This is a genomic window from Chryseobacterium sp. P1-3, assembly GCF_000738495.1.
Lineage (GTDB): Bacteria > Bacteroidota > Bacteroidia > Flavobacteriales > Weeksellaceae > Chryseobacterium > Chryseobacterium gallinarum.
Genome location: NZ_JPEQ01000010.1, coordinates 173,015 through 288,357 on the forward strand (window position 1 = coordinate 173,015; position 115,343 = coordinate 288,357).

Below are 115,343 nucleotides of genomic sequence, written 5' to 3' on the forward strand. Positions count from 1 at the left end.
TAAAGAAATCCCCCGTAAGGTGAAAGCTTTTGCCATATGATAGGCTACATTTCCGGAACCGATAATTACAATTTGCATATAACAAATATAAGATTTTAAGCTGAGTCCGGAAAGCAAGAGGAGATCAGAATCCGAAGTATATTACAGGCACACTTATTGCCTGTTGTTAAAAGCTTATTGCCTAAGAGTCTTCTATTTATTTTGGATTTTTAGGTAAAAATTGAATAAATAATTTAACTTTCAGTTATTTTTGTAATCCAAAACAAGGAAAGCATCTTATGAAGAGTAAGGACGAGGAAATTATTTCGTTGATGCAAAATCCACGGACCCAGGATAAAGGAGTCCGTGCCTTGATGGATGCTTATCAAAGCAGATTGTACTGGCATATACGAAGAATAATTGTAGACGGAGATCTTGCTCAAGATACTTTGCAGGAAACTTTTATAAAAGCTTATCAGAATTTTCATCAGTTCAAAAATGATAGCCAGCTGTATACCTGGTTATACAGGATTGCTACCAACGAAGCACTGCAGCAGGTAAACAAGATGAAGAAAATGAAAAAAACTGATGAAGATGCAGAGTATCATATGCAGAATCTTGTTGCCGACAATACGGAAAGAGATGCCGAAGAAATACAAATATTATTGCAAAACGCTATACAGAGCCTGCCTGAAAAGCAGAAGCTGGTTTTTATGATGAGGTATTATGATGATTTACCCTATGAAGAAATATCAAAAATTGTAGATATGTCTGTAGGGACCCTAAAGACCAATTATCATTATGCCAAACAAAAAATAGAAGATTATATAAAAGAAAATTACGAGAAATAATTTTTGAAAAAACAAAGATGAAAGAGTTCGATATTGAAAAATTAGAGCGTAAAAACATTTACACAGTTCCTGATGACCTGTTTGAGAATATTCAGGAAAAGGTTATGAATGATATAAAGACAAGTCAGAAAGCGCCTGTCTTTAAATTAAACTGGATGTATGCCGCAGCTGCATCACTGGCTTTGATTTTTGGAGCAACTTATGTTTTCAATTCTGATAATGATTCTGTTGAAAAAAGATTGAACTCAGCGAAAGCGTATGCTATTAATGATAGCAGTAAAGGAGAACCTAAGACAGAAGGCGAACTTGCCTACGAAACGTTGAAGTCTGATTTAACTTCTGTTGAAAATAATAATCAAACAGTTGGAAATCAGGAAAATAATAAAGGGTATGTCGTTAAAAATACCCATAATAACCCAACAGATTCCCCTCAACCGGTGAAAACTGTTACAAAAAAAGAAGAAACGCGGATGAATGATTATCTGGATTCGTTTTCTAATTCTGAAATTGCAGAATTAGCAAGTAATTCGACTCAGGATGTTTATTTGGATTTATATAATTAATAAGAAAGATGAAAAAGATATTATTTACGTTTTTTATTATTTATGGTTTTGGCTTAAATGCCCAAAGGACGGATTATGATTGGAAGAAGATGGATCCGAAGCAAAGAAAAGAGGTGATCAATAATCTTTCTCCGGAAGAAAGAAAAGAATTGCTGAAGAAGTTCAGAAACAATATGATAATGGATAATCTGAATATAGACCCGGGTGATAAAGCAGAATTCACACAGCTTTATAACGAATACCTGGAAAGTCAGAAGCAGATAAAAAAGCCAGTTTGATCCAAGCTTTAATCCTGAAACCTTATCAGATGATGAAGCCAAAGCTAAGCTGCAGCAAAGCTTTGAAATAGGCCAGAAACTGTTAGATAACAGGAAAAAATATGCAGATAAAATGCAGCAGGTGATTCCCTGTCAAAAAGTCTTGAAGTTGTTTCAATCTGAGGGTATGATGAGAGATAAAATGAATGAAAGAAAACCTCACAACCACAATAACACTTCGGGATCTAAACAAAACCCATAATAGTTTATTTTTTTAATGTTGGACGGCTCTCACAAACCTTTTTGTGAGAGCCGTTTAATTGTATTTCAAATTCTTACTTTTGCAGTAAAGGTCAAATTATGAAAAAAATACTTTTCTTTTTATTGTTTTCTATAGTATTACATGCTCAGAAAACAGAAACTATAGATCTTTCAAAATCTATTAAAGACAGCAAAAATTCCATCAAAAGTTTTACTGTGATAGATCAGAGAGCCAATCAGGAAATAGGAATGGTCATGTACCATAAAGATAATGTAAAGGTGATTTTTGAAAATGATGCCGGTAAGGACTTAAAAGATTGGTTTTATAAATACAATCCGGTAAGAGGAAACAATGATTTGGTCCTTGTGTTGGAAAACTTAAATATTTCAGAAGACAGGAAAGAAAAATATTCTATCGGAAAACTTGAATTAAGAGCAAGTACTTTTATAAAAAGAGATGATGGATATCATTTTGTGTATAGAAAAGATACAATAGCTGCTGTTTCATCAAGAACCACACCTTATCTGGCACAAAATCTGGCAAGAAAAATAACCTTAATTTTTACTGATCTGTTTAAAAAATCCTATGAGGCAAAGCCATGGGAATTTACTGTTCCAGAAAATGACCTTTCTCATTATACTACTTTACTAAAAGATAAACTTGATATTTTAAAAGCAGACGAATTAAAAGAAGGAGCTTATAAAGACTATTACAGCTTTTTTACTCATACTCCCGAACCTGGATTTACTTTACAAACCAATAATAAAGGAATTGTTACAAAAGCAGTAAAGGGAGAGGAGAAAAAAGGAATAAGAAATTTCTATGCTTTTGTACATAATGGCATAGCCTATAAAACTATTCCTGCAGGTTATACAGAAATTTTTAAAAATGAAGATGATGTTTTTATTGAAGTCACAAAAGCAGAATTGTTTCCGGAGACAGCAACAAATGGTGCAATGATTGGTGCTGCTGCAGGTGGTTTAATAGGAGGTATTATCGGTGCGGTGATTGACGTCAGTATATCCGGTAAGAAAAGCAGTACAATAGGATCTAAAGTTTACCTTGACCCCTTTACAGGAAATTACATTTTTCCGGAAAATTTTGGTAAAAACCAATAGTGAAAAAAGGCTAATTTTGTCCACATAATGTATTGTTATTTGGGTTTTAATAAAACAAAAACTAAGAATGAAAAAATCTCTTGTATTTTCTTATCTTTGCAAATTACAAGATTCTTAAATGAAAAACATACGAAATTTTTGCATAATTGCTCATATCGACCACGGTAAAAGTACTTTGGCAGACCGCCTTTTGGAGTATACCAATACTGTTACTCAACGAGAATTGCAATCTCAGACATTGGATGATATGGATCTGGAGAAAGAACGTGGAATTACAATCAAATCCCACGCTATCCAGATGGATTATGAGTATAAAGGAGAAAAATATACTTTAAACCTGATCGATACACCGGGACACGTAGACTTCTCTTACGAAGTTTCCCGTTCCATTGCTGCCTGTGAAGGAGCACTTCTTATTGTAGATGCCGCACAAAGCATTCAGGCCCAAACTATCAGCAACCTTTATCTGGCATTGGAGAATGATCTTACCATTATCCCGATCCTGAATAAAATTGATCTGCCTTCTGCGAATCCTGAAGAAGTAACCGATGAAATTATGAATCTGATTGGTTGTGAATATGAAGATGTATTAAGAGTTTCAGGAAAAACAGGAGAGGGAGTCCATCACTTGCTGGAACAGATTGTAGAAAGAATTCCTGCACCGGTCGGAGATCCGGATGCTCCTCTTCAGGCTCTGATTTTTGATTCTGTTTATAACCCGTTCAGAGGGATTGAGGCTTATTTTAAAGTTGTAAACGGAAGCATCAAAAAAGGGCAGAAGGTAAAATTCATGGCTACCGACAAGACCTATGAAGCAGATGAGGTAGGAACTCTAAAGCTAAAGCAGGTTCCTAAAAAAGAAATTTTAACAGGAGATGTTGGCTATATTATTTCCGGAATTAAGGATGCAAGAGAAGTAAAGGTAGGAGATACCATCACTTCTTTTGAAAAACCAGCAACTGCACCGATTGAAGGATTTGAAGAGGTAAAACCAATGGTATTTGCCGGGATTTACCCTATTGATTCTGAGGATTTTGAAGAATTGAGGTTCTCATTGGAGAAACTGAGACTGAATGATGCCTCTTTGGTTTTTGAACCGGAGAGTTCGGCGGCACTTGGTTTCGGATTCCGTTGCGGATTCCTGGGGATGCTTCACATGGAAATCGTACAGGAACGCCTGGATAGAGAGTTCAATATGAACGTTATCACCACAGTACCGAACGTATCGTATTTTGGATATTCTAAAAAAGAACCTGAAGTTCCGATTCTGATCAATAACCCGTCTGAAATGATGGATCCATCAATTATGGATAGAGTAGAAGAACCTTTTATCAAAGCTTCTATCATTACAAAATCTGATTTCGTTGGAGCTGTAATGACACTTTGTATTGAAAAAAGAGGAGAAATCGTTAATCAAAGCTACCTGACTTCAGAAAGAGTAGAATTGATTTTCAATATGCCATTGGCAGAAGTTGTTTTCGATTTCTATGACAGATTAAAATCAATCTCAAAAGGGTATGCATCATTTGATTATCATCCGATAGGATTCAGAGCTTCAAAGCTTGTAAAAATGGATATCCTGATCAACGGTGATATGGTTGATGCCCTTTCCTCTCTGATTCACGACAGTAATGCTTATCATATCGGTAAAAAGATGTGTGAAAAGCTTCGTGAGCTGATTCCGAGACAGCAGTTTGATATTGCTGTTCAGGCCGCTTTGGGAACAAAAGTGATTGCAAGGGAAACCATTAAGGCTTTAAGAAAGGATGTTACCGCAAAATGTTATGGTGGAGATATCTCCAGAAAGCGTAAGCTACTGGAAAAGCAAAAAGAAGGTAAGAAGAAAATGAAGCAGATCGGAAGGGTGGAAGTACCACAGTCTGCATTTATGGCAGTATTAAAGCTTAATGATTAAAAATATGAACCGTTTCAATCGAAACGGTTTTTATTTGTTGTTAAAATCATTTTGTATTTATTCATTTAATAGTAACTTTGTGTATTCGTAACGCAAATAAGTTTATGGAATCTCCAAAAAAATTACAGGATATTAAAGTAGCAGTAGATGCCGTTATTTTCGGGTATTTCGATAAAAAGGATCTACAGATTCTTTTAATCAAAAGAAAAATAGAACCTTTCAAAGGAGGCTGGGCCCTTCCGGGAGGTCTTGTGTTGGACGATGAGAATCTGGATGATGCCGTAAAAAGGGAATTACATGAAGAGGCAGGCATAAAGCCCGATTTTTTAGAACAACTCTATACATTTGGAGATGTTGGTCGTGACCCAAGAAACAGGGTGGTTTCTGTGGCTTATTTGGGACTTGTAAATCCTTCCTATCACGAATTGTTTGCAGATTCTGATGCAGATGATGCACAGTGGTTCAGTATCAATAAACTTCCTAAGGTCGCCTTTGATCATAAAAGCATCATTGAAGTCGCTTTAAAAAGGCTGCGTACAAAAATACAATACCAGCCGGTAGGCTTTAATCTCCTTAATGAAGAATTTCCTTTTTCGGACCTTGAAAATCTTTACAAAACCATTGTAGGACAAGAGATAGACCGGAGAAACTTCCGCAAAAAAATAATGAGCTATGGGCTTCTTAATGAAACCAACAACGTTAAAAAAGAAGGAAGCGGAAGACCGGGTAAGTTGTTTACTTTCAATCAGCAGAAGTATAAAGAATTAGAAGAACAAGGGTTTTATTTTGAGATAAAATAATTTGTTTCACAAAAACGGCCGGATTTGATAATTCGGGATCACAGTTATTATGACTATAAAATATATCAATAGAGCGGGCTTTAGCCCGCTTTTTCTGTTTTAGCCAAAACCTAAATTAGCAGGGTTTTATATTTTTTTTCTATTTGATTATCAGTTAATTGTGTTTTTTAGTGTAAAATAGACGCAAATAAATTTGGAAGAAAGAAAAGTATTCTTTTAAATTTGTGTAAAAATAACACAATAGTAAAATGTTCTCTCTATAATAGTAAAGAAAGATTTCAGAAGAAAACAAGATAACCAACACAAATATTAATAATAAAAAAAGAATATGGTATGCTGAGGATCTTATTACACAAGACATAACTATGTCTTTTTGAATTAGCGTAATAATAACACAAAAATTTTAAATATGGAAGATGAATTAACACCAAGATTTATCAAGTCATTACAAAGGAATAATGATCAGATCAGAGAAGACAGGGCCCGTACTATCGGGGAGGACGTACAATTGATCTATAGGCGCAGGGTTGAAGATATCGAACTTAGCATAAAAAGGCTTGAACGAGAACAGGAAGGGCTTATTGACATCAGTCCTTTGGACAGAAACAGCTTGACATTTGCGGACTTTAATTCCGAAACATTTGTTCAAAAAGACATTGAATTATCATTAACAATCAGAAATCTGAATATTCAGCTTGAGGTAGCACAAAAGAGATTTGAATATTTATTTGCAAAAACAAGATAAGCCATGGGAAGTACAAGATATGATTTAGATGCTCGTTATGACAGAGCAAGTAAAGCTGGTTACGGAACAAAATCTGCAGGTGAAATTTTCACTCAGAACGCAAAGAGAAAAGCACATTCATCAATGATCCCAAGCGGGATTTCTTTCAGAGAGTCCAGAGATTCGGAAGTGCATCCCAATTCAGTTCCCGTTATTCTGGGCCTGGATGTTACAGGAAGTATGGGGCATATTCCGCATGAGTTGATTAAAGAAGGATTGCCAAAACTGATGGGAGGTATTATACAGGGAGGAGTGCCTGATGCTGCACTTTTGTTTTTGGGAATTGGCGATCATGAGTGTGATAACTATCCACTACAAGTCGGGCAATTTGAATCCGGAGATGAAGAGCTGGATATGTGGCTTACCCGTACTTATATTGAATCCGGAGGCGGCGGGAATGCCGGGGAAAGTTATCTTTTAGCCTGGTATTTTGCTGCTTTTCATACCAGAACCGATGCCTTTGAAAAAAGAAATCAAAAAGGATTGTTGTTCACAGTAGGTGATGAACCTTGTTTGAAAGTATTGCCGGCATCTGCCATTAGAGAGATAATGGGAGCAGGTCAGCAAACTTACACTCATTATGAATTATTGGAGGAAGCTCAAAAGAAATATGAAGTATACCATATCAGTGTTTTGCATTCTGATCAGGCTATAAGAGCGGATAGGGGCTGGAAGGAATTATTAGGACAAAACTGTATATCCATCACAGATCACAGGGAAATTCCGGATGTTATTAAAGGAATCATCTGTGAAAAGTTTAAAAATAAAAACGTTTAAAACAATAGATCACGAAGGATTGGATCATATACAAATGCTTTAAATTATGAAAACGGCACAAATAATTATAGGATTAGGATTTGGTGATGAAGGCAAGGGAATTACTACTGATTTTCTTGCCCGTCAGAATCCGGGAGCAGTTGTGATAAGGTTTTCCGGGGGCCAACAGGCGGCACATACGGTGATGATTGATGATAAAAAACATATTCATTCCAGTTTTGCAAGTGGAGCTCTTCGCGGATTGCCGTCCTATTTTACTGAACATTGTACAATTTATCCCATTTTCTTATTGAATGAAAGAGAAGAATTAAAAACAAAAAGCGGAAATATAGAGCTGCACATACATCCATTGGCAAAAGTGACCACACCGTTTGATATATGGCAAAACAGGACCAATGCAAAAAACCTGGAACATGGTACCTGTGGAAAGGGAATAGGCGCTACCATGAAAAGACACGAAAGCCCCTATAAACTATTTGCCATAGATTTAATAGCTCCCAGAACAATGCTGGTTGAAAAGTTGAAAGGAATTGCTTATTACTATGGCTTTATGGATGACCATCAGATCGAAGAAGAATTGCGGACTTTTTTACAAGCTATAGATTTAATAGATTGGAAAATAGATGATTATTCCTATTTAAAATCATTTGATCATCTTATATTTGAAGGAAGCCAGGGGATCTTACTGGATATGGATCATGGTATTTTTCCCAATGTGACCTATGCTCATACGACCTCAAAAAAACGCATATGAAATCTGCAAACAATTGAATATTGAAGCCATAGAAATGTTTTATATCACAAGAAGTTATGCAACACGCCACGGAAATGGATGGATGAGCAACGAAAACGCAATGGTATTAAAAAATAATGAAGAAGAAACCTGTACTTTTAATGAATACCAGAAGGAGCTCAGAGTAGGTGAACTAGATTATAAACTGTTGAATTATGCTTTAAAACTAGATGCCGCCTATAGCTGTTCAACAAAGAAAAATCTTGTGGTGACTTGCCTGGACCAGATTGATGATGAATTTAAGGTGGATAAACTGGAAGTGAAATTTGATAATATTTATGGTTCATATTCCCCATATTCAAAAGATTTTAAAAAGCTTTTTTAATTCCTGTTGAATTGGAGATATAATTTTATATTTAAAGTAATGGAATCAATGATATGAGATTAAAAGTAGATAACAATGAAAACTGAATTATTAAAAGGAGACATTACAAAAATTAAAGTTGATGCTGTTGTTAACGCTGCTAATTCTTCCTTACTTGGAGGTGGCGGTGTAGATGGTGCAATCCACCGTGCAGGAGGCCCGGAAATTTTAGAAGAATGCAAGGCTATAAGAAACAGGCAGGGAAAATGTGGCACCGGAAAGGCGGTAGTAACCAGGGCAGGAAACCTGCCCGCAAAATATGTGATTCATACGGTAGGTCCCGTTTGGGATAATGACGAAGAAAAATGTTCAAAACTGTTGGCAGACTGTTATAGAAATTCTTTACAATTAGCAGAAAGCCTTAAGATAAAATCAATTGCTTTTCCTAATATCAGCACAGGAGTCTATAGGTTTCCAAAAGAACTGGCAGCGAAAATTGCCATAGATGAAGTCAGAAAATTTGAACCAGATAGTATTGAGAAAGTTGTTTTTGTCTGTTTCGATGATGAAAATAACATGATTTATAAAAAACTATTAGAATAAACCAATGAAAAAACTAACCATATTAAGCGGTGCCGGAATCAGTGCCGAAAGCGGAATAAAAACTTTCAGAGACGGAGACGGTCTTTGGGAAAATCATAATGTAACGGATGTGGCAAGCCCGGAAGGATGGAGAAAGGATCGGGCTTTGGTCTTGGAGTTTTATAACCAGAGAAGACGCCAGCTTCATGAAGTACAGCCTAATGATGCTCATAAGTTATTGGCAGAACTGGAAAAGTATTTTGATGTACAGATCATTACCCAAAATATTGATGACCTTCATGAAAGAGCAGGTTCTACCAATATTCTTCACATTCATGGAGAATTATTCAAGTCTTGTTCGTGCAACGATAAAAGTTTGATTTATGAACAGAAAGGTGATATTAACATTGGAGACAAGGCGGAAGACGGAGCCCAATTAAGACCTTTTATTGTTTGGTTCGGAGAAGATGTTCCATTATATCAGACAGCAAGGGAAATCGTAAAAGAATCAGATATTTTATTGGTTATTGGCACTTCCCTCCAGGTATATCCGGCAGCAGGACTCATCCATGATATCAAAGATGACTGTCTTCTGATTGTTATCAATCCCAATGAAACAGGATTTGGCTACGGACAACGGGCTGTGGTGATAAAAGAAACGGCAACCCAGGGAATGAAACTGTTATTTGATAAGCTGGTAAATCTTGCATGATGGAAAATAAAGTAAAAGCCGGTATTTTGGGTGTTTGCATTGGAGATGCCCTCGGTGTTCCGGTAGAATTCAAAACAAGAGAAGATCTGAAAAGAAATCCGGTAACTAAAATGCTGGAATACATGTCCTGGAATCAACCCAAAGGAACCTGGAGTGATGACAGTTCTCTTACGCTTTGCCTTGCGGAAGAACTTACCAAAGGTTACGACCTGGAAAAGATCGGACAGAGCTTTGTAAAATGGTATAAATACGGGCACTGGACCGCTCATGGAAAACTTTTTGATATCGGAGGTACTACAAGACATGCCATTGCAAGGTTGGTAAAAGGAGAAAGTGCCAGGCTCTCAGGAGATATTTTTGAAGAAGACAATGGAAACGGATCGTTAATGAGAATCCTTCCCCTTGCTTTTTATCTCAGAAAAGAAGAAGACATTCAGAAGGTCTATAAGACCGTACAAGAAGTTTCAGCAATTACCCATGGACATTTTCGTTCTGTATTTGCATGCTTTATATATGTGGTTTTTGCGATTCAATTAATAAATGGAAAAAGCAAAAAAGATGCCTATACGCTTACGCAGCAATTGGTGTTGGAATATTCAGATTTTCAAGGATTTAACCCGAAAGAGATTGAACTGTTTTATCGGGTGTTAAAAAATGATATTTCCAGGTATTCAGAAGACGAGATCAGGAGTGGCGGATACGTTCTTCATAGTTTAGAAGCCTCATTATGGTGTTTTTTAAACTCAGGAGATTTTCCGGAAGCTGTTTTGAAAGCTGTTAATTTAGGGGAAGACACAGATACTACGGGAGTCATCACAGGAGGTCTTGCCGGAATTTATTATGGTTTTGAAAATATTCCTCAGGAGTGGATTGATGAATTGGCGAGAAAGGGCGATATTGAGCAATTGTGTGGTAAGTTGCAACAAAAATTAATGAATTAAATACAAACCATGAATGAAATAGAAAAGAAAAAAATAAGTAAATTTTTAAGCCTGATTCTGAGGCATCAACCGGAAAATATAGATTTAAAGTTAGATGAGAACGGTTGGGCTAATGTTGAAGAATTGAGAGAAAAATCAGCAAAAAAGAATATGTGTTTCACATTAGATGAATTAGATGAGGTAGTGGAAACCAATAATAAAAAACGATTTGCTTTTAATGAAGATAAAACCATGATCAGGGCAAGTCAGGGACATTCTATTGATATAGACCTGGCTCTGGAAGCACAACAGCCACCGGATTTCCTATACCATGGAACAGCGGAAACCAATATTTCTTCCATTTTGAACAACGGAATCGAAAAAAGAACTCGTCAGCATGTGCATTTAAGTGCTGATAAAGAGACCGCTACAAGAGTAGGAATGAGACATGGAAAACCTGTAATTCTTACAATCAGAAGCGGAAAGATGTATGAGGACGGGTTATCTTTCTATCTTTCGGCAAACGGAGTCTGGCTGACAGACTTTGTAGATGCAAAATATATTTCAAAGTAATATGGGCAGAACATTAGTCATAGGAGACATTCATGGAGGCCTTAAGGCCTTGCAACAAGTTTTGGAAAGGGCAGACGTTAGAGAAAATGACCAGCTTATCTTTCTTGGAGATTATGTAGATGGATGGAGTGAGTCTTCACAGGTGATTCGGTTTTTAATTGAGCTTTCAGAAAAGCAAGATTGTATATTTATTAAAGGCAATCATGATGCCTGGACGGAAGATTGGCTCAATTCCGGAAATGAGCCGAATGTATGGCTTTTTAACGGTGGAAAAAGTACTGTTGAAAGCTATGCCGGCTATTCTCCAGAAGACAGAAACATCCATCTTGAGTTCTTTCGACGGATGAAAAACTACTATATCGATGAACAAAACTATCTGTTCATTCATGCAGGCTATTCTTCTATGCATGGGCCGGAAAAAGAAGTATATTCCAGCAATTACCGTTGGGACAGAACCCTTTGGGAAACCGCAGTTGCAATGGATAAAAAGCTTGAGAAAAATTCAGAACTCTATCCCAAGAGACTGCTTTTATATAAAGAAATATTTATCGGGCATACTCCAACCCTGCATATTGGGAGTAAAACGCCTGTAAATAAAGCTAATATCTGGAATTTGGATACCGGAGCAGCCTTTACCGGAGCCTTATCCATTATGGATATTGATACTAAAGAATTCTGGCAAAGTGATGTACTGCCATCCTTATATCCTAATGAAAATGGACGCAACGGATGAGGTAATCATTATTTGACAGGAAGATAAGATGAGGTATGTTTTCATCTTTAACCCTCATAGGTTTAAAATCTATGAGATTTTAAGTTTTTATAGAATAATAAACAACAGAATTTGGAATTTTTAGCATTTTGTTTTTTTTGACCCAATCATATTGTCTAATTTTAAATCCCGAAAATATATTCCGATAATGAAACTGAAATATCTGTTACTCACGCTTAGCTGTTCCTTAATCTTTGCCCAAAAATCATTTCAGACTCCTTTTGAAAAAGGAAATGGCAATCAGACCGTTACTTATGATGAAATGAATGCTTATTACAATGATCTGGCAAAAAGTTTTAACAGTATTCAGTATCTGAAAAAAGGAGAAGATGATAATGGAAAACCTATCTATGTAGTAATTTACAATCCCTTTCCTGAAAAAAATATTGATAAACTGAGAAAAAGTAAAGCCATACTTTTCGTCAATAACGGAATCCATCCCGGAGAACCCGACGGAATAGATGCCACGATGATGCTGATGAGAGACCTTGCCACTAAAAAAATTAAGACTCCCCAAAACTTTATTATTGCTGCTATTTCAGCCTATAATATCAGCGGAATGCTGAACAGGGGATCTTATTCCAGGGCCAATCAGAATGGGCCGGAACAGTATGGCTTCAGGGGAAATGCGAGAAACTATGATCTGAACAGGGATTTCATCAAAGCAGACTCTAAAAACGCAAGAAGTTTCCAGGAGATTTATCAATGGCTGAAACCGGATGTTTTTATCGATAACCATGTCAGTAACGGAGCCGATTATCAATATACCTTTACCTATATTTCTACATTTAAAGAACGTCTGGGAAATGTTCTCGGCAATTATTTTTATAATGAATATCAGGCTAAAAACCTTGATGATATGAAAAAACTAGGCTATGAAAGCACTCCTTATGTAAACATTCACGGGGATGTTCCGGAAGTAGGCTTTGCTGCTTTTGAAGACTCTCCTAGATATTCTACAGGGTATGCTTCGTTATTCAATTCTTTAGGAACGGTACCTGAAACCCACATGCTGAAGCCTTATGACAAAAGAGTAGATGCTACCTACAAATACATGTTGGTAAATCTTGAAAATCTGGATAAAGATTACAGCAAAATAAAACAACTGCGCCTTGATAATTTAAAGCAATATCAGGCAGGGAAACAATATGGAATCCGTTGGAAAATTGACTCTACGAAATTTTCTACGATGGATTTCAAAGGATATGAAGGAAAATATAAACCCAGTGAGATTTCCGGGAAGCCAAGATTATATTATGATAGAAATAAGCCGTTTACAAAAAATATAAAACTGTTTACTACAGCCGTTCCTACTGGATATATCACAATTCCTAAATACTATGTAATCCCACAGGCACAATACCGGGTTTTGGATGAATTTAAAAGAAACGGAATTCAAATGAAACCCTTACAGAAGGATAGTACAATTGCTGTAGAATCATATAGGATTAAAGATTTTAAAACCGTTAAAAACCCGTATGAAGGCCACTATCTGCATTATGAAACGACGGTAGATACCACCAGTAGGAACCTCGGGTTTGCTGCCGGAGATTATTTAGTTCCTACAGATCAGCCTGGGGTAAAATATATCATAGAAACACTTGAGCCGGAAGCGTTAGACTCATTTTTCAACTGGAATTTTTTTGATGGAATCCTGGCTCAGAAGGAATATTATTCTGCTTATATTTTTGAAGATACCGCCGCTGAATTGCTGAAGAAGGATAAAAAACTGAAAGCGGCATTTGAAGCTGCAAAAGCTTCAGATAAAAAAATTGTTGGAAGATGGGACTGCTCAATTGGACTGGATCTACAAAAATTCGCCTTATTTTGAAGAAAAAACGTTCAGACAGTATCCTATATATAGAGTTTTATAATTAATTTGTTAAATAAAATATAATCGAAAAATAGTTGATTAATAATCTTTTTGTGTTTTGTAATTAATATTATTTTGTTTTTAATTTTTTGTAATAAAATTAACTAAATTGGTATTAAAATACGTGATATGAAAAAGATTTATCAATTATTGATGGGATTCTGCCTTCTGCCTTCAGGTATCGTAGCGCAATATACCCAAAGTTTTGATTCAGCAACAATGCCATCAGATTGGACGATTATTAATGGTGGTGATCCCGGAACCTGGAAAACATGGAGCACTTATGATAGCAACTTTAATAGCCCGCATTCCGGGTCTCATTTTTTAGGTTTGAAATATGGAAGCACTGCACATGATGATTATGCTGTAAGCCCTGCAATAACCATAACGGCAGGAGTATCAGATAAATTAACTTTCTGGGCCCGAAACAGAGGCTCCGGACTCGCTGAAAAATTTGATGTCAGAATATCAACAACGACTCCGACAGCAGCAGCGCTTACCGATACACTGGCGGCTTTGGTAACACCACCCGAAACGTGGACCCAATATACATATGATTTAACTCCTTATGCTGGACAAACAATTCATATCGCATTCTATTCATCCACGAACGATATCTGGTTCGTCGGAATAGATGATTTTGAGGTATCCGGAAATAATCTAAGTGTTGCTGACGTAACTAAACATAAAGCCTCCGTTTATCCTAATCCGGTGAAAGATATTTTAACGATCAAAAGTGAAGGCAAAATCTCAGAAATAAGCCTGTTTGATCTCACCGGAAAATTACAGAAAAAAGAAAAGATGAACTCAGCTAATGCCACAATCAATGTAAGCGATCTGTCTACAGGTAATTATCTACTTAAAATCAAGGAAGAAGGGAAAGAAAAAATTTATAAAATAATAAAAGAATAATCCCCAATAAAAAAGACGTTTCAACCGAAACGTCTTTTATTTTATCTTGGTAAACCTCTTTTTAAGGCTAGTTCTGCTCTTTTAATGGCGACTTTCTCCTTCCAGTCCATATATTTCTTTTTGAAATTAGACTTCATTATGTCGTCAAACTTACGCTGTACCGTCAGGTTCCATAACGAATGTGCCTTTACGGCCCATGATTTGTCCCATGCCCTTAGTGAGATGGAAAAAGAACCGTCCAGGTATTTCATCCAATGCCACCATCCGGTAGGCATAAATAGCGTATCACCATGTTCAAGGAAACATTCTATTCCTTCTACACCATCCAAAGCAGGGAATTTGGTAAAATCAGGATTTTCGATGTCATAATCTTCCAGTGCATATGTTGCATAAGGAATCTGATATAACCTTTCCTTCCATTTATAGTCAAAAAGAAGGATATGTTTTCTTCCGTTGAAGTGAGTATGGAAAATGTGAGCCATATCAATATCAAAATGAAGGAATGTTACAGAGCCTTTACCCCCAAAAAACATATTGGGATATTTATCCAGGAAACCTCCCATTAATTCTTTAGGAGAAATATAGTCTTCCAAAAGTTTCGGGGCATACTTTATAGGATCGAAAAGGAAAATTCTGAGATCCGTAGGCTCCCGTTGGATAAGGTCTATATAATCCCCGAATTTCATTTTCGCAGCAGAAGCGTTGATGGGAGCAGAAGGATCAGCCTTTGAGCTATCATATAGCGGGACCTCCACATCTCCTACAACCTCCTTCATATATTCCATCGTCCATTTTTGGTAAGCAGGCCATTTTTTTGCCATATTCCTGATGACAACGGGCCTTCTTGGCTTTAGATATTTTTCGTAGAAATCTTCTTTTGAAATGTCATCTACAACATCTATAGGCTTTAAAATTATTCCCATTTGATATATTTTATGTTACAAAATTATTAAATTAAAAATATATGAACACGTGTTTAAATTTTTTTTTTATCTATGATTCAAATCATTGTTTACTATTCAGATTAAATAAAATACCCCTGTTCATACAAGCTGCATGTTTTTGCATTAAAGAAAATATAGATATACTATAACCTTAAAATGTGGAAGTGGGATGAACCTTATTTTATTTAAATCATAAAAGATGGAAAAAATTTCAGATAGACCGTGAATTACTTTTTATTTACTATCTTCTTTCCCTTACATTATAAGTAACAAACTGCCCGGTTCTGTTACCATTGGGAATGGGAAAATAGAAATATGGAAAATATAACTATTTTTGTAGTGATATGGGTTTAACTTTTCAAATTTAAACTGATCTTAAGAAAAATGTAACGAAAAAGTACAATTAATAACTAATTAGGCAAATAACAAACATGAGAAAGATTACCTCTTTATTCCTGATGCTTTTTTTTATAACATCAGCTTTTGCACAAAAAACAGTATCTGGTAAGGTTACAGACGATGATGGGGTGGCTATACCAAGTGCAAGTGTTATTATTGAAGAGCCTGGTAAAGATGCTATCCTCGCCTACGGAATCACCAATGCCAAAGGAGAATATAAAGTAACCTTTACTTCTGCAGAGGCCAATGTTGATCTTAAAGTAAAAGCGTTCAACCAGAAACCCCTTATAAAGCAGATCAGTAATAGTGACCAGGTTCTTAATTTCAAAATGCAGTCTGAGGCTACCGAAATAAAGGAGGTACAGCTGAAAACTAAAATGATCACTGCGAGAGGAGATACCATTTCTTATGACCTTAAAGCCTTCAACAGTAAAAATGACAGGACATTGGCGGATGTGATGAAAAAAATTCCCGGAATTGAAGTCAATAAAGATGGTACAATTCTCTACCAGGGAAATGCAATCAATAAATTCTATGTCAATGGGAAAGACCTCATGGAGGGAGGTTATGGTACCATCAACAATTCGCTTCCCAAAGATGCGGTACAAAAAGTGGAAGTACTGGAAAACCATCAGCCGGTAAAAATTCTTCAGGACAAAGTTCCATCGGATCAGGCAGCCATTAATATCAAACTTAAGAATTCTGTGACGATGACCGGCAGAGGAGAGGTAGGAACAGGTTTTGGTGAACCATGGCTTTGGAACGTAAAGCTTACCCCTATGTTTTTCGGGCAGAAAAGCCAATGGGTAGTCAATTATAAAACCAATAATATGGGCGAGCAGGTAGAGAGCGAAGGGAATATTCTGGCATTCGGAAGCAGCTGGGAAGGAAAAAGGAGCAATGTCTCGCAGAATAACTGGCTGAATGTGGAAAACGCAAGTGTACCCGCTCTTCCCGTAAAAAGATATTTGATGAATAGTGTGCATTATCTTTCGGCCAATTATCTTACCAATATTGACAAAAAGAAAGAATGGGAGCTTAAGGCTAACGCCAATTATACCAATAATGCTGTAGAAAGAGAGTCTGAAAGTATAACAAATGACTTCCAGCAAAATGCTCAATATGCCAATAAATTCATCAATAACTTTTATACCGATAAGCTGAAAGGAGAGCTTATTTTTACTAAAAATGCTAAAAAAGGTTTCTTTAAAAATACCACAACATTTTCTCAATATTGGAATGGTGACAGGACCAATGCTTACAGAAAGGATCAGCTTTCGGAAAGAACCGGAATGGAAGCATTGCAATCTCCCACATCTTCTTTCCAGAACTCCTTAAGTACCATTATCCCATGGAAAGAGAAGATGATTAACCTGAAGTCTTATATCAACTATCAGGATGACAGGCAGGATCTTCAGATTTCTCCGGCCAATTATATGCAGATTCCTTTCAGGGACTCCACGGACGGTCCATTGAAAACAATAGATTTTGTTCCCGGAAGCACAGCATTACAACGCTTTAGAATCAGGACATTAGATACTTCACATTCTGCGAATGTAAGCTTTACAAAAAAAAGGCTGGACATTCACTCCTCAGGTAGGATTGGATTACTCCACCAATAAATTGGATACCAATTTTGATGGGGTCACCATATCCGGAAATCCGGATTTTAATAGCTCTGCCTATGAAAACAGTTTGAAATTTACTGAAATCATTCCTTCAGCCTCTGTAGGGGTGAATTATAAATCGGAAGCCTGGAGCTTATTTGCCAATTTCCCGGTAAATTTTAATAACATTAAGGCAGACGATGCATTGAGAAATGTGTCCAAAACACTGAACAAAACAACCTTTACCCCTAATATTTTTGTTCAGTATTCATTTGCCTCTTTTTTTAAAGCAAGTGTAAACGGAAATATCAGCAATAATTTCGGAGATATACAGACTGCCTATGGAGGATATATCATGACAAATCCGGGAAGCTTTAATGTGATGAATCCTTCAAACCCGATACCTCAATCTACTACCAACAGTTTAGGAGGAAGATTAGAATATAGAAACCCGCTTAATAATCTTTTCTTCAATGTAGGAGCAAGATTGGGAGATACCAAAAACAACCTGATTGCATCCACATCTGTTAACCAATACGGATTCAGGGTAACGGAATACCTGGAAAGAGAAAATAAAAAAACCAGTAATAGCTATTATGCAGAGATAGGAAAATACTTCCCAAAATTTAAAACCAATGCCTCATTAACCTACAATAAAACAATTTCAAAAACCCAGGCCATACGAAATACTGATTTTGTTGATACTAAAAGTGACGGAAATACATTCGGGATCAAATTTAATAACACCTACTTCTCATGGATGAGTATAGACTTTAATGCCTCCAAAACATGGAATAAGCAATCAAATATTTTCCTGACAGGGAATCTGGGGAAAGCAGAAGAATATACCCATAATTTGAACGTTTACTTCTATCCACTGGAAAACCATACGATAGGATTTTATTGGGATCAAATCAATTCAAAATCGGGAGACACAAAATATAACAACGGATTCTTTGATCTTTCCTATCAGTTTTCGTGGTCCAAAAAGAAAGTGGATTTTGAACTGAAATGGATGAATATTGCCAACAAAAAAGTATTTGAAAGAATCGATATTGATAACGCTACCATTACTCAGACAGCCATGAAGCTTCGCCCAAGCCAGGTAATGTTGACGGTAAAATTCAACTTTAAATAAAAATAAAAACCAATCTATCCGGATTGGTTTTTTTGTTGGAATATTTTGTATTTAAAAACTTTGCTGATCAGCAGACGGGCCATAGCTTCCCGGAAGCGGAATATCATTTAACCTGTAATAAACACCCAATTGTGCTCTATGGTGTGTAATTTGATTCAAGGCATGGCGGATGGCTCCGTATTTGCTCCAACTGGCTAATTCATGCCCGTCATTTTTAATAGTCCAGCTGGGATTAAGCTGTTCTTCATGAGCATTTTCCAGAGCCTTTTTTCCTGCCTGATAACTTTCTTCTAATTTATTTAAAAGATCTTCTTTGGTGGAAAGCCGGGTCGGCTGATACTCTCCTTTCGCAAAATCCAGTTCAGAAGTATTCAGGATGGTATTGGGCCATTCAAAGACTTCTACCAGGTGTGTAGCCAGTGGCATCATTTTCATGCTTTTTTCATGGGGAGCATAATCATTTTTTCCTTCCGGAAACAATTCAATAAATTTTTTTTGTGGTTTGAAATTCTCCTTCCAGTTCGGATTTTAATTGAGATAAAGTGTCCATAATATTTTGTTTTTTGGAAACTTAAAGGTACGCGTTTTTAGAAAGAAAATGTTGTAAGGGAATCACAATTTTTTGTCAGCGTCTGCCAATGAAATACAAAAGACCAATCTTAAAAAAATAATTTCAAAAAAACTGTAACAAAATAAAACTTATGATTACTAATTATATTAAACTTGCTACAATGAAAAAGTTATTCTCGGTATTTCTTTTTGCTCTTTTTGCTTTTGTTGGAGCTCAGGAGTCTAAAGAAACAGCCAATCGTTTCTTTTATGAACTAACTTTTAAGCCGAAGAAGGATTCTGCAAAGCTGGAAAAAGTAATGATGTCTCTTGATATAGTGAAAGACAGATCTATTTATAGGGATTTTACAGCTATTGGACAGGATTCTATTCTGAAAGTTCAATTTGAGGCAATGAAAAAGGCAGGAGTTTTAAAGGATTTATCCAAATCGTTTAAAATGCCAAAGTTTTCTGAAAAAATTGTGAAGACCTATCCGGATATGAAAATCCAATACATCGAAAGAATTGCGAACGGATTTTCTCCTATGAATATCGGATATAATGAAACATTGAAGTTAGACTGGAAAATTTCTGACGAAAAAGCAAAAATTGGAGCCTACAATGCCCAGAAAGCAACAACGGAATTTGCCGGAAAGAAATGGACGGCTTGGTTTAGCTCAGAACTTCCTTTTCAGGATGGACCGTATAAATTTTCAGGACTTCCAGGCTTGATCGTGAAGATTGAAGACGAAGGCAAAAATTATTCCTGGGTTCTTCAGGGAAATAAAAAAATTCCAAACTGGGAAGAACTGACATATATGGAAAAGCTTTCCAATGTTGGTTTAAAAGTAACAGAAATGCCAAGAGAAAAGTTTGAAAAAACGTTCAATGATTTCAAAAAAGATCCATTTGCTACAGCAAGACCTCTGATGACTCAGGAAATCATGTCTAAAACAATTCCTGGAATGGATGGAACAATTGGAGACATGATGAAGAAGCAGGAAAAGATGTATAAAGATTTCTTCAATGCTAATGATAATCCCATCGAGCCTCCTTATGAAAAACTGAAAGTGGGGAAAGTAGAAAAAGTCGGAAAAGAAAACTAAACAAGACTTCATATCAACTAAATTATATTTCAAATCACCCCAGATACAGCAATGTATTTGGGGTGATTTCTTTTATACCAAAACGTTATTTAGATTAAATTTAAATAACGTATATTTGCAGGACTAAAAATCAGGCTTTGAAAGAGAACGGTTTACATAAATTAAGTGGGTTCCCTAAAAATAAAATAGGGAAGATATTGGGATATGATAATGACCATCTGAAAATGCCCAATAAAATCATTGAAATGGGCCTCCTTCCGGAAACGGTTTTCAGGATTTTATACCAGGCTCCGTTCAATGGACCAATGTATGTAGAATTTGGAGCAGAGAAAAGCCGGATTGCTCTTCGCGAGGAAGAAGGAGAATACATCATTGTTGAAGAATTGAATTAATGCAGGAAAATAAGAAAAAACAGATCCTTTTAGTCGGGAATCCCAATGTGGGAAAGTCGACGGTTTTCAATACCCTTTGTAATAAAAAGCAGAAAACCGGGAACTACGCCGGCGTTACCGTGGCAAGCCATTCGGGAAACTATGTCTATAAGAATGAGGAAGTGGAAGTTATTGATCTTCCCGGATCTTACAGTGTTTATCCGAGTTCTGAAGATGAGGCTATTTTTTCAAAATACCTTATTGATGAGCAGAAAAACTATGCAGGAGTTGTGTATATTCTGGAAGCCCTGAGCCTAAAAAGAGGCCTTCTCCTGTTTCAGCAGATTCAGGATCTGGGTGTTCCTATGATTTTGATTGTCAATCAGATTGATCAGGCAGAAAGAAGAGGAGTAACCATTGATATCCAAAAATTTTCTGCAGCTTTAGGCATTAAAATTATTCAAACGAATGCTAAAGAGCAGATCGGAATTGATGAAATCAGGGAGGCTGTTTATAACAATGAGTTTGTCAATACAGGAAAAGTTTCATTTGAAACTCCCAATGAACATAAAGCCTTTATTCAGAAATTAGCTTCTCATAAAGGATTTGATAATGAATACAAAGCCTGGATGAGCCTGTCATTGGGAACAGATTTGGGAAGAATAGAATCTGTCGGGGAACTGATGGAAGAAAATGGACCCAAGAGTTTGGTTCCTAAAAGACTACAGGTACAGGAAACTGTCAGGAGATATCAGAACGTTGATAAAATTTTAGAAGATGTAATTTCAAAAAAACCTCAGTTTAAAGAGCTGCTGACGGAAAAGCTGGATAAGGTTTTGGTTCACAGGTTTTGGGGATATGTGGTTTTTATGGCCATTTTACTTCTCATTTTCCAAAGCGTATTTTTCCTGGCTGAATATCCGATGAGCTGGATTGAAAGTTTTTTTTCATGGTTGTCTGCATTTACCAGTGAGCATCTTCCGGAAGGACCTGTTAACTCTCTTATTTCCAACGGAATTGTTCCGGGAATCGGGGGGATTGTAGTTTTTGCACCTCAGATCGGGATTTTATTATACTTCCTTTATCTGCTGGAGGATTCAGGGTACATGGCAAGAGTGGTTTTCCTGATGGACAGACTGTTGCGGCCATTCGGGTTGAATGGTAAAAGTATTGTTCCGCTTGTTTCAGGAACAGCTTGTGCTATTCCCGCGGTAATTTCTACCAGGAATATTGAGAACGTTAAAGAAAGGTTGCTGACAATCCTGGTAACCCCATTCATGACCTGTTCCGCGAGACTCCCGGTATACAGTATCATTATCGGCCTGATTATTTCAGAAGGAACATTTTTAGGCATAAAATATAAAGCACTGGTTTTGATGGGAATGTATCTGCTGGGATTTTTAGTGGCTTTATTTTCTGCTGCCATTCTTAAAAGATTTATTAAAGATAAAGGTAAAACCTATCTGGTAATGGATCTTCCTGCTTATAAAAAACCGCTTTTCGGATATGATCTTAGGATGGTTTTAGGAAAAGTGTGGGATTTTATTACCGGAGCCGGGAAAATTATATTCATTGTGAGTATCATCATCTGGTTTTTAAGCTATTTTGGACCTAAACAACAACCTGACCAGCTGGTAGCAACCAATGTAGAGCTGGATCATTCTTATCTGGCAAAGATGGGGAAAGGAATAGAACCGTTGATTGAGCCATTGGGGTACGACTGGAAAATGGGAGTAGGGATCCTTACCAGCTTTGTAGCAAGAGAGGTTTTCGTAGGAACGATGTCTACCTTATACAGTTTGGAAGATGATGCTCCCGAGGTAAAAGTAATTGATAAAATGAGACGGGACGTAAAACCGGACGGCGAGAAAGTATTCAGCTTTGCGACGGGAATTTCAGTTCTTTTATTTTATGCATTTGCAATGCAGTGTGTCTCTACACTTGCAGTGGTCTACAGAGAAACCAAAAGCTGGAAATGGACTGGCTTTCAGGTGATAATGATGACCGGTTTGGCCTACTTTGTATCAATGATAGTATATCAGATTTTAAAATAATGGACTCTTCACTAATTTTTCAATACATAATTATATTTCTGGTGGTTGCATTTGCCTGCTACTCACTTTTTAAGGTACTCAGAAAGAATTTTGCCCCCAAGAAGTTCAGTTCAAAAAGAACCAACTGTGATAAAGATTGTGGCTGTTCTTAACGTAAATTTCATGAGGTAATTGAAAAAAATGTAGTAAATTCATTTTTTTAATTTAAATTATCCAATTTGAACCTTCAAAAAGCAGGATTCGTTTTGTTGTTTTTATTTGCTATCCTGAGCAAAGCACAAACTGATACCGATACTGCCAATATTAAATCCTATGCGGATCAGGTTATGATTCGCGCCAACCTTGATACCAATCTTGAAAGCTTTATTTTTTCTGAAGGAGAAAATAAAGATGAAAATCAGCAGATATTTTCCATTAATAACAAAATAAAAATATCATTGTCTGTTGATTACAGGATCATCAGTGCAACACTTTCATTTGCGCCCCGTTTTTTCCCTGATAATAAAGATAATGCACTGAAGGGAAACAGTTCTTATACGGACTTCAGTTTCAGGCTTTTTCCAAAAAGATTTATTCAGACCCTCTATTACAAAAACGTAAAAGGATTTTATCTTGAAAATATGCAGGATTTTGTTCCCGGATGGCAGGAAGGGAAAGATCCCCATATCCAGTTTCCGGATTTAAGGGTGCAAAGCTTCGGAGGATCTACCTCTTATGTTCTTAACAAAAATTTCTCAGCAAGAAGTATTTATACTCAGGGAGAATGGCAAAAATACAGTGGAGGCAGCTGGGTACCGTTTCTGGATTATGATCTTACTGTTTTTTCCAACACCATGGATGGACAGAAAAGTAAGGAACTCCAATATAAGATCGGAGCCAATATAGGCTACTTCTATAATTGGGTAATAGGCAAAAAAGTAAATATTGCCCCTTACCTGGCGTTCGGATTGGGAGGGAAATTTTCCAGCTTCAGAGATTATGCAGAAGGAGGATCAAAAGAAAATGCACAGTATTTCACCGTGAGAATGGAGGGCGGACTTCATGCGGGCTATAATACAGATCGCTTTTTATTTGGAGGAAAGCTGAATTTTAGTGCCTATGCTTACGATCAGAAGCAAAATCAGACCGTAGAAAACAATACTGTTTACGGCCTGCTCTATATCGGGTATCGGTTTGCTCCTCCAAAAGTGGTGGAAAAGACATACGATAAAATTCAAAAAAAGATTCCTGTTTTATAAATGAAAGGTCTTTTAATTATATTTGCGTAGAAAATTTAGAAAAAAAACTTTAAAAATAAAACATAATGTCGTTAATAAAATCTATTTCAGGGATCAGAGGGACTATAGGAGGAAAAGTAAATGATAATCTGACCCCTCTTGATGTGGTAAAATTTGCTTCGGCATTCGGGACCTGGCTTCAGAATAATAAAAATAAAAAAGACCTTACCCTTGTCATCGGAAGAGATGCAAGAATATCAGGACAAATGGTTTCTTCCTTAGTAACTGCAACATTACAGGGGCTGGGAATCAATGTGATTGACCTGGGACTTTCTACTACACCTACGGTAGAAATAATGGTGCCCGAACTGAATGCTGACGGAGGAATTATCCTTACGGCATCCCATAATCCAAAACAGTGGAACGCCCTTAAATTATTAAATGATAAAGGAGAGTTTATCAGCGGTGAAAACGGGGCTGAAGTTCTGGCTCTGGCAGAAAGCGAAGATTTCAACTATGCAGAGGTGGATGATCTGGGGAAATATGAAACAAGAAGTGATGCTTTTGATATCCATATCCAGCAGATTCTGGCGCTTCCAATGGTAGATGCAGAAGCTATCAAAGCAAAAAAATTCAAAGTAGTACTGGATGCGGTAAACTCCACAGGAGGGATTGCTATTCCTATGCTATTGGACCAATTAGGGTGTGAAACCATAAAGCTTTATTGTGAACCAACAGGGCATTTTCCACACAACCCGGAACCTTTAAAAGAACATTTGGGAGACATTTGCGAGTTGGTGAAAAAAGAAAATGCAGACCTGGGAATTGTTGTGGATCCGGATGTAGACAGGCTTGCCCTGATTGACGAGAATGGGGAGATGTTCGGAGAAGAATATACCCTGGTTGCTGTTGCAGATTACCTGCTGAAACATAAAAATGGAGCAGCCATTTCCAACCTTTCCTCAAGCCGTGCTTTAAGGGATATTGCCCGTGCCCACAATTCTGAATACTTCGCCAGCGCTGTAGGAGAGGTCAATGTAGTTACATTAATGAAGGAGAAAAATGCCGTGATTGGAGGAGAAGGTAACGGCGGAATTATTTATCCTGACCTGCATTACGGAAGAGACTCTTTAGTAGGAATCGCATTGTTTCTAACGCACCTGGCAAAAGAAAACAAAACCGTTTCCGGGCTGAGGGCAGGGTATCCAAGCTATTTCATGGGAAAAAAGAAAATTGAGCTGACGCCTGAAATTGATGTAGATGCTATTTTAAGTAAGATGGAAAAGGAATACCAGAATGAGGAGATTTCTACAGTGGACGGATTGAAAATAGATTTTGAAAATAATTGGGTACACCTTAGAAAATCCAATACAGAGCCCATTATCAGAATTTACACAGAAGCAAAATCACAGGAAGAAGCAGATCAATTGGGAGACGCTATCATTGCTAAAATTAAAAGCCTTATTTAAATAATAAAGAACGGACATTGTTCCGTTCTTTTTTGTAATATATGTTCAGGAGATCGTACAGTAAGAAACCAGATACAAAAATTTAATCACAATTTCAGTTTTTTTATCCACAATCCTTTTATCTGTTTTCTTTTTTTTACTATTTTTTATAATAGAAATTATGAACAGGAAAATTCAAAAAAAAAAGTTGCAACTTTGCACAAATGTTTGAATATCAGTTCAGATGTATTAATTAATTTAAAAGTTTGCCGAGGTCTGCAAGCAAATTCAGGCATCTGGCCGACTAAAGAGGACACTATTGGAAGAGTATTTTGGAAATGAACTTGTAAAGAAGTTCGAGGAAATGATGGAAAATAATGATGAATTCTACTTCGATACGGAAGAATTAGAAGACATTATTGTTTATTATTTGGAGCTTGGTGATTTTAATTACGCTGATATGGCGGTTAATTATGGACTGAAGCTTCACCCTAATTCTTTAGATATCAAGACTAAAAAACTTGAAATTCTTTTGGAGTGGGAAGAATATAATACGGCAAAAGAGCTTATCGATGAGCTGAAAGGATCCTCCATGGAAAATACAGACTTTATGGTTTGCTACGCCAAGTATTATTCGAACTTAGGAAACCCTAGAAAATCCATTGAAATTTGTAAAAAAGCACTTCAGTTAGGAGAAGAAGAAAACTTCCTCCACAACTTTATTGCAGATGAATATGTGAATCTCGGAGATCCTTTTAACGCTCTCAGACACTATAGAAAAGCACTGAAAGAAGATCCTACAGATGAATACGCATTGGAAAACTGTATGGTCTGCTTTAGTGACCTTAACAAGAGCGAGGAGGCTATTGCCTTTTTGAATGAATATTTAGATGAATTTTCTTATTCCGAAGTAGCCTGGTTCGAATACGGACAGTTCTACTTCAACAGAAAAAACTTTGAAGAAGCAATAAAGGGATATGACTATTTACTGGCTATAAACTCAAACTCTGTGGGGGTGTATGCCAATAAAGCAGCTTGTTACGAAGCTTTAGGGCAATATCAGAAAGCAATTGAAACGTATGAGGAAATGCTTGAATTGGAATACACCAAGGCATTTACTTTTTATAAAATCGGGTTGTGTAATAAAGCTTTAAAACAACCTATTTTAGCACTCAATGCATTCCAGAAATCATTAAGAGAAGACCCACAGTTTTATCTTGCCATGATGGAACAATCCTACCTGTACGAAGAAATGGGAGGAATGACGGAAGCGCTGCATTTTGCAAAAGAAGCTACCCAGCTGAACGAAAATAACCTAGACTATCAAAAGAGACTGGCGTTTCTGTTCATTGATTCAGGAAAATTTGAAGAAAGCCTTTCCTGTCTTAAAAAAACTTGTGGATGCAGAACCGTCAAGGTTTTATAACTGGTACGCCTATTCAGAAGTATTAATGCTTTTAGGGGAATACGAAGAAGCGGTTACTGTTCTCAATAAAGCCGTAAAAAAGCATTACAGGGCAGAACTGTTTTACCAGCTGAGTAACTGTTTTTTCAATCTGAAAGAGCAGGATAAAGGCCTCGAATCTCTTCAGAAAGCCCTGGATCTGGATTCGTCCCTGGCGAAAGATATGCAGAAAAAATATCCTTTCATCAAGGATGAAGTGAAAAAGGTAAAAGCCAGAGTAAAGAAAAACTAACTTTTATATCTCAATAAAGAATCCTGCAGCAATGCAGGATTTATTTTTTTGCAGCAGAAGAATTTGTTCTTAAAAAGATCAGCCCGGCTATGATCACTCCGGCACCAGCAAACTGCATATAAGTTAACTTTTCACCATCTATAATTCCCCAGATAATCGCTACAATAGGCATAACCAGAGTAACAGTGGAAGCAAAAAGCGGAGTAGAGACTTTCAGCAGACGGTAATTCATCATCATCGCCAGACCGGTTCCGAAAATGGAAAGCAGGCTGACAAACATTAACCCCAGCATATTGTCTTTGGAAAAGGTGAACTCAGAAAAAAATCCGGTACAGGTCAAGGCAATAATAGAAGGAAAAAGCAATACAAATGAAAACACAAAAGCAGATAAAATCGTGGAAGAAACTTCCATCAGTTTAGATTTTACCGTTGTCGTACTCAATGCATAACATAAGGTGGCCAATAACAGCAGGAGTATCGGAATCAACTTAAAAGTTGCGTTGGTTCCTCCTCCAAAGGCAAGGATACAGACTCCTGTAAAGCTTATTAATGTTCCTATAATTTGCTTTCTGGTTGTTTCAAATTTCCAGACCAACGCTCCTACAATAATCACAAAAATAGGCATCATAGAATTGATTATCCCCGCAATACTGCTGCTAACCTCCGTTTCTGCAATAGGAAATAAAAACATGGGAATAAAGTTTCCCGTAAAAGCAGCTAGAATAAGCCACTTTAAGTGCTTTTTAGGGAAAAGTTTGTAGTTGGAAATTGCAATGGGCATTAAAATAATTCCTGCAATAAGAACCCTTAGTCCTCCTACCTGAAAAGGATTGAAATGTTCCAGCGATTTTTTAATCAAAATAAAAGATGATCCCCAGATAATACTCAGGATGATCAGAAGAACCCATTTTTCTTTATCTGCGTTCATTATTTTCGTGTAAGATTTTTAAAAATTCCTGCTTAGGAATCATTCTGGCGCCTAAACTTTCCAGGTGATCAGTATGCGACTGGCAGTCAATGAGTTCCAGGTTGTTTTTATTGCTTTCCACAAAATGGATAAATCCTGCTTTGGAAGCATTGCTTACTTTAGCAAACATGCTTTCCCCACAGAAAAGATTTCCAATCTGTAAACCATAAAAACCTCCCACAAGTTCTCCGTCCTGCCATACTTCAATACTTTTTGCCAGTCCATACTCATGCAGCTGAATAAAAGAGTTCATGAGTTCGTCAGAAAGCCATGTGCCGTTTTGCCCCTTACGTTCAGATTGCTGGCAGTTTTTGATCACTTCCCTGAAATTTTTGTTCTGAGAAAAAGAGAAAACATTCCTGTTGAGAATTTTTCTCATCGATTTTGAAATTTTTATTTCATCCGGATATAAGACAAATCTTGGATCAGGGCTCCACCATAGAATTTCTTCCCCGGGATTATACCATGGGAATATCCCCAATTGATAAGCAAACCAAATACGTTCCACAGAAAGGTCGCCCCCAAAAGCAATTAGCCCTTCATGACCGTCATACAGCTCAGGATCGGGAAAAGAAATCTCGTTTTTATCTAATCGGACCATTTTTAGAAAAAAAATCCCACTTAGCAAGCAGGATTTATATTTGATCTTTATTCTTTAATTAAAAAGGCAAATCATCATCGTCATCTCCGGCAAACGGATTCTCATTAGACACTGGAGATGCAGATTGCTGAGGGGCAGCCTGAGTAGGTTCTGATGCATTGTCAAAAACTTTTTCTACTCTCCATCCTGTAATAGAGTTGAAATATTTAGTTTCTCCTTGTGGGGAAACCCATTCTCTTCCTCTGATGTTGATTCCTACCTTTACGTTTTCTCCTTCTTTCAGGTTATCTAATAAACTGATTTTATCAGATAAGAATTCTATGTTTATCGGCTGTGGATACTGTTCCTGGGTCAAAATAACCATTTCTCTTTTTTGAAACCCGCTCGCAAATGTTTGAGCATCAAAAAGTTTCTTTACCGTTCCTTGTAATTCCATATCATAAATATTAACGATGTAAAAGTAAGAAAATGAATTGTAATAAACGATGCCGTGAAAAAAAAAACTGGAAATTTTAATTTTTTTCCTTGAAAAGTTTGGAGGTAACGGAATTTGTCCTATATTTGCACTCACAAAAACGAAGCAAGCTCTTTAAAACTTACAAAATAAAAAACCAGCGGATGTGGTGTAATTGGTAGCCACGCCAGACTTAGGATCTGGTGCCGTGAGGCGTGGGGGTTCGAGTCCCTTCATCCGCACTATGCGAAAATAGCTCAGCTGGTAGAGCACAACCTTGCCAAGGTTGGGGTCGCGGGTTCGAATCCCGTTTTTCGCTCCACACCATGCCCTGGTGGTGGAACTGGTAGACACGCAGGACTTAAAATCCTGTGCCTCTTTTGGCGTGCGGGTTCAAGTCCCGCCTGGGGTACAAAGCCCTCTGTATTGTCGTACGGAGGGTTTTTTGTTTTATAGAGACTGTTCTTTAAATAGAATTTCTTATCTTTGTAAGAAATTAATCTGAATCTGTGAAAGCAGATTATAACCAGCGGATGTGGTGTAATTGGTAGCCACGCCAGACTTAGGATCTGGTGCCGTGAGGCGTGGGGGTTCGAGTCCCTTCATCCGCACTATGCGAAATACTCAAAGGTTTAAACTTAGGTTTGAATCTTTTTTTTTTCGCCCACAGCCATGCCCTGGTGGTGGAACTGGTAGACACGCAGGACTTAAAATCCTGTACCTCTTTTGGTGTGCGGGTTCAAGTCCCGCCTGGGGTACAAGTCCCTCCGTAATTTGTTTATGGAGGGATTTTTATTTAGCTTCGGGAGGAGACAGGATCAGTATAAAGTGGGGAAATTTTGCGCTTTATAATTGGATGTACTAAATCTATCACATCTTCTAGGTCGCAATTATGCTCAGCTCCAACTTTTAAGACTTGTTCATTTTTGTCTTTCTTTCAAGGTTTTCTAATCTTTCAAAAATTGTTGTGAAAATATTCTTTTCTGCCATGGAAACATAGCCTGCAATTTTATAAGTTTCACAATTTTTAGTGTTAGTTGTTTGATTTTCAGTTATATGTTTTAGATTTCCGTCTACATAGATCAGAAGGTTATGAATCGGTTCCTTTGCAGGATCAGTCTTATTCAAAAATAAAATATCACCATATTGATAGTGTGGAAGCAGTTGCTTTTCCGGAGTGAATTCATATACCATATCTACACTTGCTAATATTTTTTGCAAAATGGTGGCGTTCGGAGAATCTTCTTCTTTTACAATCTTTGTTTTCTTTGTGTTTTGTATTGCTATTTCCGGGAATAACATGAGTTGATCAATATCGGAAACACTTGCTAATTGGTTTACCTGCAGTGTTTCTGTCAGTAATTTGTCAAGATCAAGGTTGAAATGACTGGCTACCTTCAATATAGTTTCGATTTTGGGCTCGGCTCTTCCTTCTTCATAAGAGCTTATGACTCCCCTGTTTAAATCGAATAAATCAGCAAAAGCCTTCTGACTCAATCCTTTAACCTGTCTTATTTTCTTAATATTAGTCCCAAAAAAGCTCATCTTGTCTAATCCTTTTTGCAAATATAGAGAATCTTAAATAAACAAATGCTAAAAAGATTTGCAATTTGAAAATTTTATTTTATATTTGTGTGAAAGAATTATAGAATAACTAAACCAGCCATCATGAAAAATCAAATATTCAGAACAGTCAAAGAGTGGTTGTTAGATTATGAGTTTAACATCACGTTGGAAGATGAAGCTCAGAGAATCTTAATCATTGAAAAAGAATCCAACGGAATAAAAAACATGATTCTCATTATATCAGATTCCATTCTGATTATGGAACAGTTTCTTTTTGAAATAAAAAATCCCTCCGAAAAAACATTTTTAAGGCTGCTGCAGAAAAACAGGGATATCGTTCATGGGGCATTTGTCCTGGACAGTACAGGGAAACGCGTGATTTTCAGAGATACCCTGCCAACCGATAATATGGCACAGAATGAAGTAATGGCTTCTATCAATTCATTAGGGATTCTGGTAGGAGAATTTACCAATGAGATGCTTGAAATGAGTAAGTAATTTACAAAAGATATTGACAATGAACATTTTTAAAAGACTATTAACAATAGGAAAAGCAGAGATTCATTCTGTGATCGACAGCTTTGAGGACCCTATTAATTTGACAGAACAGGGAATCCGTGAAATGAAAGAAGAATTGGCAAAAAGCGTAGAGGCGCTGGCCCGGCTTAAGGCGCTGGATATCCGTAAAAAGAATGAGGCAGAAGCAGAAAACCAGACCGCCAATGATTATTACAATAAAGCTGTAGTTATTGTACAGAAAGCAGAAAAGGGAGAAGTGGAAACTACTGAAGCGGACCGGCTGGCTAAAGAAGCTTTGAAAAAGCAGACCATAGCACAGGAAAATGCACAACATCTGCAAAAAGAACATGAAAAACTCTTTGCAGAATGTGAAAAAATGCAGGGAAATATCAATCACCTGAAATCAAGCATTGCCAAATGGGAAAATGAGTTGAAAACACTGAAAGCAAGAGTGCAGGTGAGTGAAGCAACCAAAGATATCAATCAGAAAATGACCCAGATGGACACCGGAAGTACAGTAAGTATGCTGGAAAAACTGAAGGAAAGGGTAGTGCAGCAGGAAGCATTGGCGGAAGCCTATTCCGATATTTCGGCATCCGGAAAAACCATTGATGAAGAAATAGATGCTATCGTAAAAAACAATGATACAGAAGCTGAAAAAGCTTTGAACAGATTAAAAGAAACACTTAAAAAAGGCTAATTTATGACCTTTCAGGAATTTTTAAATGGCGCATTTTCTCCGGTGAATACCGTACTGAGTGTACTGCTGGTACTGTCGGTAATCTATTGGATTTTTACCATATTGACAGGGCTGGATATTGATGTGGGGATTCATTCCGATCTGGATCCCGGTGCGGATGCCCCAGATGGCCATTTCCACGCTCCGGATCACGACCCGTCTGCCTGGATGCATTTCCTGAAGTTTCTGAACTTGGATATCGTTCCGGTTACCTATTTTATGACACTTTCACTTCTGATTACCTGGCTGGGATCCTTTTATCTCAATTATTTTGTGCCAATGCCGGTATGGATGGGAATCCTGGCAATATTTCCATTGCTGGTTGCAGGAATATTGCTTACCAGACTTATTCTGAAACCTCTGAACCCGTTTTTCAGGGAAATTAACCATAAAGGAGAAAGGGCCCATGATTTTCTGGGAAGGGAGGGTCGTTTGAAATCCGGTATCCAGGACAATAAAATAGGAATGATGGAAGTCTTTATCGGAAGCGATCCTATGACCCTGATGGTAAAAAGTAAAGATGGGATAAAGTTGGAGCACGGTACCAGAGTTATGATTGTAGATGAGGAACCTGAAAAAAGAATTTACTATGTACAAAAGTCTATGTGGTCCTAAAACCGAATACCATGCTTTATATTTTCCTCATTATACTCAATTATATTTTGGATTTTCTTTACCAGTATTTTTAATATAAAAACACATTTACATACAATAAACTTATAAACTATGAACTTACCTTTAATTGCCGGGATTATTGTTGCCGTAGTGGCGTCAGTCGGGCTTATCTTCTGGATTTTATCCATGTATAAAAAAACCGTGCAGGGAATTGTTATTTTAAGAACCGGCTACGGAGGAACCAAGGTGTTCTTTAATGCAGGTATTGTAATCCCCATCATTCACCGTATGGAATCTATGGATATCTCTGTAAAGAAACTGGAGATATCAAGAGAAGGAAGAGCAGGTTTGATCTGCAAAGATAATATGAGGGCAGATATCCAGGTGGCTTTTTTTATCCGTGTCAACAAATCTCTGGACGATATCATTAATGTGGCCCAAACCATTGGATGCCAGAGAGCTTCTGATGCCCAAACCCTGAGAGAACTCTTTGAAGCCAAATTTTCTGAAGCTCTTAAAACCGTAGGAAAGAAGTTTGATTTCACCGAGCTGTACGAAGCCAGAAGCGAATTCCGTCAGGAAATCCTTGATATCATCGGAACCGACCTTAACGGGTATGTACTGGATGACTGTGCAATAGACTATCTGGAACAGACTTCTATTGATAAACTGGATAAAGATAACATCCTTGATTCTGAAGGGATTAAAAAAAATAACCGAGCTTACCGCTACCCAGAATATTAAAGCTAATCAGGTACGCCGTGATGAAGAGAAAACCATTACCAAGCAGAATGTAGAAGCACGTGAAGCGATTCTTGAGCTTGAGAAACAATTGGCGGAAAAAGAAGAATCTCAGAAAAGGGAGGTGGCCAATATCAAAGCCAGAGAAAATGCTGAAATATTAAAAGTAGAAGAAGAGGAACGCCTGAGGTATGAGACCGTAAGGATTGCTACAGAAGAAAAATTGCAGATCGCTGAAGAAAATAAACTTCGCCAGGTGGTTATTGCAGCCAAAAATAAAGAACGTGCAGATCTGGTAGAAACAGAAAGGGTGTTAAAAGACAAAGCTCTCGAAGCTACTGAAAGAGAAAGAATTGTTTCTCTGGCCCAGATTGAAAAAGATAAGGCAATAGAACTTGAGAAAAAAAGCATTCAGGATGCAATCCGTGAGCGTCTTACCATGGAGAAGACGGTAGTAGAAGAGCAGCAGGGGATTAAAGACCTTGAGGCATTTAAAACAGCTGAAAGAAACAAGCAGGTTGAAATTACCCTGGCCACACAGGAAGCGGAGAAAAAACTTATTGAAGAGACCAGGGCGGCAGAAGCCAGAAAGCTGGCGGCGGAAAAAGATGCCCAGAAATATGTTATCGAAGCACAGGCGAAAAGAGATGCCGCAGAAAAAGAGGCAGAAGCCAGAAAAATCATTGCTGACGCTAAAGCAAAAGAAGAGGCAACAGTGGGATTATCTGAAGCCCAGGTGATGCATGCGAAGGCAGATGCTGCAGAAAGACAAGGTATTGTGGAGGCTGTAGTTATTGAGAAAAAGGCAGATGCTGTGAAGAAAGAAGGAATTGCACAGGCAGAAGTGATCAAAGAAAAGGCATTGGCAGAAGCTGCAGGAATCACTGAAAAAGCTGAAGCCATGAAGAAACTGAATGAAGCCGGAAAAGACCACGAAGAATTCCGTCTGAAACTGAATAAAGAAAAAGAAGTGGAGTTAGCTGAAATTGCCATCCAGAAAGATATTGCAGGTGCACAGTCATTGGTATTGGCCGAAGCCTTCAAATCAGCAAAAATTGATATTGTAGGTGGAGATAATACTTTTTTTTGACAATGTGATCCGGCAGGTTTCTGCAGGAAAGGGACTGGATAAGTTCATAAGCCACAGCGAAAACGCACAGATTGTAAAAGAAAGCCTATTGGGAGACGGTGAAAACATTATCGGAAAAGTAATGGGAATGGTGGATAAATACAAAATTTCTTCAGAAGACATCAAAAATATGAGTATTGCGTCCCTGATATTTAAATTGAACAATGTTGCCAATCCGCAGGAAAAAGGAATTCTGGAAAGAGCACTTGATATGGCAAAACACTTGGGAGTGGAACATAAACCGGTGAACAATAACCATGTTTAATACAAAAGTGTTTTAGATGCTATAATAAATGCTAAGACTCAAGCCTTATAGGTTTCAAAACCCTATAAGGTTTAGATTAAAAATTTTCAAAAGTGCCACAAGTTATATAAGACTTGCTGTCCTAAAGCAGGAATGGCAACCTAAATAAAAACTATGTCAGAACAACTTAATTCCGGGACTTACGAAATTATTCAGAACCGTCTGAATGAGCAGAAAAATAACCTTATTCAGAGGTTGCAGCAGCTTAATGAGAACCGTAAAAATATTTTTGGTGGAATTGACTTTTCCCTTATTGCCAATGAAAGGATCTCGACGGATCATAACTGCATTGCAAAAGATATTTATTCTTTGGGAGACCTTTTAATATTCGGATCCAATGCCCATCTGGGATTGCAGACTGAAATCAATATTTCAGATGTCTTTTCCATCTATAGAATCAACAAAAACAGATTTGAACCTCAGGATTATGCCCTGATCAATGATGAAATTTTTATTGATGAATTTAAAAACCTCTATAAATATTACAGAAATACTTTTTTTGCCAGGTTTACTTTTACGGAAAACTATCTCTATATGGTTTTCCAGCTTTCAGAAAGCACTACAGATATCAAAGCTTTCAAGTGGCTGATCAAAGAAAACCGGCTTATCTATGTAGACTCCAGGAGCGCTTCAGAAACTTCATATCCACAGCAGCATGGCTTTGTGTGGACAAAGGCGACAAGGGATATGCAGCGATCCGGAAAGCATCCCCACATCTCTCTGGCAGATAAGGTATTTGTGGAAAGTATTGGTGGAGACATTACCATTAAAGTAGAAGACAATACGGATACAGGAAAAGGGATTTATTCCGAAGATGTAATTCATAAAGACCAGAACCTTGACGATGCCGAGATCCATTTCTGCGATCTGGGTAATCTTGTTTTGTTTAAAATAAAACCCTACCAGGAAACAGAGCGCCATTTCATCTATAATCATAAAGAAAAAACAGTTTCCAGGGCCGATGCCCTGAAATATTCAGGAATATTATTGCCTGAAAATCAGGGTGTATTATTTTCAAATGGATATGCTTTGCAAACCGGTGGCCTGAAAATAATTTCTCAGGAACAAAACAAGCTGTATTATCTGAAAACGGTTACGGAACCCAATGGAGAGAACTTTTTGTATGTGTTTTACGATGATAAAACCAATAATTATCAGCTGATTTCTTATAACATTATCACGCAGACCATAGAAACACCGATCCGTTGCAGCGGCTTTACCTTTTTGAGTGACGGAAAGCTGATTTATCTGAGAGAAAGTCTTGAAACCACCAAGCACCACCTGGCTCAGATCTGGCAAACACCTTTTTCCAAAGAGCTTATTCCGAATATGGAAAAGGCGGACAGCTTGCTGTATAAAATCGGCAATAAGGATATTGTAAGGGTAATGGCAGAAAGCCAGGAGCTGATCACGCTTTTAAATAAAAAAGATTCCTACAGTGGATTATATGATGATATTGTAAAACTTTCCACCTTTATCCTGGATACTTACTATTTCCTGGGTGAAGCTGAGGTTCAGAAACTGGATCAGCCGTTGAAAGAAATCCGCGCTATCGCTCATTCTGCCATTAACGAATATGAAAAAGTGGTAGAACAGAGAAAAAACACAGAAGAAGCTTTAGGAAAGATCAGGCATTCTTGTGAGAAGATCTTAGAAGATACCAAAAGGCTTCAGTATTCTGAACTGACGGAGTATATCGATGCGCTTTCACAGATTCGGGCTTTAAGAGGAGAAGTTGCAGGAGGAAAGGCCCTTAAATATGCAGATACTGATTTACTGGAATCTCTGGAGAACTCCCTTGCAGACCGGTACACTGCACTTTCCAATGCCTGTGTGGAATTTTTGCTGCAGGAAGATGCGTTATTGCCGTACGAAGATAGGGCACAGCAGATATCAGAGGACATCATCGGATTACAAAAAACAGTTGATGCAAAAGTCATTGAAGAAAATATCAATACCCTTTCCGGTCAGTTGGAGCTGCTCGTCGATATTGTTAACAACCTTAAAATTGAAGACACTTCCCAATCTACCCTGATCATTGAAAATATATCCCTGATTTTTGCAAGGTTGAATCAGGAAAGGCTGGAACTAAGTAAAAGAAAAAGAGAAATTTCAGGAAAAGAACTCGCTTCCGATTTCCAGGCCCAGATTACTCTGTTTGACCAGTCGGTCATTAACTTTTTAGAACTTTCCCAAACCCCTGAGAAATGTGATGAATACCTGACTAAACTTTCCATTCAATTGGAAGAAATGGAAACAAAATTTATCGATTTTGAAGACTTTATCCAAAAAATAGGAAACAAAAGAGAGGAAGTTTACGGGCATTTTCAGAATAAAAGAGTACAGCTGACGGAATCCAGAAATAAAAGAACCCAGAATCTTTTTGACGCCGCTCAGAGAATTTTGAAATCGGTACAGACCAAAGCAGAATCTTTTGATTCGGAAAATGAGATCAACGGGTATTTTGCTTCTGATCTTATGGTAGAAAAAGTAAAGGGGCTTGCAAGACAACTGGCAGAATTAGAAGACTCTGCCAAATCTGAAGAGATTCAGACGCTCCTGAAAACTTTGCAGCAGGAAGCGGTAAGAAAACTGAAGGATAAAAAAGAAATCTATGCAGACGGTGAAAGTGTTATTACATTGGGTGATTACAGGTTTGCCGTTAATCAGCAGAAGCTGGACCTTACCCTGGTGCTGAGAAATGCACAATATTATTATCACCTTACAGGAACAGGTTTTTATGAGCCTTTGAGTTTCAGTGCTACAGATGAGTTCAAAGAAGTGTGGAACCAGGAGTTTGTTTCAGAAAATTCTAAGGTAAAGCGTTTTGAATATCTTGCCTGGAATGTATTTTCTGCTCATAAAAACATTATGACAGAACAGGAAAACGAATCTGCAGTGCAACAATTTGTATCAGAGCATTTCGGGGAAGGCCTGGTCAAAGGAATCCACGATCATGACGCCAGGATTATTGTTGCAAAGCTTCAGCAGTTGCACAATGAGCTGGGACTGATGAGGTTTACTGCACAGGAACGGGCTCTTGCACAACTTTTCTGGTTCTTTTTAAATGATGAAAAAAAAGAATATTATACCAGACAGTTTGAAGCCGCGGCTATTATTTCTGATGCGTTTATCGCCAAACAGGGTTTTGAATTCTTAAACAAGGAGCTGGCGGAAGAAATGAGAACTTTTGTGTCGGTTAACGCTATTTTCGAAGAGACAGATTGTATCAATGCTGCCGTGTATCTGAAGCAGGAGAATAAAGAAGGATTTCTGGTTTCAGAAAAAGCCGGAATTTTATATGAATCATTCTTAAAAGAGCTTAAAGCAAAGGGTAAAGATCTGGAATTTATGTCTCAGATTCAGGCGATGTATCAATATCCTTCCGCATGCTACTATATTGCTGAAAGTGCATTACGGGCTTTTCACCCGGAAATGGATAGTGGTGCTTTACAGGAAGCGGCAGCATTTATCATTACCGGCAGATTTGATCTGAAAAATATCAAACATATTTCCCATGAAATGACCATCAGAGGGTTAAAGTCCCTTGAAAAAGATACCGGATATTTTCTTGATTATTTTGAATTTGTTGCCCGTTTAAGCCACTTCAATACTGTAACGGTTACAAAATACAGGCAACTTCAGGAACTTAAATACACCTGGGTTGAAGAGAAGAAAAAAGTGCTGAAGCTTGAAACTTTCCAGCCAAAGGTTCTGAGTTCATTTGTAAGGAATAAACTGATCAATGACGTTTACTTTCCATTAATCGGGGCCAACCTCGCCAAACAGCTCGGAACTGTGGGTACCGATAAACGGACAGACCGCATGGGAATGCTTCTTTTAGTATCTCCTCCGGGATATGGAAAAACTACTTTGATGGAATATATGGCAGAACGCATGGGATTGGTTTTCATGAAGATCAATGGTCCGTCTCTGGGGAATAATATCGTTTCAACAGATCCCGCTGAAGCTAAAAACGCAGGAGCGAAGCAGGAACTTGAAAAACTTAACCTTGCGCTGGAAATGGGGGATAATGTGATGCTTTACCTGGATGATATCCAGCATTGTAATCCTGAGTTTTTACAGAAATTTATTTCACTTGCAGACGGGCAAAGGAAAATAGAAGGAATCTACAATGGAGAAAGCAAAACATATGACTTACGTTCCAAAAGATTCTGCTTAGTAATGGCAGGAAATCCCTATACGGAAAGCGGAGAGAAGTTTAAAATTCCGGATATGCTCGCCAACCGTTCAGACACCTACAATCTGGGAGAAATCTCAGGATCAAAAACAGATCTTTTTGACCTGAGCCTTATTGAAAATGCACTGATGTCTAACGAATATCTTACCCGGCTGACACAACCGGGAATGGAAAATCTGTATGAATTATATGACAGTGTGATAACAGATAATCCTGCTGATAACCTTAAAGGAAATTTCAGCTCCCAGGAGATTTCAGATTTCAGAGCGGTACTGAAAAATACCATCATGGTAAGGAATATGGTTCTGAAAGTGAATAAAGAATATATCTCATCTGCTGCAATGTCTGATGATTACAGAAATGAACCACCATTCAAGCTTCAGGGATCTTATCGTAATATGAATAAGCTGATTGCCCGGATTCAACCGATTCTAAAAGCAGATGAGGTAACCAGAATCGTGCTGGATCATTATCAGAATGAATCCCAGACGCTCACTACAGGGGCAGAAGCTAATATGCTTAAGCTGAAAGAGCTCATCAATACCCTTTCGGAAGAAGAAACACAACGTTGGAATGAGATTAAAAAAACTTTTATTAAAAATAAAACATTAAAAGGACTGGGAGAGAATGATAGGATGGCACAGATTGTTGCTCTTCTTGCCCAGTTCGGGGAGGGCTTGGAAGGAATTAAAGAAGCTCTGAAAAAAGCGGAATCATAATCAGGTCTTTTACAATAAAATTCACAGGCAGTTTCATAATAGGAGCTGCCTGTTATATTTTTCTTGCTGAAATACACAAAGATGAAGAGTAAATTCAATATCTGGCAAGGAATAATCTGTACCCATAATAATACTAACTTCTGTATCTGTGTCTTAATGAAAAGACTCCATAATTTTGTTTAGCTAAAGAAGGAAAATATGGAAACAATTGCCCAACATCAGGAACAGCTTAACTATGCTGAAGTTTATATTTCAGATATGTTGGAGCTTAAAAATATATTTCTGCAGGTACAGAATATTTCCAGAGTAAATCAGGATTTTGGAGTTCCTTTTCTTTTGGCTAAAAAGAAAGATGAGGTTGTATCTCTGGCCAGTCTTGTCCTTAATGAAAATGGGGGGATTTATTTTAAGATATACAATAAAAAAGAATTGACAGAAAGAGAGAAGTGGAATTTTGCACTTCATGCTGAACGTTATTTTAAAGCAAATAATACTCCCAATTTCCGGGACCCGGAGCAATTAAAGAACAGTATCAGCAGCTTGGTAAGCTGGCTGGATTTTTAGTGCACCGGATAAATTGTACATTTACTTAAAACTGCCGATCTATGCCTAAAGATGTTCTGTATCTTAAAATTGCTAATTCTGTTACTGAACAGATCAAAAGTGAAACACTACAGTTCGGTGACAAACTGCCCTCATTAAGGAGCGCCCAAAAGCTATATAACGTGAGCCTGAATACCATAAAACAGGCCTATACAGAGCTTGAGAGCCGCTCGCTGGTGGAATCACGTCCTAAATACGGATACTATGTAAGCCAGACCTCCCAGCGGAAACTGGCATTACCTTCTGTAGCCAAAATGAAAATTTCAGAGGGAAATAACAGTCCTGAAGATCTTATTGACAAAGTATTCGGAACTATTTCGGGAACAGATGTGACCCAATTTGCTCTGGGAATACCGGGAAAAAGTCTTCTCCCTGTGGCCAAGATGAAGAAGTGCATGATTAATGTAATGAAAAAGAAACATGACAGTGGAACCAATTATGAGCCTGTACAGGGAAGTGAACGTCTGCGTCGTGAAATTGCCAAATGGGCCATGGTGATGGAGGGAAAAATTACAGAGGATGATCTGGTGATTACTTCAGGGGCCATGAACGGAGTTTATAACTGTTTGATGGCAGTAACAAAACCCGGAGATTCAGTAGCTGTGGAAAGCCCGGTGTATTTTGGAATACTTCAGGCCATTCAGCTATTAGGATTAAAAGCAGTGGAAATCCCCACCCATCCTATTTCAGGAGTAGACCTGGATGCTTTGAAAAAAGTGCTGCCAAAACTTTCAGCGTGCTGTTTTGTAGTGAATTATAATAATCCGTTAGGTTTCCAGATGCCGGACGAAAACAAAAAAGAACTGGTAAGGCTTATCACAGAATATAATGTTCCCCTGATTGAAGATGATGTCTATGGAAACATTTATTTCGGGGCAGGAAGACCGAAACCCTGCAAATATTATGATGAAGCGGGAATCGTAATGTGGATTGGATCGGTTTCCAAAACCCTTGCACCGGGATACAGGATAGGCTGGGTAGCCCCGGGGAAATTTAAAGAAAAGATTATTCGTCAGAAACTGGTACAGACGGTTTCCGGCCCATCTTTATTTTCAGATGTGATTGCTGATTTTCTGGAACACGGAGGTTATGATCATCACCTGAGAATGTTCCGGAAAAAATTGTATGCCAATTATCTGCAGATTCAAAAATCAGTAAACCACTACTTCCCGGATACTACCAAAATCTCCGAACCTAGAGGAGGCTTTATGCTATGGCTGGAGCTGGATAAAAAAAATTTGCACGGAAGACCTGTATGATGAAGCCTTTAGCCAGAAAATAAACTTTGCTCCAGGAAGAATGTTTTCACAATATAACCAGTATCAGAACTGTATGCGACTGAACTATGCACTGGAATGGACAGACCGCGTTGAAAGTGACCTGGAGAAATTAGGTAAAATGATAAAAAACAGAATGTAAACCTTATAGCAATGAATGACATCAATAATGAAGTAAAGGTTATTCCTTACGAACCTCAGTATAAAGAAGCCTTCAAAGCCTTAAACGAAGAATGGATCAAAACATTTTTTGCCATGGAGCCCGGTGATTATAAACTGCTGGATCATCCTGAAGAAGAAATTCTAAATAAAGGAGGGCATATTGCTTTTGTTATGCTTAACGGGTGTGTGGTAGGCACATGTGCGTTAGTGAAAACAGAAGATCAGCCTCTTACCTTTGAACTGTCAAAAATGGCCGTAAGCCCTAAAGCTCAGGGAAAAAAGCTGGGATATTTACTTGGATCCGCATTAATAGAAAAAGCTAAAGAACTAAAGGCCGAAAAGGTCTTTCTGGTAACCAATTCTATTCTTGTTCCTGCTATCAGATTATATGAGAAACTAGGATTTAAGCATATTCCTGTTGTCAATGCTGGCTATGACCGTGTGGATGTTCAGATGGAATTGGATTTAAGAACACTCCATTGAAAACTATTGTGAATCAGGGTTGCTAAACGCAAAAGGTAAATTTATTTAAATAAGCTTTAACTGCAAGCCTGCGATTTGCCTTTGGATCCTCAGTATGTCATTCTTCTTCGGTTCTCTTCCCGGGAATTTTCCTATTTTTGTGAAACTCCTTATTTCATTCCATGAAAAAAAATTATTCTTATTGAAGACGAAACAAGTGTTGTATCTTTTATTAAAAAGGGGCTTCAGGAAAGTGGATACGAAGTTTCTGTAGCCTTTGACGGGCGTATGGGAGTTCAGCTGGTACAGGCTAATGATTTCGATCTGGTGATTCTGGATATTATGCTGCCGGAAATGAATGGGCTGGATGTGTGCAAAGAAATCAGGAAGACCAATCAGAGTGTCCCTATTTTATTTTTAACCGCTTTGGGCTCTTCAGAAAATATAGTTCTCGGACTGGAAAGCGGAGGAGATGATTATCTGGTGAAGCCATTTAAATTTATTGAATTGGTAGCCCGTGTAAAATCATTATTGAGGAGAAGTAATGGCGGCAGTGCACAGGAGACTATAGGACAGGAGGCTGATAATGAACATATCTTTCAGTTCTCTGATCTCACAGTGAATGATTATACTAAAAAAGTTACACGTGCCGGTGAGGAAATTACCCTTACATCTACAGAGTATAAATTACTTTTATATTTTCTTAATAATCCTGAAAAAGTAATTTCCAGGGCAGAAATCCTGGATGCGGTTTGGGGAGTCAACTATGAGTTGGGAACGAATGTAGTAGATGTATATGTGAATTATTTAAGGAAAAAACTGGATAACCAGGAGGACAATAAATTAATTCATACAGTAATAGGAATGGGATATGTTCTGAAAAAAGGATAACGATGTTTAATAAAGTGATCACAAATCAAACCAAAACGATGGTGCTTTTAATGTTGGTTTTTACTGCCATTATACTGTTGTTCAGTGGATTGGTTTACTTTTCGATCGTTAATTTTTCTCATCAGAGATTTTATGAGTTGCTGAAAATCCGGACAGCAACTATTGTTCAGATCGAAAAAAGCAAGGATCATCTCGATCTTCCTGAAAATTATATCCTCAATAACAGGAACGATGAAGAACTTCCCATGGAAAAAGATTATGTTTTTGCCGTTCCTGCAGATTCTAATTTTAAAAAAATATCCCAATCTGTTCATATTCCCGATTATTTTTTCGAAAGTATCATCAGAAATGGTGAGGCCAATTATAACGATAAAGAGTTTTACTATATAGGTCAGTCATTTAAATATGATAATAAAGATTACATTGCTATCGCTTCAGCAAAGAACCATTATGTAATTTACTATCTGGGTTTTCTTAAAAGAACACTGGTTACCTGTATCATACTTTCTCTGTTTTTTAGTATGATATTCTCCTTTTACCTTTCTAAAACATTATTCAAACCTATCCTAAAAATTACCGGAAAAGTAAAAGAGATCAGTTCCGAAAACCTCCATCTTCGGTTGGAGCCACAGCCGGATAATAAAGAACTGAACGAACTGATAGAAACGTTTAACGGAATGCTGAACCGTATCGAGACCTCCTTTGAAACACAAAACCATTTGATTGGAAATGTCTCACACGAATTAAGAACACCACTGACTTCCATTATGGGAGAAGCAGATGTGGCCCTCTCCATCAGCAGGACGGCTGAGGAATATAAGGAAACCCTGGAAATCATCCTTGATGAGGCAGAAAAACTCGACAAAAAAATCAAAGCTTTGCTGATGATTGCCCAAACCGGATTCGATGGAAAAGTTCAGAAAATGGATAAGGTGAGAATCGATCAGCTTCTTTGGGATGTTATTGAAACACTGAGAAGGATCGATTCGAGAAACAATATTTACCTGGATATCAGCATGCTTCCCGATAATCCTAAAAAGCTCAAGGTGTTGGGTAACGAGCAGTTACTGCACCTTGCTGTAGCTAATATTATCAGCAATGGCTGCAAATATTCGAATTTCCAACAGGTAAAAGTTTCTCTCGGGGCTACAGATACAGATGTCTATATTATTGTAAAAGATACCGGAATCGGGATTCCTGAAGAAGAAATGAATAAAATCTATGACCCGTTCTTCAGGGCTTCCAATACCAATAATTATGAAGGATACGGAATCGGGCTGCCTTTGGCAAGGAATATCGTAAGAATGCATCATGGAGAGCTGATTGTAAGTTCGTACGAGAATAAAGGAACTACGGTTCAGATGCGTTTCCCGAATTTTTATAAGAAGCAGGAGAATGCCTGAAGAAATACTGATAACGTAAAAAATAATATTACGGAATCGCTAGGGTTTCTTCTTACATTATCTCATTTGTTTATCAGCTTGCATTTACTTTACCTTCCGCGATTTTCCTCTTTCGCGATTTAGCTTTTACCGGCATTAACTTCCTTTAACAATTTCTAATCTCATTTTAATCTCTTTAATGACATTTTAATTCCGTTCCAAAGAGCTTCTAATATGGCCATTCTAATTTTGTAATCATCAAAAAAGATAAACACAAAATAAATAATAAGGACATGGCTAAAACAATTTTAATTGCTACGGATTATTCTCTAGAGTCATTAAACATACTGAAAAAGGTACTGAAGGAAAAAGAGGCTTCAGAAGATAGGAATACCTATACTATTCTTTTGGTTTCAGGGTATGATTCGGGAGATTCAATCAGGGATCTTTTATTTAATACGAAAACCTCAGTCTTTAACAAGATCAGACCGGCTGAGTTCTGTGATGCATACGGAATCATTAAAAATAAATATCCTCATTTAGTCGATAAGATTATTTGTGACGTTTTTACAGGAAGCTTTCAAAGAACATTCAACCAGTATGTGAAGGCTGAGCATATTGAAGAAGCTTATTATTCTTCATCCATTAAAAGTAAGGGCAAGGGAAAATTTGACCTGATTCCTTATATCAGAAAATGTAAAGATCTGAAATCTCAGGATATAGCAGTTGAGACTATTGAAGCACTTCCGGAAAGAGGAAGGTTGGCTGAAATCTTTGCAGAAGCCTAAAAAATCAGATACAATTTAAAAAATAGAAAAATGTTAAGGAATTATAGTAACAGCAGGACATTGGGAGACAACATCAGATTGGGGACGCTGACTGCCTTCACGGCAGGTACTATAAATATAGCATCCCTGTTGATATTTCTTTCTTTTACATCGAATGTGACGGGACACTACGCTATTTTAGCGGCTGAAATCAGTAAAGCAAACTGGACGCAGGTAGCGGTAGTAGGAGCATGGATCTTTTTTGTTCTTCTTCGGAAGCTTTCTATCTAATTTTATTGTTATCAACTTCAATAAAAAAAGTAAATATTTTGCCCACGCCATGCCGATTGTGCTGGAAATCATATGCCTTCTTTTCGTAGGGGTATATGGGCAGCTGTATTATCAGAAAACTTTGGAAGAAACAGAATATCTGGTGGCGCTGATGCTTTTTGCTACGGGATTACAAAACGGATTAACGGCAAGTATTTCCAATTTTTCAGTGAAAACAACCCATCTTACAGGAACTACAACCGATCTGGGAATCCTGGTTTCCATGTTTACCCAGAAAAAATACAGAAAGAACGGAGAGCTGATCGGCAGGGCCAAACTATTATCAAGTATTATGCTGGCCTATGTTTTAGGAGCTGTGTTTTCAGGGCTGACCTATTATTACCTGGAATTCAGGGTGTTTTATGTAATCAGTATATGTCTTTTGGTGGTCATCGGATATGATGCCTATAAAATTCATGTGAGACATTTTAATACCAGATACAGATACAACAGGATTTATAAAAAGCCCAACCTCATGGCCTATTTGTATGAAAAGATCCATGGAACTCCCAAAAGGGATGAAAAGAGAAAACTTGTTTTTGAAGACTGATTATAACGAAAGAATAATCATCATTATATTAATTTTTTGTATAAACTAGCTGTGAATCAATCCTCTATTTGTGTATGAACAATAGAGGATTGTTCTCTTTAAAAAGCCTCTGGAATGAACGGTTTAATAACAAAGTGCCGGAAAGCAGCAATGTTGAAATGTTGATAATTAAATATTAATTCCCGTTTTTAATGTTTTAATTCCCGTTTTCATTGACTATTTTTGTAAGTTGATTTACGTTTTTTATGTCAGATATTATTCAGCTTTTACCGGATCATGTAGCCAACCAGATTGCAGCAGGAGAAGTGGTGCAGAGGCCTGCATCCATTGTGAAAGAACTTTTGGAAAATGCTATAGATGCAGAAGCTACTAAAATTGAACTGATTATCAGAGATGCCGGAAAAAATCTTATTCAGGTAGTGGATGACGGAAAAGGAATGTCCGAAACAGATGCCAGGATGGCATTTGAAAGACATGCTACCTCCAAAATCAGAGGGACGGAAGATATTTTCAAAATCGCTACAAAAGGATTTCGTGGTGAAGCTTTAGCCTCTATTGCAGCTGTTTCTCAGGTTGAGCTGAGAACAAAGCAGAAAGATGCCTCTATCGGAACCAATATTTACATTGAAGGAGGTGTTTTCCAGTTTCAGGATCCGGTACAGACTACGGAAGGATCCAATTTTCTGGTGAAAAACCTTTTTTATAATGTTCCGGCCAGAAGAAAATTTTTAAAAAATAATAATATCGAGTTCAGACATGTAATCGATGAATTTCAACGTGTGGCGTTGGCTCATGAAGGATTGGAATTTTCCTTGTTTCATGATGATGAGGCGGTTTTCAGGTTAAGAAAGGGAAGCCAGATGCAGCGTATTGTAGATGTCTTTGGAAGAAAACTGCAGCCACAGCTGATTCCTATTAAAGAAGATATTATCTGGTGTAAGCTTCATGGGTTTGTAGCTAAGCCTGAAGGAGCAAAAAAATCAAGAGGAGAGCAGTTCTTTTTCGTAAACGGAAGGTATTTCAGAAGCCCGTATTTTAATAAGGCTGTCCAGGAAGCTTTTGAAGGGTTGCTTCAGCCAGGATATGTGCCTACATTTTTCCTATATCTCGAACTGGATCCGGAAAAAATAGATGTCAATATCCATCCACAGAAAACAGAAGTGAAATTTGAAGATGAACATCTCATTTTTGCTTTACTCCGTTCTACAATTAAAAGATCATTGGGAATTTATAATGTTTCCCCGAGTCTTGATTTTGACAGGGATCCGGATCTGGACGAAATGATGAATAAACCCTTGCCAAGCAAGAGTAATAGTGGAAGCGGGGTAATCAAAATGCCTGAAATAATTGTTGACAAAGATTATAACCCTTTTTTAGAAGAAAGGAATGTGGTGCTTCCGGAAGAAATTCAAAACCTTACCGAGATGTACCATCAGAATATCTCAGCAGAACCTTCAAAAATTAATTTGTTTGAAGACGAAGATTTTGACGAAGATCTGATGAGACTGCCGAACGGATATTGGCTGTTCAATAAAGGGGACGTGACCCTGATGCTGGATTTGGGAAGAATGCACAGGCTGGTTATTTCTGAAAGCGAAAGTAATAAATCGACAAGAAAAATAAACACCAATAGCCACGCCCTTCTCTTTTCTCTGGAGTATCATATGAACGAGATCGAAAAAAATAAATACAAATCGATCAAAAAATATCTGCCGGAATTAGGGTTTGACATGAAAATTGCACATGAAAGCGTATTGAGGATCGATGCGCTTCCCGAAGGACTGAAAGAAACGCAGGCTATGAAGTTCCTGGAGAACCTTTTTGAAATCCTGGAATATAAAACGGAAGAAGAATTTATGCAGTTTTATCAGAACCAATGGAATAAAATGCAGTCTAAATCAAGATTTGATTTTATTTATAAAAAAGACGCGGAACAACTGATTAAGGATTTTACAGCCTTAGGCTTTCCGGAATTTTTACCGGACGGGAAGAGATGCTTTTATGAAGTTCCGTTTAATGATTTTAAAAACAAATTTTAAAAATATGTTTAACAATATACCGCCCATCACAAGAAATATCATCATTATCAATGTGATTGTATTCATTGCTACCTATTTTCTCGGAAATCAGGCGATAGCTTATCTTGCTGGGTTTTATCCATTTTCACCGTATTTTCATTCATGGCAGATTATTACCCATATGTTCATGCATGGAGGCTTAATGCATATTCTTTTTAATATGCTGACTTTGTTTAGTTTTGGTCCTATTCTGGAACAAACATTAGGAGATAAAAAATACTTATTATTATATTTTGCAAGCGGATTAGGAGCATTCTTCCTTTTCAACTTATGGAATTTCGTTGAAGTTCAGCAGATTTCTAATGAATTACAGCAATTAGGATTCAATGTCAATGCTTATTTATCCGGAGCTAGTGTAGAGTTTAGTGGAAATACAGACGCGATTCTAAAACAAAGAGAACTGCTGGGGAGTTTAGATGGAATTGTGAAAACACCTATGGTAGGTGCTTCAGGAGCTATTTTTGGAGTTGTAGCGGCATTTGCTACTTTATATCCTGATGCCAAAATTGGAATTATGTTTATTCCGGTTCCCATGAAAGTAAAATATCTGCTGCCTATTATTGTTGTAATCTCTGTATACCTTGGTGTTTCCGGAAATGGAGGAGGGATTGCTCACCTGGCGCATGTTGGGGGAGCGTTGGTAGGCTGGTTATTGGCAAGAAACTGGAAAAAACATTTATACAGATTCAACTAACGCATTTTGTGAAAATTTTTCGGCTCATACTATTAATTGTACACCTGGGAATTTTATTTCTTTTGCTGGGCACCTTAATGAATGCCTATATTCCCCCTAAAATATTTCCGTGGTTCAATCTGCTTTCCCTGGGATTTCCTGTTCTTATCATTTCTTATTGTATCCTGACAATCTTTTGGGTTGCCAGCTGGAAGAAAAGAGCTTTTGTATTCATGTTTGCAGGGTTGGCATTTATAAATCCCGTAAAAAGGTGGGTTAATTTTTCTGATGATAAAAAAGGAACACCTGCCATAAAGGTTGTTTCTTTCAATATTAAAGGAGGTGTTATGGGGCAAAAAGATATTGAACAGTATCTGAAGGCCCAGGATGCAGATGTTATTCTCCTGCAGGAGGATGGCGGAAGGGAATTTCCTGTATTGAAAGATTATAAAAGAACGGCACCTAACGGCTATTTATCCATTCTGACAAAATATAAAATCCTGAATGATAAAATAATATATGCTTCAGATGAAGGTGAGGGGGTACCGGGAGGACTGCAGGCTGATATAGAAATAAGAGGGAAGGTCTATAAATTCCTTAATGTATATCTTTATCCTTTTAAATTTGAAAAGGATATGGTAAGGCTAAACGGAAACACAGATGACAATGAACAGAAACTGAAAGATGTTGTAAAGAGACTTATTCCTACTTTTAAAAAGCACCAGGGACAGGTAGATGCTATTCATACCATAACCGTAAACTCTCCCTATCCCGTTATTTTAACAGGAGACTTCAATTCTGTACCGAATTCTTATGAATATTACCACTTATCAGAGGGACTTGAAGATGCCTTTGTAACTGCCGGAAAAGGAAGTGCTACAAGCTTTCACGATTATAAATTTCCTATCCGGATAGATTATGTTTTTTCTTCGAAGCCGATACGGGCTGTTTCTTATGTAGTTGACCGTTCCGTCAGTATTTCAGACCATTATCCCGTTATTTCAGAACTTTCTTTAACGGAGAAATAATCATAAAAATAGTTAAAATTCAACTGCTTGGTAGGGTTTTTGCTTAAAAAATGTGTACCAAGACCGTTTTTTCATGAAGTCGAACCAGATATTACTATTTATACATATCGTTGTCGCTGTTTTGTTATTATGCACATTAGGGAATGCATGGATTCCACCTAACTTTTTGGGAGACCTTAATCTTCTTTCCCTGGGCTTCCCATATCTGATGTCTCTATATATACTTCTTACGTTGGTATGGATTTTTTAAAAAAGAGAAAATAGCTTTTGCCTTTATTTTGGGTATGGTTATTTTTTATAATCCGATAAGAAGATGGATTAATTTTTCCCCTAAAACAGAAAATGTAAAAACGATACGGGATATTAAGGTGCTGACTTTTAATGTTAAGTATGGTGATTATGGATGGGATAAGATAAAAAATTATATTAAAGAGCAGGATCCTGATATTATCCTGGTTCAGGAAAAGGATACTAACCGTGCTATAAAGCGTGATCTGGTAAAATATCCCTCAGTAATTCTAAAAACGAAGCATAAAATTATAAGACAGGAGGAAATTATTGAAGATAAGGCGAGGGGGAATTCTTTCTATGCAGATGTTGACATTAACGGGAAAATGATCAGGATTATCAATGTCTATCTGGAGCCTTTCCGTCTTCATAAGACCATGTTTACCAAGCTTGATGGATTGGGGATCGGAAATGTGTCTACTTTACTGTCTCATATGGTTCCTACCTTTCAGGCCCATGAAGATCAGGTAAAGAAAATCCGGAAGGTAATTGATCTTTCTCCTTATCCTGTAATTCTGGCTGGCGACTTTAATTCTGTTCCCAATTCTTATGAATACTATAATCTGGGAAAAGACCTTCAGGATGCATTTTTAGTAGCAGGAAAAGGAAGTGCGAGCAGCTTTCATGATTACAAAATACCTTTGAGGATTGATTATATTTTCAGTTCAAAATCAATTATTCCTTTAAGCTATAAGGTAGACCAGTCTGTAAAATTATCAGATCACTATCCTGTAATTGCAGAATTTCTGCTAAATTAGTTCCATGAAAAATTTATTATCCGCAGCTTTTATCTTTGGTATTCTTTTTACGGCATGTTCTAAAAAAGAATCTCCGGGTTTCGGAGCTGAGCAAGATATTAAAGTTCATTATGATACGACAGCTATTGATTCGTTTTCAAATGGAGCTGTCTCTGTGGATGTTGCCCGTAAGATCAGAATGTCTTCCCCGCAATATCTGGACTCTGTGAAACAGGTTCAAAAACGCTTGGAAGAGGAGAAGAAACTTCAGGAAGAAAATAAAAAGAAAGTGGAGGAGGAGAAGAAAAAGGCGGACGCTGTCAAAAAACAAACCGTTTCAGAAAACGCCGGCCGCTACCCCTAAAACAGAATAAGCCAAAACATTTTAAAAATAATACAATATGAAAAAACACATTTTAGCAGCTCTGGCAATCTCAGTATTCGCTGTAGCATGCACAAAGTCAACGACAAAGACGGAGCAGGTAGAAAATCCTGACGGATCGGTTACCACTACCACAACGGTTACGGAAACATCTCCTGATGTAGATTCAGCAAAAATTAATCAGGCTAAGGAAGATGTCAATAAAAAATTAGACCAGGCGGGAGATAAAATTGATAATGCAGCCCAGAAAGCAAAGGATAAAATTGATGCTACTGCAGATAAAACAAAACAGGATCTTAGCAAAGTAGGGAATGATATTAAAAGCGGCGCCCAGGAAGCAGGAAAAGATGCTAAAGAAGCTGCCAGGAAAGGAGCCGAAAAAGTAGAGGATGCTGCCAAAAAGTTAAAAGAAGATTTAAGCAAATAAAAAATAAAACCGCAGCCCCAAGGCTGTGGTTTTTATTTATTGAGTTCCAGTAAAGGATCTATATATTCTCTGTCATTGCTTAGCCTTGGTACCTTATTCTGCCCTCCCAGCTTACCTTTAGACTCAAGCCAGTGGTAGAACAAATTATGTTTGGCGATGTGTACTATAGGTCTTTTAAGGGTCATATTGTTATATCTTTTGGCTTCATAATCTGAATTGATGGTCTTTAAATGCTGATCAAAAACATCAATGAAATTCTCCAGATCATCCGGAAGCCTGCTGAATTCAAAAATCCATTCATGAGCACCGCCCTCGTTTTCTTTCATGAATACAGGAGCGCCTGTAAAATCCGTAATCTGGGCACCTGTAGCCTCGCAAGCCTTAGCTAATGCCGACTCCACATTGGTAATCATCAGTTCTTCTCCAAAAGCATTAATATAATGTTTGGTTCTCCCTGTTATTTTTATCCTGAACGGACTGGTGGAAGTAAATACTACCGTATCACCGATCAGATATCTCCATAGCCCTCCGTTAGTGGTAATTACCATCGCATAGTTTTTTCCTATTTCAACCTCTTCAAGGCTTACTACTTTAGGGCTTGAGAAATGGAATTGGTCCATAGGGATAAACTCATAAAATATCCCATAATCCAGCATGAGAAGCATCTCATCACTATCTGATCTGTCCTGTATACCAAAGAAGCCTTCAGATGCATTATAAATTTCATAGTAATTGATGTTTTTTCCGATGATCTGCTTGTATTGTTCCCTGTAGGGCTTAAAACTGATTCCGCCGTGAAAAAAGACCTCCAGATTAGGCCATAGCTCTGCAATGTTGCTGACCTGAGTTTCTTTAAGCACTCTCTGTAAAAGAACCATCATCCAGCTTGGTACTCCCAGAATACTTCCTACATCTTCATTCTTAACCTCTGAGGTTATGGCTTTCAGTTTACTCTCCCATTCAGACATCAGGGATACTTTTTTTACTTGGAGTAGTCGTGATTTCTACCCAGAAAGGGAGATTATCTATTAAAATAGCAGAGAGATCACCAAATTTGGTATTAAAATCGGCATAAAGTTCTGAACTTCCTCCCAATCTGAGGTTTTTGTTGGTAAAAAGCTGATTTTCGGGATGGTTATTGGCGTAAATGGAGACCATATCCTTACCGGCCTTCATGTGGCAATATTCGAGGCTTTCAGCAGAAATAGGGATGAATTTACTTTTAGCGTTGGTGGTTCCGGAAGATTTGGCGAAATGCTTTATAAGGCCCGGCCAGCTCACATCCTTATATCCCTGTCTCGCTTTTTCAATATAAGGCTCAAAATCCTCATAAGTTACTATAGGAACTTTGTTCTTAAAGTCCTGGTAACTGGAAATTGAATTGAATCCGTATAGTTTGCCATATTCTGTATCTTCCGCATGAAACAACTGGGAGAATAATATACCTTTCTGTGTTTCAATGGGATGATCAATGAAATTCTGGATCTGATCTATCCTTTGACGGATAAACCAGTTGACTACGGTATTGAAAAGTGCTTTGGTTGCCATTCCAACAAATATAATGATATTTGAATTTTCAGAGAATTTTTATCGTATTAAATAAAAAAACCGTTACAAATTTTGTAACGGTTGTGCATTAGATTTATTGTTTTTTAGCAATATTCATCGTAAGCTGCCTGAAGGTTTGCTGCAATAGCTCCTGCAGGGTTTCCTTCGATGTGATGTCTTTCCAGCATATGAACCAGTTCTCCGTCTTTGAAAAGAGCTACACATGGAGAGCTTGGCGGGAAAGGAGCAAGGTGTTTTCTGGCCTCTGCTACAGCTTCTGTGTCAAATCCTGCAAAAACAGTAGTCAAATGATCCGGCTTTTTATCTCCTGTTAAAGAATATACTACTCCTGGTCTTGCTGCTCCTGCTGCACATCCGCATACGGAATTGATTACCAGTAGTGTGGTTCCTGACTGCTTTAAGGCTTCTTCCACCTGAGAAGGAGTCGTTAAATCCTGAAACCCTTTATCTGTAAGCTCAGCCTTCATAGGCATTACTAAATCTGTTGGATACATATATTTTGTTTTTTTTATCTGTACAAAGTTAAACAATTCTTTACGTTTCTTCAATATATAATAACTATCAATGGATTAGTCATATAAAATTAATGTAATATTAATATTTCAATAATATTCTAAAAAAGGTGAATTAAAATTATGTATAATAAAATATTTTTATTAAATTTGAAATGATTCTGAAAAACAAGCGACCATGAAAAAACATTTATAACTTTCCCTCAACTGAAGAATCGCTTATTTTGTCGCCATGATGACAGATTATTGATCTCTTTTTCAAAGAAAGTATTGAGCTTTAAAAAGGGATTTTTAGATTAAGAGAAAATGAATCCCGGGACTTGAAAAAGTCCCGGGATTCTTAATCAAATCGATATGCAAAGGTTGAATATCCTATAGTTATGGTGTGAAGCGGCTATATGGTTTCAGAATCACTCTGAATCCAAATGCACGTCACGTTTTAAGAAAGGAGCTTTTTAGCCATTTCGGAAATACTTTTTCCGTCAGATTTTCCGGCTAATGCTTTTGAAGCCACTCCCATTACCTTCCCTAAATCTTTGATAGATTCAGCTCCGGTTTCAGAAATAATGTTTTTAATTTCTGTTTCCAGTTCTTCAGCAGAAAGCTGTTTTGGTAAAAACTGCTCAATAACTTTCATTTGAGCATCTTCTACTTCAGCAAGGTCATTTCTTCCCTGTGCTGTAAACTGGTCGTAAGAATCCTTACGCTGTTTTACCATTCTCTGAAGAATAGCAATTTCCTGTTCTGCAGTTACTTCAGCTCCTACAGCCTCAGTTTTAAGCAGCAATATCTGGGATTTTACAGCACGCAGAGAATCCAAAGCCACTTTGTCTTTAGCTCTCATTGCTGTTTTTATAGCTTCGTTTATTGTATTTTCTAAACTCATGGTTTGGGCTTTAGGCTTTAGGCAATAAGCAGTAAGCGTTTTCATTCGGCTGTAATAGCCTGTAGCTTACTGCGTATAGCTTATAGTGTTAATCTACATCTTTATTTAAAAACCTGTTTTCTCTGATCTGCATAGAACCGTTGTTATCAGACAGGTATGTATTGATATTCTGGTCTGATGCATTGTTTCCATCGATCGAAATATTTTTTTCTTTTGAAAGCAGGAATAGATTCAAATTCGCTTGTACTATCAAAGCTTTGGTAGCGGGAATTGAATTCTTTTAGTTTATTTCTTCTTTCGATTACTCTGTCCTGGTCCACTGTTTTATTCACAAAAGTGAATTCTGATTCTTCAGGCTTGGGTGTTTCCACTTTGCTTTCAGCAGCAGGCTTTGCTTCTGCCTTTGGTTCCTCCTGTTTTTGATAGAAAGTTTCCATTTTTGCAGCAGGTTCAGCGACTACACTTGCGGGAGCATTGAATTCAGCCTTAGGCTGTCCGAAATCTGTTTTAGGCTGATTTCTGGATGGCTCATTCACAAAGAAGTTGAATTCAACAGGTTTCTCTTCTGAAAAAGAATTATTCAGAGGTGTTCCGGATTGAGGCTCTTCTTTTTTGTTTTCAAAATCAAATTTGAAAGATTGGATTTCCAGGTCGTTTTGGATCTTCTGATTCTTCATCAATAGTAAACAAACTATAGGCATCATGTTCATTTTCTTCGCCATTTCTCCAGTTTTGCTCCGGGCTGTTCAGGGTATCTTCTTCTTTATCAAAGAATTTGATTTCTGTTTTGATTTCTTCCTCAATAATCATTTTTTTTTCAGTAGATGTCACATTGAACGGGGTATCGTGATCTTCATCATCTAATCTGAAAAGATTTTTGCCTCCGAAATCGTGTGTTGTTTCAGAAGTGGCCTCTCTTTCTTCCCTCGTTTTAAAAGGTGAATTTTTGGGCGCATCAAAACTGTCATTAAGGCTGATTCTGATCTTTTCCGTAGGGCCTGCAAACTTTTTGTTCTCATTGGAAAACCCTGTAGCGATAACAAGAACACTTACAGCATCTCCTAATTCTTCGTCTGCACCTACCCCGAAAATGATGTCGGCTGTATTTCCGGCTTCTTTTTGAATGTGGTCCATGATCACTCCTATTTCGTCCATGGTAACTTCTTCCGCACCGCTTCTGATCAGCAATAGAACGTTTTTCGCTCCTGTAATCTTGTTATCGTTCAATAGCGGAGAATCTAGTGCCTTTCTTACGGCTTCTTCTGCTTTGTTTTCACCTGAAGCAATACCAGTAGACATTAAGGCAGTACCAGAGTTCTGAAGGACAGATTTGGCATCCCTGAAGTCAATATTTACATCAAAGTAACCTGTAATCACCTCTGCCATTCCTTTAGCTGCATTGGTAAGCACTTCATCGGCTTTTGAAAACCCCTGTTTGAAACCAAGGTTCCCAAATTGCTGTCTTAGTTTATCATTGTTGATGACAATTAACGAGTCAACATTATTTCTTAATTTGTCAAGACCGTTTTCAGCCTGCTCAAGCCTTCTTTTCCCTTCAAAGCTAAAAGGGACGGTAACAATACCTACGGTCAGTATTCCCATGTCTTTTGCTACTTTAGCAATAACGGGTGCAGCCCCGGTACCGGTACCACCACCCATTCCGGCGGTGATGAACACCATTTTCGTGTTCTGGCCCATGGCGGCCTTGATATCTTCAATACTTTCGATAGCTGATTTTTCACCTACTTCAGGATCTGCTCCGGCACCAAGACCTTCCGTAATGGAAGTTCCCAGCTGAACTTTATTGGCAACAGGGTTATTATCCAGTGTTTGGGCATCCGTATTACAAATTACGAAGTCTACCCCGTGAATACCCTTTTCATACATGTGCTTTAGTGCGTTGTTTCCACCACCTCCTACACCGATTACTTTTATAATGGATGAATTCCCCTTTGGTAGGTCAAATGAAAATCCTTGTGTACCTATATTTTCCATAACTATACTTTTTATAATTGATAATTGATTAATGATAATTGATAAGGAAAAAATCGTTTATCGCTTATCATTCATCATTTATAATTTACTCTACTTCTTCAAAGAATTTTTTTACTTTTTCCATAAGCGATTGCCCGAAAGTCAATTTCGCTTTTCTGTTTTCACGTTGCTCATTGGCTGCAGGTTGTTCCAGAACGGGTGTTGCCTGCTGCTGAACCGGCTGGGCGCTTTCTGCTTGTACAGATGCTGCCTCAGGTTTAGTGGGCTCGTTTACAGTTTCTTCCACTTCATCAGCTGCCTGTTTTTTGTCTCTGATCTTTAAACTTTCCATCAGTAACCCAATAGACGTAGCAAATTCAGGGCCTTTCAGGTACTGATTTTTATCATTGGCGATATATTCATTCGCAAAACCGATTCTGCTGTCAAAGCCTGTTGTATAGTTGGCCAACTGGCGAAGATGCTTTAAATTGGAGCCGCCACCGGTTAAAACAATTCCGGCAATCAGCTTTTTCTTTTGCTCAAAAGCACCGTAAGCTTTTAACTCAGTGTTAACCATTTCCAGAACTTCTTCTACTCTTGCATTAATAATCTGTGCTAAAGTTTTTAAAGAAATTTCTTTGTCTGGCCTTCCGTGAAGGCCGGGAATGGTTACAAAAGTACTGTCTTTTTCCAATTCCGGCACAGCGGATCCGAATTTTACTTTTAATTGTTCGGCATGTTTCTCAATAATGGAACATCCTTCTTTGATATCTTCCGTAATGATTCCGCCTCCATATGGAATAACACAGGTATGACGGATGATATTATCTTTAAATATAGCAATATCGGTAGTACCACCTCCAATGTCGACAATGGCTACACCTGCTTCTTTTTCTTCCTTGGTTAGTACGGCTTCTGAAGAGGCCAATGGCTCTAAAGTAAGGGCTTCCATTTCTAATCCAGCTTCCCGTACACACCTTGCAATATTTCTGATGCTTCCCATTTGTCCGACTACTACGTGGAAATTCGCCTCTAAACGTTTTCCATGCATTCCGACAGGCTCCTGGATTTCTCCTTCGGAGTCTACTTTATATTCCTGAGGAAGCACGTGGATGATTTCTTCGCCCGGAAGCATCACCAGCTTTTTTACCTGATCTTTTAATGCTTCGATGTCATCATCCGTAATAAATTTGTCAGGATGTTCACGCATAATATAATCGGAGTGCTGCAGAGAACGGATGTGTTTTCCAGCAATACCTACCGTTACTTTGCGGATAGGAACTCCGGCACTGGATTGTGCCTCGGATACTGCAGCCTTGATTGAATTAATGGTCTGTGAAATATTATTCACAATACCTTTATGAACACCAAGACTTTTAGCTTTACCTACACCGAGAACTTCTATTTTCCCGTGTGCATTCCTTCTTCCGACAATCGCGACTATCTTTGTTGTCCCGATGTCCAGACCTACTGAATACTCTTGATTTTCCATTTGTTTATATCGATTTGATTTTTTTTCTACTTTTTCCATAATCAGGACTATATCCTGTTTTGTGCTAAATCATCCCTTAAGGACTTTTTCTTATTCTATTTTTACTTTGGGTTTTGGTTTCGGCCTGGACTGTGCCGGAACCGGTGCTTTTTTCTCTGTTTTTTTCGTTTCTTTAGATTGTGTTTTTGGTTTAGTGCTTTCTTTCGGTTTTACCGCTGTGGAGCCCGTTTTTTTTGGTTCTGCTGCTTTTGGTTTGATTTCCGTTTTTTTAGCTGCAGCAAGAGACGGGGCTTTTGCCAGCTCAAGCTTTCCAGCTTTTAAAAGACTGTCATTTTCTTTGAAATAGGGATTTAAGGTGGTTACAATCTGGTTCTGGTATTTTACAGACACCATGCTGTATTTTTGTGGATCCTGATATACCAGGTATTTTTCCACAAAAGTTTTAAATCCTTTTACTTTAAAGTCAATATTGTCCAAATCTCCTATCTCCACTCTGTAATTTCCCTCACTTGTCAGAAGACTGTAGCTGTCTTTATATTTTGAAATTCCGATGAAATATTTCTTGCTAAAATCATCTTTATCAATCTTTTCAACCAGTTCTGCCAGTTTTTGATACTCATCGGGCTGTACATTTCCCGTTACCAGCATACACGGATGGGAATAAGTTCTCGAAATCGGAAATTCAATACCTTTCTCATCTACATAAAAATCTTTACCATCCTTATTGAGCCTGAAAATGGGCACCCTCTGTTTGATATCCAGATTGAGCTTACCGTTCAGATTCAGATAGACATTAGCACTATCAACTGCGGGAAGAGCGTTTATTTTTTTCTCTAATGCAGGGATATTGAGGTCTCCCACTTTTCCTGAGGGGTTCTCTTTTTTAACGATCTCCCTGATATCTTTTTCATCAACAAAATAAACCGGGGTTTTTTCATTCATTTTTACAGAAATTTTATTGTCTGTAATAGACTGGCGGCTGAACCTCTTCAATGAGAAGCTCAGTAACAATCCCAGGATAATTACGGTGACAACAATTTTTAATATTCTGTACTTATTTTTCATACTTTTTTGTATTCATGTATTGATGTAGCATGTATTCAAGAATACGCAAATACCTTTTATAATTTATCCAGCCATTCACAGACAGGGTCATATAGAGTGTCTATATTTCCTGCGCCTACTGTAAGGAGGATGTCAAAATCTTTTTCTTTTATTCTTTCAAAAGCATCAGCTAACGCGGATACTTCTTTTTTCTCTAAATTCACTTTTTCAAGCAGCCAGTTTGAAGTGATTCCTTCAAAATTCTGCTGAAGTTCCCTTGCCGGATAAATATCCAGTAGAATCAATTCATCAGAGTGACTTAAGCTTTCAGCAAATCCATCGGCAAAGTCCCTTGTTCTGCTGAAGAGATGTGGCTGGAAGACAACCAATAGTTTTTTATCCGGGTAAAATGTTTTAATAGAGCCCATTACAGCATTGATTTCTGTGGGATGATGGGCATAGTCATCAATATAAATTTTACCGTTAGGATAAATGTGTTTGGTATATCTTCTTTTAATTCCCTTAAAATTGGCAATGGCCTTTTTCAGCGTATCAAAATCTGCACCTAAATTGTGAAGGATAGCCAATGCTACGGTAGCATTTTCCACATTGTGGATACCAGGAATTTCCCATACCAAATCTTTTACGGTCTCTGTTGGGGTGTGGAAGTCAAAATAGATTTTATCATGATCCATACGCAGGTTGTCAGAGTAATAGTCTGCTTTTTCATTTACAGCATAGGTTTGATGTCCTCTGCCGATTTCCACTCCTTTTCTTACAAACAGCTTTTTGTCTTCCGGAACCAGGGCTGCAAATTGTCTGAAGCCTTCTTCAATATGGTTTTTGTCACCATAAATATCCAAATGGTCAGCATCTGTAGATGTAACAACAGCCCAATCGGGGGAAAGGTTCAGGAAGCTTCTGTCGTATTCATCAGCCTCTACCACTGAATAGACAGAGCCGTTATACAGGAAGTTGGATCTGAAATTTTCAGAAATTCCTCCTAAAAAGCATGAAAACGGTAAATCTGCTTCTTTACATAAATGGGAAATCAGGGTAGATGTAGTCGTTTTCCCATGGGTTCCTGCTACAGCTATACAATCTGTATTTTCTGTGATCAGTCCTAAAACTTTTGCTCTTTTGAGAACATCGAATTGATTTTGATTAAAATAATCTAAAATATCCAGGGTTTTAATCGCAGGAGTATAGATTACCAATGTATTTTCTTTTTGAAGGGAAGTTATTTTCTCATCAATAAGATCTTCGAAAACAATATCAATTCCTTCTTCCATCAGGTTTTGGGTAAGTTTTGTATTGGTTTTATCATAGCCCAATACCTTTTTTCCGGAGGCGTTGAAATAGCGCGCCAGGGCACTCATTCCGATACCTCCGATACCGACGAAATAAAAAGTCTGATATGTTTGTAAATTGTTCATTTATTTGCTTTGTATTGTTGTATTCATGTATGATGTATTCATGGGTATTGTTGTTATTAATACATTGTACAATGATACTTTTACATTAATTTAAAAATTTCGTCTACAATCTCTTTTGCGGCGTTGGGCTTTGCAAAATATTTCAGATTGTCAGACATTTCTTTTCTTAAGCTTTCGTTTTCGCAGATTTCTGATAATGTATTCCAGAATTTTTCCTGCATTTCAGAATCTTTTACCATTCTGGCTGCATTTTTTTCAACCAGATTCATAGCATTTTTGGTCTGGTGGTCTTCTGCAGCAAAAGGGAAGGGCACCAGTAAAACAGGTTTTTGTGCTACTGCCAGCTCTGAAATGGCAATGGCTCCGGCTCTTGAAACAATTACATCTGCTGCAGAATAGGCTGTTTCCATATCTCTGATAAATTCTTTCAGATGAATGGACGCTGAAAGCTGAAGGTTGGAAGATAGTTCATCATAATCCAACTTTCCGGTTTGCCAAATCAATTGATAACCTTTTTCTTGCAGATTTTCCAGGTTTTCTTTCCAGGCATTATTCAATGTTCTGGAGCCTAAGGAACCTCCTACGGATAATATCGTAAGTTTATTTTTATCTAAACCCATTTTTTCTTTAGCCTGAGCAGTATCCTGCATTCCTGAAACAATAGCAGAACGGATAGGGTTCCCTAAAAACCTTATTTTTTCAGCGGGGAATCCTTCCACTTCCGGATAGGCTGTAAATACGGCTTTTGCTTTTTTGCTCAATATTTTATTGGTTACACCTGCATGGGCATTCTGCTCCTGGATAAAAATTGGAATTCCCAGCTTACTTGCTTCGTACAAAGCGGGTCCACTGGCGAAACCTCCTGTGCCCACCGCAAAATCCGGGGCAAAATTTTTAATAATTTTTTTAGATCGGGACAGGCTTTTTAAAATTTTGAAAGGCAGACCAAGGTTGGATAATAAATTCCCCCTGTTGATTCCTGCAATATCAATTCCTTCTATTTTATAACCGGCCTGAGGGACTTTTTCCATCTCCATTTTCCCATTGGCCCCAATGAACAAAAATTCTGCATCAGGAAATCTTTTCCTGATCTCATCAGCTATAGCAATGGCAGGGAAGATATGTCCTCCTGTTCCTCCGCCTGATAGTAATATTTTTATTTTTTTGCTCATCGTTTTGTTAATAGGGCTACGCCTGTTTTTGTTAAATCGTCCCTTCGGGACTCTTTGGTTTATGCTATATCGTTTATTTCTGCTATACTTTGTTTTTTGCCCATTCCTTCTTCATCATAAATCTGGATTCTGGAGCTTATGTTTAAAATAATTCCCAACTGCAAATAGGTTACCAACATGGAAGTTCCTCCATAGCTTATTAAAGGCAGCGGCTGTCCTGTAACCGGGATCAGATTAACGGCAACGGCTATGTTGACCGATAACTGGATAAAAATCATTACCCCAAGGCTGAGTACCAGCAAGGATCCGAAGAATGCCGGCATTTTGCTGGCGATCATCACAATCCGTATCATCATAATCAGGTATAGGCTGATCAGGAAGGCGGCACCTATTAATCCGTATTCTTCTACAATAACCGCGAAGATAAAGTCGGAAGCAGATTGTGGAAGCATTTGCTTCAATGCGCTTTTTCCCGGCCCCATTCCTGTAATTCCACCATGTACGATGGCGGCTTTTGCCTGCATTACCTGATAGTTTTTAGCTTTTACGCTTTCATCATCGGTATCTGCCGTTTTGGCTTTGCTGGAGGTAAATGTTTCAATACGGCTCATCCATGTATGGACACGGTTTCCGCCGATCATATTGGTATTCAATGCAATCAGTAAAAAGAGTACAATGGCTACAAAGGAGGCAGAAATAAATCCTGCAATGTATTTCCAGTGTAGCTGGCCGATAACCAGGACAATGACAGAAACCATTAAAATCATCAATGCCGTAGACCCGTTATCTTTTGCCACTAATACAAAAACCAGAAGTATCGGGCCGAAAATATACATGATATTCTCTATAGGAAGCCTTTCTCTTGTGATTTTTTTTGTTAAATATCTGCATAAATAGATAATCAGCATTAAAAATGCAAAAGATGATGGTTGGAATGAGATAGGGGTTCCCGGGATTTTTAACCATCTTGAGGCACTGGCTCCGTCAATGGTTTGTCCGGTAAACATGGTAACAATCAATAAAATAATCATTAATCCCAGCAGGATGCTGCTGAGCTTTCCGATGTATTCATATTTTACGGTTCCTACCAATCTCATAATTCCTAATCCTAAGACTACAAAGAACATATGTTTTATGACGTGACCTGTAGTGGTCCCGTTATTCACAATGTATTCCAGGTTTGAACTTGCAGAGTAAACAGGGAAAATCGAGAAAATGGAGATCACAAGAATGACCATCCAAAGTACTTTATCGCCCTTTAGAAATTCAAATCTGCTTTCTGTGTTCTGTTCGTCCATAATTAATGCTATTGGCTTCTGGCTATTAGCCATTGGCTTTTAATACCTGCTCTTTAAACTGATGCCCTCTGTCTTCATAGCTTTTAAATAAATCAAAGCTTGCACAGCAAGGGGACAGCAGAACTGTGTCTCCTTTTTTAGCCAATGATTTTGATATTTTCACGGCCTCTTCCATACTTGAAGTATCATAAATAAATTCTTTTTTGTCTCTAAAAAAGTCTATAATCTTCTTGTTATCAATTCCCAGGCAAACAATTGCCTTTACTTTTCTTTTAACCAGTTCTTCAATTTCGGTATAATCATTTCCTTTATCCAGTCCTCCAACAATCCACACGGTTGGTGTTTTCATACTTTCCAGTGCGTAATACGTGGCATTAACGTTGGTGGCTTTACTGTCATTGATGTATTTAACTCCTTCAATTTCAGCTACAAATTCCAGTCTATGTTCTACAGCCTGAAAAGTCATTAATGAATTTCTGATACTTTCATTATTGATTTCCAGTATTTTACCGGCAATTGAGGCCGCTAAGCTGTTGGCAACGTTATGATTTCCAAGCAGAGATAATTCATCAATTTTCATTGAGAATTCGTCTTGCATTTTAACCACAATTTTATCATCATTAATGAAACCTCCTTCAGACAATTTTTCTTTTGTGGAGAAAGGAATCATTTTCGCTTTTATTTCTAGTTTTTCAAGAATGCTTTTACTCATTTCATCATCTTTATTGTAGATGAAGAAGTTGTCGTTTTCCTGATTTTCAGCAATCCTGAATTTTGCCAATGCATATTCTTCGTAGTTGTAGTTGTACTGATCCAGGTGGTCCTGGGACAAATTCAGCAGCAAAGAAATATAGGGTCTGAAATTCTGAATATCATCCAGCTGGAACGAGCTTACTTCCAGTACATAATATTCATGGTTTTCATCAGCTACCTGCTTGGCAAAACTGTATCCTATATTGCCTCCCAATCCTACACTCAGCCCATCATTTTTCAGGATGTAATAGATCAGGGAAGTGGTGGTTGTTTTTCCGTTGCTTCCGGTAATGGCAATAATTTTTGAATCTGTAAATTCAGATGCAAATTCAATTTCAGAAGAGAGTCTTATCCCTTTCTCATGAATTTTGTGGATAATGTCTGCCTTTTTGGGAATTCCCGGGCTCTTTACAATCCAGTCAGCATGTAAAATCCTGTCTTCATCGTGGTTTCCTTCTTCAAATTCAATTTCATTGTCGATAAGAAATTGCTTATAGTTATCTTTAATGGCTCCTCTGTCTGAAAGAAATACTTCCAGCCCTTTCTTTTTAGCCAAATAAGCAGCTCCACATCCGCTTTCTCCACCTCCTAAAACAACTATTTTCATATTATAAAAGCTTTATGCTACAAGCTTTAAGCTTCAGGCTTAATGCTTATAGCTTTTAATTTTATCTCATTTTTAATGTGATCAGACATACAATTGCCAGTATTACCCCGATAATGATCATCCTGTTGACGATTTTACTTTCGTGAAATCCTTCTTTCTGATAGTGATGGTGTAATGGAGACATTTTAAATAGCCTGTTGTTTTGGGCATATTCCAGCCCGTATTTTTTCTTTCTGTATTTAAAAACGATTACCTGCAGCATTACAGAGAGGTTTTCAATTAAGAAGATTCCGCACAAAACGGGAATCAGTAATTCCTTTCTCAATATAATGGCTAAAACGGCAATCACTCCTCCCAGCATTAGACTTCCTGTATCTCCCATGAAAACCTGTGCCGGATAGGTGTTGTACCAGAAGAACCCGATCACCGCACCTACCATCGCTACGGCAAAAATGGTGGTCTCTCCCATATTGGGAAGGAACATGATATTGAGATAGTCTGCGAAGATAATGTTCCCCGAAAGATAGGCGAAAAGGGCCAGGGTAAGCAATATGACAGCACTTGTCCCTGCTGCGAGGCCATCGATGCCATCTGTAATATTAGCACCGTTTGAAACAGCAGTAACAATGAAGATAACAATAGGGATAAAGACAATCCATGCCCATTCGTGGGCATCTTTATCATTCATCCAAAACAAAATTCCGCTGTAGTCGAATTCATTGTTCTTTGCAAACGGAACAGTAGAAACCGTAATTTTTTCTGTAGGCATAAAGTTCTGTTCCACATTATTCCGGTTTACAACTTTTGCATCGGCATATTTTCTTTTAACCGTGATATCCGGATGGAAATACATTGTAATTCCGACAATTAGCCCAAGACCAACCTGCCCTACAATCTTAAATTTTCCGCTTAATCCGTCTTTATTTTTTTTGATTTTCTTCAAATAGTCATCAAGGAAACCGATCGCTCCCATCCAAAACATGGAAACCAGTAACAAAACAATATAAACATTGGTAATTCTTGTAAATAATAATACCGGGATAATGGTAGCGAGAATGATGATAAGGCCACCCATGGTAGGGGTTCCTTCTTTTTGCTTCTGACCATCTAATCCAAGGTCTCGTACTAATTCTCCCATCTGTTTTGTTCTCAGGTAGTTGATGACTCTTTTTCCGAAAACAAGAGCAATAATCAAAGAGAAAAGGACAGCCATTCCGGCTCGGAAGGAGATGTATTTTAACATTCCCAATCCCGGAATATGAATTCCATGGTTAGTTAGATATTCGTATAGATAGTATAGCATGTCTTCTTTTTTAATTTAAGGATTAAGAAATCAAGGTATTTAGAAACTTATAATGTCTTAATCCCTGAACCTCAATTTTTTAATTTAATTTTTATTTACTCATTAATCTCCAAAGCTCATTAATTACTTCTTTGTCATCAAAATGGTGTTTTATGCCATTTATCTCCTGATAGGTTTCGTGGCCTTTTCCGGCTACTAAAACAATATCTTTAGGTTCAGCAAACTTTATCGCCATTTTTATGGCCTCTTTTCTGTCCGGAATTGAAGTATATTTGCTGAAGTTTTGAGGTTCAACGCCCGCTTCAATTTCTTTAATGATCTGTGCCGGATCTTCTGTTCTCGGATTGTCTGAAGTGATGATGGCCAATGTGGATTTTTTAGTGGCAATATTTCCCATTTCAGGTCTTTTGGAGTGATCTCTGTCTCCTCCGCATCCGAATACGGTAATTAACCTTTCATTTTTTGTTCTGATATCATTGATACTGTCCAGGATGTTTTCTAATGCATCCGGCGTATGGGCATAATCTACGATAAAAAAGATTCCTCCATCTGATTTGAATGTTTCAAATCTTCCTGAAACTCTTTTCAGCTTACTGATGGCCTGAAGGATTTCGTCCTGTTCAAAACCAAGTTCCGCTGCAATTCCGAAAACCAGCAATAAGTTGTAAACATTAAACTTTCCTGTCAATGTTGTCCAGAACTCTTTCCCGTTGAAATTCAGCAACATTCCGTTGAAATCCACTTCTAAAAGTCTTCCATGGTAATCCGCCATGGTTTTCAAGGCATAAGACTTCTTTTCAGCTTTGGTATTCTGAAGCATTACGGGGCCGTTTTTGTCATCTATATTGGTGATGGCAATGGCTGTATCTTCTAATTCGTCGAAGAATCTTTTCTTTGTTTTTAAATATTCTTCAAATGTTTTATGATAATCTAAATGATCGTGGGTCAGGTTTGTGAAACCGGCTACTTTGAAGTGTAGTCCTTCAATTCTGTTTTGGGCGATTCCGTGAGAGCTTACTTCCATGAAAGCATATTCACATCCTTTTTCTACAGCTTCCGCTAAAATTTTGTTGATGGTAATGATATCCGGAGTGGTGTGAGTTGCCGGAATAATTTCATCTCCGATTCTGATCTCAACAGTAGATAGTAAAGCAGCATCATACCCTAGATTTTTGAAAACATCAAAAAGCAGGGTAGATACAGAAGTTTTTCCATTGGTTCCTGTAACACCCACCAATTTCAGCTTCTGAGAGGGATTCCCATAGAAATTGGAAGCAAGGCGACCCAATGCTTTGGATGAATCTTTTACTTTTATGTAGGTTACCCCTTCGGCTAATGTTTCAGGAAACTCTTCACAAACAATTGTTGTTGCTCCTTTTTCAATAGCGGAAGCAATGAATGAGTGACCATCCACTACGGTACCCCTTATGGCAATATAAAGAGCGTTCTCTGTAATTTTTCTGCTGTCGAACACCAGCGCAGCAACCTCACGGTTGACGTCACCGTGGATTTCTATTACCGGAATTCTGTTTACTAATTCTTGTATTATCATTTTTATCAATAGGACCTGACCCTATTTTTTTGTTAAATCGTCCCTTCGGGACTCTGTTTTTTTAAATTTTGCAGAGACAAATAAATTCTCTGGTTCTTACTAATTGTGGTGCCTTCCAGCGGGAATTGTTCCTTAATCCTTCCCACTCCTTTATAATCGACACGGTATCCCAGGTTTTCCAATTGTGGAATCACGTTTTTACCTATTAATCCTACTACATTAGGCATCTGCTTATCATTCACTGCTATTTTGACGTTGGGTTCAACCATTTTGCTAAGGTTTACTTTTTTGTCTACAAGCATTTCTTTTTCAATATTCTGTGGTGTTTTCAGGAATGTTTTTCCTGCAATTTCTTTAAATACCGGAGCCGCTACGGAACCTCCATAAAATCCGATTGCGGTATTAGGTTCGCTCACCATGACATAGCATGTATATTTTGGCGCATCTGCAGGATAAAACCCGGCGAATGAAGCCCTATATTTCATTGGGCCCGGAAGCCAGTATTCAAATCTTGCTGTTCCTGTTTTCCCAGCCATCTTCAGGTTGGGCGTGAAGATACTTCGTCCGGTACCTTTTTCAACTGCCTTTGTTAAGGCGCTGGTCATCATTTTAATAGCTTTTTCTGAAGCCATTTTATTGACCATTACCTCGGGCTTTGCGTTGTACATTACTTTTCCGTCCTTCATGATTTTATCAATGAATAGCGGTTTAAGCATTTTACCTCCATTAGCAACTCCATTGTAGAAGGTTGTTAATTGCAATAAATTGATATTTGAAGAATATCCGTATGAAATGGATGCTAATGTTGCAGCATTCCATCTTTTGTTCTGAGGAGTTACGATTTTCGGCTTTGTTATACCCGGAAGCTCGATATCCATTTTGTCAAATAACTTCCAGCGTTTCAGATGGTCGAGGAAGATCTGGGGCTTTTCAGCATAGTATTTTGTGATGAGCTTGGCGGTTCCTACGTTACTGGATTTGGCCAATACATCACTGATATCATAGGTGCCTCCACCGTGACCATCAGAAATTCTTTGTTTTGCGTAGGTCCAGACACCGTTACCAACGTTTACAGTGGTATTTTCATCAATGAAACCGTCGTCCATTGCAGCCAGCAAAGAAATGGTTTTAAAGGTAGAGCCCGGCTCAATATTATCTTTCAGGGCATAGTTATAAGAGTCTTCGTATTCACCTGATTCTGTTCTTCTTAAGTTAACCAGCGCACGTACTTTTCCTGTTTCCACTTCCATGACAATGACGGTGCCATGCTTTGCCTCAAAATTAATAAGCTGCTTCTCCAGGGCAGAATGTGCAATGTCCTGAATTCTAAGATCTAAGGTTGTATAGACATCTTCTCCATCTACCGGCTCCTGTACTTTCCAGAAGTCGATAGGTTTCCATTGGGAAGAGTTGATTCTCTGTTCCAGTCTTTTTCCGTCGGTTCCTGTTAGATATTTTGAAAAGGCACCTTCAAGTCCGGATTTAAATTCCCCGTTATCTATCCCGATGGTTCCTGCACCGATTTCTGAGGTAGCCAGCTCTCTTTTGTAGTTCCGGTCAACAATAAATCCTCCTTTGTTTTTTCCTCTTTTAAAAATCGGGAATTTTCTTATTCTGTCGTATTGGTCGAAATCAAGACCTTTTACCAAGGTATAATACTGGTTTTTCTTTTTCTTTTGTTCGTCAAATTTTTGTCTGAATTCGCTTCTGGGTTTTCCGAACATTTTGCTCAGGGAATCAGTCAGGGCACCGATATTATTGGTGTAGACTGTATCTTTCATTGTTTTGAAGTCAAGATAAATGTCATACCGCATTACGGTTGTTGCAAGAATAGACCCGTCAGAAGCAAACAGGTTACCCCGTGCAGCCTTTAGAGTGGCCTCACGGTAGTTTTTATTAATGTAATCATCTTTAATTTCCTGAACATTGGTATTCTGAAGGATAACGATCCTTGCCAAGAACATTACAAACACGCACAAAGCTACCACTGCGAAGAGGTAGCCCCATCTTAACGTTTTTTTACGTTTATTGTCGTATTCATTTTGCTTTTGCATCTGTACTGTCCAGTTTTATTAGCAACTTGTGAGGATGGTTTTCCAGGGTCATTAATGAATCCCGGGCGACTTCTTTCCCCAGCTCTGATTCCATTTTTACTTTGATCAGCTTACTCTGGGCGTAAGCGTTTCTTGATTTATATTCTTCTGTTTCTTCTTTTAAGGCATTGACAATTTTAATTTTTTTTATTGACGAGATGGTTACTGTAAATCATAGCCATCATCAGTACAAACAACAGGAGAAAATACTTATAATGTATTTTGATCTCATCACGGTTCAGAAAGTTTCCTTTTATAATGTCTATAAAAGTGAGTCTCTTCTGTGGGCGATTTGTTGTTCTTTTTGCCAAAGCTTTGTTTATAATTGATTCATGATAAAAGTCAGTTGATATCGTTTATCACTTATGATTTATCATTTATACCTTTATTCCTGTTCTCATTTTTGCACTTCTTGCTCTGGAGTTTTCTTCAATTTCCTTATCATCAGGAATAATTGCTTTGCTCTTAAGCAATTCAAATGCTTTTTTTATAATTTCCGTAGATATCTCTTTCCGGCTCGCCTTCAAACATTCCGTTTTTCAGAAATCTTTTTACCAAACGGTCTTCTAAAGAATGGTAGGAGATAACCACTAATCTTCCTTCCGGTTTTAAAATATTGTAAGCCTGAACCAGCATTTCCTTTAATACTTCCAGTTCCTGGTTGACTTCAATCCTCACCGCCTGAAAAAGCTGGGCATAGAATTTATTTACTTTATGAGGAGGGATATAGCTAAAAAGCTTCTTCAGATCCTCAGTAGTTTCTATAGTCTTTGTTTTTCTGTGGTGAACAATTTCTCTTGCCAGTTTTCTGGCCTCTCTTAATTCTCCATAGTGGTAGAAAATATCAGCAAGTTCTTCTTCTCCATATTCATTGATCACCCGTTTTGCATCCAGGTTTTGCATGACATTCATTCTCATATCCAGAGGGGCATTGCTTCTGGTAGAGAATCCTCTGTCTGCTTCATCAAACTGATGTGATGAAACCCCCAGGTCGGCTAAAACCCCGTCCACTTGTGAGATTCCGTACATCAGTAATGAGTTTTCCAGGAATCTGAAATTCTGATTTACCAATGTAAACCGGGGATCATCAATTGTATTTTTAAGCGCGTCTAAATCCTGGTCGAAGCTGAATAATTTTCCCTTTTCGGAAAGTCTGCTCAGGATTTCCCTTGAGTGGCCACCTCCACCGAAGGTACAGTCCACATATATTCCGTCGGGATTCGTCACCAAATCATCTACACTCTGCTTCAACAAAACGGGGTTATGATACATGCTTAATTGTGTTTTTTATTAAATACAATATTAATAACCATACAGTTATTCTTCATCGAAAGAGCCCATTACATCTTCGGCAAGGCTGGCAAAATCTGCTTCATTGGTGGAAATGACCTTTTCATAGGCTTCTTTATCCCATATTTCAAAGAGTTCTCCCGCACTGGTTACCACAATCTCTTTCTGTAGATTTGCGAAAAGCATCAGGTCTTTTGAAATTTGCAGTCTTCCTGCATTATCCAGCTCTACTGTTTTTACTCCTGCCGTAAACATTCGAATGAAATCAGCATTCTTTTTAATGAACCTGTTCAGTTTATTAATTTTGCCCATCAGTTTATCCCAGGCATTCATCGGGTAAACTTCCAGACAAGGTTGGAACACAGATCTTTTGACTACAAACGCCTTATCGTCGAAGTTTTCCATCTGTTTGATTAAAGATGAAGGAACTTTTAACCGGCCTTTGTCGTCAATTTTACACTCATATGTTCCAATGAAACTTTTCATTTGGGACAAATTTATATAATAATTTCCAAAATTTCCCACTTTTTCCCACTTTTTGACTTAATGTTAATAAGTTTTATTAAAGATTGAAATTTAAACTCGTAAATAATTGATATGTAGAATGTTGTAAAAAGTGCTATTTAAGCCATAATAACGATGTTTTGAAAAAAAAAGTTAAAAAGGAGAATATTGTATTATTTTTATCTTAAATTAGGATAATCAAAATATTTTTGAGGTTTAATTTGTATTTTTGCAGGGCTTTATTAAGGCATCTTATGATATTTAGTACGAAAAAAGAAAAGAAATATTCCTATGTAGAGGCGGGAGAAGGACATCCATTAGTGCTGTTGCACGGGTTAATGGGTGGTTTGAGCAATTTCGATAAAATGGTAGATTTTTTTTCGAACAGGGGATATAAAGTATATGTCCCTCAATTGCCAATCTATGATTTGCCGGTACTCAATACGAACCTCACCACATTAGCAAAATATATTATCAAGTTTATAGAAAGCCACATTTCAGAACCTGTAACAATTGTAGGAAACTCAATGGGAGGTCATATAGGGCTTATTCTTACTTTGGCAAGACCGGATTTGGTAAAAAATCTTGTTTTGACCGGAAGTTCCGGGTTATATGAAAGAACTTTCGGGGATAGTTTCCCAAGAAAAAAACGACCGATCTTATATCAGGAAAAAAACCGAAGAGGTTTTTTATGATCCAAGTGTTGCTACTGAAGATCTTGTGGATGAAGTTTTTGGAGTGGTGAACGACAGAATGAAAGGAATAAAAACGGTAATGCTGGCAAGAAGTGCCATTAAGCACAATATGCTGAACGATCTTCCTAAAATTTTAACTCCAACCTGTCTGATCTGGGGGAAACAGGATAATGTAACCCCACCTGAAGTAGCAGAGGATATGCACAAGTTTATTCCTAATTCCGATCTATTCTGGATTGATCATTGCGGTCATGCTGCCATGATGGAAAAACCGGATGAGTTCAACGAGATATTATTCAACTGGATAAAAGATAAAGTTTAAAATACATAATATAAATGACCATTAAGAGCTTTTCTTAATGGTTTATTTTTCTAAAATAGATTCAAAATGGTTATTAAAAAAGCAGAGTTTGTAAAGAGTAGTGGAAAATGGCAGGAATGTCCTGAGCCCAATATTCCTGAATATGCTTTTATCGGAAGGTCTAATGTAGGAAAGTCATCATTGATTAATGCTATGATGAATCATAAGGACCTGGCCAAAACTTCACAGACTCCCGGTAAAACCCAGCTGATCAATCATTTTATGGTGAACGAAAGCTGGTATCTTACCGATTTACCGGGATACGGATATGCTAAAGTTTCAAAAGTTCAGCGTAAAGATTTTGAAAAACTGATTACCAATTATATTCTGAACAGAAGAAACCTGGTGAATCTTTTCGTATTGGTAGATGTAAGGCACAATCCACAGAAAATCGATTTGGAATTTATACAATGGTGTGGAGAAAGCGGGGTACCATTTTCGATTGTTTTTACGAAATCAGACAAGTTGAAGCCGAATGCAGTGATCAAAAATGTTGAAGATTATAAAGCAGAGCTTCATAAAACCTGGGAAGATCTTCCGGAGCTCTACGTGACTTCTGCAGAAAAAAAAGAAGGAGGGGATGAAATCCTGAATTTTATAGAAAAGACCAATGATTTTTTTAAAGAATAATAATGTGAGTTTCGATGAGTAATATCATATGGAAAATTAAAACATTTGATGAGTTTACTGTTCCTGAGCTATATGCTGTATTGAAAGCCCGTGTAGATGTTTTTATTATAGAACAGAATTGTCCTTACCCTGATCTGGACAATTATGATCAAAAGGCTGTTCATCTTTGGGCGGAAGAAAATGGAGAAGTGCTTGCCTATTGCCGTATTTTTGATAAAGGAATAAAATATGAAGAAACTTCTATCGGCAGGGTTTTAACTACTGAACAAGCCAGAGGCAAAAATCTGGGTAAGCAGTTAATACAATATGCAGTAGAAACCATAGAAAACCGTTTTCACACTCCGGAAATCAGAATTTCAGCACAGGACTATCTTTTAAGGTTTTATAGCGGATTCGGATTTGAAGATACCGGGAAAAAATATCTGGAAGACGATATTCCGCATACGGAAATGATCAGAAGGTAGAAATATAAAAAGCGAAGAACATCTTCGCTTTTTTGATTTTATGATGAGTGTTTTTAGTTTTTTGGCAGAGCTACCTTACAGGTTATTGGTTTTATATTAATTACATCCTGAGCAATATGATCTGTCTACATACTGTTTGCTGCTTCCCGAGTAATAATAGCATCCGCCTCTTTGTCCTACATAGAGCTGATGTCCGTTGTAAGTACACCCACCGCTGCTTTGTGAATAAGATCTTGAATATCTCGAGCTTGTTGATTTGCTTTTTTCTGCTTTTTTTACTTTTTGTTTTCTTAGGTTTTTTTGAAGCAAATTCTCTGGCAGAAGCGTTGGTGTTGGTTGTCGCTGAAAAGGTTGCCGGCATTAATAGTCCCAGTCCTAAAAGACTTGTAAAAAGTAGTTTTTTCATGATATTTATTTTTTAAATTATTGATTTTAGTTATGATCCAACGATCTATTCAATAGATCGTTGGATTAAGTTTAGGCGTACTGAATTAGTTCCCACACAACTGAGTTCCCACTGTAAGGTGGCATTGTGTTACCTTCAGAAATAGGAGCTGTAGTAGATGGGCTCCCAACAACTTTCCATACTCCAGATTCAGGGCATTTTTCTCCTGTCTTTGCTTTTGTACCTAATGGTTTTTTAGCCATAATAAAATAATTTAGTTGGTTAACATTTCAAAGATATAATGCTCAAAAAATGATTCCTTACGGGAACCCGTAAATTGAACAAATCTTTCAGAACTCTGAAAGATTTGTTTGTGATATCAACAACCAACAGCTCCTGATCTGAGTTTTATTCTAGGATTAACAATTGGATGAGGAGGAAGAATATCCCATTCAGGGAATTTGCTGTTTTTCTTTGCGAGTACAGAGATATCGGAAGGTGATGATTCCGCTGGCTTTTGATTTTCAATAGTATTTTTCATATCAATTATGCTTAAGAAGGTTGTAAAATATTACGGGTGTCTCTTGAGTTGCTTGAAAAATCTTCTGGGGCTATAGATAGTAAAGTATGACGCAAGACTTCAGCTTTTCTGTCTTCCATGGAATACTCTTTTCTGTAGTCAACTACCTCTGCAATGCATCCTCGTAAGACTTCTTTTGATTTTCTTTCTCTTTCTGTAATATTTTCTATGGCCTTTCTCTTGTTTTTTCTATAAGTATAGATCGAATTTCCTGCTATTAAGAGTCCAGTCACGGCTCCAATAATACCCAGCATTCCTAATTTAAAAATGGCTAAACTTATCATAGAAATGAAAATACCAATACCCGTCACGGCATAGGGAACGCTGAGCTTTTTAAGCTCATTTTCCAGAAAGTCTGCCCAATACTTTTGATGCCTTTTAAGTTGCATTTCCTCATCTGTTCCGTCTGTAGTTGAAGTTTTAAAACCGTCAATAATTAATTCTACTTTTTCTTCTATATTATTCCGGTATTCTGCGGTGAAAGTATCATGGGCTTCTACGATCCAGGGCTGGCTTATGGAAACTGCGAGAGCTTGTGTCACTTTAGTAGCTCCCGATTGTTCGGGATCAAATGCGGCGTTGGTTAAGAGTTGGAGAAAGTCTACTTTCTCATCAAAAATGTGTTTTTCATTGTTCATTAAAGCTTGTGCTGCCATTTTATCTCCATCGGTTTGGATGATCAGTTGATTTAATCTTACTTCGTTTTGAAGAGGAAGTTCTTCATCATCAAAATTGGTAACCAGCAGGGAAAGAATTTCATCGAGTTGCACTTTTGTTGCTTCGGAATAATCTGCCGTATTCTCAAAAATGTTTTTAAAATGCAGATCAAGCGGAGTATGGGATCTTGCCTTCGATAATGATAGTTGTAATTCTGTCCAATTGCCAGCGAATTCTTCAAGGAGGATATAATTTTTAGAAGAAGGAGAACTTTGGGTTTTGAAAAAACTAATCCATTGTATCTTTTGTTTATCGATATAGTTATCCGTTTGAGTAAGCTGTTCTATCCAGTTCTTTATATGAGTAATCATAAGCTGATGAGAAGCAGGTTGGAAAACCCCGGTAGTGATTGCTTCCAGAATAACAATAAACTCCCTGTCAAGATGATGAGGGTCCTGATGAAGAAAATATCTTTTCATCCATTGCAGGCAGGCCTCGTTTCTTTCCAGCCTTCTCATAATAAGCATCATGAAAAGCGTAGTTTTATAGTCGTCTCTTTTTAAACTTTCATGAAGAGCCTTGTTGGTAGTAGATTGGTCATCTCTTATCCATGATGTTAACACAATCAGGGCGGGAGCAAGCCAGTAATGGGGAGCCTTTATCATGATTTCTTCTGTAGCATGTTTCAACGTATCATCACTTACAATTCCAACGTCTACTCCATGAAGAATACCTGTTGCCATTCTCCTGATTTCGGCATAATATCCGAATTTAATCTGAAGGTCCTGCTTGAGGTTACCTTGCCGGGTTTCAGCGAGTTGTAGGGCTTTGTTTTTGAGATCGGCTTCAACAAAATCAGCGAAAGAATTCGCCAATGTAAGCAAATCATCTTTGAGATGATCATGCTTGTTATTGAGGCTTCCTAATTCCAGATTTACCTCCCTTAGATCTGCTTTGATAGCTTTTAAAGCACTGTTGATGATCGAAAGATCTGCGTATGAAATTACTTTTTGTGACATTTTAATTGAGTTTTCATCGTTATAGTTTGGCTGCAACGCCGTCTTCACGGATAAGGATAAGCTTGTCCGCATAAATTTCCACAAAGGCGTAGGCGTTATGTTTAGCTAATATTCTTGCTTTTTCAAAATGCTCCGGAAGAGATTCTCCTGTTTTATAATGTTTAATGATCTGTTCTCCGCTCAGGTCTAAGGTGTGGACTTCATAGGGATGCCCCAGAAAACATCTGGCTAAAATTCCCAAAGGAAGGCTGTTGAGTTCTGCCGTTCCGAATTCACTCCGGATTTTTGCCATCAGTTCTTCTTTACCTCCTGTTTCAGAAAGCAGATCTGAATCAATACCTTTGATTAGACTCATATAATTTTCCGAGCGCTTTTTCAGAATATCTCTGTCGCTGAGTATCCTGGAAGAGGGCTTTGGACTTTCAAAACCTATATTCGGTATCGCATTCTGGAAGATTATTTTTCCCATAGTATTATTTTAAAACAACAATTGGAGGTTGTTATATTCACAAAAGTAGGGGGAGGACTAAAATAAAAATTATGGGAATCCGTAAAACGAAAAAACCTTTCAAATTTTTGAAAGGTTGCTATAGAAATCATAAGTGCTGATTAAATAATAATGGTACGCTTAGGAGAAACTTTATCATTGGGAGAGGAGTTCCACGAAAGTCCTGAAGCCGGAAGGGCTCTTTCTTTACCCCAATTTCTTATGGCTTCAATTCTTTCCGGGCTGGTTTTGCTCAGCGGAACGATATTTTGGAAGCACTTCTCGTAGAGTTCATCTGTAATGAAAGAGTCACCATTAATCACAGCCTGTATGGCTACGTCACGTACAGCACCTTCCAGATCAGAGCCCGCAAAGCCGGACGATAAGGCTACCAGTTTTTCAAAAGTCTGAAGCGAAGGTGGGGGAAGAAGATTCTTTTTGATATAAAGATTGATAATATCTGCTCTTTCCTGATCTTGTGGAAGGTCTACAAAGAAAAGCTCATCAAACCTGCCTTTACGGAGAAGTTCCGGAGGAAGTTTGGAAACGTCATTGGCGGTGGCTACCACAAAAACTTTCTCCGTACTTTCCTGGAGCCAGAATAAAAACTGTCCGATCATCCTGGTAGTCACTCCGGAAGAGTCGCTGGCATTAGCTGCAAGGCCTTTCTCAATTTCATCAATCCATAAGATACATGGGGCAGCGTTATCAGCAGATTCAAGAGCCTCTTTTAATCTGTTTTCAGACTGTCCTACATACATTCCTTGTATGGAGGCAAAATCAAGCCTATATAGGGGGAGATTCCAGGTTGCTGCAATGAATTTTGCAGATAAGGATTTTCCACAACCGGGAACTCCGACTAATAAAACACCTCTTGGCGGACGAAGTTTTCTGGTTTTTAAATCAGCGGTTAACAACTGTTTTTGATTATCCAGCCATTGATGCAGACCACTTAATCCCCCTACAGAAATCATTGAAGGATCTACTTTTACTTTTTCAAGACCGGAAATATCACTGAAGAGTTTATCTTTCTCCATGCTCAGGCTTTTGATATCGTCTTTGGTAAGGGAACCTTTAGCCATTTGCGTAGCCAATACATTTTCTGCCTCTATTTTGGTCATGTTGGCTAAAATAGTTGCGGCCATTTTGAAATCGGCATCTTCCCAATCGATAGGAATAGAACCTTTGTAAGGCATCACACAATCTTTAACAATAGAAAGCATTTCTTCCTCGTTAGGAGGATCCAGGGTAAGGGTCATCCCTAAACGTTGAAGCTGTGACCATACGCTTTTCGTAGAAATGATACAGATGCTACCTCCCTTTTCAATGGCCTGAACAACACAATCGTAGATATGTCTGGAGACAATATTATCATCTTCAATATCACTTACTTCAGTGAAAATGAAGGTAAGGTTTTGCCTTTGGGAGATATTCTGGACTGCAAAGTCAATCCCTCCTGCTACAGAACGGTCATCATTGACGGTTTTTTTCGTTTTGATTTCCATCGTTCCATGGGACAGACTATGAATGTAGATAGGAATATTAATTTCCTCTGATAATTGTTGTATGATTTCTAAAACTCTTGCTCTTTCTATACTTCGTATGGAGATAAAAGGAATTCTCGCACGAAACATCCTCGATAGAGAAGTTTTTAAATTCTTCTTTGTTTGCCATAATTAAAAAAATAATTTTTCTTCCGGTTGAAGGTGTAGAATCCTTATATTCATCTATAATCGGATCCTGTGGAACTTCATTCATATTAAAGGAATTAATGACCATTAACATTTTCTCCCTGTCTTTGTTATCTTTCCCTGTGTTGTCTTTCAGTGTTTTTTTAAACTCACTTACAAATGCTTTGAAATCATTGGTGAAGTTTTCTCTCAATTCTTTCGGAAGGCCTTTGGAATAAGCAAATCCAGATAAGGCAGCTAAGGTCTTTTTATTATTCTGAAGGACAAATTCCAGCTCTTCAATCGTTCTTATATTTTCAAGGGTAAAGTTCCTTTGAAAATTATCCAGCCAAAGCTTTTTCCGGGCTCTATAACCTTCTTCTGCTCTTGCATAAAATCGTTGTGCTGTTCCGGCATCAAGTTCAAACCTGCCGGAATTCATTGCCTCAGCAACCTCTTCTCCTTTTCCAAAACGTTCAAATAAGTCTGCCCAATCGGCATAGGTAACAGGAGGTTTCATTATTGATTTTTTATTCTTGGATTAATGATCTGTCCGGGAGGAAGGACATCCCATTCCGGAAATTTTACTTCTTCTTTTTTCTTTTTCTCCTGAGTATTGGGTTTTGTTTCGCCCTTACTGATGTTTTTATTTTCTTCAGAATTGATATTGAAATCGCTCATTTTTGTTTTGATGTTTATAATAAGGGTCTGGTATCTCTGGAATTGGCAGAAAAATCTGCTGCAGAAACAGATTGTAGCATGTTTCTTATCTTTTCCGCTTTTTCATCTTCTTTAGTATATGCTGTTCTGAAATCCACCAATTCGGCAATACAGCCCCGCAGAATGGTTTGTGAAGATGTCTTTTCGGCATCATTTTTTTTTTCTTATAGCTGCTCTTTCTCTAGTGGTTTCTGAAATAATTGAATAAATGATAAAAGAGCCTATGGAAGCAACAAAAGCAAAGGCATAATAGGCTTTGTCATTTAGAAGAATCATACTAAAAGCCAAAATCGCAATGCCGGCTCCCATTCCAAAACATGAATAATTGGCTTTGCTTATTTTCTTTTTCAGATCCTCATTCCAATATTCTTCATGTTTTTTTTAGCTGTTCTGTCTCATCAGATCCGTCTGTTATGGATGTCTGGTAGCTATTGATCTCTAATTCAGCTGCTGGGATACCTTTCATACGGTATTCAGCATTATAGGAATCATATGTTTCAATAATCCATGGTCGGCTTATGGCTACAGCTAATGTCTGGGTAGCGTTTGAAACGCCAGACATTTCCGGGTTAAATGCTGCATTGGTAAGCATCTGAAGGAAATTGGTTGTTTTATCAAAGATTTTTCTTTCGGAGGTATGGGATGAGGTGGCTAAAGCTTTGTTGCCTTTTTTTATCTATAATCAGTTGATTGAGCCTTACCTGCTCTTTGAGTTCAAGTTCTTCGCCATCAAAATTGGTCACCAATAATGAAAGGAGATCGTCAAGCTGATTTTGTGAGGTTTTAGTATGGTCTATCGTACTATTGAAAATAGCTTTAAAATGTGTTTCCAAAGCCTGATGTAATCCTGCTTTTTTCATTTGGGCAATAAAGTCTGCCCAATTGGTGCAATAATCTTTAAGCAGGGGATAATCTTCTTCACTAAAGAAACGGTCATTCTCAAAGAAATTAAACCATTGTGTTTTCTGGTCATTGAGATATTGGCCGTTTTGCTTTAATTGCTCTATCCATTGTTCTAGAGTGGATATCATCAGCTGCCGGGAAGCAGGAGGAAATGCTCCGGTTGAAACCGCTTCCAGAACAGTAATAAATTCCCGGTCCAGATTATAGGGGTCCTGATGCAGCAAGTATCTTTCCATCCATTGATGGCAAGCATTGTTTCTTCCTATTCTTCTGGTAATAAGCATAAAGAAAAGAGTGGTTTTATAGTCATCCCTTCTTATGGCTTCTTTTAATGCTTTTTCTGCTTCTTCACGGTCATCACGAAGCCATGCCGTAAGGGTTACCAAGGCAGGAGCAAGCCAATAATCCGGAGTTTTGATCATTAAAGAACCCACTGTGTTCTGCAATATTTCATGGGTCACCAATCCGCTGTCTACAGCCTGTAAAATTCCTAAAACCGTTCTTCGGATTTCTTCATAATATCCATATCTGTTATGAAGTTCCTGTTTCAGGTTTCCCTGTCTGGCTTCGGCAAGCTGAATTTCATTATTCAGGGTATCGGTTTCTATATAATCCTGCAGCTCATCGGAAAGGCTGTCCACTCTGTCGTCCAGAATATCCTGCTTGCTATGGATACTACCTATTTCAGAATTGATACTGCCTAGTTGGGAATTGAGGTTTTTTAAGTTTTTGTTGACATGATCCAGATCATTGTCTATCCCTCTAAGTTTGTTGTTGAGAAAATAATCTTCCTGTGACATTTTGTGTTTTTTTTATTTAGCGTCTCCTCCGGAGAAAAAGTTAACAATCGAGTCTATAGCTTTAGCAAGAAAGGTCGCGGTGCCGTCCCAATGGATGACAATGAATTTATCTTTATATACCTCTACAAAAGCATAGGCATTGTGAAGGGCGGTATTTCTTGCCTTTTCAAAATCCGGAGGAAGAGCCTCTCCTATGACATAATGCTTAAGAATTACGCTACTGCTCAGATCCAATGTGTGAACATCATGGGGATGTTCTAAAAAACATTTTGCCAATATCCCGATGGGGAGCTGTGCAGGATCTGTAGTTCCAAATTCTTCCTGAAGTTTTTTCATGAATTCTTCTTTGCCTCCGGTTTGCGATAGCATATCGGTATCCATGTTTTTGATCAGGTTTATATACCCTTCAGAACGTTTTTTTAAATAATCACGTTCACTCAGAAAGCCGGAAGTATTTGCTGTATTTTCTTGTTTTTTTTCAAAATTGAGGTTGAGATCCTCATTTTGGAAAATTATTTTGGCCATTTCATGGTTAGTTTTATTTCTTTACTAACAAAAGTATATAAAAATGCTTAAATAATTCCTAAATCTTTACAAAAAGCAACAAGCTGCTCGTTACTGGTAACTTCCAAGTCCTCTTTCAAACTGTTAAGTTTTTTTTCTACACTGCTTAAGCTGTTGGGCCTGATGTCATTATTTTGAAGGTAAACAGGAATGTTTTTCTGCAAAACTCCCTGAGAAAGAAGAGAGACAAGGGTAATGTCGTAAGTAGAAAACTCATAACTATTCAGCTTTTTAATGTCTTGCTTAAGATCAAGTGAGAGATAGTTTTCATTGACATACACTGATGCGATTGCCTTTTTTAGCTCTTTGGAGTCGTTGCGGGCTTTACGAACAAATCCATTGATTCCATATTCTGTAAAAAGAGAATCTATAACCCCGGATTTGTGGGTTGCTGAAAAGACAATTACTTTCAAGGAGGGGAGGAGCATTTTGGCTGCTCTGATCAATTCTTTGCCATCTTTGATGTTTTGCTCACGATGATCTTCTTCAAAAGAGAGATCAGTAATCAGCAGGTCATAAACATTATTTTCCCGGATTGATTTTTGAATTTTCGCTACTGCATCATCACAATAATATACATAGTCTGCATTGGAAATATGGAGATCTTCCAATGTTTTTTGCACAGAGATACTGCTGCTTTCGTGGTCTTCGGCTATTAAAATTTTTTTGAACATTCTTTTTTCTTTATTTAAGAAGCGGGAAATGAAATATATATCTTCAGTCCTTTTTCTGTTGTATTGTCAAAAGTAATTTCTCCATTAATGGTTTCAATACGGGAAACCGTATTTCTTAATCCGTTTTTATAAGAAAGTTCTCCTGGGATACCAATGCCATTATCAGTATACTGAATCTGTATAATATTGTTCACTTTATCAAACTTAAAGGCAACGCGGCTGGCATGGCTATGCTTTTTCATATTTACCAGCAACTCACGGATCACCTGATATACCTCATCTTTTTTTGAATCATTTATACCTACCCAGATATTCTTTCCATTTCCGGCCAAAAAGGTTTTTACATTGTCATTTTTAAATGACCCAATGAGATTGGATATTTTTTCATCAAATGCTGCAATATCTTTAACATCCGGCTGTTCATAGGAAATATCTCTGGATTTCTCATAAACAAACTCAAGTTCATCAAGAGCTTTGTTCTTATCAAAATTATCCTGGTTCTCAATCTTGGTCATTACCTGGTAGATCCCGTTGGCTACGACGTCGTGAACTTTTTTAGAGAGCCTGAGTTTATTTTCGTTTATTTTTAATTCATTTTCTTGCTTGAGCCTTGTTTGTCTTTTTTTTATATAAAGTGATAATTACAATTATAGTAGCGATAAGTAGACCCAAAAGGGAAGAAAGCCATAATAGCTGATTTTCTCTTTCAGCTTTTTGTGTTTTTAATTTCTGATTTTCAGTCTTGCTTTCTTCAACGCCATAGACGATAGTAGCGAATTTATTATTATCAATGTCTCTGGATGTTTGTATACTGTCTCTTAGAGAGGTGTATTGATCGAAATTTTTTTTGAAAATTTTTTAGAATCAAAAGCAGTAATTTTATGCAAAGCTTCCAATTCATCATCGGTACTTTTTGCTTCTTTTGCAACATTGTACATCATTTCCGCATACTGTAAAGCTTTTTCAGAATCCCTATTTTCATAATAATCTGCTAAATGGGAATAGCTTGCATTCTTTCCCATATGGTCGTTGATCTCTTTTTGTATTGTGAGAGCCTGCAGTTGAGTAGGGATGGGATCATATGTTTTATCAGATAGCCATTTTATATATGAAAAATTTGATAGGATCCTTGCATAGATCATCTCATGTAATTGTTTTGCTTTTGGAAGAATGCTATCATAGATCCTTATCGCTTGGATATAATTTTTTTCTTCCTTATAAGAGGTTGCGATATTTACTTGTATTGCTATTTTGTTATAGGAGTTTCCAGCGAATTTTAGAGCAGAATTATAATAGTTACGGGATTCAGAGTAATGCTTCAAACTATTACTTACCATACCTAAATTGTTGAAATTATCTGTAATATGATGGAATTGTGCAGAATCTTTTGTATTGAATAAGGTTTTTGCCTTCAATGAAAAATCCTGACTTTTAAAATAATCACCATGAGAGGTTAGTATTTTAGCCATTCCTAGAAGACATTTTGCCTGACCAAATTGGTCTTTATTCTGCTTAAAAATCTCAAGAGCTCTACCATAATAAACATAAGCACTATCTCCATTACTTAAAGAATCGAATGTATAGGCTTTATTGTAATCAGAATTGAATATTTCCTGATTTGTCTCTTTTTCCAAATACTTTGTACAGGAACAGATTATTAAGCTTAGTGCTAGAAATACAAAAATGTTAAGCTTCAAAATAATTAGTTTTCATAAAAATATAAAATTACTTCTATAATTTTATGGTATCTAATAAAAAAAGAATAAGTGAGAGAAGCTAACCTCTCTCACTTATTTACTATTTTTTTGGAGGCAATGGTATTGTTTCTCCTCCTGTATCCTCTCCTAATTCTACAGATGCACTTACTGTTACTGGAGTTTGGTTGTTATCAGATGTTGTATTCGCGTTATTATTGGGGAATGCTAAACCTAATAGCATTAATATAAACTGGATCATTTCCTTAAAAATTTAAAATTGAGGCATTTCTGTAGTTGCCAGTGAAACCGATCACAGGTAGAGCTACACGATTAAAAAAATTTGAAGCGCTTCTAAATTTTTGGGAAGTGAACCATCAAAACGGAGGAGAAACATCTGCTTCCCAACCCGGAGTTTTTCCTCCGCTTATCAGGTGATTTTGAAATCAGTTTTGTAAATTTGTTTTTGTAATGTTTTGTTTATCACTGATTTCTGAAGCAAAGATGCGACAAAAGGTGACGCATGTGTTAGTCACGTTTTGGACATTTAAGGACACGGAATGGACACTGAAGGCTTTATGGGAATCCGTAATGTGATCTGATTGGGAATTATCTATTTTGTAATGGCTCAAAAAATTATATATGTCCAAGAAAAAACTACTAATTCATGAGGTGTTCAAAAAAGCACAGGAAGACTTTCCCAACAGAAATACAAAAAGCGGTTGGGCAGATGAGCTTTCTGATTATTTTGAGAAAACCTGGAACTTTATGATAAACCAAAGAACCTTTGTAAGATATTATAATGCTTGTATCCGTGATGATAGAGAGCCTGATATAAAAGATCAGGAAATTTTTAATAAGCTCAGTCAATATATAGGGTACGAAAACTTTCTTGAGTTTTCGAGAACGTTTGTCAAAGAAGAGGAAGATACCAATAGAACCACTGTTAAAATAAAAGTGGATGAACATGAAGAGTCGTTATCGGAAAAAATATCAAACATTATTATTAATATTACTAACGAACAGCATTTCAAAGTTCCTGAATTTATAAAGCAGAATGGGTTGGGAATTATTGAAATGGCCTTTATTTTATGCCTTGTCACAGGAAATGTTGTTTTTTCTGGAAATAAGAAAATAAGTGGCAACTATTCATCTCATTTAGGATTTATGTCCACTATGGCACCAATGACGGAGAAAAAAATATATGTACTGGAATGGTGAAAGATATATCGGAACAGACAGCAGCTATATCCGTCCCGGAATTGATATTGTAGCTATGGATGCCCATAAGCTTCTGCACTTTAGAAAAATTATGAGAAAAGATACTCTGACCGAGCTCAATGCATTAGGGAAAACCTGGTATTCAAAATATAATAATGAAGTTGAATTTTTTACAGATGACGGGGTAGATCCGGATAACGGGAGAGAATTAAGAAAGACATCCCCTGTCATTATTTTCAAATACGCGGGGAAGCCATATGATTCGTTAGTTGTTGAGGAGTAATTTATAAATTTGATTTTTCAGCCAAAGACTTGCCTACTCATAAAAAAAGCGAAGATGTCTCTCCGCTCTGTATTATTCCTGGTTTAGCATTCCCAACTCTCCGAAATGCTTCTTAAATTTCTGAATTTTAGGACCTACAACTGCGCTGCAATACGGTTGTGTAGGATTTTCATTATAGTACCCCTGATGATATTGTTCCGCCGGCCAGAATTTCTCGAATGGTGCTAACTCTGTAACATAGGTTCCTGTCCATCTTCCTGATTCCTGAGACACTTTAATTGCCTTCTCAGCCTTTGCCTTTTCAACATCATCTTTATAGTAAATAACAGAACGGTATTGGGTTCCTATATCATTACCTTGTCTGTTCAGTTGAGTAGGATCGTGCAGGAAAAAGAAAACATCCATTAATTGTTCATAAGAGATGATGGAAGGATCATAAGTAATTTCCACTACTTCAGCATGTCCAGTTTCGCCGGTACATACTTCCTGATAGGTCGGATTATCCTTATGCCCGCCTGAATATCCTGAAATAGCAGATTGTACGCCTTTCAACATATTGAAGCAGCTTTCCACACACCAAAAGCATCCACCACCGAAAACGATTTTTTCTAAATTATTGTTATTCATTTTTTTGGTATTATCCTGTTTTACATCCTTTCCATAGTAAGGGAATGACCCGGAAAAGGCTAATCAAAAGTAAGAAAAAGTTTTTCATTTGAGTAAGGTTTCAGGTTCTTAAACTCAAATTGCAACGTATTCACTAGTTACTAAAAAAGCACCCTGAAGGAGGATGCTTCATATTATTTAATCTAAGTTCGGTTAAAGTAAAAGGCTGGAAGTTCAGTCAACAACGCCATTAATTTATTGTAAAAAAAACAGATGAATGGCTATCCTTAGTACTCCATGACTTCCATCTCTCAGCTTCAGATCTCGGTTACTTTTCCCAAACCAGGGCACTTGCTCCTAAAATAGCAGCGTCAGCCTCGTTAAGTTCACTGAATACTAATTTTACTTTGTTTCTGAAGATTGGAAGAAGGTTTCTTTCCATATGAAGTTTAGCAGGTTTTAAAATAAAGTCTCCTGCTTTAATTACCCCGCCGAATAAAAGAATGGCTTCAGGTGATGAAAACATGACAAAATTGGCTAATGCTTCTCCCAGCTTTTGTCCTGTATATCGGAAAACTTCAATGGCGATAGGGTCTTCTTTCATAGCACATTCATAAACCGTTTTAGAATTGATCTCATCTTCAGGATACTGATTCAGCATAGATTCCGGGAATTCAGCTCTCATTTTTTTAGCTGTAATGGTAATCCCCGTAGCAGACGCATAGGCTTCAAGACTTCCTTCTGAACCCGTACTCCAGTGTTTTCTTCCGCCAGGTTTTACGATGGTATGGCCCAGCTCTCCTGCAAAACCGTCATGTCCATAGATTAAGCTGCCGTTAGCAATGATTCCGCTTCCTACACCGGTTCCCAGGGTAATCATGATGAAATCTTTCATTCCCCTTGCAGCACCAAAAAGCATCTCCCCTAAAGCAGCAGCATTGGCATCATTGGTAACCGTACAGGGCAAATTGAATTTAGCCTTCATGAGCTCAGCAAAAGGAATTACTCCTTTCCAGGGCAGGTTAGGGGCAAGTTCAATGGTTCCTTTATAATAGTTGGCATTGGGGGCACCCACTCCGATTCCATCGAAGTTTTTTTCTTTACCATGTTTTTCCATTAAAGGATAAACATGCTCGTGTAAAGCATCTATAAAATCCTCGACTTTGTCATAGGCATCGGTTCTCAGGTTTCCTTTGTCCAAAACTTCTCCGCGATGGTTGACAATTCCGAACTTGGTATTGGTTCCGCCGATGTCAATTCCCAGGGCAACTTGTTTTGATAAATCTATTAATGACATTTTTATTCTTAAATTCTGTGGGCTAAAATTATAAAAAAGATTGTATTAATAGATTATGAACTGAGCATTATTTACATTTTAAGCCGTTTTTATTGGCTTTTTCTTTTTTCTTCCCCACCAGATCATGAAACCTGTTACCGGAAGTGAAGCACAGATCAGGCTTACTATAAAGGCTATAATTTTAGTGGGAAGCCCTAGTATGGCTCCTACATGAATGTCATAATTGGCATTGACAACTTTTTCCCCGAAATTCTTGTCTTTGGGATCGTGTACATGAAGCAATTCACCTGAGTTTTCATCAAAAATCAGGCTGCTGCTTTTATGATAAGAATATGATAAATGCTTTACAAATACTTCAAAATTGGGATGCTCATGATCATCCATATGCTCATGACCCAGATCTATGGCAAAACCATAAGAATCCGGATATTTCAGCTTTACAGTATTGATGATTTTATCAAGAGTTCCTTCTGTTCTCAGTTCCACAGGTGCTTTGGTTTTGATGTGGGAGAAGTCCGGGTATTGTGTTTTCCCGCCGGAAAAGATGAGATAGATCATTGCCTGTACAACAAAGAAAGCATAAAATAACCCTGTAATAGAAAAAATTAAAGCAAATATGGATGCGTAAAAACCCAGTACGTTATGGAGATCGTAATTTTTTCTTTTCCAGCCCTTGATATTTTTCCATTTAAAAGAGAATCGCTGTTTTCTTGCTGCTTTATTTTTAGGCCACCATAATATAATACCGCTTATCAGCATGATAATAAAAATAATGACCGGTATTCCCACAACATACGTTCCCCAATCCTGTTTTAGAAGGAAGCTCCAGTGAATCATTTTTTACAATATTGAAAAAACCATTTTTTTTCGTCATAAACCCTTAATACTTTTCCGGTGTAAGGATTTACATAGGCTTGTTTATAGATGGGAAATTCATCAAAATAGTTCCAGCCTTTCGTATTGTGCTCGTACCAAAAGAATGAGTACGACATTTTTTTGTCGATAGGGATATTGACCCAATGGACAGGATATTTTTCTTTTACCTGTTCTGCAACAGCTTTTTCCATCATGCGGATGGGAAGAACCTGTTTTTGATCAATATTCTGCTCGTGATGATACATCACTTCTTTCCGGGTGAAATTTTCCACTTCATCCTTAAAAACATAAAGGGCTCCGGTAATGGAAATGATAAAAATTAAAAAACCAATTCCCAGCCCGAACCATAAATGGAGTTTAGCGGACCATTTCTTAAAAAATCCCGGTTTCTTTTTATGATGATGTTTTTTCTTCATATCGCAGTAAAGTAGTACAAAGATAATCTTTAATCTTATTTAGATTAATTAAAATTTATATTCAACCATGAGAGTTCCTCTCATTCCCAAGGCATTAACGAATTCATTGTCTCTTGCCGACCACCAGGCAATAGCAGGCTGATATTTTTTATTGAACAGGTTTTCGATGCCTAAAGACAATTTCCAATTACGGTTAACCTCAAAGCTTGTTTTGAAATTGAAAACGGTATATTCAGGAACATACCCTTCACCATAAGCATACAACCCTGTTTTTGCATTAGGCTCAAATCTGCTTTGGGTGAATGAATGAAGCATATCCAGACCTAAGGACAGCACCGGTATGGGTTTTGCCTGAACATAAGCAAGTACCTTAGGAGCAGAAATCCTGCTGTTGTTGATTTTTGCAGAATAATTCCCGTCATCCTTTAGAGAAGTAATTCCTTCCATCCAGCTGTAGCTTCCACCAAATTGAAGCCAGTGTAGGGGAGTAAAGTGTAAAAAGCCTTCCACACCATAAACGATTTCCGGTGACCTCTGGATCATTAATGCTCTGTCCGGGCTTTGTACAAAAGAAGCTCCTAGTTTGGAAGTACTCACATAGGAAGTTAATTCATAATTCAGCCAGTTTGAAAGCTGTCCTGTTGCTCCCAGTTCATAATTGTTGACAATGATAGGTTTGGTTTCAAGACTTTTAATCGTTTCGGAAGTTGAGGTTCTTAAGATTCTTCCCAGCTCGTTGATAGAATAGGCTTGTGAAAAGCTTGCAAAAAGATTAATATAAGGCTGAACATTGTAGCGGATACCGATATTTCCTACTAAGGCGTTATAATTTAATTTTCCTCCTGCAACAGGAATACTGGTTGTAAAAGTTCCATCACTTTTAAGTACTGAAAGGGTGTTGAAATCATCTACATTCACCCTGATATTTTCGTAACGAAGCCCGGCCTTAATGGTCAGTTTCTTAAACAGGTCAATTTTTGTCAATAGGAAAGGAGCAATATTGGTCATATTCATATTGGGAGTCCAGAAACGGCCGTCTTCCAGTTTTTGTACGGTTTGGTCGTTCAGGATATCGGCTCCGTAGATAATTTCTCCCTGAGAATTGGCAGAATTCCATAGTTGGGTGTCAAAATTGAATCGCGCCCCGGCTTTTTTAGAAATAACATTGGATTGCCCTCCATTCAAAAAAGTATCACTGTACCCATAGACTGTTTTAAAATCCTGATAATAAAGATTAATATTCAATGATGTTCCTGCAAACAGGTTTTTATTGTCATAGCTTACCCTGATGTTGTGGTTTTTTGGAGTTCCCTGTGGTGTTGTTTCAAGGCTTTTCCCCACTCCTTCGCCTATGGTTGGCCTGATGCCATATTTTCCTGTACTTAGCCCCAGGTTAAGATCAGATCTTGAGGAGTAACCAATATAAGATGCTTCAATTCTTTGATTATCATTGATATTGTAGCCTAATTTCAACATTCCGTTGTAATTATCCATCTTCGCAGTACTGTATGTTGGACTCAGATAAACACCGCTTGCATCTTTCATGTAACCTGTTCTTTCATAAGCTAGTGAAAAGGTATAATCAAACCTGTTAATTTTTCCTGTTAAAAGCTGGCTGGCTCTTATTCCCAGGGTTCCTCCGTAAGGCTGGCCGGTAAAACCGATCTGTGATATCCCGGAGATTTTCTTATCTGTTTTACTTCTTTTCGTAATATAATTGATGATACCACCATCGGCACCATTTCCATAGATGGAGGATGCTCCTTTTATGACTTCAACTCTTTCAATCGCTGAAGGATCAACAACCCTCAGGTCTCTTGCCCCGTTTCGGAGAGGAGTAGACTGTGGAATTCCGTCAATTAATACCAGGACCTGGCGGCCTCTTAATGTTTGTCCGGTATTCGATGTCTGCCCGGAATTGGTTCCTAAACTGGGAACGGTATACTGCAGGATACTCGTAATATCCGAATTGACCGTCAATTGAGATTGAATCTGCTTTTCCGCAACCACGGTGATTGAGCCTGGAATTTCCTTGATATTTTCCTTCTTTCTTGAGGCTGTCATCACAACTTCCTCAACGCTTTGGGTTTGTAAACTATCCTTAACCTGCGCAAAGACCATCGTGGTTCCTAAACAGGCCGCTGACAAAATCACTTTTTTCATTATATTTTCTTTCCTTGTTTCTTTCTTTTCCCCCACCAGACTAAGAATCCGGTGACCGGGAGTGAGGTACAAATGAGGCCGGCGATAAACCATATGATTTTTCCAAACAGCCCGAAGTAGGAACCTGTATGGATATCGTAATTGGCATTCGCATATTTTTCAGCATTATTGAGTTTGTGATGAGGTTTATTGGCGAGAAGTTTTCCTGAATATTTGTCAAAAATGAGAAGGTTCCTTTCACTGAACCTTCCTTCCTGGCCATACACTGTGACCGGAAGATTTTTAAGCTCTTTTCCTTTTTTATTTTTTCCGTTTAAGGATATTCTGAAGCTGGATGATCCGGAATATAATTTTTGTGTTTGTACCGCTGCAAGATCAAAAGTCGCCTGGTTTTTTGGCATCAGGGAATCAGGTGATTTGATTTCTTTTTCTTTAGGCAGTTCAAAAGAGCCTGAGAGTGTAAGGTTGAATGCATTTTTCACATACGGGTAAGCAAAATAAATTCCGGTAATGCTCATTAATAAAGCAATAAATGAAGCATAGAATCCTAAAATATTATGAAGATCATAGTTTTTGCGCTTCCAGGTTTTTACATTTTCCCAACTGAACCAGAACCGTCCTTTTCTTGCTTTTTTGTTTTTAGGCCACCATAATATAATTCCGGTGATCAGCATAAAGATAAAAAGTATGGAAGGAATTCCCACGACATACTTGCCCCAGTCTGAATTGAGAAGAAGTCCCCAATGAATATATTTTAAAATATTGAAAAAATCATATTTTTCATTGTAAATACCCAGAATTTCACCAGTGTATTGATTAACATATACCTGCTTGTTCACCAGAACTTCCTGAAAATAGTTCCATCCCTTCTTATTTTTTTCATAATAAAGAAAGCGGTAAGATTTATTTTTATCTAAAGGAATTTCTACAGAATTTACCGGATATTGCTCATTAACTGCTGAGGTTAGTTTTTCGCGAAGAATAGAAATTGATAAAGGTTGTTTACCGGTATCTTCCTGTTTTATATAAATGGCGTCCTTACGAAGGATATTCTGTACTTCATCCTTAAAAACATATAAAGTGCCGGTCAGAGACACAATAAAAACGATAATACCAACGGACAAGCCAAACCACAGATGCAGTCTGGCAGACCATTTCCTTGTTGGAGAAACCTTCTTTTTATGGTGATGCTTTTTTCTCATAGCAAAAGTTAACCCTGAAGGGCTAACTTTATTATTAAAATTTATATCCGATTGATAATCTGAAATTTCTAGGTGCATCTGCCTGGTAATAATAATACCCGGCATATGGAGTTCCTGAGTATAAATATCTGTTGAAGACATTGAACACATTCAGGTTGATCCTGAATTTTGCATTCTCCCAGGACGCCCCGGCATCGAATTTTACATAATCACCCATTTGTAAGGTATTTGTGCTTCCCCAGTCCCAGCTGCTTCTGTCACCCATATACGTTCCTCCGAAGTTTAATCCAAAGCCAGTTAGTTCACCTACTGTAAATGTATAGTTTAACCATCCGTTCACCGTATGTTTGGCATATCCCGGAACTTTATCTCCTTTGTTTGCTTTTGGTGTTGTTTCAGTGAATTTGTTTTCAGTGAATGCATAGTTGAATATTGCATTTAAGCCTTTAAATACTTCCCCTTTCAGATCAAATTCCACTCCCTGTGCCCTTGTTTTTCCAAGCAGAATAGAATATTTATAGGTAGGATCTGATGGATCTCCTGTAATAGCATTGTTTTTATTAATGCTATACAATGATAATGTAGTATTCCATTTTCCGGCAAACCAGTCTTTCTTGAAGCCAATCTCCATATTGCTTCCTGTTACAGGCTTTGCTGTTGTTCCATCCCTGAACAAACCTGCCTGCGGGTTGAATGATTGGTCATATAAAGCATAAGCAGATGTATTGGCATCAATAGAATAGCTTACGCCAATACGGGGGGTGATTCTGTTGGCCTCAGACAATGTGCCGTAGTTGTTTTCTTTTACGGTAGTATAACGGGCGGCTAAAGTAAGGCGCAGGGCATCATCTAAAAACCCCAGTTCATCCTGTAAGTATAAACCCGTATAATTTTGATCAATTGTACCCCCGGCACCAGCTCTTACAGAAAGAGGCTTACTCGTGTCAAATGGTTTATAAGTGCCATTGGGCCCTGAATAAGAGCTTTCACCATTGATATCATAATTGCGGGTATTTACATTAAACCAATATCTGTAATCAGGCGTACCATTATCTCCATTTTCGTTGTTTTTATCCAGACTGTAGTTCTGATTCCAGTCTGCAATATATTTTTTACTTCCAAGGTCTAATCCGGCTAAGATTTTATGAGAAACAGATCCTGTTTTGGCATAACCATTCAGAAATAGCTGTCCGAACTTCATCTCATTGCTTGCCTCCCAATAGTTTAAACCGCGAAGCATATACTGTCCTTCAAACTTTGTAGGCCAGATATCACTTCCTAATGTATATTCATTGACATAAGTAAGCTGCGATGTTAATTTCCAGTTCTCATTAAATTTATGCTGCAGGTTTACATTAATCGTATTGTTGGTAACCCTTGTAGGATCAATGCTGGGATCTGTAATGCTGTATTCAACCGGTTGGATAGCATAACCGTCTGCACTGAATACATAAGCAGAGCCCACTTCGGACATTTTTTGCTTTTTGATAAATATATTCTGCTGTTAAAGTAGTTTTATCACTAAAATCCACCTTTAATGAAGGATTAATAATGTACCTGTCATTGAATTCATAGTCTCTGAAACTTTTTTTTGTTTTGGGCCATTACATTTAATCTGAATGCTACTTTATTCGTGATTTTTGTGTCAATATCCGTTTCTCCTCTGTACATATTGAAACTTCCGAGTGTAACTCTTGCTGTTCCGTTTAAAGCGTTTCCGGTAGGTTTTTTCGTAACAATATTATAGATTCCGCTCGGTTCTCCGTTTGACATTAAAAATCCTGAAGGACCTTTTATAAACTCGATATGGTCTACATAGCTCATATCTTCGCTTAAAGGCCCCCAGTTGGAGGTAACATTGACTCCGTTCATAAAAGCTGCTGCTCTGGCTCCTCTCATATTTACTCTTGTATACATATCTCCCCAATGTTCCAGTCTTTGGGCTCCGGCAACGTTTCTTAGAACGCCGTCACTTAAAGTGGTTACCTGCTGATCTTCTAAAGCTTTATTGGTGATGATTGAAATGTTCTGAGGAATTTTTTATTAGTGCTTCATCCAGACGAAGAGAAGAAGATCCCTGCTTTTCTACATATTTCTTATAATACTTACCATTGACTACAATTTCTTCAATATGATTAGATTTGGTGGAATCTTTTTCCTGTGCAACCACTATAATAGAACTTAATAATGAGGCACAAAACAGTACATTTTTCATGAAAGTCAAATTTTATGCAAATATATTATTTTTAACTATTCTAAATAAATAATATTATTGACATTTATCATAAAAATATATACAATAGATAACAAAAAACCGCTACCATTAGTAATGGCGCGGTTTTCTTATATTATTATTAATAATTCCTTATGAAGGGATTTCTCCTTTGTATAGGAACGAAATAATTTCTTTGTTCAGTTTATCAATCATTTCACTGAATAGATGGAAAGACTCCTGTTTGTAAATTACCAATGGATCTTTCTGCTCGTAAACGGCTCCCTGTGAAGATCTTCTCAGATCATCCATTTCACGGAGGTGAAGCTTCCAGTTCTCATCAATGATAGACAGGGTAATGTTCTTTTCAAAATCATTCACCAGGCTTTCACATTTCGTTTCATAGGCTTCTTTTAAATCAGCTACGATAGTCATTGTCTTGTGCCCGTCAGTGAAAGGAACCTGAATCATCTTAAACATTGAACCCTGATTTTGATATACGTTCTCAATGATTGGGAATGATTTTTCTTTCAACAGGTTCAGTTTCATTTGATAATCCTCCTGGGCAGCTTTGAATAGGATATTTGTTAAATCCTGAACAGATTTACCTTTGAAATCTTCTTCGGAAACCGGAGACTCCATCGTAAAGGTTTTGATAATATCATATTCGAAATCTTTATAACTTCCGTTGGCTTTTCCTTTTGCTACGATAGAGTTGGCAACATCGAAAATCATATTCGTAATATCATACTTCAAATGATCTCCGAATAGGGCATTTCTTCTTCTCTTATAGATCACATCACGTTGTTTGTTCATAACGTCATCATACTCAAGAAGCCTTTTTCTTGTTCCGAAGTTGTTTTCCTCTACTTTTTTCTGAGCTCTTTCAATAGACTTGCTGATCATGGAGTGCTGAATAACCTCGCCTTCCTTATGACCCATTCTGTCCATCATTTTAGCAATTCTTTCAGATCCGAACAGACGCATCAGGTTATCTTCCAGAGATACATAGAACTGGGAACTTCCCGGATCTCCCTGACGTCCTGCTCTACCTCTCAGCTGTCTGTCAACACGTCTTGAATCATGTCTCTCAGTACCAATGATGGCTAAGCCTCCTGCATCTTTAACCTCTTTTGAAAGCTTAATATCTGTACCACGACCAGCCATGTTGGTAGCAATAGTTACCACTCCCGGCTGTCCTGCACCGGCAACGATTTCTGCTTCTTTTTTGTGAAGCTTAGCGTTCAATACCTGGTGCGGAATTTTTCTTAATTGTAATGCTTTGGAAAGCAATTGAGAGATTTCAACCGAAGTGGTCCCTACAAGTACCGGTCTTCCGGCTGCTGTTAACCTTTCAACTTCTTCAATTACGGCATTATATTTTTCTCTGTTAGTCTTATAAACTAAATCCTGTTTGTCCTGTCTTAAGATAGGGCGGTTTGTTGGAATTACAACAACGTCTAATTTATAGATTTCCCAAAGCTCACCTGCCTCTGTTTCTGCAGTACCGGTCATTCCCGCAAGTTTGTTGTACATACGGAAATAGTTCTGAAGCGTAATGGTTGCAAAAGTTTGGGTAGCTGCCTCAATCTTCACATTTTCCTTAGCTTCAATTGCCTGGTGAAGACCATCCGAATAACGGCGTCCCTCCATGATACGTCCCGTCTGCTCATCAACGATTTTTACTTCACCATCAATTACTACATACTCATCATCTTTTTCAAATAATGTGTAAGCTTTCAGTAGCTGGCTCATTGTGTGAACCCTTTCTGATTTTTCAGCAAATTCAGCGAAAAGCCTTTCTTTTGCTTCAAATTCCTCTTCTTTAGACAGGTTCTTAGCCTCCAGTTCAGCAATTTCAGTTCCGATATCCGGAAGCACGAAGAAGTTTGGATCAGAATTTCCCTGAGACATGTATTCAACACCTTTGTCTGTAAGGTCTACCTGATTGTTCTTTTCTTCAATCACGAAGTAAAGATCTTTATCTACAATCGGCATATCACGGTTGTTATCCTGCATGTACTGCGCTTCCACTTTCTGAAGCAATGCTCTGTTTCCGCTTTCCGATAAAAATTTAATTAATTGTCTGTTTTTTGGAAGTCCCCTGTACGCCTGAAGTAATTTAAAACCACCTTCTTTGGTGTTTCCGGCAGCGATTAGTTTTTTGGCTTCATTAAAAATAGTAGAAACCGTTTTCTTCTGTACTTCAACAATTCTGTCGATAGAAGGTTTCAGTACATCAAACTCCTGTCTGTCTCCCTGGGGAACCGGACCAGAGATGATCAGTGGTGTTCTTGCATCATCTACCAATACAGAATCCACCTCATCCACAATGGCAAAGTTCAGTTCTCTTTGTACCAGTTCTGAAGGTGAAGTCACCATATTATCTCTCAGGTAATCGAAACCGAATTCGTTGTTGGTCCCGTAGGTAATATCTGAGTTGTATGCTTTTCTTCTTCCGTCTGAATTCGGCTGGTGGTTGTCGATACAATCAATAGACATTCCGTGGAACTGATAAAGAGGTCCCATCCATGCCGAGTCTCTTTTGGCAAGGTAATCATTCACAGTTACCACGTGAACTCCTCTTCCCGGAAGAGAATTTAAGTAAATAGGCAATGTTCCTACCAGAGTTTTACCTTCACCGGTTGCCATTTCGGCAATTTTACCGCTGTGAAGAATAATCCCCCCGATAAACTGAACATCATAGTGGACCATGTCCCAAACTACAGGAGTTCCGGCTGCGTCCCATGAGTTTTTCCAAACAGCTTGGTCTCCCTGAATTTCTACGAAGTCTTTTCCTGCAGCTACCAACTCTCTATCCCAGTCAGTTGCTGTTACCCGGATTTCTCCATTCTGTGCCCATCTTCTTGCTGTTTCTTTCACTAATGCAAAAGCTTCAGGAAGGAGCTGAACCAGGACTTTTTTCTTCAATCTCGTATGATTCTTTCTTTAAAGACTCAATTTTTGAGAAAAGAGCTTCTTTTTCATCAACGTTAGTTGAATTTTTTAATCTGCTCTTTTATCTGTTCTATCTGAGCTGTAATCTTGCTGGTTGCAGATTTTATATTCTCTTTAAACTCAGCCGTCTTTTGTCTCAAACCGTCATCCGATAATTGTTGGATGTCAGGTTCTACAGCTTTGATTTTTGTTACAACTTTTTTTTACTTCTTTTAGGTCCTGCGCTTTTTTGTCTCCCAAAAACCCTTTAAGAACTTTGTTTAAAAAACTCATAAATTTTTTGCTTTATGCTTAATGCAAATGCTTTAAGCGTTTAAATGACACGCTTATCGTGTAAATTAATATATAAAAAGGGCAAAAAAGCTCTAAGCATGCAGCTTAAAGCTTATCGCTTTATTAATATTCATCCTCGTTCCAAAGGAAGTCCTCGTCAGTAGGATAGTCACTCCAAACTTCCTCAATAGATTCATAAATTTCTCCTTCATCTTCAATTGCCTGAAGGTTTTCCACTACTTCCATTGGTGCACCAGTTCTGATTGCGTAGTCAATAAGCTCTGCTTTTGTCATTGGCCAAGGTGCGTCACTTAGATATGAAGCTAATTCTAATGTCCAGTACATAATTTTCTAATTTTTTGCAAAAGTATAAAAAATAGGTTGTATAATAAACTTTTTTATACTTGATTTTCAATTCTTTTTATAATTTTTTTCTTATAAATGTCTGTCACAGCTGCATGGCAGTATGTCAGTATTTTACTTAATGACGTTTTCTCAAAAACCATTCCACAAATTTTTTTTATGCCATTTTGGAAGTCTGTGCCCGGCTGATACCCTATTAAAGCCTTCGCTTTGGTAATATCTGCATTAGTTTTTGTGACATCGCCCGGCTGCATTGGCAGAATTTTTTTGATGGCTGCCATCCCCAGCGCTTCTTCAATGGCAGTTACCATTTCATTTAAGGTGACCACCTGGTTTTCTCCTAAATTAAGAATTTCATACACCCCGGAATGATTTTCCAGGTAAACAATAGATTTAACGATACCATCAATAATATCATCAATATAAGTATAATCCCGGGCTGTATTGCCATTTCCATAAAAAGGAATTTCCCGGCCGTCTGAAATAAGACTGGTAAATTTATGTATCGCAAGGTCCGGTCTTTGTCTGGGCCCGTATACGGTGAAAAAACGGAGCTGAATCATATCAATGTGATACAGCTCATGGTAGACATGTCCTAATATTTCCCCGCTTTTTTTAGTGGCCGCATAAGGGGAAATAGGATGGTCTACATTATGGGTTTCCGAAAAAGGAATTTTTTCATTGTTTCCATAAACACTTGATGACGAGGCACAAATGAATTTTTTAATATTAAAATCACGGCATAATTCCCAAAGGTTCATTGAACCACGGACATTAACCTCTTCATATTCCAAAGGCCTTTCAATAGAAGGGCGCACCCCGGCAAGGGCAGCCAGGTGGATGACCATATCAATATGATGATTTTTAAAAATGCTTTCAAGCCCCTTTTTGTCTCTGATATCCTGGTAGTAAATAGTATATTTTTCCGATGAGGAAAGTGAAATTAAATGCCGTATATCAGTCTCTTTACCGGAAAACTCAAAATCCGGATTTACACCAATTGACTCTAATGTATTTTTAATTTTAATCTGATAATCATAGAAATCATCAAAATTGTCAATGTTTATGACAGAATGTCCATTTCTTAATAATTTTTCAATTAAATGAGAACCAATGAATCCGCTGCCTCCTGTTACAAGGTAAATCATCTGTGATTTTTTATTAGTACAAAAATATAAATTTTACGTTTTGAAAATATAATCATTAAATTTACTTAAAAAAGTAATATAAAATTAATATGCAGTTTCAAGGGCAAATTTTAAAAATGACGAGCTACGATGCGAAGCCGATTCAATACTATCTTAATCTTTCAGGTGATCTGATTCACATGAATGAACTTTTTGGAAAGGAGCTAAGCATAAAGCATATAGGGTTTCAATGTGTAAACTGCGGGGAGGATAAACCTGTTTACAGGATGGGCTTCTGCAAAAATTGTTTTTTTGAAAGCCCGTATGCCAGTGACACAATTATCCGTCCGGAACTTTCTACTGCACACCTGGGAGTTGCTGAACGTGACCTTGAAGTGGAAAAAGAAATTCAGCTTCAGCCTCACACTGTTTATCTGGCTTATACGGGAGACGTAAAAGTAGGAGTAACCAGAAACACCCAGATTCCTACCAGATGGATTGACCAGGGGGCAACTTTTGCCCTGCCGATCGCCAGGACAGACAATCGTTATGAGGCTGGAATGATAGAAGTCGCCTTAAAGAATCATTTGCCTGATAAAACCAATTGGAGGAAAATGCTTCAGGATGATTTTGAAGGAGAAATAGATCTTGCGGATTTCAGACAAAAGATTAAGGAATATTTCCCTGAAGATTTCCAGAAATTCTACAGAGATGGAGAAGACTTATGGATGTTCGATTATCCTTTTGAAAAACCGGAAAAAGTAACTTCTTTTAGCTTGGACAAAAAACCCGAGTTTAAGGGGAGGCTTACCGGAATCAAAGGACAGTATTTGGGATTTGAAGGCGGAAACTTCATTAATGTAAGGGGACATGAAGGATACCTTATTGAATTGGAAGTAAAAAATAAATCCTAATATATATCACCAATAAAACCAGATCACAAATATGAAAAAATGGGTTAAAAAACTATTAATAGGGTTCGGGATTTTTGCTGTTCTTCTTCTTATTGCAAATTTCGGACTGAATTTATGGCTTAAAACCCAGCTTCCTGATTATATTAAGAATCATTCGGATTATAAAGTATCCTATAAAACACTGGATATAGATCTGGGAACCGGAAATATTTTTGCTACAGGGATCGCTGTCAATAACAAAGATCCTCAAAATAACAATGTTATAGGACTTCAAGGCACCATTGATACTCTGAAAATTAGCCGGTTGGGTATTTATGATGCTGTTTTCAACAAAAAAATAAGCTCTTCTGACCTCTTGCTGGCAAGACCCCGTCTGAATGTAACCCTGGCTAAACCTGTTGATCGCAAAACAGGCAAAAAAAGAAATCCCGTTTTATTTGAAAACATCAGGATCAGCAACGGAACAATTACTATTTTCAGGCATACCAGACAGAAATTTTTATCAGTACAGGAACTGGATTTATTAGTTGAAAACCTACAGATGACCGAGGAATCTGTAGAGAATAAATTACCGGTTGTTTTTGACCACTACAGTATTAAAGGTAAAAACTTTTTCTTTCGTCCGGATAATGTATATGCAATAACTATAGGATCTATACATACAACAAACGGACAGATGTCGGTTGTAAATTTTAAGTTGGTTCCACTTTTATCTTTTGCCCGGTTTAAAAAATTCTATCCCCAAAAAGCCAGATTGTTTGAATTCTCCATTCCCAGGATGGATTTTAAAGATATTGTTTTAAATAAAAATAAGGTATCCCTTGCCAATGCCGACTTTAAAAGTCCTGTTCTTACCGTTTACAATACCGGAATCAAAGCAAAAAAAACAGAAAAAAAAATCTGATTTTGAGGTCAATCTTGAAAATGTAAAATTGAACAACGCCGTAGTATACATTAATAAGCCGGATGGAAACAGGCTCTTGTCAGCAGCACATCTTAATTTGAATATTAATAAACTGATGTTCAACAAAGACACTTCTGAACGAGTCATTCCTATCGGATATAAGGACTTCACATTTTCAGGAAAAGATATTGTGTATACCGATCACCAGAATATCAATATTGGAAGCATCGCCCTAAAACCAACAAACGGTGAACTCAGGGATATTTCACTTACACCGGGAAACTCTGCGGATGGGAAAACCAATATGGGTATAAAATCCGATCATATTGCCTTTCATGTCAATAAACTGGATTTTATTGATAAAAAACTGATGCTGGATGTCAAAGATCTTCTTATAGAAAATGTAAACGGAACACTCCATGGAAGGGAAGGTAAACCTGATGTTTCTAAAAATCCGGGTATTATTCATTCCCTGATCGTGAGAAAAGCTTCTTTAAAAAACTCGAATATTACCTATGATAAAGGAAAACAACCTCTATCTTTTCATGATCTGAATGCTACGTTTAATGATATTGAGCTTATTCCCGGGCCAAATGGAAAGGGGGTTTCCTTCCAGGTTAAAAATTATTTTCTCACCACCCGTAATTTTGCTTATAAAACCCGGTTTTACAATATTAACCTTGGCCTGCTGAAACTTAACAAAAACAGGATTCAGGCTAATAATTTTGCCATGAAGCCGCTCGTTTCGAGGGCGCAGTTTATCAAAATGATACCTGTTGAAAGAGATTTATATGATTTAAAGGCAGGACAGATCACTGCAGAAGGAAACTGGGAGCTGTTTTCTCAGCATAAATTTGTTAACGCTTCGCATGTGACCATCCAATCTGCAGATGCTAATATTTTCAGGAGTAAAATTCCCAAGGATGATCCTAAAATAAAAGCCCTGTACTCGAAAATGCTCAGGTCTGTTAAAATTCCGCTGACTATTGCGGATATGGATCTAAAGAATTCAATCCTGGTATATGAAGAAGACACTCCCGAAAGTATGGGCCCTGGAAAACTGACATTCAGCAACTTTAATATGAACGTCAAAAACCTGAATTCTGCCAAGACGAAAGGAAAACCTACAAAAGTTGATATTAAAATCAACTGCTCGTTTATGAACCTGGCCCCCCTTTCTGTAAACTGGAATTTTGATGTGGCAGATCAAAATGATGTGTTTGCTATTTCGGGAAGAATTGCTGGACTTCCGGCGAAAGGAATTAACCCTTTTATCCGTCCTTATCTGCATGTGACTGCTACAGAAGGGACAATTCAGGAACTGTTGTTTAATTTTAAAGGAAATCCGGCAGGATTGCACGGAACATTCAATATGAAGCATAAAGACCTGAAAATTGCTGTTTTAAATAAAAATAACCATGAAAAGAAGGGCCTTTTAACTGCCGTGGTGAATGTTTTTCTTAAATCGGATTCAGGAAGTTTTCCCGAATCTGTAACGGTGGAAAATGTTGAGCGTGACCCTACAAAATCATTTTTTAACCTGTTCTGGAAAGGAATTGAACAAGGTTTAAAGAAAACGCTGATTGGCACTAATGTGGAAAAAACAGAGAAGAAAGTGAAAAATGCTGTTTCCTCTGTAAAAGAAATGAAAGAATCTGTCAGGGAAATAAAGCAGGAAATAAAAAATAAGACTACGACGTCACCGTCGCGGGAGAGTAAAAAAGAGAAAAAGGGATTTCTGAAGGGGCTCTTTAAAAAGAAAAAAAGATTCGGCTACAGAATAAATTTTAAACCATTAAGCGTTCTAACGGGCTGCTCTAATCAATTGGCGTGAAAAATTTTTTAGTTAAAACGGTCTTAATGGTTTAAAAATATATTTAGTCAGGTGCGCTATCTAAAAATTAAATTCGTCACTTTCAAGAATGGGAATTTCTCTTAAAAATTTGTCAAATTCTTCACCAGGATAATTGCTGTCTGCTCCGTAAGAATCGATGATCATTCCACGATTTCCGGCATCGTCTTTTACCACATAAAGTACAGCATTATCATCAGGATTACTATCCCCCTCAAAACGATAGGTCTTTAAAATCGTGAGTTCATTGGGCTTATAAATTTTGTCAGAATTTTCAAACTTCATTTCACAACTTTCATTCATCCTGAATTCTCTATGAATACCTCTTTCGGAAAGGGTTTTCATGACCTGGCTTAAGGTGGTCATTCTGTCTATGTTTTCTGGATTTTCCATAATAATATTTTTTACAGATAAGTACAATAATTAAACCATACCCTTCCTGATATGAGAAAAATAAAGGATTATAATTTCTTTAAAAATAAAGTTGAATGTTAACAAAATTTATAATTCGGCAACTTCAGATAGGTATACTTTTTGCAATGGTAATAATAATAAATCAGGAAAATATGAAAAAAGAAGTTGGAGTTTTACTGGCAGGAGGAGTTGGTCTTTTGGCAGTATTGAGTTTAATAGGAATTAAGAAGATTTTGACTAAAAAAGATAAAAAATATAGTGATACCTATTCGGATTATCACAGACACTTTGATCAAACAAACCACGACGATGAAACTCACGGAGTGGAATTTTACGCGCTGAAGTAGTAAGAAAATATATTTAATTATGTTTAAATCCAACGCTTTTGAAGGTGTTGGATTTTTTTGTGGAAAACTTTAGTGTTAAAACTTATTATTTTATAAAAATTCCACTCTAATTTTACATCAGAATGGCAAACGAAAATTTCATAAAAGGTCAGGGAGCTCAGCGAAACGTTATCAACCGTTTCGACAGGTATACCTATGAGCCTGATGATGAAGATTTCGAAACCGTGAAAACCTCTTTTACGGAGGTTTTTCCGAAAACCATTGTCAACCAGGTGAAGAGCGAAGATCTTCCTATGGAATATTCTATGAATCCGTACCAGGGATGCGAACATGGTTGTTCTTATTGCTTTGCAAGGCCTACCCATGAATACTGGGGCTATAGTGCGGGAATTGATTTTGAAAGAAAAATCATGGTGAAAAAAAATGCACCTGAGCTTCTCGAAAAAATTTTTTCAAAAAAGAGGATACAAAGCAGCTCCGATTTTACTCTCCGGAAATACGGACTGCTATCAGCCCGCAGAAAGACAATTTGAAATTACCAGAAAATTACTGCAGCTTTGTCTTGACTACAGACATCCTGTCAATGTCCTGACCAAAAATGCACTGGTGTTAAGGGATATTGATATTTTAAAACCTATGGCAGAACAGAACCTGGTATCGGTATCGCTAAGTATTCCCACAATCAATGAAGAGCTTAGAAGAAAGATGGAGCCCAGAACAAGCTCTGCTTCCAACAAATTGAAAGCTATAGAAATTCTTTCTGAAAATAAAATTCCTGTCCATGTTATGGTAGCTCCTATCATTCCTGGATTAAATAGTGATGAACCGCTGACAATATTGAAAACGATTTCTGATGCAGGAGCATTGAGCTTTGGCTATACACTGGTAAGGCTTAATGATACGGTGGAACCTGTATTTGTCAATTGGATTGAAGCTCACTTTCCGGACAGAGCCCAGAAAGTATTGAATCTGATTCGTTCTATGCGTGGCGGAAAACTGGGGGATAAAAGATATTTTGAAAGACAAAAGGGAGAAGGAAACATTGCTGAAATGGTTCATACTACTTTTAAAATTGGCAGAAAGAAGTTTTTTGAAGGAAAGGAATTTCCCAAACTTTCAACTGCAAATTTTACGGGAAGCCGGGATCAGCAACTAAGGCTTTTTGATTAAGTGAAATTAATAAAAAATGAGGCCATATCAAGTGATGCGGCCTCATGTATTTCATTTTGAGTCGTTTTACATATCACTGCTTATGTCCGGACATTTAAAATCGTCACTGCAGCCTGCACAAATTAATGTACCATTACAATAATACATACAGAATTCAGCTCCCGGAAGTTCTGTGCCTCCGGAAATACCTTTTAATTGGTCTTTTCTTAGTTTTTTTTAAATTTTTCATATTGTTTTAATTAAAAAAATTGATAGTAAGGTAAAATTAACTAAATATTTTAATTAATATAGAATTAATATGTTAAAAATAAAAAATAATAAAGAATAGGGGGATATATTGCTATTTAAAAGTGATTTTATTAATTAAGTATTTGATTAATAGTTAAATAAATGTTATTTTTAAACAGGCATATCTGAAAAGGCCTATGAGTAAAAAAAAACATACATTAAAAGCTAATGAAAAATTTCAAAAAGACTTTCCAGAGAAGAAAAAAAAGAGGACCGTAGCAGGAGATATAGGGCCTGCCTATTGTTTTGAGGGAGAGGGGCCGGGCACAGGGGGCTGTTCTGCCGGGTATATTTGTTCAGGAGGACAATGTGTTCCTTACGTAGAGAATCCGGGAACCGGAGGAGGTAGTCCGGGAAGTGGAGGTGGAGATATGTATACCTGCATATGTCCATGGGGAACTTTTACACAATCTACACCTTGTCCGCAGTATTATTGCATAATGGCATAATGAATAGAAAAATAGTCAGTAATTCAATTACTGACTATTGTTATAATTACTTCTTAATCAAGCCTAGTTCTATCAGCCTTTCATGTAAGAATTCTCCTGCTGTTGTATCTTCGTACAATTTTGGATTGTTTTCGTCAACACAGTTGTCAAGAGCATTTAAAGACATGCCACTGATGGGATGCATAAAGAAAGGGATTGAATATCTTGATGTACTCCACAACTCTCTTGGAGGGTTCACCACTCTGTGGATCGTAGACTTCAATTTATTGTTGGTATGTCTTGATAACATATCTCCAACATTGATCATCAGCTCATCCGGCTCTGCAATAGCATCAATCCATTCCCCGTTGTGGTTCTGAACCTGAAGGCCTTTACCTTGTGCTCCCATTAAAAGGGTAATCAGGTTGATATCTCCGTGTGCTGCTGCTCTTACTGCATCATCCGGCTCTTCTGTGATAGGTGGATAATGAATAGGTCTTAAGATAGAATTTCCTTCTGCGATTTTGTCATCAAAATAAAATTCATCTAAATCAAGGTGAAGGGCCAGTGCCCTCAAAACATACTGCCCTGTTTTTTCGAGCATTTGAAAGGCTTCTTTTCCTACTTCGTTGAATTTCGGAAGTTCTTCAACGATTACATTGTCAGGATACTCTGTTTTGTATTTGGAATCTTCAGACAGATATTGTCCGAAGTGCCAGAACTCTTTTAAGTCCCCTTTTTTGAAACCTTTTGCGGTTTCTTTACCAAATCCTACATACCCTCTCTGGCCACCAATTCCTGGAATCTCATACTTTTGTTTAGTTTCCACAGGCAGCTCAAAAAAGTTTTTAACCTCTCCATACAGTTCATCTACTAGTTGGTCATCAAGAAAATGGCCTTTTAAAGCTACAAAGCCAATTTCTTCATAAGCTTTTCCGATTTCATTTACAAATTTCTGTTTGCGTTCCGGGTTGCCCGAAAGGAAATCACGCAGGTCTACACTAGGTATTTTATCCATTTATAGAAATTTACGAGTAGCAAAATTACATTTTTTTTTAAATTAAATGATTTTAAAATCATTATTTATAAGTTAAATTTGCTGTATGAAAAAAATATTCTTCTAAGAGAAGTATCCAAATACTTGCACATCTTCTTCAGCAGTACGGAATAGAAGATGTTGTGATCTCCCCGGGATCAAGAAATGCCCCTTTGGCGATTCACTTTTCAGAAGTGGATGGCTTTAACTGCTTCAGCATCGTAGATGAAAGAAGTGCAGCTTTCGTAGCGATGGGAATGGCAAAAAGTGAAAAAAAACCTGTTGCCATTACCTGTACAAGCGGTTCCGCTGTGGTTAACTATTACCCTGCGGTCACAGAAGCATTTTATCAGAATATCCCACTTTTAGTGTTAACGGCTGACAGGCCAACGGATTTCGTGGATATATTTGACGGGCAGACAATCAGGCAGAAGGATGTATTTCATCAGCACTCTTATGGTGATTTCCAACTGCTGGAAGACAGTAAGGAAGGAGCAGAAGATATTAATTTCGACACGATTAAAAAAGCGATCGAACTTTGTTTTGAAAAGCAGGGGCCGGTCCATATCAATATACCGCTGGAAGAACCTTTATATGAACTGGTTTCTGAGCTTCCGCCTTTTCCTACCGTTGAAAAAACCATCAGACATAAAGAATATGAAATTCCATCCAACCTGGTTGCAGAATGGAATACTTCTCAGAGAATCATGCTGCTGGTCGGAACAAGGGATTACAGCCCCGAACTGGAAAATCAATTGACTCAGCTGGTAAAAAACCACTCTGTAGTGGTATTAAGTGAAGTGAATTCCAATTTATACCACGAGAAATTTTTCAGGCATATTGATCGTTATATCTTTAATTTTACCGAAGAAGATTATAAAACATATGCCCCGGATCTTTTTGATTACAGTAGGACAAAATGTGGTTTCCAAAAAAGTAAAACAATTTTTAAGAAATGCACGTCCGAAGCAACACTGGCATTTGGATGAGGTATGGCAGCCTGATACGTATTTTTCTTTAACGGAAAAGATTGAAGTGAAACCTGAGGTCTTTTTTTCTAAATTATTGAAATATATTAATCTTGAACCAAGGCCTTATTTCAACCTTTGGGATGTTTTAAGGGATAAAAAAGATGCAAAGCATGAACAGTTTCTAAATACGGTTGAGTTTTCAGATTTTTATTTCTTCAATAAAGCTTCACAGACCATTCCTGAAAATTACAATATCCATTTTGCCAATTCTTCTGCTATCAGATATGCACAATTGTTTGATTTCGGTAAAAGAAGAATGTATTGCAACAGGGGAACAAGCGGAATTGACGGGTCTACTTCTACAGCAATGGGATTTGCGATTAAAAATGCGAATCCAACCTTGCTGATAACAGGGGATTTAAGTTTCTTTTATGACATTAACGGCCTTTGGAACCAATATATTCCTCCATTTGTACGGATTATGATTTTCAATAACGGAGAAGGAAATATCTTTAAGATTATTCCGGGACCCGGCAATGCCAATCCGAACACATTAGATGAGTTTATTGCGACAAAGCACCGCAAAACAGCAGAGTATTTGGCAAAACACTTTGGATTTTCTTACATTAAGGTGGAAGATGAGCTTACTCTGGACAGGGTTCTTGAGAATTTCTTTAAACCTGATGTGCTGCCTAAAATACTGGAAGTCAATACTTCCGGAAAGAATAGTGCTGATATCCAAAAGGCTTATTTTAACTTTATGAAAGAAAGCTAAAGGTCAAGATATTCTTCATTTCCCGGCAGGTTGATTATTCTGTCAATAGGATAAATAAACATATCGTCGAAATCATTTAAAGCATTGATGATCTGAAAGTGGGAGAATTGCTTTATGTTCTGTAAGGTAATCTCAGTCTCTTTGATCTTTTTATGCTTTAAAAGATTTTGCCTCTGCACTCCGTTTAAAAGATAAGAGTTAGGCGTAAACCAATCTTTTCCCTTTAAAAACAAAAGGTTAGAAAAAGAAGTATCGGTGATGTGGTTATTTTTGACAATAATAATTTCTTCCGCTTTTGCCTTCATTTTCATTTTATCCAGTTCTTTGCGGTCTTCAAATTTGAAGGAGTAATCGAAGCTATTGTTTTCTACCAGCTGGAAATCGTTAATTTCAGGGATCGCATAGGGAATCATCTGGGTCCTGATTTTTTTATCAAGATCATAGGCGATTCTTAATTTGAAAAGACCGTCTTCATCATGCTGCAGGCTTTTGAATATTTTGGCAAGATCAATACTTCCTTCTTTTCCAAAGTGAGAGAACGTTTGATCTACACGTTTCTGATGCAGTTCCAATAAGAAAATTTCCTGGTCTTCTACCTTAATGCTTTCAATGAATTGGGACATAAATTTTGTTTTTCATTTCCTGATATTCGTCTTCTAATTTACTCATGTGGGTAATTCCGCCACCGCTTTTGAAATAAAGCTGATCTCCTTCTTTTTCAATAAAGCGTATCATCACACAGCTGTCGACATTTTTACCGTCAAACCAGCCGCAAACTCCTGTATAATAGCCTCTTTTATATCCTTCGGCCTCTAAAATGATCTCCAGTGTTTTGGGTTTTGGAGCTCCTAAAATAGAACCGGCAGGAAGTAATTTTTGCATAATGCTTCCTATTTTTCCATCAAATTCTGGTTTCAGCTTTCCTGTAATTTCAGAGCTCATGGCGTACAGATCTTTTTGTTGTGTCTTGATAAAATCGATGTGCTGAAATTTATCTACAGTCACCTCATCAGCCACCATACTCAGATCATTTCTGAGCAAGTCTACAACAGTATAATGTTCAGCCTTTTCTTTTTTATCATTTTTCAATACTTCTGCGGCGTTTTTTCAGGGAGGCATCAATCGTTCCTTTCATTGGATAAGTTAAAATTTTACCGTCAATGATTTTTACAAAAGTTTCCGGAGAAAAAAATACAAAAAAATCTTTATAAAAAACTTTATATTTTGCAACAGAATGATAAAAAATTTCTTCCAGTGTTAAATTGGTTTCAATTTTGGTCTTCCGGGTATAATTTACCAGATAAGAATTACCCAACCGGATATTTTTTTGAACTTTGTCAAAACCTGTTTTAAAACTTTCAAGGGTTTCAGGAAATGATTTCCATTCTATTTTTTTTTGTGAGTTCAGGATGTTTTTTTTATAGTGGAAAAGTGTTGAAAATCAATGATTAATCCTGATTGTTCAATTTCTTCCTTTCGGTATATTTCTACTTTCCCGGAAAGAAAGTCTACCATGAAAAAATAGGGAACCTTCTGAAGAGAAAGCTCATCCATTTCTATAAATTTTTGATGATTCACTGAAAACATTCGGCAAAAATAATTATTGATGTTTACTTTTGCATAAAATTTTTAAAATGCAGAGCAAATATCCTCAGAAACCGGGAATAGATTTTATATTGAAGCAGGCTTTTTTTTTATTGGAATAAAACACTGGTTTTTCAGTTGATGTTTTCAATGGTCTTTTTTGGAATTTTCCTTACCTCTTTATTTTTCTTTGGTGCGAAATATGGAATTTGGGCACAAAGCCAGGAATTAACAGAAGCCCTTAAGCTGGGAACCAAAGCTTATATGGAAAAGATCACCGAGCTGAGCGCTACTGAAAATTATCAAATGTTTACCTATGCAGTATGGGGAACAACCGCTTTTCTGTATCCTTTAAATCTTGGGCTGTTTCAGATCTTCAGAAAAATAGATATGAATGAGAAAGTGGAGCTTGGAGATCTGTTTGTAGGGTACAATGGACTCAACTTTTTCAAATATCTGGGTTATTACGTGTTTTGGTTCCTGATCTATAGATTTACTATTCCGACTTTATTTCTGGCAGTAGTCTGGGTGGCGATGACGGTGTTTGTTGCGCCATTGATGTTCTTTGCCAATAAAAGGATTTTTGAAGCGATCTCCTTAAACCTGAAGGCGTTAAGGATGTATTTTATTGAGATAATGGTGTGTATAATCGTAGCCGTATTGTTCAAATATCTGGGGTTCACTTTGTTTTTTATTGGAGGTCTTTTTACCTTTCCTTTTTGGAATGCAGTGATTTATTCGCTTTATAAAACGGTTTTTTCAGAGAAATACTAAATTTTACCTTAGTTTAATATGTTTTTTTACCAAAAAAAGTTAAATTTGGTAAAATCATTAAATATTTAAACTATGTCTGAATTTAACGAATTTGATCAGCAAGGTTCTGTTCCCAACAGAGATACGGGATCGATTATTTCGCACGCTTTTGAAATGTATAAAGGAGTCTTTGGCTATGGTATCGTTGCTATGGTTATTTATCTTGTAGGAGGTTTTATTATCCAAACGGCTACGGGATTCAATTCAACGGCTATGGTAGAAGAGATGAGAACTTCCGGTGGAGACTTCAGCTACTGGAATGCTCCCGGATTTACAATGTATGCTACATTATCCAGCTTTTTCGGGCTTTTATTGGCGCCTTTATATGTGGGACTGATTTATATTGTAAATAAATTCAATACTAAAAACCAGATTGAGTTTTCCGATTTGTTTATTGGATATCGTCAGAATTTTGTTAATATTTTAATTTATAGTATCCTTTCGGGGATTATCTCCACAATTGCTTTGGCATTATGTGTGTTACCTATTGTTTTTGTGTATCCGTTTCTTTTAATCGGATATCCTATTTTACTTTTTGAAAATGCTTCCGCCACTGAGGCCTTAGGAAAATCCTTCAGCATTGCCAAGGAAAACTATGGTACATTTTTGCTAACCACTCTTCTGGGAGGCATTATATCTGTAGCCGGAGTAATTCTTTGTGGATTCGGTATAATTTTGACAGCTCCGTTTATTATGATTGTCATGTATTCTACTTATTGTGCTTATTTAGGAAAGCCGAGACAGATCATGTACAAGCAACCTTAGAATTTTAACAAATGATGAATAATAAAGACAAACATGTAAGCAGTGTTGTTATCAAACAGATTTCTTTGCTGGCCATTATCATAGTGCTTGCCGGACTGATCTGTTTTAACCTTTCATTGTTTATTCCTTCGGTTTTAGGGGCAATTACCATTTATGTTGTGTGCCGTAAGTATAATTTTTATTTACAGGAAGAGCGAAAATGGAAGCCTTCACTTGCTGCTTTTGCCCTGATGTTTGCCAGTCTTATTATTCTTATTTTGCCTATTTATTTTATTGCCGACCTGCTTATTGATAAACTTGGAAATGCACAGGCTTATATGGCCAAATTCAATGTGTTTCTTGACAAGATACATGCCTATATTTATTCAAAAACCAAGTTTGATATCCTCAGCCAGGAAAATATGAATAAGCTGAAGAATTCTGTAGGTAAGATTTCTACCTCAGCTCTCAGCGGGACATTCAATACATTAACCGTAGTGATATCCATGTATTTTATCCTTTATTTCATGCTGGAAAAACCACGGTTGTTTGAAAGGATCCTTACTTCTTCAGCTCCTTTAAAGAGGGCAAACATCTCTTTAATCGGCGATAAATTAAGAAAATTAATCATGGCCAATGCTATCGGAATCCCTGTTGTGGCAGTTGGCCAGGGGATAGTTGCCGTTATTGGTTATTTCATTTTTGGAGCACCGGGGCCTGTTCTGCTTTTTGCACTCACGGCAGTATCCTCCGTGATTCCGGTGGTAGGAACCGCTATTGTGTATGTTCCCGTATGTATTTTTATGATTGCAGAAGGAAATACAGCACAGGGAATTGGCCTGGCAATTTATTGTGTGGTCGTGGTAGGGCTTACAGATAACCTGCTCCGTTTCACTCTTTTGAAGAAGCTGGAAAATATACATCCGTTGAATACGGTATTCGGGATTATTATGGGGATGAATCTTTTCGGATTTATGGGGCTTATTTTTGGGCCGATCTTAATCTCATTTACCCTTCTACTGATCCAGGTATACAGAAATGAGTTTTCTGATGAAAATGTGCCTCCTGATCTTGAGCTGCCTGTCCAGAATGACCTGAATGATAAATTAATTTAATTTTTTAAAAAATTGGAAGGAATAAACCCGGAAATATTAAAAGAGATTTGTATTGTTAAAATGCCTTTTGGTAAATACGAAGGAACAATTCTTGCCGATCTTCCGGTAAGTTATCTGGAGTGGTTCCTCCGGAATGGAGGAATGCCTAAAGGGAAATTAGGGATGCAGCTCTCAACAGTTTATGAGATCAAATTGAATGGTTTGGCAGATTTGCTTACACCAATCAGAGTCATGGTCAGAAATGGAAAATAAACAGAGATCAGTTACTATAAAAGTTGCGGCATCGAAGATGCCGCCGAAACTTTTATAGGTAAGGAAATGGAATTAGCTTTTCAAAGCTGCAATTTCATCCCTCAGCTTAGCTGCTTTTATAAAGTCGAGGTTTTTGGCTGCTGCTTCCATTTCTTTTTGTTTCGATGCAATCATCTTATCAATATCTTCACTGGCGTAGTTGGCTTTTGTTTCTGCAACCTTTTGAAGAATTTCTTTCTGGGTATATTTTTCATCAGGAAAATCTTTACTTCTCCCGACAAGGCTTTCGGATATCTTTTTATTAAGTGCCTGCGGTTTCAGACCATGCTCTTCGTTATATTGCATTTGCTTGGCACGGCGGTATTCTGTCTCATCTAAAGTAGCCTGCATAGACTTGGTGATTTTGTCTGCATACATAATGGCTTTCCCATTGACATTCCTTGCTGCACGTCCCACCGTTTGGATCATGGATCTTCTGCTTCTCAGCATTCCTTCTTTGTCGGCATCTAAAATTGCTACCAATGAAACTTCCGGTAGGTCTAATCCTTCTCTTAGCAGGTTGACACCAATTAAAACATCAAAAAGTCCTAAACGTAAATCCTGCATAATCTGGATCCGTTCCAGGGTCTCTACATCGGAATGGATGTATCTCGTTCTGATTCCGAATTTGGTAAAGTACTTGGTAAGCTCTTCAGCCATTTTTTTGGTTAAAGTAGTGACCAGAACCCTTTCGTCAACATCCGCTCTCTTCTGGATCTCTTCCATTAAGTCATCAATTTGGTTTAATGTAGGTCGTACTTCAATAACAGGATCCAGAAGTCCCGTAGGACGGATGATCTGCTCAATATAGGCGCCTCCGGTTTTCTCAAGCTCATAATCGGCAGGCGTTGCAGAAACATAGATAACCTGATTCTGCATAGCCTCAAACTCTTCAAATTTCAGAGGTCTGTTATCCATTGCAGCAGGGAGTCTGAAGCCATATTCCACTAAGGATTCTTTCCTGCTCCGGTCTCCGCCGTACATGGCGTGTACCTGGGGTACTGTTACGTGGCTTTCATCAATAACCATTAAAAAGTCTTTGGGAAAATAATCAATCAGGCAGAAAGGCCTTGTTCCGGGAAGTCTCCCGTCCAGATATCTCGAATAGTTCTCAATTCCAGAGCAATAGCCAAGTTCTTTGATCATTTCAAGATCAAGTTCAGTTCTTTCCTGAAGCCTTTTAGCTTCCAGCGGCTTTCCAATAGAATTGAAAAAGTCAACCTGCTTTACCATATCATCCTGGATTTCCTTTATGGCTCCGTTTAAGGTTTCCTTGGAAGTCACAAAAAGATTAGCCGGATAGATCTGGATCTGATCAAAATTACTATCTACGTTGCCGGTCACAGGATCAAAGCTTTGAATCTTTTCAATCTCATCACCAAAAAACTGGATCCTGATGGCGTTATCTGCATAGGCTGGGAACACATCAATTACATCTCCTTTTACACGGAAGGTACCTCTTTGAAACTCATTGAGTGTTCTGGCATAGAGCGCATTAACTAAAGAATGAAGCAATGCGGTCCTGGTCACTTTTTCACCGATTGCAATAGAAATTAACGACTTATGAAATTCAGTAGGATTTCCAATACCGTAAATACAAGATACAGACGCGACAATCAAGACATCTCTCCTTCCTGATAAAAGGCTGGCGGTGGCGGAAAGACGTAGCTTTTCAACTTCTTCGTTAATGCTCAGGTCTTTTTCAATATAAGTTCCGGTTGTTGCAATATAAGCTTCCGGCTGATAATAGTCGTAGTAACTGACAAAGTACTCAACCGCATTCTCAGGAAAGAATTCCTTGAACTCCATAAAAAGCTGGGCAGCCAGTGTCTTGTTATGGGCCAATACCAATGTTGGGCGTTGAACATTCTGCACCACATTGGCAACAGTAAAGGTTTTCCCTGAGCCTGTCACCCCGAGAAGAGTCTGGTATTTTTCACCGATTTCTATTCCCTTAGTCAATTTTTCGATTGCTTGAGGCTGATCTCCGGTAGGTTTATATTCTGATTGAAGCTTAAAATCCATAGAAAAGAATGTATACAACAAAAATACGAAAGAAATTATTAGACTTGATAAAGTTTTGAAGATGAATATTTTGATAAGAAAAATTTAACAGATTGCAGTTATAATACTGGCAGGTGAAGTCATTATCGTATTGCTCACAGAAAAATGTTAAGAAATGGAATAGAAAAAACGGAATTTACAGGCATAAAAAAAGCGCTGAAAAGCGCTTATCTATTATTTAAAATTCTCAAAGGTCATTGTTGCGGGAATCTTTAATGAAGTAGCTATTGCTTTGCCATTTTTAGTAGCAGGCTGCCAGGTTGTTTCATTGCTTATTGCTGTTATTGTTTTAAGATACTCTTTGTTGAAAACTTCGTCATTACCTGAAGTTGTTATTTGAGTTGCTTTACCTGTTTCATCAATTTGGATATATGCTGTTGAGGTAATTGTCCCTTTTAATGGATTTATTACCGCCATATCCATGGTGTTGCCTATTTTTTTTTCGTAGCTCGGCATTTCCTCCCGGATATTTTGCTTCTACAAAGTCCTTTCCGTTGCCGGAATCTATTGTAGCGTTTGCTTTTGGTTCCTCTTTAATGGCTGTTTTAGGAGTAATCGTATCTGATACCATCTTCTGCTCTTCTTTCTTAAGGACTTCTGCTGTTGCGGGCTTAAGGACTGTTGACTTTTCATCACGAGCCGGTGATTCTGAACTTATCTCATGCGAAGTGCCTGTTTTAACAGGGTTTATTTGCTGAGAAGATATAGCAGAAGTGTTATGGTTGTTAAAAACAGACACTGAATTATTGGCGTATGTTTTTTCAGAAAATACAGCGATGGCTGCAATCAGTGAAGTAATTCCTGCGGTTTTCTTAAGCAGGCTGAATTTTGTTTTTTTTGTGGTCATCATAATAAATCGTTTTTTGGTATTGTTAAAATTAAAGGTATGGGTAAGCGGTAAGCTTTGAGTATTGATGATTTCGTCAAGAATAAGATTCTGATACTCCCTGATGCTGAATTGATTTTTCAAAACAGCTTC

Annotated in this window: 100 protein-coding genes, 5 tRNA genes and 15 pseudogenes (2 of these 120 running past the window's edge); 64 read left to right on the forward strand and 56 right to left on the reverse strand. The window is 37.5% G+C overall.

Annotated elements, in window-relative coordinates; all coding sequences use genetic code 11:
* Positions 1 to 78 (reverse strand): annotated as a pseudogene (locus tag HX13_RS15040) (Rossmann-like and DUF2520 domain-containing protein); it reaches 673 nt to the left of the window's first position.
* 200 nt (positions 79 to 278) lie between these two features.
* Here HX13_RS15040 and HX13_RS15045 point away from each other — a divergent pair.
* From HX13_RS15045 to HX13_RS15120, 17 genes and pseudogenes are all read left to right on the forward strand, one after another.
* On the forward strand, positions 279 to 830 hold the full coding sequence (locus tag HX13_RS15045) for an RNA polymerase sigma factor (RefSeq protein ID WP_050021766.1): 552 nt from the start codon (positions 279 to 281) through the stop codon (positions 828 to 830).
* 17 nt (positions 831 to 847) lie between these two features.
* Positions 848 to 1,393, forward strand: coding sequence for a hypothetical protein (locus tag HX13_RS15050; protein ID WP_050021767.1), 546 nt, complete (start codon positions 848 to 850; stop codon positions 1,391 to 1,393).
* Between the two features lie 8 nt (positions 1,394 to 1,401).
* On the forward strand, positions 1,402 to 1,671 hold the full coding sequence (locus HX13_RS24530) for a DUF3106 domain-containing protein (RefSeq protein WP_238555384.1): 270 nt from the start codon (positions 1,402 to 1,404) through the stop codon (positions 1,669 to 1,671).
* Between the two features lie 339 nt (positions 1,672 to 2,010).
* Positions 2,011 to 3,030, forward strand: a complete 1,020-nt coding sequence (locus HX13_RS15060; RefSeq protein WP_050021768.1) for a hypothetical protein — start codon at positions 2,011 to 2,013, stop codon at positions 3,028 to 3,030.
* A gap of 118 nt (positions 3,031 to 3,148) precedes the next feature.
* Entirely contained in the window at positions 3,149 to 4,945 is a 1,797-nt protein-coding gene (lepA, locus tag HX13_RS15065; RefSeq protein ID WP_050021769.1) for a translation elongation factor 4, read from the forward strand.
* A 104-nt stretch (positions 4,946 to 5,049) separates the two neighbouring features.
* The gene (locus HX13_RS15070; protein ID WP_050021770.1) at positions 5,050 to 5,745 is read left to right on the forward strand and encodes an NUDIX hydrolase; all 696 of its coding nucleotides are present in this window, start codon (positions 5,050 to 5,052) and stop codon (positions 5,743 to 5,745) included.
* 409 nt (positions 5,746 to 6,154) lie between these two features.
* The gene (locus HX13_RS15075; RefSeq protein WP_050021771.1) at positions 6,155 to 6,490 is read left to right on the forward strand and encodes a hypothetical protein; all 336 of its coding nucleotides are present in this window, start codon (positions 6,155 to 6,157) and stop codon (positions 6,488 to 6,490) included.
* 3 nt (positions 6,491 to 6,493) lie between these two features.
* Entirely contained in the window at positions 6,494 to 7,306 is an 813-nt protein-coding gene (locus tag HX13_RS15080; protein ID WP_050021772.1) for a hypothetical protein, read from the forward strand.
* A gap of 46 nt (positions 7,307 to 7,352) precedes the next feature.
* Positions 7,353 to 8,060, forward strand: coding sequence for an adenylosuccinate synthetase (locus HX13_RS15085; protein ID WP_262483559.1), 708 nt, complete (start codon positions 7,353 to 7,355; stop codon positions 8,058 to 8,060).
* Positions 8,061 to 8,073: 13 nt separating this feature from the next.
* The gene (locus tag HX13_RS25655; RefSeq protein WP_262483560.1) at positions 8,074 to 8,424 is read left to right on the forward strand and encodes an adenylosuccinate synthetase; all 351 of its coding nucleotides are present in this window, start codon (positions 8,074 to 8,076) and stop codon (positions 8,422 to 8,424) included.
* A 75-nt stretch (positions 8,425 to 8,499) separates the two neighbouring features.
* Positions 8,500 to 9,006 carry an O-acetyl-ADP-ribose deacetylase gene (locus tag HX13_RS15090; RefSeq protein ID WP_050021773.1) on the forward strand — a complete coding sequence of 169 codons (507 nt, stop codon included), beginning with the start codon at positions 8,500 to 8,502 and terminating at the stop codon, positions 9,004 to 9,006.
* Positions 9,007 to 9,010: 4 nt separating this feature from the next.
* Positions 9,011 to 9,697 carry an SIR2 family NAD-dependent protein deacylase gene (locus HX13_RS15095; protein WP_050021774.1) on the forward strand — a complete coding sequence of 229 codons (687 nt, stop codon included), beginning with the start codon at positions 9,011 to 9,013 and terminating at the stop codon, positions 9,695 to 9,697.
* Positions 9,694 to 10,638 (forward strand): ADP-ribosylglycohydrolase family protein, encoded by a 945-nt coding sequence (locus HX13_RS15100; protein WP_316931324.1) that lies wholly within the window; start codon positions 9,694 to 9,696, stop codon positions 10,636 to 10,638. The genes HX13_RS15095 and HX13_RS15100 overlap by 4 nt, the downstream gene beginning before the upstream one ends.
* A 9-nt stretch (positions 10,639 to 10,647) precedes the next feature.
* Entirely contained in the window at positions 10,648 to 11,190 is a 543-nt protein-coding gene (locus HX13_RS15105; protein WP_050021775.1) for an RNA 2'-phosphotransferase, read from the forward strand.
* Between the two features lies 1 nt (position 11,191).
* Positions 11,192 to 11,923, forward strand: a complete 732-nt coding sequence (locus HX13_RS15110) for a metallophosphoesterase family protein (protein ID WP_050021897.1) — start codon at positions 11,192 to 11,194, stop codon at positions 11,921 to 11,923.
* Between the two features lie 187 nt (positions 11,924 to 12,110).
* Positions 12,111 to 13,836, forward strand: a pseudogene (locus HX13_RS15115) (hypothetical protein).
* Positions 13,837 to 13,964: 128 nt separating this feature from the next.
* A complete protein-coding gene (locus HX13_RS15120; RefSeq protein ID WP_128572439.1) occupies positions 13,965 to 14,747 on the forward strand; it encodes a T9SS-dependent choice-of-anchor J family protein in 783 nt (260 codons plus the stop codon).
* Positions 14,748 to 14,788: 41 nt separating this feature from the next.
* Here HX13_RS15120 and HX13_RS15125 read toward each other — a convergent pair whose 3' ends face one another.
* Positions 14,789 to 15,670 (reverse strand): cupin-like domain-containing protein, encoded by an 882-nt coding sequence (locus tag HX13_RS15125; protein WP_050021777.1) that lies wholly within the window; start codon positions 15,668 to 15,670, stop codon positions 14,789 to 14,791.
* A gap of 452 nt (positions 15,671 to 16,122) precedes the next feature.
* Here HX13_RS15125 and HX13_RS15130 point away from each other — a divergent pair.
* A pseudogene (locus HX13_RS15130) lies at positions 16,123 to 18,835 on the forward strand (hypothetical protein).
* A gap of 51 nt (positions 18,836 to 18,886) precedes the next feature.
* Here HX13_RS15130 and HX13_RS15135 read toward each other — a convergent pair.
* Entirely contained in the window at positions 18,887 to 19,315 is a 429-nt protein-coding gene (locus HX13_RS15135) for a DinB family protein (RefSeq protein ID WP_238555385.1), read from the reverse strand.
* A 251-nt stretch (positions 19,316 to 19,566) separates the two neighbouring features.
* Here HX13_RS15135 and HX13_RS15140 point away from each other — a divergent pair, with 251 nt between their 5' ends.
* From HX13_RS15140 to HX13_RS15165, 6 genes and pseudogenes are all read left to right on the forward strand, one after another.
* On the forward strand, positions 19,567 to 20,490 hold the full coding sequence (locus HX13_RS15140; protein ID WP_050021898.1) for a GLPGLI family protein: 924 nt from the start codon (positions 19,567 to 19,569) through the stop codon (positions 20,488 to 20,490).
* Positions 20,491 to 20,627: 137 nt separating this feature from the next.
* On the forward strand, positions 20,628 to 20,882 hold the full coding sequence (locus tag HX13_RS15145; RefSeq protein ID WP_050021778.1) for a ferrous iron transport protein A: 255 nt from the start codon (positions 20,628 to 20,630) through the stop codon (positions 20,880 to 20,882).
* On the forward strand, positions 20,882 to 22,915 hold the full coding sequence (feoB, locus tag HX13_RS15150; RefSeq protein WP_050021779.1) for a ferrous iron transport protein B: 2,034 nt from the start codon (positions 20,882 to 20,884) through the stop codon (positions 22,913 to 22,915). Before HX13_RS15145 ends, feoB begins: the two co-directional genes overlap by 1 nt.
* Before the next feature lie 218 nt (positions 22,916 to 23,133).
* A complete protein-coding gene (locus tag HX13_RS15155; protein WP_050021780.1) occupies positions 23,134 to 24,153 on the forward strand; it encodes a DUF4421 family protein in 1,020 nt (339 codons plus the stop codon).
* 65 nt (positions 24,154 to 24,218) lie between these two features.
* Complete coding sequence (glmM, locus tag HX13_RS15160) at positions 24,219 to 25,601, forward strand: phosphoglucosamine mutase (protein WP_050021781.1); 1,383 nt, start codon at positions 24,219 to 24,221, stop codon at positions 25,599 to 25,601.
* A gap of 298 nt (positions 25,602 to 25,899) precedes the next feature.
* Positions 25,900 to 27,277: pseudogene (locus HX13_RS15165) on the forward strand (tetratricopeptide repeat protein).
* A gap of 40 nt (positions 27,278 to 27,317) precedes the next feature.
* Here HX13_RS15165 and HX13_RS15170 read toward each other — a convergent pair.
* From HX13_RS15170 to HX13_RS15180, 3 genes are read right to left on the reverse strand one after another with little or no spacing between them, the layout of a single operon-like run.
* The gene (locus HX13_RS15170) at positions 27,318 to 28,205 is read right to left on the reverse strand and encodes a DMT family transporter (protein WP_050021782.1); all 888 of its coding nucleotides are present in this window, start codon (positions 28,203 to 28,205) and stop codon (positions 27,318 to 27,320) included.
* The gene (gene aat / locus HX13_RS15175; protein WP_050021783.1) at positions 28,192 to 28,845 is read right to left on the reverse strand and encodes a leucyl/phenylalanyl-tRNA--protein transferase; all 654 of its coding nucleotides are present in this window, start codon (positions 28,843 to 28,845) and stop codon (positions 28,192 to 28,194) included. Before aat ends, HX13_RS15170 begins: the two co-directional genes overlap by 14 nt.
* Before the next feature lie 58 nt (positions 28,846 to 28,903).
* Entirely contained in the window at positions 28,904 to 29,281 is a 378-nt protein-coding gene (locus HX13_RS15180; protein ID WP_050021899.1) for a DUF3127 domain-containing protein, read from the reverse strand.
* A 178-nt stretch (positions 29,282 to 29,459) separates the two neighbouring features.
* Between HX13_RS15180 and HX13_RS15185 the strand changes: the two genes are divergently transcribed.
* From HX13_RS15185 to HX13_RS15205, 5 genes are all read left to right on the forward strand, one after another.
* A tRNA-Leu gene (locus HX13_RS15185) sits at positions 29,460 to 29,541 on the forward strand.
* Positions 29,542 to 29,545: 4 nt separating this feature from the next.
* Positions 29,546 to 29,621 (forward strand) — tRNA-Gly (locus HX13_RS15190).
* Positions 29,622 to 29,627: 6 nt separating this feature from the next.
* Positions 29,628 to 29,711: transfer RNA gene (locus HX13_RS15195), tRNA-Leu, on the forward strand.
* 117 nt (positions 29,712 to 29,828) lie between these two features.
* Positions 29,829 to 29,910: transfer RNA gene (locus HX13_RS15200), tRNA-Leu, on the forward strand.
* Between the two features lie 63 nt (positions 29,911 to 29,973).
* Positions 29,974 to 30,057 (forward strand) — tRNA-Leu (locus HX13_RS15205).
* Between the two features lie 151 nt (positions 30,058 to 30,208).
* Here the strand turns inward: HX13_RS15205 and HX13_RS15210 are convergent.
* The gene (locus HX13_RS15210) at positions 30,209 to 30,865 is read right to left on the reverse strand and encodes a helix-turn-helix domain-containing protein (RefSeq protein ID WP_410493140.1); all 657 of its coding nucleotides are present in this window, start codon (positions 30,863 to 30,865) and stop codon (positions 30,209 to 30,211) included.
* Positions 30,866 to 30,967: 102 nt separating this feature from the next.
* On the opposite strand from HX13_RS15210, the gene HX13_RS15215 reads away from it, so the two are divergent.
* The 19 genes and pseudogenes from HX13_RS15215 (at position 30,968) to HX13_RS15300 (ending at position 51,869) form a co-directional block, all read left to right on the forward strand.
* Entirely contained in the window at positions 30,968 to 31,363 is a 396-nt protein-coding gene (locus tag HX13_RS15215) for a YbjN domain-containing protein (protein ID WP_050021785.1), read from the forward strand.
* A gap of 19 nt (positions 31,364 to 31,382) precedes the next feature.
* Positions 31,383 to 32,084 (forward strand): PspA/IM30 family protein, encoded by a 702-nt coding sequence (locus HX13_RS15220; RefSeq protein ID WP_050021786.1) that lies wholly within the window; start codon positions 31,383 to 31,385, stop codon positions 32,082 to 32,084.
* A 3-nt stretch (positions 32,085 to 32,087) separates the two neighbouring features.
* Positions 32,088 to 32,738 (forward strand): hypothetical protein, encoded by a 651-nt coding sequence (locus HX13_RS15225; protein WP_050021787.1) that lies wholly within the window; start codon positions 32,088 to 32,090, stop codon positions 32,736 to 32,738.
* Between the two features lie 111 nt (positions 32,739 to 32,849).
* A pseudogene (locus HX13_RS15230) lies at positions 32,850 to 34,873 on the forward strand (flotillin family protein).
* Positions 34,874 to 35,026: 153 nt separating this feature from the next.
* Positions 35,027 to 39,832: a DNA repair ATPase gene (locus HX13_RS15235; protein ID WP_050021788.1), complete on the forward strand. Its 4,806-nt coding sequence runs from the start codon at positions 35,027 to 35,029 to the stop codon at positions 39,830 to 39,832.
* 198 nt (positions 39,833 to 40,030) lie between these two features.
* On the forward strand, positions 40,031 to 40,396 hold the full coding sequence (locus HX13_RS15240) for a hypothetical protein (RefSeq protein WP_050021789.1): 366 nt from the start codon (positions 40,031 to 40,033) through the stop codon (positions 40,394 to 40,396).
* Between the two features lie 41 nt (positions 40,397 to 40,437).
* Positions 40,438 to 41,694: a PLP-dependent aminotransferase family protein gene (locus tag HX13_RS15245; RefSeq protein WP_238555386.1), complete on the forward strand. Its 1,257-nt coding sequence runs from the start codon at positions 40,438 to 40,440 to the stop codon at positions 41,692 to 41,694.
* Positions 41,695 to 41,865: 171 nt separating this feature from the next.
* Positions 41,866 to 42,357: a GNAT family N-acetyltransferase gene (locus HX13_RS15250; RefSeq protein WP_050021790.1), complete on the forward strand. Its 492-nt coding sequence runs from the start codon at positions 41,866 to 41,868 to the stop codon at positions 42,355 to 42,357.
* A 171-nt stretch (positions 42,358 to 42,528) separates the two neighbouring features.
* Positions 42,529 to 43,227: a response regulator transcription factor gene (locus tag HX13_RS15255; RefSeq protein ID WP_050021791.1), complete on the forward strand. Its 699-nt coding sequence runs from the start codon at positions 42,529 to 42,531 to the stop codon at positions 43,225 to 43,227.
* A gap of 14 nt (positions 43,228 to 43,241) precedes the next feature.
* Positions 43,242 to 44,630 carry a sensor histidine kinase gene (locus HX13_RS15260; protein ID WP_238555387.1) on the forward strand — a complete coding sequence of 463 codons (1,389 nt, stop codon included), beginning with the start codon at positions 43,242 to 43,244 and terminating at the stop codon, positions 44,628 to 44,630.
* Positions 44,631 to 44,902: 272 nt separating this feature from the next.
* On the forward strand, positions 44,903 to 45,397 hold the full coding sequence (locus tag HX13_RS15265) for a hypothetical protein (RefSeq protein WP_050021793.1): 495 nt from the start codon (positions 44,903 to 44,905) through the stop codon (positions 45,395 to 45,397).
* Between the two features lie 30 nt (positions 45,398 to 45,427).
* Positions 45,428 to 45,667 (forward strand): hypothetical protein, encoded by a 240-nt coding sequence (locus tag HX13_RS24535; protein ID WP_238555388.1) that lies wholly within the window; start codon positions 45,428 to 45,430, stop codon positions 45,665 to 45,667.
* Entirely contained in the window at positions 45,639 to 46,256 is a 618-nt protein-coding gene (locus tag HX13_RS15270) for a YoaK family protein (protein WP_238555389.1), read from the forward strand. The genes HX13_RS24535 and HX13_RS15270 overlap by 29 nt, the downstream gene beginning before the upstream one ends.
* 245 nt (positions 46,257 to 46,501) lie before the next feature.
* Positions 46,502 to 48,295 carry a DNA mismatch repair endonuclease MutL gene (gene mutL, locus HX13_RS15275; RefSeq protein WP_050021794.1) on the forward strand — a complete coding sequence of 598 codons (1,794 nt, stop codon included), beginning with the start codon at positions 46,502 to 46,504 and terminating at the stop codon, positions 48,293 to 48,295.
* 4 nt (positions 48,296 to 48,299) lie between these two features.
* A complete protein-coding gene (locus HX13_RS15280; protein ID WP_050021900.1) occupies positions 48,300 to 49,028 on the forward strand; it encodes a rhomboid family intramembrane serine protease in 729 nt (242 codons plus the stop codon).
* Positions 49,029 to 49,036: 8 nt separating this feature from the next.
* Positions 49,037 to 50,035 (forward strand): endonuclease/exonuclease/phosphatase family protein, encoded by a 999-nt coding sequence (locus tag HX13_RS15285; RefSeq protein ID WP_050021795.1) that lies wholly within the window; start codon positions 49,037 to 49,039, stop codon positions 50,033 to 50,035.
* A gap of 284 nt (positions 50,036 to 50,319) precedes the next feature.
* On the forward strand, positions 50,320 to 51,081 hold the full coding sequence (locus HX13_RS15290; protein ID WP_238555390.1) for an endonuclease/exonuclease/phosphatase family protein: 762 nt from the start codon (positions 50,320 to 50,322) through the stop codon (positions 51,079 to 51,081).
* A 4-nt stretch (positions 51,082 to 51,085) separates the two neighbouring features.
* Positions 51,086 to 51,424, forward strand: coding sequence for a hypothetical protein (locus tag HX13_RS15295; protein ID WP_050021796.1), 339 nt, complete (start codon positions 51,086 to 51,088; stop codon positions 51,422 to 51,424).
* 37 nt (positions 51,425 to 51,461) lie between these two features.
* Positions 51,462 to 51,869, forward strand: coding sequence for a hypothetical protein (locus HX13_RS15300; RefSeq protein WP_050021797.1), 408 nt, complete (start codon positions 51,462 to 51,464; stop codon positions 51,867 to 51,869).
* 32 nt (positions 51,870 to 51,901) lie between these two features.
* Here the strand turns inward: HX13_RS15300 and HX13_RS15305 are convergent.
* From HX13_RS15305 to mraZ, 16 genes and pseudogenes are all read right to left on the reverse strand, one after another.
* Positions 51,902 to 53,417, reverse strand: a pseudogene (locus HX13_RS15305) (GH3 auxin-responsive promoter family protein).
* Positions 53,418 to 53,521: 104 nt separating this feature from the next.
* Complete coding sequence (locus tag HX13_RS15310) at positions 53,522 to 53,932, reverse strand: BrxA/BrxB family bacilliredoxin (protein WP_050021798.1); 411 nt, start codon at positions 53,930 to 53,932, stop codon at positions 53,522 to 53,524.
* A gap of 457 nt (positions 53,933 to 54,389) precedes the next feature.
* Positions 54,390 to 54,836, reverse strand: coding sequence for a GatB/YqeY domain-containing protein (locus HX13_RS15315; protein ID WP_050021799.1), 447 nt, complete (start codon positions 54,834 to 54,836; stop codon positions 54,390 to 54,392).
* A gap of 88 nt (positions 54,837 to 54,924) precedes the next feature.
* Positions 54,925 to 56,831, reverse strand: a pseudogene (gene ftsZ / locus HX13_RS15320) (cell division protein FtsZ).
* Positions 56,832 to 56,916: 85 nt separating this feature from the next.
* Positions 56,917 to 58,302 (reverse strand): cell division protein FtsA, encoded by a 1,386-nt coding sequence (gene ftsA / locus HX13_RS15325; RefSeq protein WP_050021901.1) that lies wholly within the window; start codon positions 58,300 to 58,302, stop codon positions 56,917 to 56,919.
* A gap of 90 nt (positions 58,303 to 58,392) precedes the next feature.
* Positions 58,393 to 59,367, reverse strand: a complete 975-nt coding sequence (locus HX13_RS15330; protein WP_050021800.1) for a cell division protein FtsQ/DivIB — start codon at positions 59,365 to 59,367, stop codon at positions 58,393 to 58,395.
* Positions 59,368 to 59,423: 56 nt separating this feature from the next.
* Entirely contained in the window at positions 59,424 to 60,782 is a 1,359-nt protein-coding gene (gene murC / locus HX13_RS15335; protein WP_050021801.1) for a UDP-N-acetylmuramate--L-alanine ligase, read from the reverse strand.
* 80 nt (positions 60,783 to 60,862) lie between these two features.
* Positions 60,863 to 61,954 (reverse strand): undecaprenyldiphospho-muramoylpentapeptide beta-N-acetylglucosaminyltransferase, encoded by a 1,092-nt coding sequence (gene murG, locus HX13_RS15340; RefSeq protein ID WP_050021802.1) that lies wholly within the window; start codon positions 61,952 to 61,954, stop codon positions 60,863 to 60,865.
* 59 nt (positions 61,955 to 62,013) lie between these two features.
* The gene (locus HX13_RS15345) at positions 62,014 to 63,252 is read right to left on the reverse strand and encodes an FtsW/RodA/SpoVE family cell cycle protein (protein WP_050021902.1); all 1,239 of its coding nucleotides are present in this window, start codon (positions 63,250 to 63,252) and stop codon (positions 62,014 to 62,016) included.
* 25 nt (positions 63,253 to 63,277) lie between these two features.
* Positions 63,278 to 64,612 carry a UDP-N-acetylmuramoyl-L-alanine--D-glutamate ligase gene (murD, locus tag HX13_RS15350; RefSeq protein ID WP_050021803.1) on the reverse strand — a complete coding sequence of 445 codons (1,335 nt, stop codon included), beginning with the start codon at positions 64,610 to 64,612 and terminating at the stop codon, positions 63,278 to 63,280.
* 61 nt (positions 64,613 to 64,673) lie between these two features.
* Positions 64,674 to 65,915, reverse strand: a complete 1,242-nt coding sequence (gene mraY, locus HX13_RS15355) for a phospho-N-acetylmuramoyl-pentapeptide-transferase (protein ID WP_050021804.1) — start codon at positions 65,913 to 65,915, stop codon at positions 64,674 to 64,676.
* 91 nt (positions 65,916 to 66,006) lie between these two features.
* Positions 66,007 to 67,467 (reverse strand): UDP-N-acetylmuramoyl-L-alanyl-D-glutamate--2,6-diaminopimelate ligase, encoded by a 1,461-nt coding sequence (locus HX13_RS15360; protein WP_050021805.1) that lies wholly within the window; start codon positions 67,465 to 67,467, stop codon positions 66,007 to 66,009.
* A 32-nt stretch (positions 67,468 to 67,499) separates the two neighbouring features.
* Complete coding sequence (locus HX13_RS15365; protein WP_050021806.1) at positions 67,500 to 69,521, reverse strand: penicillin-binding transpeptidase domain-containing protein; 2,022 nt, start codon at positions 69,519 to 69,521, stop codon at positions 67,500 to 67,502.
* Positions 69,505 to 69,871: pseudogene (locus HX13_RS15370) on the reverse strand (FtsL-like putative cell division protein). The gene HX13_RS15365 and the pseudogene HX13_RS15370 overlap by 17 nt, the downstream one beginning before the upstream one ends.
* 66 nt (positions 69,872 to 69,937) lie before the next feature.
* Positions 69,938 to 70,832 (reverse strand): annotated as a pseudogene (gene rsmH, locus HX13_RS15375) (16S rRNA (cytosine(1402)-N(4))-methyltransferase RsmH).
* Between the two features lie 45 nt (positions 70,833 to 70,877).
* A complete protein-coding gene (gene mraZ, locus HX13_RS15380) occupies positions 70,878 to 71,336 on the reverse strand; it encodes a division/cell wall cluster transcriptional repressor MraZ (RefSeq protein WP_050021807.1) in 459 nt (152 codons plus the stop codon).
* A gap of 272 nt (positions 71,337 to 71,608) precedes the next feature.
* Between mraZ and HX13_RS15385 the strand changes: the two are divergent.
* The 3 genes and pseudogenes from HX13_RS15385 to HX13_RS15395 all read left to right on the forward strand — a co-directional run bounded on the left by HX13_RS15385 (position 71,609) and on the right by HX13_RS15395 (position 73,504).
* Positions 71,609 to 72,371 (forward strand): annotated as a pseudogene (locus HX13_RS15385) (alpha/beta fold hydrolase).
* 66 nt (positions 72,372 to 72,437) lie between these two features.
* A pseudogene (gene yihA / locus HX13_RS15390) lies at positions 72,438 to 73,062 on the forward strand (ribosome biogenesis GTP-binding protein YihA/YsxC).
* Positions 73,055 to 73,504, forward strand: a complete 450-nt coding sequence (locus tag HX13_RS15395; protein ID WP_050021809.1) for a GNAT family N-acetyltransferase — start codon at positions 73,055 to 73,057, stop codon at positions 73,502 to 73,504. Before yihA ends, HX13_RS15395 begins: the two are co-directional and overlap by 8 nt.
* Positions 73,505 to 73,604: 100 nt before the next feature.
* On the opposite strand, the gene HX13_RS15400 is transcribed toward HX13_RS15395, so the two are convergent.
* The 14 genes from HX13_RS15400 to HX13_RS22825 all read right to left on the reverse strand — a co-directional run bounded on the left by HX13_RS15400 (position 73,605) and on the right by HX13_RS22825 (position 83,901).
* On the reverse strand, positions 73,605 to 73,910 hold the full coding sequence (locus tag HX13_RS15400; protein WP_050021810.1) for a hypothetical protein: 306 nt from the start codon (positions 73,908 to 73,910) through the stop codon (positions 73,605 to 73,607).
* Between the two features lie 358 nt (positions 73,911 to 74,268).
* Positions 74,269 to 74,430 (reverse strand): hypothetical protein, encoded by a 162-nt coding sequence (locus HX13_RS22595; protein WP_157837456.1) that lies wholly within the window; start codon positions 74,428 to 74,430, stop codon positions 74,269 to 74,271.
* Positions 74,431 to 74,441: 11 nt separating this feature from the next.
* Complete coding sequence (locus HX13_RS15405) at positions 74,442 to 76,145, reverse strand: hypothetical protein (RefSeq protein ID WP_128572440.1); 1,704 nt, start codon at positions 76,143 to 76,145, stop codon at positions 74,442 to 74,444.
* Between the two features lie 19 nt (positions 76,146 to 76,164).
* The gene (locus tag HX13_RS15410; RefSeq protein ID WP_050021812.1) at positions 76,165 to 76,614 is read right to left on the reverse strand and encodes a hypothetical protein; all 450 of its coding nucleotides are present in this window, start codon (positions 76,612 to 76,614) and stop codon (positions 76,165 to 76,167) included.
* A gap of 140 nt (positions 76,615 to 76,754) precedes the next feature.
* Entirely contained in the window at positions 76,755 to 78,266 is a 1,512-nt protein-coding gene (locus tag HX13_RS15415; protein ID WP_050021813.1) for an AAA family ATPase, read from the reverse strand.
* Positions 78,175 to 78,822, reverse strand: coding sequence for a hypothetical protein (locus HX13_RS15420; RefSeq protein WP_050021814.1), 648 nt, complete (start codon positions 78,820 to 78,822; stop codon positions 78,175 to 78,177). Before HX13_RS15420 ends, HX13_RS15415 begins: the two co-directional genes overlap by 92 nt.
* A complete protein-coding gene (locus tag HX13_RS22600; protein WP_156173240.1) occupies positions 78,822 to 78,983 on the reverse strand; it encodes a hypothetical protein in 162 nt (53 codons plus the stop codon). The genes HX13_RS15420 and HX13_RS22600 overlap by 1 nt, the downstream gene beginning before the upstream one ends.
* Positions 78,984 to 79,392: 409 nt before the next feature.
* On the reverse strand, positions 79,393 to 79,614 hold the full coding sequence (locus HX13_RS15425; RefSeq protein WP_050021815.1) for a hypothetical protein: 222 nt from the start codon (positions 79,612 to 79,614) through the stop codon (positions 79,393 to 79,395).
* Between the two features lie 22 nt (positions 79,615 to 79,636).
* Entirely contained in the window at positions 79,637 to 80,725 is a 1,089-nt protein-coding gene (locus tag HX13_RS15430; protein ID WP_050021816.1) for a hypothetical protein, read from the reverse strand.
* Positions 80,726 to 80,737: 12 nt separating this feature from the next.
* Positions 80,738 to 81,250, reverse strand: a complete 513-nt coding sequence (locus tag HX13_RS15435; protein WP_050021817.1) for a hypothetical protein — start codon at positions 81,248 to 81,250, stop codon at positions 80,738 to 80,740.
* Positions 81,251 to 81,297: 47 nt separating this feature from the next.
* The gene (locus tag HX13_RS15440) at positions 81,298 to 81,963 is read right to left on the reverse strand and encodes a response regulator (protein WP_050021818.1); all 666 of its coding nucleotides are present in this window, start codon (positions 81,961 to 81,963) and stop codon (positions 81,298 to 81,300) included.
* A 14-nt stretch (positions 81,964 to 81,977) separates the two neighbouring features.
* Positions 81,978 to 82,478 carry a sensor histidine kinase gene (locus tag HX13_RS15445; RefSeq protein WP_050021819.1) on the reverse strand — a complete coding sequence of 167 codons (501 nt, stop codon included), beginning with the start codon at positions 82,476 to 82,478 and terminating at the stop codon, positions 81,978 to 81,980.
* A 303-nt stretch (positions 82,479 to 82,781) separates the two neighbouring features.
* Positions 82,782 to 83,660 (reverse strand): hypothetical protein, encoded by an 879-nt coding sequence (locus tag HX13_RS15450; protein WP_128572441.1) that lies wholly within the window; start codon positions 83,658 to 83,660, stop codon positions 82,782 to 82,784.
* Positions 83,661 to 83,760: 100 nt separating this feature from the next.
* On the reverse strand, positions 83,761 to 83,901 hold the full coding sequence (locus tag HX13_RS22825) for a hypothetical protein (RefSeq protein ID WP_156173238.1): 141 nt from the start codon (positions 83,899 to 83,901) through the stop codon (positions 83,761 to 83,763).
* Positions 83,902 to 84,299: 398 nt separating this feature from the next.
* Between HX13_RS22825 and HX13_RS15455 the strand changes: the two genes are divergently transcribed.
* Positions 84,300 to 84,878 carry a hypothetical protein gene (locus tag HX13_RS15455; protein ID WP_050021821.1) on the forward strand — a complete coding sequence of 193 codons (579 nt, stop codon included), beginning with the start codon at positions 84,300 to 84,302 and terminating at the stop codon, positions 84,876 to 84,878.
* The gene (locus tag HX13_RS15460; RefSeq protein WP_050021822.1) at positions 84,862 to 85,161 is read left to right on the forward strand and encodes a hypothetical protein; all 300 of its coding nucleotides are present in this window, start codon (positions 84,862 to 84,864) and stop codon (positions 85,159 to 85,161) included. The genes HX13_RS15455 and HX13_RS15460 overlap by 17 nt, the downstream gene beginning before the upstream one ends.
* A 72-nt stretch (positions 85,162 to 85,233) precedes the next feature.
* On the opposite strand, the gene msrA is transcribed toward HX13_RS15460, so the two are convergent.
* The 12 genes and pseudogenes from msrA to HX13_RS15515 form a co-directional block, all read right to left on the reverse strand.
* Positions 85,234 to 85,788 carry a peptide-methionine (S)-S-oxide reductase MsrA gene (msrA, locus tag HX13_RS15465; RefSeq protein WP_050021823.1) on the reverse strand — a complete coding sequence of 185 codons (555 nt, stop codon included), beginning with the start codon at positions 85,786 to 85,788 and terminating at the stop codon, positions 85,234 to 85,236.
* Positions 85,789 to 86,095: 307 nt separating this feature from the next.
* Positions 86,096 to 87,064 (reverse strand): ROK family protein, encoded by a 969-nt coding sequence (locus tag HX13_RS15470; RefSeq protein WP_050021824.1) that lies wholly within the window; start codon positions 87,062 to 87,064, stop codon positions 86,096 to 86,098.
* 78 nt (positions 87,065 to 87,142) lie between these two features.
* A complete protein-coding gene (locus HX13_RS26415) occupies positions 87,143 to 87,901 on the reverse strand; it encodes a PepSY-associated TM helix domain-containing protein (RefSeq protein ID WP_410493141.1) in 759 nt (252 codons plus the stop codon).
* Positions 87,898 to 88,356: a PepSY domain-containing protein gene (locus tag HX13_RS26420; RefSeq protein ID WP_410493142.1), complete on the reverse strand. Its 459-nt coding sequence runs from the start codon at positions 88,354 to 88,356 to the stop codon at positions 87,898 to 87,900. Before HX13_RS26420 ends, HX13_RS26415 begins: the two co-directional genes overlap by 4 nt.
* Positions 88,357 to 88,404: 48 nt before the next feature.
* Complete coding sequence (locus HX13_RS15480) at positions 88,405 to 90,510, reverse strand: TonB-dependent receptor (RefSeq protein ID WP_238555415.1); 2,106 nt, start codon at positions 90,508 to 90,510, stop codon at positions 88,405 to 88,407.
* Positions 90,511 to 90,518: 8 nt separating this feature from the next.
* Positions 90,519 to 91,721, reverse strand: coding sequence for a PepSY-associated TM helix domain-containing protein (locus HX13_RS15485; RefSeq protein ID WP_050021904.1), 1,203 nt, complete (start codon positions 91,719 to 91,721; stop codon positions 90,519 to 90,521).
* 34 nt (positions 91,722 to 91,755) lie between these two features.
* A complete protein-coding gene (locus HX13_RS15490) occupies positions 91,756 to 93,195 on the reverse strand; it encodes a TonB-dependent siderophore receptor (RefSeq protein ID WP_050021825.1) in 1,440 nt (479 codons plus the stop codon).
* A 95-nt stretch (positions 93,196 to 93,290) separates the two neighbouring features.
* Positions 93,291 to 93,758 carry a TonB-dependent receptor plug domain-containing protein gene (locus tag HX13_RS15495; RefSeq protein ID WP_128572442.1) on the reverse strand — a complete coding sequence of 156 codons (468 nt, stop codon included), beginning with the start codon at positions 93,756 to 93,758 and terminating at the stop codon, positions 93,291 to 93,293.
* Positions 93,727 to 93,936 carry a hypothetical protein gene (locus HX13_RS15500; RefSeq protein WP_050021827.1) on the reverse strand — a complete coding sequence of 70 codons (210 nt, stop codon included), beginning with the start codon at positions 93,934 to 93,936 and terminating at the stop codon, positions 93,727 to 93,729. Before HX13_RS15500 ends, HX13_RS15495 begins: the two co-directional genes overlap by 32 nt.
* 150 nt (positions 93,937 to 94,086) lie before the next feature.
* Positions 94,087 to 96,864 carry a preprotein translocase subunit SecA gene (gene secA, locus HX13_RS15505; protein WP_316931326.1) on the reverse strand — a complete coding sequence of 926 codons (2,778 nt, stop codon included), beginning with the start codon at positions 96,862 to 96,864 and terminating at the stop codon, positions 94,087 to 94,089.
* A gap of 423 nt (positions 96,865 to 97,287) precedes the next feature.
* A complete protein-coding gene (locus HX13_RS15510; RefSeq protein ID WP_002662059.1) occupies positions 97,288 to 97,509 on the reverse strand; it encodes a DUF2795 domain-containing protein in 222 nt (73 codons plus the stop codon).
* A 136-nt stretch (positions 97,510 to 97,645) separates the two neighbouring features.
* Positions 97,646 to 98,675: pseudogene (locus HX13_RS15515) on the reverse strand (GDP-mannose 4,6-dehydratase).
* An 89-nt stretch (positions 98,676 to 98,764) separates the two neighbouring features.
* Here HX13_RS15515 and HX13_RS15520 point away from each other — a divergent pair.
* Genes HX13_RS15520 through HX13_RS15530 form a run of 3 tightly spaced genes read left to right on the forward strand, consistent with a single transcriptional unit; the run spans position 98,765 to position 102,306 of the window.
* On the forward strand, positions 98,765 to 99,568 hold the full coding sequence (locus HX13_RS15520; RefSeq protein WP_050021828.1) for a DUF2797 domain-containing protein: 804 nt from the start codon (positions 98,765 to 98,767) through the stop codon (positions 99,566 to 99,568).
* Positions 99,569 to 99,599: 31 nt separating this feature from the next.
* The gene (locus tag HX13_RS24540; RefSeq protein WP_050021829.1) at positions 99,600 to 100,472 is read left to right on the forward strand and encodes a hypothetical protein; all 873 of its coding nucleotides are present in this window, start codon (positions 99,600 to 99,602) and stop codon (positions 100,470 to 100,472) included.
* Between the two features lie 28 nt (positions 100,473 to 100,500).
* Positions 100,501 to 102,306 (forward strand): hypothetical protein, encoded by a 1,806-nt coding sequence (locus HX13_RS15530; protein ID WP_238555391.1) that lies wholly within the window; start codon positions 100,501 to 100,503, stop codon positions 102,304 to 102,306.
* Positions 102,307 to 102,366: 60 nt separating this feature from the next.
* On the opposite strand, the gene HX13_RS15535 is transcribed toward HX13_RS15530, so the two are convergent.
* Positions 102,367 to 102,717, reverse strand: coding sequence for a hypothetical protein (locus HX13_RS15535; protein WP_050021905.1), 351 nt, complete (start codon positions 102,715 to 102,717; stop codon positions 102,367 to 102,369).
* 173 nt (positions 102,718 to 102,890) lie between these two features.
* Here HX13_RS15535 and HX13_RS15540 point away from each other — a divergent pair, with 173 nt between their 5' ends.
* The 3 genes and pseudogenes from HX13_RS15540 to HX13_RS15550 all read left to right on the forward strand — a co-directional run bounded on the left by HX13_RS15540 (position 102,891) and on the right by HX13_RS15550 (position 104,992).
* A complete protein-coding gene (locus tag HX13_RS15540) occupies positions 102,891 to 103,085 on the forward strand; it encodes a hypothetical protein (RefSeq protein ID WP_050021906.1) in 195 nt (64 codons plus the stop codon).
* 122 nt (positions 103,086 to 103,207) lie between these two features.
* Positions 103,208 to 104,255 (forward strand): annotated as a pseudogene (locus HX13_RS15545) (PA0069 family radical SAM protein).
* Positions 104,256 to 104,680: 425 nt separating this feature from the next.
* Positions 104,681 to 104,992 (forward strand): hypothetical protein, encoded by a 312-nt coding sequence (locus tag HX13_RS15550; RefSeq protein ID WP_050021831.1) that lies wholly within the window; start codon positions 104,681 to 104,683, stop codon positions 104,990 to 104,992.
* A 46-nt stretch (positions 104,993 to 105,038) separates the two neighbouring features.
* Here HX13_RS15550 and HX13_RS15555 read toward each other — a convergent pair whose 3' ends face one another.
* The gene (locus HX13_RS15555; protein WP_050021832.1) at positions 105,039 to 105,989 is read right to left on the reverse strand and encodes an isopenicillin N synthase family dioxygenase; all 951 of its coding nucleotides are present in this window, start codon (positions 105,987 to 105,989) and stop codon (positions 105,039 to 105,041) included.
* Positions 105,990 to 106,102: 113 nt separating this feature from the next.
* On the opposite strand from HX13_RS15555, the pseudogene menD reads away from it, so the two are divergent.
* Positions 106,103 to 107,753: pseudogene (menD, locus tag HX13_RS15560) on the forward strand (2-succinyl-5-enolpyruvyl-6-hydroxy-3-cyclohexene-1-carboxylic-acid synthase).
* Here the strand turns inward: menD and HX13_RS15565 are convergent.
* Positions 107,750 to 108,376, reverse strand: coding sequence for an aminotransferase class IV (locus tag HX13_RS15565; RefSeq protein WP_050021833.1), 627 nt, complete (start codon positions 108,374 to 108,376; stop codon positions 107,750 to 107,752). The pseudogene menD and the gene HX13_RS15565 overlap by 4 nt on opposite strands.
* Positions 108,360 to 109,340 (reverse strand): annotated as a pseudogene (locus HX13_RS15570) (aminodeoxychorismate synthase component I). Before HX13_RS15570 ends, HX13_RS15565 begins: the two are co-directional and overlap by 17 nt.
* Before the next feature lie 138 nt (positions 109,341 to 109,478).
* Here HX13_RS15570 and HX13_RS15575 point away from each other — a divergent pair.
* The 4 genes from HX13_RS15575 (at position 109,479) to HX13_RS15590 (ending at position 112,261) form a co-directional block, all read left to right on the forward strand.
* Positions 109,479 to 110,111, forward strand: a complete 633-nt coding sequence (locus tag HX13_RS15575) for a hypothetical protein (protein WP_410493145.1) — start codon at positions 109,479 to 109,481, stop codon at positions 110,109 to 110,111.
* Between the two features lie 72 nt (positions 110,112 to 110,183).
* A complete protein-coding gene (locus HX13_RS15580; RefSeq protein WP_050021834.1) occupies positions 110,184 to 110,915 on the forward strand; it encodes a beta-carotene 15,15'-monooxygenase in 732 nt (243 codons plus the stop codon).
* 14 nt (positions 110,916 to 110,929) lie between these two features.
* The gene (locus HX13_RS15585) at positions 110,930 to 112,009 is read left to right on the forward strand and encodes an AI-2E family transporter (RefSeq protein ID WP_082129257.1); all 1,080 of its coding nucleotides are present in this window, start codon (positions 110,930 to 110,932) and stop codon (positions 112,007 to 112,009) included.
* 21 nt (positions 112,010 to 112,030) lie between these two features.
* A complete protein-coding gene (locus HX13_RS15590; RefSeq protein ID WP_050021907.1) occupies positions 112,031 to 112,261 on the forward strand; it encodes a DUF3820 family protein in 231 nt (76 codons plus the stop codon).
* A 72-nt stretch (positions 112,262 to 112,333) separates the two neighbouring features.
* Here the strand turns inward: HX13_RS15590 and uvrB are convergent, their stop codons facing one another.
* The 3 genes from uvrB to HX13_RS15600 form a co-directional block, all read right to left on the reverse strand.
* Positions 112,334 to 114,325 carry an excinuclease ABC subunit UvrB gene (gene uvrB, locus HX13_RS15595; RefSeq protein ID WP_050021836.1) on the reverse strand — a complete coding sequence of 664 codons (1,992 nt, stop codon included), beginning with the start codon at positions 114,323 to 114,325 and terminating at the stop codon, positions 112,334 to 112,336.
* Positions 114,326 to 114,538: 213 nt separating this feature from the next.
* The gene (locus tag HX13_RS22155) at positions 114,539 to 114,787 is read right to left on the reverse strand and encodes a hypothetical protein (protein ID WP_128572444.1); all 249 of its coding nucleotides are present in this window, start codon (positions 114,785 to 114,787) and stop codon (positions 114,539 to 114,541) included.
* Positions 114,723 to 115,343: the end of a M56 family metallopeptidase gene (locus HX13_RS15600; RefSeq protein ID WP_050021837.1), read on the reverse strand. The gene runs 627 nt beyond the window's last position; 621 of the gene's 1,248 nt are visible here — the last part of the coding sequence; its start codon lies beyond the right edge, outside the window; the stop codon is at positions 114,723 to 114,725. Before HX13_RS15600 ends, HX13_RS22155 begins: the two co-directional genes overlap by 65 nt.

Bases quoted from the DNA above. Each gene is read 5' to 3' on its own strand.
- HX13_RS15045 (WP_050021766.1), top strand. From the start codon at position 279: ATGAAGAGTAAGGACGAGGAAATTATTTCGTTGATGCAAAATCCACGG.
- HX13_RS15050 (WP_050021767.1), top strand. From the start codon at position 848: ATGAAAGAGTTCGATATTGAAAAATTAGAGCGTAAAAACATTTACACA.
- HX13_RS24530 (WP_238555384.1), top strand. From the start codon at position 1,402: ATGAAAAAGATATTATTTACGTTTTTTATTATTTATGGTTTTGGCTTA.
- HX13_RS15060 (WP_050021768.1), top strand. From the start codon at position 2,011: ATGAAAAAAATACTTTTCTTTTTATTGTTTTCTATAGTATTACATGCT.
- lepA (WP_050021769.1), top strand. From the start codon at position 3,149: ATGAAAAACATACGAAATTTTTGCATAATTGCTCATATCGACCACGGT.
- HX13_RS15070 (WP_050021770.1), top strand. From the start codon at position 5,050: ATGGAATCTCCAAAAAAATTACAGGATATTAAAGTAGCAGTAGATGCC.
- HX13_RS15075 (WP_050021771.1), top strand. From the start codon at position 6,155: ATGGAAGATGAATTAACACCAAGATTTATCAAGTCATTACAAAGGAAT.
- HX13_RS15080 (WP_050021772.1), top strand. From the start codon at position 6,494: ATGGGAAGTACAAGATATGATTTAGATGCTCGTTATGACAGAGCAAGT.
- HX13_RS15085 (WP_262483559.1), top strand. From the start codon at position 7,353: ATGAAAACGGCACAAATAATTATAGGATTAGGATTTGGTGATGAAGGC.
- HX13_RS15090 (WP_050021773.1), top strand. From the start codon at position 8,500: ATGAAAACTGAATTATTAAAAGGAGACATTACAAAAATTAAAGTTGAT.
- HX13_RS15095 (WP_050021774.1), top strand. From the start codon at position 9,011: ATGAAAAAACTAACCATATTAAGCGGTGCCGGAATCAGTGCCGAAAGC.
- HX13_RS15100 (WP_316931324.1), top strand. From the start codon at position 9,694: ATGATGGAAAATAAAGTAAAAGCCGGTATTTTGGGTGTTTGCATTGGA.
- HX13_RS15105 (WP_050021775.1), top strand. From the start codon at position 10,648: ATGAATGAAATAGAAAAGAAAAAAATAAGTAAATTTTTAAGCCTGATT.
- HX13_RS15110 (WP_050021897.1), top strand. From the start codon at position 11,192: ATGGGCAGAACATTAGTCATAGGAGACATTCATGGAGGCCTTAAGGCC.
- HX13_RS15120 (WP_128572439.1), top strand. From the start codon at position 13,965: ATGAAAAAGATTTATCAATTATTGATGGGATTCTGCCTTCTGCCTTCA.
- HX13_RS15125 (WP_050021777.1), bottom strand. From the start codon at position 15,670: ATGGGAATAATTTTAAAGCCTATAGATGTTGTAGATGACATTTCAAAA.
- HX13_RS15140 (WP_050021898.1), top strand. From the start codon at position 19,567: ATGAAAAAGTTATTCTCGGTATTTCTTTTTGCTCTTTTTGCTTTTGTT.
- feoB (WP_050021779.1), top strand. From the start codon at position 20,882: ATGCAGGAAAATAAGAAAAAACAGATCCTTTTAGTCGGGAATCCCAAT.
- glmM (WP_050021781.1), top strand. From the start codon at position 24,219: ATGTCGTTAATAAAATCTATTTCAGGGATCAGAGGGACTATAGGAGGA.
- HX13_RS15170 (WP_050021782.1), bottom strand. From the start codon at position 28,205: ATGAACGCAGATAAAGAAAAATGGGTTCTTCTGATCATCCTGAGTATT.
- aat (WP_050021783.1), bottom strand. From the start codon at position 28,845: ATGGTCCGATTAGATAAAAACGAGATTTCTTTTCCCGATCCTGAGCTG.
- HX13_RS15180 (WP_050021899.1), bottom strand. From the start codon at position 29,281: ATGGAATTACAAGGAACGGTAAAGAAACTTTTTGATGCTCAAACATTT.
- HX13_RS15215 (WP_050021785.1), top strand. From the start codon at position 30,968: ATGAAAAATCAAATATTCAGAACAGTCAAAGAGTGGTTGTTAGATTAT.
- HX13_RS15220 (WP_050021786.1), top strand. From the start codon at position 31,383: ATGAACATTTTTAAAAGACTATTAACAATAGGAAAAGCAGAGATTCAT.
- HX13_RS15225 (WP_050021787.1), top strand. From the start codon at position 32,088: ATGACCTTTCAGGAATTTTTAAATGGCGCATTTTCTCCGGTGAATACC.
- HX13_RS15235 (WP_050021788.1), top strand. From the start codon at position 35,027: ATGTCAGAACAACTTAATTCCGGGACTTACGAAATTATTCAGAACCGT.
- HX13_RS15240 (WP_050021789.1), top strand. From the start codon at position 40,031: ATGGAAACAATTGCCCAACATCAGGAACAGCTTAACTATGCTGAAGTT.
- HX13_RS15245 (WP_238555386.1), top strand. From the start codon at position 40,438: ATGCCTAAAGATGTTCTGTATCTTAAAATTGCTAATTCTGTTACTGAA.
- HX13_RS15250 (WP_050021790.1), top strand. From the start codon at position 41,866: ATGAATGACATCAATAATGAAGTAAAGGTTATTCCTTACGAACCTCAG.
- HX13_RS15265 (WP_050021793.1), top strand. From the start codon at position 44,903: ATGGCTAAAACAATTTTAATTGCTACGGATTATTCTCTAGAGTCATTA.
- HX13_RS24535 (WP_238555388.1), top strand. From the start codon at position 45,428: ATGTTAAGGAATTATAGTAACAGCAGGACATTGGGAGACAACATCAGA.
- mutL (WP_050021794.1), top strand. From the start codon at position 46,502: ATGTCAGATATTATTCAGCTTTTACCGGATCATGTAGCCAACCAGATT.
- HX13_RS15280 (WP_050021900.1), top strand. From the start codon at position 48,300: ATGTTTAACAATATACCGCCCATCACAAGAAATATCATCATTATCAAT.
- HX13_RS15290 (WP_238555390.1), top strand. From the start codon at position 50,320: ATGGTTATTTTTTATAATCCGATAAGAAGATGGATTAATTTTTCCCCT.
- HX13_RS15295 (WP_050021796.1), top strand. From the start codon at position 51,086: ATGAAAAATTTATTATCCGCAGCTTTTATCTTTGGTATTCTTTTTACG.
- HX13_RS15300 (WP_050021797.1), top strand. From the start codon at position 51,462: ATGAAAAAACACATTTTAGCAGCTCTGGCAATCTCAGTATTCGCTGTA.
- HX13_RS15310 (WP_050021798.1), bottom strand. From the start codon at position 53,932: ATGTATCCAACAGATTTAGTAATGCCTATGAAGGCTGAGCTTACAGAT.
- HX13_RS15315 (WP_050021799.1), bottom strand. From the start codon at position 54,836: ATGAGTTTAGAAAATACAATAAACGAAGCTATAAAAACAGCAATGAGA.
- ftsA (WP_050021901.1), bottom strand. From the start codon at position 58,302: ATGGAAAATCAAGAGTATTCAGTAGGTCTGGACATCGGGACAACAAAG.
- HX13_RS15330 (WP_050021800.1), bottom strand. From the start codon at position 59,367: ATGAAAAATAAGTACAGAATATTAAAAATTGTTGTCACCGTAATTATC.
- murC (WP_050021801.1), bottom strand. From the start codon at position 60,782: ATGAACAATTTACAAACATATCAGACTTTTTATTTCGTCGGTATCGGA.
- murG (WP_050021802.1), bottom strand. From the start codon at position 61,954: ATGAGCAAAAAAATAAAAATATTACTATCAGGCGGAGGAACAGGAGGA.
- HX13_RS15345 (WP_050021902.1), bottom strand. From the start codon at position 63,252: ATGGACGAACAGAACACAGAAAGCAGATTTGAATTTCTAAAGGGCGAT.
- murD (WP_050021803.1), bottom strand. From the start codon at position 64,612: ATGAAAATAGTTGTTTTAGGAGGTGGAGAAAGCGGATGTGGAGCTGCT.
- mraY (WP_050021804.1), bottom strand. From the start codon at position 65,915: ATGCTATACTATCTATACGAATATCTAACTAACCATGGAATTCATATT.
- HX13_RS15360 (WP_050021805.1), bottom strand. From the start codon at position 67,467: ATGATAATACAAGAATTAGTAAACAGAATTCCGGTAATAGAAATCCAC.
- HX13_RS15365 (WP_050021806.1), bottom strand. From the start codon at position 69,521: ATGCAAAAGCAAAATGAATACGACAATAAACGTAAAAAAACGTTAAGA.
- mraZ (WP_050021807.1), bottom strand. From the start codon at position 71,336: ATGAAAAGTTTCATTGGAACATATGAGTGTAAAATTGACGACAAAGGC.
- HX13_RS15395 (WP_050021809.1), top strand. From the start codon at position 73,055: ATGAGTAATATCATATGGAAAATTAAAACATTTGATGAGTTTACTGTT.
- HX13_RS15400 (WP_050021810.1), bottom strand. From the start codon at position 73,910: ATGAAAAAACTACTTTTTACAAGTCTTTTAGGACTGGGACTATTAATG.
- HX13_RS22595 (WP_157837456.1), bottom strand. From the start codon at position 74,430: ATGAAAAATACTATTGAAAATCAAAAGCCAGCGGAATCATCACCTTCC.
- HX13_RS15405 (WP_128572440.1), bottom strand. From the start codon at position 76,145: ATGTCACAAAAAGTAATTTCATACGCAGATCTTTCGATCATCAACAGT.
- HX13_RS15410 (WP_050021812.1), bottom strand. From the start codon at position 76,614: ATGGGAAAAATAATCTTCCAGAATGCGATACCGAATATAGGTTTTGAA.
- HX13_RS15415 (WP_050021813.1), bottom strand. From the start codon at position 78,266: ATGTTTCGTGCGAGAATTCCTTTTATCTCCATACGAAGTATAGAAAGA.
- HX13_RS15420 (WP_050021814.1), bottom strand. From the start codon at position 78,822: ATGAAACCTCCTGTTACCTATGCCGATTGGGCAGACTTATTTGAACGT.
- HX13_RS22600 (WP_156173240.1), bottom strand. From the start codon at position 78,983: ATGAGCGATTTCAATATCAATTCTGAAGAAAATAAAAACATCAGTAAG.
- HX13_RS15425 (WP_050021815.1), bottom strand. From the start codon at position 79,614: ATGCTTACCAATGCAGCATTTAACCCGGAAATGTCTGGCGTTTCAAAC.
- HX13_RS15430 (WP_050021816.1), bottom strand. From the start codon at position 80,725: ATGTCACAGGAAGATTATTTTCTCAACAACAAACTTAGAGGGATAGAC.
- HX13_RS15435 (WP_050021817.1), bottom strand. From the start codon at position 81,250: ATGGCCAAAATAATTTTCCAAAATGAGGATCTCAACCTCAATTTTGAA.
- HX13_RS15440 (WP_050021818.1), bottom strand. From the start codon at position 81,963: ATGTTCAAAAAAATTTTAATAGCCGAAGACCACGAAAGCAGCAGTATC.
- HX13_RS15445 (WP_050021819.1), bottom strand. From the start codon at position 82,478: ATGACCAAGATTGAGAACCAGGATAATTTTGATAAGAACAAAGCTCTT.
- HX13_RS22825 (WP_156173238.1), bottom strand. From the start codon at position 83,901: ATGCTATTAGGTTTAGCATTCCCCAATAATAACGCGAATACAACATCT.
- HX13_RS15455 (WP_050021821.1), top strand. From the start codon at position 84,300: ATGTCCAAGAAAAAACTACTAATTCATGAGGTGTTCAAAAAAGCACAG.
- HX13_RS15460 (WP_050021822.1), top strand. From the start codon at position 84,862: ATGTACTGGAATGGTGAAAGATATATCGGAACAGACAGCAGCTATATC.
- msrA (WP_050021823.1), bottom strand. From the start codon at position 85,788: ATGAATAACAATAATTTAGAAAAAATCGTTTTCGGTGGTGGATGCTTT.
- HX13_RS15470 (WP_050021824.1), bottom strand. From the start codon at position 87,064: ATGTCATTAATAGATTTATCAAAACAAGTTGCCCTGGGAATTGACATC.
- HX13_RS26415 (WP_410493141.1), bottom strand. From the start codon at position 87,901: ATGATTCACTGGAGCTTCCTTCTAAAACAGGATTGGGGAACGTATGTT.
- HX13_RS26420 (WP_410493142.1), bottom strand. From the start codon at position 88,356: ATGAAGAAAAAACATCATCATAAAAAGAAACCGGGATTTTTTAAGAAA.
- HX13_RS15485 (WP_050021904.1), bottom strand. From the start codon at position 91,721: ATGAGAAAAAAGCATCACCATAAAAAGAAGGTTTCTCCAACAAGGAAA.
- HX13_RS15490 (WP_050021825.1), bottom strand. From the start codon at position 93,195: ATGTCCGAAGTGGGCTCTGCTTATGTATTCAGTGCAGACGGTTATGCT.
- HX13_RS15500 (WP_050021827.1), bottom strand. From the start codon at position 93,936: ATGAAAAATGTACTGTTTTGTGCCTCATTATTAAGTTCTATTATAGTG.
- HX13_RS15510 (WP_002662059.1), bottom strand. From the start codon at position 97,509: ATGTACTGGACATTAGAATTAGCTTCATATCTAAGTGACGCACCTTGG.
- HX13_RS15520 (WP_050021828.1), top strand. From the start codon at position 98,765: ATGCAGTTTCAAGGGCAAATTTTAAAAATGACGAGCTACGATGCGAAG.
- HX13_RS24540 (WP_050021829.1), top strand. From the start codon at position 99,600: ATGAAAAAATGGGTTAAAAAACTATTAATAGGGTTCGGGATTTTTGCT.
- HX13_RS15535 (WP_050021905.1), bottom strand. From the start codon at position 102,717: ATGGAAAATCCAGAAAACATAGACAGAATGACCACCTTAAGCCAGGTC.
- HX13_RS15540 (WP_050021906.1), top strand. From the start codon at position 102,891: ATGAAAAAAGAAGTTGGAGTTTTACTGGCAGGAGGAGTTGGTCTTTTG.
- HX13_RS15550 (WP_050021831.1), top strand. From the start codon at position 104,681: ATGAGTAAAAAAAAACATACATTAAAAGCTAATGAAAAATTTCAAAAA.
- HX13_RS15555 (WP_050021832.1), bottom strand. From the start codon at position 105,989: ATGGATAAAATACCTAGTGTAGACCTGCGTGATTTCCTTTCGGGCAAC.
- HX13_RS15565 (WP_050021833.1), bottom strand. From the start codon at position 108,376: ATGTCCCAATTCATTGAAAGCATTAAGGTAGAAGACCAGGAAATTTTC.
- HX13_RS15575 (WP_410493145.1), top strand. From the start codon at position 109,479: ATGTTTTCAATGGTCTTTTTTGGAATTTTCCTTACCTCTTTATTTTTC.
- HX13_RS15580 (WP_050021834.1), top strand. From the start codon at position 110,184: ATGTCTGAATTTAACGAATTTGATCAGCAAGGTTCTGTTCCCAACAGA.
- HX13_RS15585 (WP_082129257.1), top strand. From the start codon at position 110,930: ATGAATAATAAAGACAAACATGTAAGCAGTGTTGTTATCAAACAGATT.
- uvrB (WP_050021836.1), bottom strand. From the start codon at position 114,325: ATGGATTTTAAGCTTCAATCAGAATATAAACCTACCGGAGATCAGCCT.
- HX13_RS22155 (WP_128572444.1), bottom strand. From the start codon at position 114,787: ATGGATATGGCGGTAATAAATCCATTAAAAGGGACAATTACCTCAACA.